The organism is Marinobacterium aestuariivivens (assembly GCF_042661465.1).
GTDB lineage: Bacteria > Pseudomonadota > Gammaproteobacteria > Pseudomonadales > Balneatricaceae > Marinobacterium_A > Marinobacterium_A aestuariivivens.
The window spans coordinates 4811567-4922592 of the sequence record NZ_JBHSWE010000001.1; the positions used below are offsets into that span (position 1 = coordinate 4811567).

Genomic DNA, 111026 nt, shown 5'->3' on the forward strand with positions numbered 1-111026 from the left:
GTCCCGCTCGGTGCCGTCGCCAATCGCGCACTGATGTCCGAACTGTCGAAGGATCCGAATATCTACGCCACCTTCCAGAACGCCGCCATGGGCGAGCCGATGCCCAACGTGCCGGAAATGGGCGCCTTCTGGTCCGCGATGGAGCCGGCGTTGAAGAACATCACCTCGGGTCGCCAGTCCGTCAAGGAAGCCCTGGATGGCGCTGCCAAGCGCATTCTCAACTAACGCCGCCGCCGGGGCCGTGCCGATATTCCGGCGCGGCTCCGGCGCCGTCACTTTCAGGGTCAGTTCATGTCCAGTTACGTACTCAAAAGCTTTGCCGTCGGCAACGGCTTTCCCACTCTCAAAATCGGTTTCAAGCTGGTGGCCGGGCTGTCGCTGGCGCTGTTCGGCCTCTACCTGGTGGTGGCGCTCTATGCCCAGCAGCAGATCGCCTTCGCGCTGCTCGTGCTGCTGGTGCTGAGCTCCGCCGGTTACGTCTATCTCAGCCGTCGTACCTATGCCCACCGCTACGCCTATCCGGCCGTCGCCGGCATGGGTGTCTTCGTGATCTTTCCGCTGCTGTACACCGTGAGCATCGGTTTCACCAATTACAGCGCCAGCAACCTGCTGGACCTGGAGCGGGTGCAGGCCTATCACCTGTCGCAAACCTACCAGAGCGACGCCGGGCGCTTCCCGTTCCGGTTGCATGCCGAAGGCGACCGCTATCGTCTCAGGCTCGATACGCCGGACGGCCAGCTGTCGACCGAGCCGTTCATCCCGGACGGCGACAAGCTGTTGACGCTTGCGCCCGAGTCGCAGGTCGAAGCGGCGGATGCGCTGACGATGCGCGATGTCATCAAGCTGCGCGGTGCGCTGTCGGATCTGAGGCTGCAACTGCCGGACGGTGACGAACTGCGTCTGAGCGGCCTGCGCGAGTTCGCCGCCCGCAAACCGGTCTATTCGCTGCAGGAAGACGGCAGCCTGGTCGACAACCGCAGCGGTGAGCGTCTGACGATCAACTACGACGAAGGTTTCTATCAGCGCGCGGACGGCGAACGGGTGCCGCCGGGGTTCGTCGTCGGCATCGGCTGGGACAACTACCTGAAGGTGGTGACGGATCCCAGCATCCGCGGGCCTTTCCTCGAAATTTTCGTCTGGACGCTGGTGTTCGCCGGTGGCACCGTCGCCTTCACGCTGGCGGTGGGGCTGGTACTGGCGAGCCTGCTGCAGTGGGACCTGATTCGCGGCAAGGCGCTGTACCGCACGCTGCTGATCCTGCCCTATGCGGTGCCGGCCTTCATCTCTATCCTGGTGTTCAAGGGACTGTTCAATCAGAACTTGGGCGAGATCAACCTGGTGCTGCAAAACCTGTTCGGCATCAGTCCCGACTGGTTCAGCGATCCCGCCATGGCGCGAACCATGATACTGGTGGTCAATACCTGGCTCGGCTATCCCTACATGATGCTGCTGTGCACCGGGTTGCTGCAGTCGATTCCGCAGGACCTCTACGAGGCCTCGGCGATGGACGGCGCGCGCCCCCTCGACAATCTGTTAAGGATCACGCTGCCGCTGATCATCAAGCCGCTCACGCCGCTGCTGATCGCCAGTTTCGCGTTCAACTTCAACAACTTCGTCCTGATCACGCTGCTCACTGGCGGCTCGCCGGACATCATCGGCGCGAGCACGCCCGCCGGCACCACCGACCTGCTGGTCAGCTACACCTACCGCATCGCCTTCCAGGACTCGGGACAGAACTTCGGCCTGGCCGCGGCGATCGCGACGATGATCTTCCTGCTGGTCGGCGGCCTGTCGCTGCTGAAGATGCGCCTGGGCAAAATGGAGATCTGATATGGCTATCGTGCGTTCCCATTCCACCCGTTACCGCGTCTGGGCCACCCATGCGGGCCTGGTCGCCTTTCTCGGCGTTGTCCTGTTCCCGCTGCTGATGGTGATATCGATCAGCTTCCGGGCCGGCAACTTCGCCACCGGCAGCCTGCTGCCGGATCAGCCGTCGCTCGAGCACTGGGCGCTGGCGCTCGGCTTCAACTATACGCTGCCGGACGGCAGCGTCGTCGAGCCGCCGTTCCCGGTGCTGCTGTGGCTGTGGAACTCGATCAAGGTCGCGGGCATTTCGTCGGTGCTGATCCTGCTGCTGTCGACGACCAGCGCCTACGCCTTTGCGCGCCTGCGCTTTACCGGCAAGGCGCCGCTGCTCAAGTCGATGCTGATCTTCCAGATGTTCCCGCCTGTACTGTCGCTGGTGGCCATCTACGCGCTGTTCGATCAGCTCGGGCAGTACGTCGACTGGCTCGGCATCAACAGTCACGGCGCGCTGATCGTTGCCTCGCTCGGCGGCATGGCGCTGCATATCTGGACCATCAAGGGCTATTTCGACACCCTCGACAAGTCGCTCGAGGAGGCGGCGATCATCGATGGCGCCACCACCTGGCAGGCATTCTTCCACATCCTGCTGCCGCTGTCGGTGCCGATCCTGGCGGTGGTCTTCATCCTGGCGTTCATCACCTCCATCACCGAGTATCCGATGGCGTCGGTGCTGCTGCTCGATGTCGACCGGCTCACCCTGGCGGTCGGTGCCCAGCAGTACCTTTACGAGCAGAACTATCTCTGGGGCGACTTCGCCGCGGCCGCCGTGCTGTCGGGTTTCCCGATCACCCTGGTGTTCCTCTACTGCCAGCGCTGGCTGGTCGGCGGCCTCACCGCCGGCGGCGTCAAGGGGTAGGATGGAATGAGCTTGCGAATTCCGCCGGTGAATTGCATTCCGGGTGACCCCCTGCCGGCCGTTGAAACTCCGGCGGAATTCGTTTCACTCATTCCGCCCTACGGCCTCGAGCCGACCTTTGCCTTATAGGGGGCCGTAGAGGCCTTGAGGTCGAAGCGCATCAACGGACCTCAGATATCGATCAGGCTGTCGAGCACCGGCAGGATGGTATCGGTCAGCGGATAACGGCCCTCGCGCAGCTGGGCGATCGGAACCCAGCGGGCGTCGGCGGCATCGTCGGCGGCCAGGGCTCGCCGGCACGCCAGTCGCAGCGCATCACCACCAGCAGGTAGTGGTATTGCAACTGGCCGGCCTCGCGGGCGATGACGTCGAGCACCCTGACCAGTCCGCGGACCTCGGCCTCGACGCCGGTCTCTTCTGCCAGCTCGCGCAGCACGGCCTCCTCCAGCCGCTCGCCGGCCTGTATCTTGCCGCCGGGAAAACTCCAGAGTCCGGCGTTCGGGGCACGCCCGCGCTTGACCATCAGCACCTCGTCATTACGGACCAGTAGCGCGCTCACGGCCGCGATCGGTCCCGCGGGCGAGTGGGTCTTCTGCACGTCTGTCTCCTCGAGTCGCTTGTCCGGTGGGCCAGTATAACTGACTACACTGGAAGTCATCTGCGCGATTCGGGAGCAAGGATGAAGAAAACGCTGCCGGCCGGCATCTGGGTGCTCGGCTTCGGCTCGCTGTTCATGGATATCTCGTCCGAGCTGATCCACAGCCTGCTGCCGGTGTTCATGGTCACGGTGCTGGGAAGCTCGATGCTCACCGTCGGGCTGATCGAGGGTGTTGCCGAGGCCACGGCGGCGATCACCAAGGTGTTTTCGGGTGCGCTGAGCGACTATTTCGGCAGGCGCAAATGGCTGATGGTCTCCGGTTATGGGCTGGCGGCCCTGACCAAGCCGATCTTTCCGCTGGCGACCAGTGCCGCCTGGGTATTCGCCGCCCGTTTTATCGACCGTCTCGGCAAGGGGATCCGCGGCGCACCGCGGGATGCGCTGATCGCCGATATCACCCCGCAAGCGCTGCGCGGTGCGGCCTACGGCCTGCGCCAGGCGCTGGATTCGGTCGGTGCTTTCGTCGGACCGGGACTGGCGGTCACCTTCATGCTGCTGTTCGACGACGATATCCAGGCGGCGATGTGGGTGGCGCTGGTGCCGGCGCTGATCACCGTGATACTGCTGGCGGGCTTCGTGCGCGAGCCGGAGCAGGCGGTGCCGCGCGAGCAGAGAGGCTCGCCGTTGCGCCTGTCTGCCCTGGCCGAATTGCCCTTGCGCTACTGGATGGTGGTCGGGCTTGGCGCGGTTTTCACCCTGGCCCGCTTCAGCGAGGCCTTCCTGGTGCTGCGGGCCCGCGACGTCGGGCTCGACATCGCCTGGGTGCCGATGGTGATGATCGTGATGAGTGCCTGCTATGCGCTCGGCGCCTATCCGGCCGGGGCCGCGGCCGATCGCATGCCGGCGCGTCACCTGCTGTTGCTGGGGCTGGGGTTGTTGATCGCAGCGGATCTCGTGCTGGCATTCGCGCCCACGCCCTGGTCGCGATGCTCGGCGCGGCGCTCTGGGGCGGCCATATGGCCTTCACCCAGGGACTGCTGTCGAAGCTGGTCGCCGACACCTCGCCGGCGGCCCTCAGGGGCACGGCCTTCGGAGTGTTCAATCTGGTCACCGGGGTCGCACTGCTGCTCGCGAGCCTGATAGCGGGCGCGCTCTGGGATGGCGTCGGTCCCCGCGCCTGTTTCCTGGCCGGCGCGGGATTCGCCGCGCTGACGGCGCTGGGCCTGGTCGCCTACAGCCGCCGCAACCGGCGAGCGCCCGCAGGAACGGCGCCGCGCCGCGAATAGAGTTAGGCAGCCTTCTGCGGCTTCAGCCGCGAAACAGGATGGCACCGAGGGCGCTATTCGCGGCTAAAGCCGCCCTCGGAAATTTCGGCGCCCGCCGTAGGAGCGCCGCACCCAAAGGGCACTTCCCCGGTGCGAACAACCTCGGTACCGGAACCTTTCGCCTCGGGGCGAGGCTCCTACGAAATATCGGCCATGGCACCTGCCACGATTAGGGGTGGCCATGAACCATAGAGTCTCCCACACAGGATGGCACTCAGTGCTGCAGCAACTGCAGCAGCGCCCGGGCGGCACCATCCGACGAGGCCGGGTTCTGGCCGGTGACCAGATTGCCGTCGGTGACCACGTGGGCCTCAAAGTCAGGGGCGCAACTGTAAAGACCGCCGTTCTCGCGCAGCATCTCCTCGACCAGGAAAGGCACCACTTCGGTAAGCTGGACCGCCGCCTCTTCGCTGTTGGAAAAGCCGGTGACCCGGCGGCCCCTGACCAGCGGATCGCCGCCGCTGAAGACGTGGCGCAGCACCGCCGGGCCGTGACAGACCGCGCCGACCGGCTTGCCGGCGGCATGGAAAGCTTCTATCAGGGCGATGGAGTCGCCGTCTTCGGCGAGATCCCAGAGTGGACCGTGGCCGCCCGGGTAGAAGAGGGCGTCGAAATTTCTCGACTCCAGCTCGGCCAGTGGAACCGTGCCCCTGAGGGCTTCCTGCGCCTGCGGATCCTGGCGAAACCGCTCGGTGGCCGCGGTCTGGGCATCCGGGTCGTCGCTTTTCGGGTCCAGCGGCGGCTGTCCACCCTTCGGCGAAGCCAGGGTCACCCGGCAACCGGCATCCCTGAAGACATAGTAGGGCGCCGCGAACTCCTCGAGCCAGAAACCGGTCCTGTGGCCGCTATGGCCGAGCTGATCATGGGAGGTCAGTATCATCAGGATATGCATGGGCGTCTCGCATTTGGCTGGTTTCGACGCCTTTAAACGTAGCAGAAACCGTGGCCGCCGCCGGCCCGGCTCTTTGGCGGCGGAGCCGGCGCCGTTGCGGGCTAGAAGCCCGCCTCGCGGAACAGCCGCGGGCAGGCGCGGCCGTCCCCGCGGAACAGGTGGCAGCGGTTGGGGTCCAGGCCCAGGGCACGGGGCGCGCTTTCATCGACCGGCACATCGCCTTCCAGGCGCAGGGTGGCCGGGCCGACCCCGTCCAGCTCGAGGTAGACCAGCGTCTGGTCGCCGAGGCGTTCGGCGACGCGGACGCTGCCCGGCAGGCTGGCTTCGGCCTCCGCGCCCTGGACACAGTGTTCGGGCCGGATGCCGAGGGTGGCCCGGCTGCCGGGCGCAAGGTCGCGGCTGTCGACCGGGATGCTCAGCAGGCGGCCGTTCGGCAGTCGGACCTCGGTCAGCGCCTCGTCCGGACGGTGCACGGTCACCTCGATGAAATTCATCTGCGGCGAGCCGATGAAACCGGCGACGAAGCGGTTACCGGGATAGTGGTAGAGTTCGAGCGGCGCGCCGACCTGGGCGATCTGGCCGCCGTCCAGCACCACGATCTTGTCCGCCAGCGTCATCGCCTCGACCTGGTCGTGGGTCACGTAGATCATGGTCGCGCTCAGGCGCTTGTGCAGGCTGGCGATCTCGATACGCATCTGCACCCGCAGTCCCGCGTCGAGGTTCGACAGCGGTTCGTCGAACAGCAGTACCTGCGGCTCGCGTACCATGGTGCGGCCGATCGCGACGCGCTGACGCTGGCCGCCGGACAGGTCCTTCGGCTTGCGCTCGAGCAGTTTTTCGAGCTGCAGGATGCGGGCGGCATTCTCGATGCGCCGGTCGATCTCGGCGCGGTCGGTCTTGGCGAGTTTCAGGCCGAAGGCCATGTTTTCCGCGACGGTCAGGTGCGGGTACAGGGCGTAGGACTGGAACACCATGCCCACCGAGCGTTCCGACGGCGGTTTGTCGTTGACGCGCACGTCGCCGATATGGAGGTCGCCGCTGCTGATCTCCTCGAGGCCGGCGATCATGCGCAGCAGCGTCGACTTGCCGCAGCCGGACGGGCCGACGAAGACCACGAACTCGCCGTTGTCGATCTCGAGGTCGATATCCTTCGATACCGCCACGCCGTCGTAGTGCTTGCAGAGTTTTTTCAGGCTTAGGGTCGCCATGGCATGCGCTCTCCTGTCGTTAACGGGCCCGGGCGGCGATCAGTACGCCGTAGGCGGGAAGATTGATGCGGCCATCGCGCAGCTCGCCGTCGGCGAAGGCGTCCGCTGTCGTCAGCGGCTGCCAGTCGCCACTGATGTCGAACTCGACCGGTGAGGCCGCCATGTTGATCGCGACCAGCAGCCGCTCGTCGCCTTCGTGGCGGCTGAACAGCAGGGTTTCGCCGGGGGCGTCCAGCGTTTTGATGTCCCCCCGGATCAGGGCCGGGTGCTGCCGGCGCCAGGCGAGGAAGCGGCGGTAGCTGTTGAGAATCGAGCCGGCGCTGTCCTGCTGGACGCTGACGGCCCGGTCGTGATGCTCGGGCGGTACCGGCAGCCAGGGTTTGCCGGTGCTGAAGCCGGCATTGGGCACGCCGGCCTGCCAGGGATGCGGCGTACGGCAGCCGTCGCGGCCCTTGAATTCGGGCCAGAAGGTGATGCCGTAGGGGTCGACCAGGTCGTCGTAGGCCAGTTCTGCCTCGGTCAGCCCCAGCTCCTCCCCTGGTAGACGCAGAGGCTGCCGCGCAGTGTCAGCAGCAGGGCCATCAGCTGTTTCGCCTGGGCTTCGGGCGCGCCGGGATCGCCCCAGCGGCTCATCACCCGCGCCACGTCATGGTTGCCGACCGACCAGCAGGGCCAGCCGTCGCCGAGGGCCTGTTCGATGGTATCGACCGTATGGCGGATGAAAGCGGCGCTGTGCTGTTCGGTCAGCAGGTCGAAGGAGTAGGCCATGTGCAGCTTGTCGCCGCCACTGGTGTAATCGGCCAGGGTCTGCAGTGAGCGGTCGCAGCCCACTTCACCGACACTGGTGGTGCCGGGATAGCGGTCGAGCAGCGCCCGCAGCTGGCGCAGGAAGCCAATGTTCTCCGGCCGGGTCTTGTCGTAGAGGTGGCTCTGGTAGGCGTAGGGGTTGTCCAGGCGCACGCCGATGCCGCCCTGGCGGGCCGCTTCGTTGGCCGGGTTGTCACGCAGCCGGGCATCGTGGAAATAGAAGTTGGCGGTATCGAGGCGGAAACCGTCGACACCGCGCCGGAGCCAGAACTCGACGTCGGACAGCAGCTGTTGGACCACCGCCGGATTGTGGAAGTTGAGGTCCGGCTGGCTGCTGAGGAAGTTGTGCAGATAGTACTGCCGGCGCCGGCTGTCCCAGGTCCAGGCCGAGCCGCCGAATACCGACAGCCAGTTGTTCGGCGCCGTGCCGTCGGGGCGGGCGTCGGCCCAGACATACCAGTCGGCGCGGGCATTGTCGCGGCTTTGGCGGCTTTCGCGGAACCATTCGTGCTGGTCCGAGGTGTGGCTCAGCACCTGGTCGATGATCACCTTGAGGCCGAGTTCGTGGGCGCGGGCCACCAGGTGGTCGAAGTCCTCGAGGGTGCCGAAGATCGGGTCGACGTCGCGGTAGTCGGAAACGTCGTAGCCGAAGTCCTTCATCGGTGAACGGAAGAAGGGCGACAGCCAGATGGCATCGACATTGAGCGAGGCGATGTAGTCGAGCTTGGCGGTGATGCCCGGCAGGTCGCCGATACCGTCGCCGTTGCTGTCGAAAAAGCTGCGTGGGTAGATCTGGTAGATCACCGCGCCGCGCCACCAGTCGGGGTCCTTGTGGATCATGTTGTTGCGCTCTCCTGTAGCTTTCGAGTCGCATCCATGATCGGCGTTGTGGGCCAGTGCCACATCCTCCCGCAGGCAGCTTTAGGGGGCGTATCGGTCGGGAGGGGTACGGGGGAGAGGGTGGAGCAGGGGCCAGGTCGCCGCTACTTCCCGGGCGCAGCTTTGGGGGGCGTATCGGCCGGGGGGCTTATGGGGAGTAGAGGGCGGAGTGGGGCCTGCGGGCCGCTACTCCCCTGGATCTTGGCCAGCAGGTCGCTGGCCAGGGCGATCGCCTCGGCGCGGTTGGCGACGCCGAGCTTCTGGTAAAGGCTGCGGATATGGGTCTTGATGGTGGTCGGCGCGACATCCAGCTGCGAGGCGATCTGCTCGTTCGGCAGGCCGCCGTGGATCAGGCTCAGCACCTGCCACTCGCGCCGGGTCAGGGGCGAAGTCCGGATCAGCTCCGGTACGTCGGGGCGGTTGATGATGTCCTGGATGATCGCCTCGTCGAGGGTGATGCGGATCGCCCGGCTGAACTGGCGCTGCTGCTGGCAGAGACCGATCAGCCGTTCGGCACGCTGGCGCTCGAGGTCGTCGAGCCGTCGCTCGGCGATCACCGCCTTGAGCATCACGATCAGCGGCTTGCCCAGGCGCAGGAAGCTGCTGAGGGCGCCAGTGGTCGTCGCCAGTATCAGCGCGCGCTGCAGGTGGTCGAGCGCCGCTTCACGCTGCTGGCGGTGCCAATCCAGCAGTGCCAGGTAGAGGTGGTTGCGGTTCTGGTCCATCGCCAGGGCGCAGCGTTCGGCGGAGTCAAGACAGGCGGTGAGAATCCCGGCCGCCTCGTCATGGCGTTCGAGTGCCAGCAGCGCCCGGGCGCGGTTGCGCGCGTTGCACTGGCCGAAGTGGTTGGTCAGCGAGGCCTGCGCCGGGGCGGTGTCGAGCCAGCGTGCCAGGCTGTCGCTGTCCCTCGTCTCCTCCCAGTAGGTGATCAGCATCGCCTGGGCGTTCGCGACCCAGTCCAGATGGTAGTCCCAGCGCGCCAGCAGCTTCTGCATGCGCTGGACATAGTCGGCGCAGAGGCTCTGGCGGCCCTGGCTGTGGGCGACCTTGGCCAGCAGCGTATAGCACTGCAGGAACCAGCGCTCGCCATGGGGCTCGAGGATCTCGATGCCCTTGAGGGCGCAGGCTTCGGTGGCTTCGAGGTGGTACCACTCCCAGAGGATCTGGCCGCGGATGCGGTGCAGGAACTCGAGCATCGGATTCGGTGGCAGCTGTTGCGTTTCGGCATAGCTGAAGGCCCTTTCCTGCAGATTGTAGGCCTGCTGCAGGTGGCCGCGGGCGATGGCCAGTTCCGACTGCTGGATCAGCGTCCAGAGCACCAGCTGGGAAGCATCGTGGGAGCGTGCGAGCTGTTCGGTTTCGACCATGCGCCGCTGGGCCTCGTCAAGGTTGCCGCGCACAAAATGGGCCTCACCAAGCACCGAAAGTGCCGTGGTGCGGGAGCTGCGCATGTGCTCGGGATTGAGCGCCAGGGCATTGTCCGCCAGCTCGATGGCGCTGTCGGTGGCGCCGACATTCATTGCCATCTGTGACCGGATGGCACAGAAATCGCCCTGCAGCGCGCGCCATTCGTCGTCGTTGTAGATCGGCTCCAAAGTCTCTTCGGCTTTCTGCAGCCAGTGTTCCGCCTCTTCGAAATGGTGCTGGCTCTGCGCCACCCAGGCGCTGAGCAGTGTCAGCAGCGGCTGGCGGTGGATGCTGTTGTCACTGAGACGCTGCAGGCACTGCTGCAGCAGCGGCAGCTGGCCGTCGCGATAGAACTGGCGGCCGTAACGCAACAGCAGTGCCAGCAGCCGGGACTCGTCGCCGGCGGCCAGGGCGTGTCGCACCGCGTTTTGCGGTGCATCCAGTTCCAGCCAGGCATCGCAGGCACGCAGGTGCAGTTCGGCGATCTCCCGCGGCCGATGCCGGGCCAGCAGCTGCTGCAGGCAACGGGCGAAGAGTCCCTGATAGCGGTACCAGTCGGGCACATCGTCGCAGCGCTGCAGGAAGAGCCCCTGCCGTTCGAGCTGTACCAGCAACGCGGCGGCCCTGTCCTCGCCGCTGACGCGGGCGGCGAGGCCGGCATCGAATCGGTCGAGGATGCAGGTGCGGTAGAGAAAGTCCCTGAGTTCATCAGGCAGCGGCGCGACCACCTCTTCGGCCAGGTAGTCGAGAGTGTGGCGCTGGCCGGCATGCAGGGCTTCGATGAAACGGTCCAGCAGCGCCGGTGTCTGGCTCGCCAGACAGGCCAGCTGCAGTGCCGAGGCCCAGCCCTCGGTACGCCGGTTGAGACGCTCCGCCTGCTCGCGGCTGGCCTCGAACGGCAGTTGCCGCGCCAGCAGGGCGGCCGCTTCGTCGGCGTCGAATGCCAGATCTTCGCTGCCGAGTTCGATCAGCCGGCGCTTGACGCGAAGCTCGGCAATACCGAGCCGGGGCTGACTGCGGCTCAGCACCGCGATACCGAGGTAGTCGGGCTGATGTCGCAGCAGCAGCCGCAGCGCCGCGTCGATGCGCGGGTCGGCGATATGGTGGTAGTCGTCGAGTACGAGCAGCAGCGGTTCGTGCTGCTCCGGCAGGTCGTTGAGCAGCGCGATCATCAGCGTGCCGGCATCGCCGTCGGTCGCCGCCGGTTGCAGCTGCAGCGTTTCCCGCAGGCCTTCGTCGAGACAACGCATGAAGGCTTCAGGCTGATCGTCGGTGGGATCGAGGTTGTACCAGAGGCAGGCATGGTCCTGGCGTTGGCTCCAGCCGTTGATCAGGGTGGTCTTGCCGTAGCCGGCCGGGGCCTGCAGCAAAATCAGGCACCCCCGAGTGGGGGCTGCAGCCGTTCCTCGATACGCGGGCGGCAGAGACTGTCATCGGGCAGCGGCGGGCAGCGCAACTTGCGGGCGATCTTGAGCTGGGGCAGGGAGGAAGTCGTCATTGGAGTTTGTTGTTATGGAAGACAGTAGGCAGATAACAGTAACCAGTTTACAGAATGGCGTCACGCGTCACGGGTCACGCGTCACGCCTCATCCAAAAATAAAAAAGCAGGCAGCCGGGGGAATCCGTCCGGCGCCTGCATAAAGGCCGTTATCCTGGAACCATAAAGTGCAACCAATATGAGCCTGTGAACCAGACCGGATAACGGGCCACTCCGAGGAGAGTGGGGTTTGGGAACGCAGGGCGCTCCCGAATTCAGGGGATCGGCTGGCCGACCGTCACCACCTTGAGGGTGTTGGTGCCGCCCTGGGCGTTGATGTAGTCGCCCTTGGTGATCACCACCTTGTCACCCTCGCTGACGACCTGGCGCTTGACCAGTTCGTCGATGGCGCGCTGGTTGATTTCGTTCGGCGGGATCTCCTCGCTGTAGAACGGGATCGTCTGGACGCCCCGGTAGAGCGCGACGCGGTGCTGGGTATCCGTACGGCGTGACAGCGCGAAGATCGGCAGTGGCGAGCGGATGCGCGACATCCACAGCGGGGTCTTGCCCGACTCGGTCATGCAGATGATCGCCTTGACGCCCTGCAGGTGGTTGGCCGCGTAAATGGCGCTCAGCGCGATGGTCTCGTCGATGTTCTCGAAGCTTTCGTGGATGCGGTGCTTCGAGCGATGGGTGATCGGGTGGCGTTCGGCGCCGACGCAGACCCTTGCCATCGCCTCGACGGTCTCGATCGGGTAGTCCCCGGCGGCGGTTTCGGCCGACAGCATCACCGCGTCGGTATAGTCCATGACCGCGTTGGCGACATCGGAGACCTCGGCACGGGTCGGCATTGGGCTGTTGATCATCGACTCCATCATCTGGGTCGCGGTGATCACTACCTTGTTAAGGGTCCGGGCGCGGCCGATGATGTGCTTCTGCACCGCCACCAGCTCGGCGTCGCCGATTTCGACCGCGAGATCGCCCCGTGCCACCATCACGCCTTCGGAGGCGCGAATGATGCCGTCGAGCACGCTGTCGTCGGCAACGGTTTCGGCACGCTCGATCTTGGCAATCAGGCCGGCGCTGGAGCCGGTGGCTTCGAGCAACTGGCGGGCCTCGTCCATGTCCGCGGCATCGCGCGGGAACGAAACCGCGACATAGTCGACACCGATTTCGGCCGCGACCTTGATGTCTTCGCGGTCCTTGTCGGTCAGGGCCTTGGCCGAAAGACCACCGCCGAGGCGGTTGATGCCCTTGTTGTTCGACAGCGGACCTGCGACCAGCACTTCGGTTTCGACACGCTGGTCGCGAACCGCCGTTACCTTAAGTTCCACGCGGCCATCGTCCAGCAGCAGGATGTCGCCGGGGCGGGCATCCTGAAACAGGGCCTCGTAGTCGAGGCCGACCTGGGTCTCGTCACCGTCATCCTTGTCGAGGACGGCATCGAGGGCGAAGGCCGGCCTTTTTTCAGCAGCACCTTGTTGTCGCGAAAACGCGAGATGCGGATCTTGGGCCCTGGAGGTCGCCGAGGATGGCGACGAAGCGGCCATGTTTGCGACTGAGCTCCCGCACCAGATCGGCGCGCGCCCGGTGATCGGCGGCTTCACCGTGTGAAAAGTTGAGGCGCACGACGTCGGCGCCGGCGAGTATCAGCTGCTCGAGTTTTTCCGGGCTGCTGGTGGCCGGCCCCAGGGTGGCGACGATCTTGGTTCGGCGTAACATCAGTATTGCTCCTTAGGCCGGTGCGTTGATCAGGGCCAGGGTGTTGTCGAGCATGCGGTTGGAGAAGCCCCATTCGTTGTCATACCAGGCCATGACCTTGACCAGGCGGCCAGAGACCTTGGTCTGGGTTGCGTCGAAAGTGGACGACAGCACGCAGTGGTTGAAGTCGACCGAGACCAGCGGCAGTTCGTTGTAGCCCAGCACCGGCGAGCTTTCGGCGGCGGCCTTCAGCATCGCGTTGACTTCATCGACCGTGGTTTCCCGCTCGGCGATAAAGGAGAGGTCGACCAGCGAGACATTGATGGTCGGCACGCGAACGGCCATGCCGTCGAACTTGCCGGCCAGTTCCGGCAGCACGAGGCCCACCGCCGCGGCGGCGCCGGTCTTGGTCGGAATCATCGACTGGGTCGCGGAACGGGCGCGGTAGAGGTCCGAATGATAGACATCGGACAGGTTCTGATCGTTGGTGTAGGCGTGAATGGTGGTCATCAGACCGCTTTCGATGCCGACTTCGCGCTGCAGGACCTGGGCGACCGGTGCCAGGCAGTTGGTGGTGCAGGAGGCGTTGGAAATGATCTGGTCACTCTGGCGCAGGCTGCTATCGTTAACGCCATAGACGACGGTGGCATCGACGTCCTTGCCCGGCGCCGAAATGATCACCTTGCGGGCGCCGGCCTGCAGGTGGGCGGCGGCCTTGTCGCGGCTGGTGAAGAGGCCGGTGCACTCGTAGACGACATCGATATTGAGACTGCCCCAGGGCAGCTCGGCCGGGTTGCGCAGCGAGCTGATATGGATGCGGTCGCCGTCGACGGTGATGGATTCGTTGTCGTGGCTCACTTCGCCCGGGAAGCGGCCGTGAACACTGTCATACTGGAACAGGTGGGCATTGATGGCGGCGTCGCCGAGGTCGTTGATGGCGACAACCTGAATGCGGTCGCGGTAGCCGTTTTCGTAAAGGGCCCGCAGCACATTGCGGCCGATGCGGCCAAAACCATTGATAGCGACTCGAATTGTCATGCTGCACCTCTGTCGTATTGTCGTGGATGTGAATTATTTTTTGTAAAACTTACGTGAAAAATGTAAAAAAGGCAAACATTCTTTTTGTAAATTGGTAAACTTACCGAAAATATCAGGACCCTTCAGAAAGTCCGTCGGCCAACAGCAAACAACAAGCAGGAGTTGCCATGCATTCCACCGTCCAGCAAGTCACCCAGCGAATCATCGAGCGCAGCCGCAACAGTCGTGACGCCTATCTTCAGCGCATGAAGGCGGCGGAAGAAAAGGGTGTGCACCGTGGCCGGCTGTCCTGCGGCAATCTGGCCCACGGCTTTGCCGCCTGTGGTCAGGACGACAAGCAGGCATTGAAACTGACCAATGCGGTGAACGTCGGCATGGTCACCGCCTATAACGACATGCTCTCGGCGCATCAGCCCTACGAGGACTACCCGCAGCAGGTCAGGGCGGCGGTACGCGAACTCGGCTCGGTGGCCCAGGTCGCAGGCGGTGTGCCGGCGATGTGCGACGGCGTGACCCAGGGGCAGCCGGGCATGGAGCTGAGCCTGTTCAGCCGCGATGTCATCGCGATGTCGACGGCGGTGGCGCTGTCCCACAACATGTTCGATGCGGCTCTTTACCTCGGTGTCTGCGACAAGATCGTGCCGGGCCTGCTGATGGGGGCGTTGAGTTTCGGTCATCTGCCGACGGTCTTCGTGCCGGCGGGCCCCATGCCCAGCGGTCTGCCGAACAAGGAGAAGGCGCGCATCCGTCAGCTGTACGCCGAAGGCAAGGTCGGTCGCGATGCATTGCTTGAATGCGAGTCCAGCTCCTATCACAGCGCCGGCACCTGCACCTTCTACGGAACCGCCAATACCAACCAGCTGGTGGTCGAGATCATGGGGCTCCATCTGCCCGGCAGCTCCTTCGTCAACCCGGGTACCGAGCTGCGCGAAGCGCTGACCCGCGAAGCCGCACAACGCGCGGTACGCCTGACCGCTCAGAACGGCCGCTTCACCCCGCTGTACGAAGTGATTGACGAAAAGACTGTCGTCAACGGTCTGGTGGCGCTGCTGGCCACCGGCGGTTCGACCAATCACACCATGCATCTGGTCGCCATGGCCCGTGCGGCGGGCATCATCATCAACTGGGACGACTTTTCCGACCTCTCGGCCGCGGTGCCGCTGCTGGCGCGCATCTACCCCAACGGCGAGGCCGACATCAACCATTTCCAGGCCGCCGGCGGAACCTCCTTCCTGGTGCGCGAGCTGCTGGCTGCAGGCCTGCTGCACCCGAATGTGGTCACGGTGATGGGCGAAGGGCTCGAGCATTACCTGCAGGAGCCCTTCCTCGAGGGCGGCGAGCTGGTCTGGCGCGAGGGGCCGACGACCTCCCTCGATGACGGGGTGTTGCGGACCGTTTCCGAGCCCTTCAGCCGGGACGGTGGCCTCAAGGTACTCGACGGCAACCTGGGCCGGGGCGTTATCAAGATCTCGGCGGTGGCGCCGGAGCACCAGGTCGTCGAAGCGGAGGCGATCGTGTTCGACGATCAGGACCAGCTGGCCGAGGCCTTCAAGCGCGGCGAGCTGGAGCGCGACTTCGTCGCCGTGGTGCGCTTCCAGGGGCCCGGTGCCATCGGCATGCCGGAACTGCACAAGCTGACGCCCTACCTCGGCACGCTGCAGGACCGCGGTTTCAAGGTGGCGCTGGTGACCGACGGGCGCATGTCGGGCGCGTCCGGCAAAGTGCCGGCGGCGATTCATGTCTGGCCCGAAGCAAGCAAGGGGCCGCTGGCACGGGTGCAGAGCGGCGACATGATCCGGGTGGATGCCCGGGCCGGGGTGCTCGAGCTCAAGGTCGAGGCTGCAGAATTCGCCGCCCGCAGCGACGCCGATGCCGGCGAGGTGCTGCGCCACCAGAGCGGCATGGGGCGCGAGCTGTTCGCGCCGCTGCGTGGCCAGGTCAACTGCGCCGAAGAGGGAGCCAGCATCTTCTTCGCGACGGAGGCCGGTGCATGAGCGAATACGCCCTGGTCGGCGATATCGGGGGAACCAATGCCCGTCTTGCGCTGGTAAGGCCCGGTAGCGTCGAGCTCGAGTCTATCCGCACCCTGGCCTGCGCCGACTACGCCAATCTCGATGAGGCCTGCCTGGCCTATCTGGCGGAGGTCGGGGTGGCGGCGGTCGATCGCGCCTGCCTGGCCTTTGCCTGTCCGGTGCAGGGCGAGCAGATCCGCATGACCAACAACCACTGGGCCTTCTCCCGCACGGAGATGCAGCAGCGCCTCGGCCTCGAGCAGTTCCGGCTGCTCAACGACTTCACGGCCATGGCCCTGGGAATGCTGCATGTCCGTGACGATGAACTGGTCGCGGTCGGCGGCGGCGAAAGCCTGGCAGGCAGTCCTCGACTGGTGATCGGCCCCGGCACCGGCCTCGGGGTCTCGGCACTGGTGCCGGCCGGCAGCGACTGGGTACCGCTGTCGACCGAAGGCGGGCATGTCAGCTTCGCGCCGACCGACGAGGTCGAGGTCGCGGTCTGGCGCCAGCTGCGGGAGCAGTTTGGCCGGGTATCGGTCGAGCGGATTCTCTGCGGCCAGGGGCTGGTCAACCTGTACCGGGCGCTGGCCGGCTACAGGGCATTGCCGGCCCAGTTCAGCGAGCCGGCCGAGATCACCACGGCAGGCCTCGCCGGCGATGCGCTGGCACGGGAGACACTGTCGCGCTTCTGCCGCATTCTCGGCGAGCAGGCGGGCGATGCGGTGCTGACGATCGGTGCCCGCGGCGGCGTTTACCTGTGCGGCGGCATCCTGCCGCGCATCCGCGACTTCTTCCTCGCCAGCGCTTTTCGTGAGGGTTTCGAGGCGAAAGGGCGTTTTGTCGACTATCTTCGCAGTGTACCGGTATGGCTCTGCACCGCGGACTATCCCGGTCTGCTGGGGGCGGCCGCCGGTCTGGACAACCCTCTGGCCGGGAGCCATAAGCGATCATGAGACAGGCGCTGGAAGCATTGCTCGAGACCCTGGCGGACGGCCTCCACGAGCAGGAGGTCGGCGGTTTTGCGCTGCTGCTGGTCAAGGCTCCCTGGGGGAGCTGGCGCTGTCTGCCCAGGGTGCCCAGGTACTGCATTACCGGCCGGCCGGCGAACGCCCGTTGCTCTGGCTCAGCGACGCCGTGAAGGCGCCGCCGTCGGCGATCCGAGGTGGCGTGCCGCTGTGCTGGCCCTGGTTCGGCCCGCATCCGGGAGATAAGGCGCAGCCGGCCCATGGCGTCGCCCGCACCGGGCTATGGCAGTGGCGGGTGCTGAACTTTGCGGCAGATGCGCTGGCGTTGCGCCTGGAGCCGTTGCAGCCGCTCTGGCCCGGCCTGGCACCGGTGCTGAGCGTTCAGGTACGCAACCGGCAACTGGCGCTGCGTCTCGAGACCCTCAATAGCGGCAGCGAGCACGTCTCGCTGGGCCAGGCGCTGCACTCTTATCTTGCGGTGGGCGATGTCGCCCGCTGCGAGCTGGTCGGGCTCGATGGCTGCGATTATCTGGACAAGCTGCAAAACGGCAGACGGATGCAGCAGAATGGTGCGCCCTGCCTGACGGCGGCACTGGATCGGGTCTATTGTCATCAGGGGGTCACGGAACTGGTCGATCCTGTCTGGCAGCGCCGGCTCAGGGTGACGAAGGAGGGCAGCGGCTCGACCGTGGTCTGGAATCCCGGCGACGGTGCCGGTGCCCTGGCCGATGTCGGTCAGGCGCAGCGGAGTCAGTTTGTCTGCGTAGAGGCGGCGAACACCGGGCTCGATCCGGTCACACTGGCGCCGGGCGAGCGACACTGCCTCGCGACAAATCTATCGATACTGGACTGAATTATGGTGGAGCAAAACAGGGTAGTGGACACGCCGCTGGTGCTGGGCATGATGCGGCTTGCTGAGCAGAAGTCGCTGCAGCAGCCCGGACCGCTTGCGGACTGGATCGAGCGGCGCCTCGATCAGGGGCTGAACTGGTTCGACCATGCCGATATCTACGGCGACGGCCGTTGCGAAACCCTGTTCGGCGCAGCCCTCGCGGCCCGCCCCGAACTCAAATCCCGGGTGCGGCTGATCGGCAAGGCCGATATCGTCAAGGCCGGAGGGCAGGCGCCGAAACAGGTCACGCACTACGATACGTCTGCCGAGCACCTGACGGCGGCCGTCGATGGCAGCCTCGAACGGCTCGGCGTCGAGCAGCTGGACCTGTTCCTGGTTCATCGCCCCGATCCGCTGATGGACCCGGAGGCGACCGCGCGTACGCTTGAGCGCCTGATCCAGAGCGGAAAGGTGGGGCAGGTCGGCGTTTCGAATTTCCTGCCCGAGCAGTGGCGCCTGCTGCAGCAGGCGCTGGGGACGCGGCTGTGCTGCAATCAGCTGGAGCTGTCGTTGCGTGCCAGCGGCCTGCTTTTCAACGGTACGGCCGAGGCGTTGCAGCGCGACGGCCTGCAGTTGCTGGCCTGGTCGCCTCTGGCCGGTGGCCGTGTCGAGGAGGAGTGGCTGGGCGAGCGGCTGGCGGAGATGGCCGCCCAGGCGGGTTGCGGTACCACCGGACTGGCCCTGGCCTGGCTACGGCGGCTTCCCGGCCAGCCTGTACCGGTGATGGGCAGCCTGAACGACGCGCGTATCGCCGATGCGCTGGCCGGCTGCGAACTGGAACTGTCCCGCCCCGACTGGTTCGCCCTGCTGGAGGCCGCCCGCGGTCAGCGCGTCCCCTGAGGCTGCCTCGCACAGGTTGGGTTTCGGCCCTGCGGGCCTCTACCCAGCCTGCCAAGATAAAATGTACACAATCCAGTTGTTTATTGGTTTAATGTTCTGTCGCAAGGCGCGTCGCCCTGTATACAAAGAACAATAACCGATTCGAGGATTGTCTGTGCTGAGTTCCATTCGCTTGCGGCTGATCGCCCTGATCAGTCTCCTGCTGCTGGTGGCGATGGGTACCACCACCTGGCTGAATGTCCATCTTGAAAATGCCTTGATCACCGAGCGCCTGACCGGGCAGGAGCTGCCGGCCCGGCTGCAGGCGATACGCAACGATGTGCTCGCCGATATCCGGCCGGTTATCGCCCGTTCGCGTCAGTTGGCGGCGAACCCCTTCATGATCGAATGGCTCGAGGCCGGCGAACCGGACGATGGTCGCAAGGCATTGGTGATGCGCCATCTGGCGAAACTGGCCGAGGACACCGGTGCCGATACCGTTTTCCTGCGTACCGCCGGCCGCCACAGCGCCTTCGATCAGGCCGGACAGCAGGCTTCCTTTGACCGCCGGGATGCCGGATATCAGTGGTTCTTTCGCATGCTCGACGGCAACGACGATGAGGAGCTGGTGTTCGATGTCGATCTGACCGGCCAGGCACGCTTTTTCGTCGATATCGCCGTGCGTAACGATCAGGGGAGTATCTCGGTGTGGCCGGGATCGGCATCAATGCGAGCGCGCTCGCCGAGCGCATCCGCAGCTACCGGCTGGAGCAGACGGGATTCGTCTATCTCGTCGACGCCGGGGGTGTTATCCAGGTGCATCCAAAGCTGGCGCCGGGCAAGCAACAGCTGGCCGGCTATTTAACCGGCCTGGCTGCCGAAAGCGACCGGGCCGGGCAGGTGGCGACCGGCCGTATCGAGCAGGACGGAGAGGCCTGGCTGGTGGCCGCGGTCAAGGTGCCGGAGGTGAACTGGCTGCTGGTCGCCGAAGTGCCGGAGCGCGAGGCCCTGGCCGCGGTGCGCGAGAGCACGCTAATCTCGCTGTCGATCGCCGTGGCGGCGCTGCTGGCGGCGATCGGGCTGACGGTGCTGGTGGCCCGCTCTATCGCCCGGCCGGTGGCGGCGGTGGCCGCCCAGCTGGAGGCGGTCGCTGCCGGAGGCGGCGATCTCTCGGTGCGGATTCCGGCGCAGGGGCGCGACGAACTGGCGCGTCTGGCGCAGGGATTCAATCGCTTCGTCTCCCAGCTTCAGGTGATGGTGGCGGAGATCGCGACGACCAGCAACGAACAGACGTGCACCGCCGACCGCCTGAGACATACATCCGAGCAGGGGTCTCAGGCTTCGGCCGGGGTGCGAGACGAAACCACCCAGGTGGCCGCGGCCGTCACCGAAATGGGCGCGACGGTGCAGGAGATCGCCGCCAATGCCGCCAATGCGGCATCGGCGGCTCAGGGCGCGTCGGAGCGGGCCGGGCTGGGGCGCCGCGAGGTTGAAAGCAATATCAGGGCCATTGGTCAGCTTTCCGGGCAGATGGAGACGGCGGCCCGGGTGATCGAGTCGGTTGCCGACCATTCACAGCGGATCGGTACCATCCTCGATGTCATCGGTGGTATTTCCGAACAGACCAATCTGCTGGCGCTGAATGCCGCCATCGAAGCCGCACGGGCCGGCGATGCCGGGCGCGGTTTTGCCGTGGTCGCCGACGAAGTTCGCAGCCTGGCGCAGCGTACTGCCCAGAGCACCGAGGAGATCCGGCAGATGATCCTACGGCTGCAGGAGGAGAGTCACAGCGCGGTCGCCGCCATGGGAAGGGGGCGCGAGCTGGGCAGCGAGTCCGTTGCCGCCGTCGAGCGTCTCGGCGAGGTGTTCGGCGAGATCGCCCTCAAGGTGGTGGAAATTTCCGACATGAATGTCCAGGTCGCAACCGCGACCGAGGAACAGGCTGCCGTGGTCGCCGACCTGAACCGCAATGTCGAAAGCATCGATATGGCCTCGCGCGATTCGTCCGATGCGGCCAGGGATTGCGCCGAGGCGGCCGCCCGGCTGCACCGGCTTACCGCCACCCTCGACACCCTGGTGGGACGCTTTCGCTATTGAGACCACAACCGAAAAAGCATTTGTAGGATGGGTGAAGCCGCAATGGCACCGTACTGGCAGCACAGGACATGGTTGTCGCGGCGCAACCCATCAATGAATCTTAGCCCGGCAGTGCTGAATCCGCACCCCAAGATGGGTTGCACGATGCCCCGACTGCTTCAGAATCGGATATGCCGAGGCCAGGCGTCGTTCCACCCATCCTACTAGGCTAAAGCCGCTCCACGACAAATCCGGGCACCCGTAGGCGCCTCGCACCCAAAGGGCACTTCCCCGAGGCGAACACCTTTGGCAACGCGGTTATTCGCACCGGGGCGGCGCTCCTACGGGCGGGGCGGTGCCCGCCGATTCAGGCTTGGGTGCGCTCGGCAATATAGCGGTCGTAATCCGGAACCCGGTACTCGTGCGGCGTGCTCATCAGCGGCGAGCTGATGAGGAAGTCCGCCGAGCTGCGGTTGCAGGCGACCGGCACATTCCAGACCGCCGCGATGCGCAGCAGCGCCTTGACGTCGGGATCGTGGGGCATCGGCTCGAACGGATCCCAGAAGAAGATCACCATGTCGATGCGCTGATCGACCAGCATGGCGCCGATCTGCTGATCACCGCCCAATGGGCCGCTGATCAGCTTGTCGATGCCGACCTGCAGCTCCTGCTCCAGCAGGTGGCCGGTGGTGCCGGTGGCGAACAGCTGATGCCGGCTCAGCAGCGCGAGATTATGCCGGGCCCAGTCGACCAGTTCCCCTTTCATGTTGTCGTGAGCGATCAGCGCGATGCGTTTGCGCTCCGGCATGGTCAGTTTCTTGTGCTGCATGGCTCCTCCCCGGGGCGGTCCGGCCTACTGGTCGGACGCTTCGGCCAGTTTGCGGCGCTGGGCCTTGAAATACTGGATTAGATTGCGGGTCGAGCCGTCGTGCTTGTCCGACAGCTGGTCTCCGGTCAGTTCCGGCAGGATCTGCTTGGCCAGGGTCTTGCCGAGTTCGACACCCCACTGGTCGAAGGAACAGATATCCCAGATCACGCCCTGGACGAAGATCTTGTGCTCGTAGAGCGCGATCAGCGCGCCAAGGGTGCGTGGATCCAGACGCTCGAGCAACAGGCTGTTGGTCGGGCGGTCCCCGGCGTGGATCTTGTGCGGCACCAGGGTATCGATCGCTTCCGGCGACAGACCGCGGGCTTCGAGATCGCGGCGCACCTCTTCTTCGCTGATGCCGTTCATCAGCGCTTCGGTCTGGGCGAAGAAGTTCGCCATCAGGTTTTCATGGTGGCCCTTGACCGGTGTGCTGCTTTCGATCGAGCCGATGAAGTCCGCCGGTACCACGGTGTTGCTCTGGTGCAGGTACTGGTAGAAGGCGTGCTGGCCATCGATGCCCAGCGCGCCCCAGATGATGGTGCCGGTGTTGTAGGGCACCGGATTGCCGTGGCGGTTGATCGACTTGCCGTTGCTCTCCATCTCCGCCTGCTGCAGATAGGCGGAAAAGCGCGCCAGGGGCCAGTCATAGGGCAGGATGGCATGGGACGGGCGGCCCAGGAAGTTGTTGTTCCAGATGCCCATCAGTGCCAGCAGTACCGGCGCGTTCTGGTCCAGCGGCTGGTCGCGGAAATGGATATCCATCTCGTGGGCGCCGGTCAACAGTTCCTCGAACTGGCGGAAACCGAGATAGAGTGCGATCGGCAGCCCGATGGCCGACCATAGCGAGAAGCGTCCGCCGACCCAGTCCCACATCTGGAAGCTGTTCTCGCGACGGATGCCGAAGGCCTTGATCGCCTCGTGGTTGCTCGATACCGCCACGAAATGCTTGGCCACGGCGCGTTCGTCGAACGCCGACGACATCAGCCAGTTGCGCGCGGTCTGGGCGTTGGTCATGGTTTCGCTGGTGGTGAAGGTCTTCGAGGCCACGACGAAGAGCACCCGCTCCGGGTTGAGCGGACGCAGTACGTTGGCGATCTCGACGCCATCGACGTTGGAAACGAAATGCACGTTGATGCGGTCGTCGGCATAGGGTTTCAGCGCCTGGGTGACCATGCGCGGGCCCAGATCCGACCCGCCGATACCGATATTCACCACGTCGGTGATGCGTTTGCCGGAATAGCCGCGCCACTGTCCCTTGCGTACGGCGTTGACGAAACTCTTCATGCGCGTCAGCTCGCGGTTGACTGCGTCCATGACGTTGTCGCCATCGAGGTAGACCGGTGTATTGGTGCGGTTGCGCAGTGCCGTGTGCAGCACTGCGCGCTTTTCGGTGGAGTTGATGCGATCGCCATGGAACATGCGCTCGCGCCAGCTTTCGACGCCTGCCGCCTTGGCCAGATCCAGCAGGCCCTCGAGGATCTCCCCGGTGATTGGATTCTTGGAGTAGTCCAGCAGGATGTTCTGGACCTGCAGCGAGTATTTGTCGAACCGCGACGGGTCCTGGGCAAACAGGTCGCGCAGGTGGACATCGCGCACCTGCTCGGCCTGTTGTTGCAGGGATTGCCAGGCGTCGGAGTCGGAGATGTAGGGCATTGCGCGCTCCTTTGTTGTTGTATCGGTCGGTAGATTTTATTTATGTTAATTTACGTAAATATTACAAAAAAACAAGTTATTTGTTGTCTGTGTTTGTATATTTTGCGTAGATGATGACCGCTGGCGCGCTTTGCCCCGGCCGTAGTTCAGGCTCCCTGCGGTAAAAGTATGGTGCCGATTCCCAAAGCTGCAAAGAGTGCACAGGCGCCGCGCCTTGCCCAGAGCAGCGGCAGCCGCTGCATCAGCCAGCTGCCGGCATAGACGATGGGCACATTGGCCAGCAGCATGCCGAGGGTGGTACCGAGTACGACCCAGGCAGTGGCATCGAAACGTGCCGCCAGGATAACCGTGGCGATCTGGGTCTTGTCGCCGATCTCGGCCAGGAAAAAGAGGATGCAGGTGGCGGCAAAGGCGCCATAGCGCAATACCTTGCTGTCTTCGTCATCCTCCTTGTCGGGTATCAGGATCCAGAGTGCGACGGCGATAAAGCTGAGCCCGACGATCCAGGGCAGCCAGCCGGCGGGGATCCATTGGCTGATCCAGGCGCCGAACCAGGCGGAGAGGGCGTGATTGAGCACGGTTGCGACGAAAATGCCGGCAATGATCGCGCCATGACGACTGAAGCGCGCGGCGAGAAAAAGCGACAGCAACTGGGTCTTGTCGCCGATCTCGGCAATGGCGACAGCTAAGGTGGAGGACAGCAGGGCTTCCATTTCAGGGGTTCCTCGGCGGGCTGATTTCCAAAGACACGACAAACCGGCCCGCCAGGAGCAGTTTGCAGTGTCTCAGGTCTCATCAATCCCGCAGGACGCGACTGCCATGGGCATGGGGCCCAAGTTTGTTGACAGCCGCTCTGTACGCAGTCGCGTACGGAAGATTACTCCCCCAAGAGCGATGCCGATTCTATAGCCATCCAGGTGCGAGTGCAAACCGGGCGGCCGGCCCGGGCGAAGTGGCTGGAAATGTCTACACTTAGCGCATCGGAGGGAAGAGACGACAGTATGGCCAGGATCACCTATATCGAACCGGACGATACCCGACACGAACTCGATGTTCCCGATGGCTGGAGCGTGATGGAGGGGCGATTCAGAACGATATCGAGGGCATCGTCGCGCAGTGCGGCGGCGAATGCAGTTGTGCCACCTGTCATGTCTATGTCGAAGCCGGCGATGTCGGGGAGCCGGCGGAGGATGAACTCGACATGCTGGAGCTGGTGGCCGCGGAACGCAGGCCGCAAAGCCGGCTCAGCTGTCAGCTCAGGGTCGGCCCGGAGCTGGATGGGCTGGTCGTGCGGATACCGGAAACACAGTACTGATCACCGTCCGGGCCAGGGGGGCGGAAGGCCGCCCCGCCATCTGTGGGCATGGCAGACGCAATTGTCTGCCTGGAGTGTCTGTGGGAGGTTCGTCTATGGGATTCCTGCTTTGCCGGGGCGCGGCGCCGTGACAGCCATGGCCGTTTTCGACCTCGTCGTCGTGGGCGGGGGCAGGCCGCGGTGCAGTTGCTGGTCAGTCTGCATCAGCTGGATTATGACGGTTCGGTACTGCTGCTCGGCGACGAACGGCTGCTGCCCTATCAGCGTCCGCCGCTGTCCAAGCAGTACCTGGAGGGCGAATATGACGAAGCGCGGCTGCTGCTGCGACCGCAGTCCTTTTATGACAGGGCGGGCGTCCGGGTGGCGCTGGGAGAGTCCGTTTGTGCCATCGACCGGCGGCGTCATCGCATCGAAACGGCGTCGGGAAAAAGCTTCGGCTATCGCAAGCTGGTGCTGGTGACCGGCGCGAGGGTCCGGCGTCTGACAGTGCCCGGCGCCGGGCTTGAGGGGGTCTGCTATCTGCGTTCGCTGGCCGATGCCCGCGACATTCGCGACCGCCTGGCGCAGGCTCGCGGAGTGGCGGTGGTCGGTGGCGGCTTTATCGGTCTGGAATTCGCATCGGTGGCGCGCCGGCAGGGTGTCGGGGTGGTGGTGCTGGAGGCGCAAGGCGGTTGTTGGCCCGGGCGCTGGTACCGCGGATGTCGGACTACTTCGCCGAACTGCACAGGCGTCAGGGTGTCGATGTCCGGCTGGGAACCCAGCTGCTGAATATCGAGGGGCAGGACGGCAGGGTTGCGGCGGTGGTCACCCGCGAAGGGACACGTTTGCCCGTGGGCCTGGTGGTCGCCGGTATTGGCGTGTTGCCGAATCAGGAACTGGCCGGTGACGCGGGTATCGAGTGCGAGAATGGAATCGCGGTGGATGCCTTCGGACGCAGCAGCGATGCCGATGTCTTCGCTGCCGGCGACTGTGCCAGCCATCCGGATGCGCGCCTCGGTACCCGGGTGCGGCTCGAGTCGGTTCAGAATGCGACCGACCAGGCGGCGGCACTGGCCCATACCCTGGTCGGGCGGCCACATCCCTACGATGCTGTGCCCTGGTTCTGGTCCCAGCAATACGATGTCCGGCTGCAGATGGCCGGACTCGCGGTCGAGCCGCAGGTCGGGGTGTTGCGGGGCTCCCCGAAAATGACTGCTTCTCGCTGTTCCATTTCAGCCAGGGGCGGCTGCTGTCGGTCGATTCGGTGAACAGTCCCGCCGATCACAGCCTGGCGCGCCAGCTTCTGAGTCGGGGCAACAGTCTCACGCCGGAGCAGGCGGCCGATACCGGTTTTTCGTTGCGCGAGGCGCTGGCACGCCCCGGCACAAAACATTGACCTGGATCCGGGCACACCGGAACCGGGCGAATGATAATGGCTTCATAGCCCAACAAGGAGAGAAGTATGCTGCCGGAAATCAAACACATCCTCTACGCCTCAGATCTCGGCGAGAACTCCCGCCCGGCCTTCCGCATGGCGGTCGAACTGGCGGCGGTGCACAAGGCACATGTCACCTTCCTGCATGTGATCGAGGCGATGAGTCCTTCCGCCGAAGCGGTCATCGAAACCTATTTCGAACCGGAGGCCCTGGCAGAAATGCGCAAGGCCGGCGCCGAGGAGTTGAAGAGCAAGATGGCCGAGCGTATCGAGCGCTTCTGGAAGGAGGAAGTGCCTGAGGGCTTCGAGTTTCCCCAGGGCAAGCCTTCGGTGCAGATCGAGAAGGGGAATGTCGAGGAGATGATCATGAAGGCGGCGCACAAGACCGGTGCCGACATGATCGTGATGGGTACCCGTACCCACTCGGCGTTGTCCAAGATGTTTCTCGGCTCGAGTGCCCAGCGGGTGATGCAGCACAGCGACATCCCGGTGCTGGTGGTACCGCTCCCGGCCGAATAAAGCTCCCAGTGCCCTGGAAATGATGGGGACGCTGGCCTATGCTGGCGCCCCCGTTCTTTCCGATGCATGGGAGCCCAGATGCTCAGTTATCGTCATGCCTATCACGCCGGCAACTACGCCGACGTCCTGAAACACCTGGTGCTTGCCAGCACCCTCGAGTACATGACCCGCAAGGACAAGCCGCTGCTCTACCTGGATACCCATGCCGGGGCGGGGCGCTATCGTCTGTCGGAGTCGATGGCGCAGAAAAAGGCCGAATACCGCGATGGCGTTGGCCGTCTCTGGGGGCGGGATCTGCCGGACGTGCTGACGCCGCTGATGGCGGTGCTCGAGCGTCTCAATCCGACCGGCAAGCTCGAGTACTATCCCGGTTCACCCCTGATCGCGGCCGAGCTGCTGCGCCCGCAGGACCGGCTGCGGCTGTTCGAACTGCATCCCAGCGACCTTAGGCTGCTGACCGGCAATTTCGCGGCCGACCGCCGTGTTCGCATCGAGGACAGCGACGGCTTCGCGAGCCTCAAGGCGCTGTTGCCGCCGCCGTCACGGCGGGCACTGGTGCTGATTGATCCACCCTATGAGCAAAAGGACGACTACCGGCGGGTGGTCCGGGCAGTGCTGGAGGGTTATCAGCGCTTCCCCACCGGCACCTGCCTCGTTTGGTACCCGGTTGTCGATCGCTCACGCATCGATGAGATGGCGCGGGGGCTCAAGGCGGGCGGTATTCGCAATCTCTGGCAGGTCGAGCTGGGGCTGGCACCCGACAGCGAGGGCTTTGGCATGACCTCGAGCGGACTTTTCATGATCAACCCGCCCTGGATCCTGGAGGCGGAGCTGAAGGAGGCGCTGCCGGAGCTGGCGAAGCGCCTGGCCCCTGAGCAGGGGCGCTGGATGCTGCAGCAGCTCGTCGGCGAGTAGGGTCTCGCGAAGCGAGCCCTGTCAGGACAGTGGCACGAACGGCTGCGGCAGCGCCCACTCCACCGGCTGGCGCCGCATCGGGCAGATAAAGTTCAGGCGGTGAGCGACCAGCAGGAGCCCCTCCCGGTTCTTGTTGCCCTTGCCGTAACGCGGGTCCCCCATGACGGGATGGCCGATCTGCTCCAGGTGGCGGCGAATCTGATGCAGGCGGCCATGCTCGATGCGAATCTCCAGCAGGCTGGTATTGCGCCCGGCGTCGTACTCCAGTCGCGTGAAATGGGTCACCGCCGCCTTGCCGTCCAGCGGCCGGTCGATATGGCCCTCCAGCGGGGCTTCACCCAGCACTACCGCCTGGTAACCCTTCTCGATGGCACCTTCCTGGAACAGGCGTGACAGTTCTGCCGCCATCTTGCGGTTGTGGGCCAGCAGCATCAGTCCCCGGGTTTCGCGGTCAAGGCGATGCACCGTGAAAACCTCCCGCTTGTGGTCGAACGCGAGCTCGGCAATGCGCGGCAGTGCCAGGTGGTCGCCGAAACGGCTGCCCTGGGACATCACCCCGGCGGTCTTGTACCAGAGGCTGTAACCCATGCGGTCCTCGAGGCAGCTCAGTTTCGGCGGCTTCTGGGCCAGCAGTCCGGGGTCGTAATAGAGTTCGAGGCGGTCGCCGGCGCGCAGCGCGGTGGTGGCGCGGCGCAGCCGGCGCTCCTGCTTGCCCCGGATCAGCCATACGGCCCCCGGGTCATCGCGTCCTTGAGGCGCTTTTTCGGCAGGCCGCTTTCGGTCGCCAGGTAATCGAGAGCGCAGGCAACGGGGCCCTCGGTTTTGAGCTTGAGTTCGATCACATCCTTATCGGTCATCGTTTTTCACCGCCAGCAGCAGAAATTCGGTATTGCCGTCACCGCCCTTGATCGGGCTTGCCAGGTAATTCTCGACCCTGAGTCCCAGGCCTTTGCAGCAACCACTGACCTCGACTTCGACCTGTTCGTAGAGGCGGCTGTCGCGCACGATTCCGCCCTTGCCGATACCGCCGGGCCCGACCTCGAACTGGGGTTTGACCAGGCTGATCAGGCGTCCGCCGGGGCGGATCAGCGGCGCCAGCGAGGGCAGTATCTTGGTCTGGGATATAAAGGACACGTCCATGACCGCCAGGTCGAAGCCGCCACCGTCTGGGCTGTGGGGGAGCAGGGTTTCGGCGGGCAGGTCGCGGGCATTCATCCCCTCGTAGCAGACCACGCGCGGGTCCTGCCGCAGTTGCGGGGCGAGCTGGTCGTGGCCGACCTCGACGCCAACGACGAGTGCCGCGCCTGCCTGCAGCAGGCAGTCGGTGAAGCCGCCGGTGGATTGACCGACATCGAGCGCCACCATGCCGGTCACATCCAGGCCGCTGTGCGCCAGGGCGCCCTGCAGTTTGAGGGCGCCACGGGAGACGAAGCGGTCCTGCGGGTCCGCTTCGACCTCGAGCGGCGTGTCACAGGGCAGTTTCAGGCCGGGCTTGGTGATCGCCTGCCAGTCGGCACCGGCCTGTGCGCGAACCCGTCCATCCTTGATGAGCCGCTGGGCATGGGTGCGGGAACTGGCCAGTGACCGTTCCACCAGGAGCATATCGATACGTTGCATCTGTCATTCCGCTTGTCGAACCGGGCGCCATTATACAGCGCTTTTCCCGGCGGGTGGCGCTCGGCCCGGCAGCCGTGGGCTAGAGGCGCAGGCTTCCTGTAGGCTACACTGACGAAAATACTCGGGAAGTGGACAGATGAAAGGATACGTACGATTAGTGGCCTCATTGATGGGGGCTCTGGGTGTACTGTCGATGCCCGCGCAGGGCGCCAGCGAACAGGCGATCCGCGAATGCCAGGCTCATATGAACCCGCTGGTGGTCAGTCAGTGCGTCGCCAAGCTCAAGTCCAAGGCCAACCGGCTCGAGGAGATCGAGTGCCGCAAGGATCTGGAATGCTGGAGCGAGCGCTACAGTGAAAGCGCCCAGAAGAACTGCGCCACCGGTTTTGCCCGCGCGGCGCACTGGGACGCGCGCTGGTGGTCGATCTGGGACGAGGAGACGCTGACCCATGTGCGCTGGCGCTCCCGCGGCGAAGGCATCCTCGAGTATTATCTCGACAATGGCAGCATGCGCCTGGTCTGCGCCTTCAATCCACAGATGCCGCAAAAGGTGCAGGTACAGTACGGGCCGGTCGCGGGAGAAGCGGGGCTGGAGCTTTAAGAGACAGTTAACCGTTGGAAGTTGACAGTGTGTAGGATGGGTGGAACGGCGCTCGGACACGGGATAGTCGATCCTGACAAAGCCAGGGCGTCGTGCAACCCATCACATCGATCGTATTCCAGGTCGATTCGTTTGGACCGGTATGGTGGTGTGTTACGGATTCATAGATCCTGGCACGCAGCCCGAGCCCTTTGGGCGCCAGCTTGGCACCGCAGAAACCGGGACATTGATGGGTTACGCTGCCCCAGGCGGCGGTGCCATGGGGGTAATACAGGAGCAATGGCAGCTTCACCCATCCTACAATCCCGGGATTACTGCCTCCCAAAAATGAAAAAGGCCGGCAAGTTGCCGGCCTTTGCGAGTATCCCGTCTGATCAGAGGTCTTTGTTGTTGGCAAAGAACTCGCGGGTGATCTGGAACACCACCGGGCTCAGCAGTGCCAGGGCGATCAGGTTGGGGATCGCCATGAAGGCGTTGAGCGTATCGGCGACCAGCCAGATGAAATCCAGGCTCAGCACGGCGCCGGCCGGGATCGCCAGGATCCAGAGCACGCGATACGGCGCGATGGCCTTGACGCCGAAGATGTATTCGACGCAGCGTTCGCCGTAGAAGGACCAGCCGATAATGGTGGTGAAGGCGAAAATCGCCAGGGCGATCGCCACCAGGTAGTTGCCGACGCCCGGCAGTGCAGCGGCGAAGGCCGCCGAAGTCAGGGCCGCGCCGGATTCGCCGCCGGTCCAGACGCCCGAGGTCACGATAACGAGACCGGTGATGGTGCAGATCATGATGGTATCGATGAAGGTTCCGAGCATCGCGACCAGACCCTGACGCACCGGACTCTTGTTCTGGGCTGCGGCGTGAGCAATCGGCGCGGAGCCAAGGCCCGCTTCATTGGAAAAGATGCCGCGAGCCACACCGAAACGGATCGCCGCCCAGACCGCGGCGCCGGCGAAGCCGCCTTCGGCTGCGATTGGCGAGAACGCATGGGTGAAGATCAGATTGAAGGCATGGGGGATCTGTTCGGCATTGATTGCCAGCACGACCAGGCCTGCGACGATATAGGATACCGCCATCACCGGCACCAGGGCGCCGGCAACATGACCGATGCGGCGGATGCCGCCGATCAGTACGGCGCCGACCAGTACCATGGCGACCACGCCGCTGACCCAGGTCGGCAGGCCGAAGTTGGCTTCCATGACGCTGGCGATGGAGTTGGACTGAACGGTGTTGCCGATACCGAAGCCGGCGCAGGCACCGAAAATCGCGAAGGCCATGCCGAGCCAGGCCCAGCCTTTGCCCAGGCCGTTCTTGATGTAGTACATGGGGCCGCCGACATGGTTGCCCTCTGCATCGACCTCGCGATATTTCACTGCCAGAACGGCTTCGGAATACTTGGTGGCCATGCCCACCAGCGCGGTGATCCACATCCAGAACAGGGCGCCCGGGCCGCCGAGGAAGACCGCGGTCGCGACGCCGGCGATATTGCCGGTACCGACGGTCGCGGACAGCGCGGTCATCAGTGCCTCGAATGGGGAGATCTCCCCGGTGCTTTCTTCATCTTTGGCGGCCTTGCGGCCTTGCCAGAGCAGTTTGAAACCGGTGCCGAGCTTGAGAATCGGCATCAGCCGCAGACCCAGCGACAGGAATAGCCCGACGCCGAGAATCAGGACCAGCATCATCGGGCCCCAGACAATACCGTTAATCTCACCGATTATGGACTTGATCAACTCCATGAGACGGAAACCTCCCGTTTGTTATTGTTTTCATGCAGCCCCGGATAGGGACCGATGATTGCGAACCCCGCTGCGGTCAGCTTGGGGGACAACCCGGATCGCGCCCGACGGTGGTAGTCATCGAATGCGGCCAGTTATTAAAGTTTCATGTTGGAAACTTTGGCTATTTTAATCACTTCAAGTTTCTTTTGAAGCGATTTTTCCTATTTCGAGAAAATTCCTGTATTCGCTTTCAGGCACCAGCTGTCCGCCGGTGCTCCAGATCAGATGCGTCGCTTTGTCCATCCGCCGGGCAAGGTCCGCGTGTTGGCGGAGTCCGTCAACACTCCCGATCAGCCGGGCCGGACCCTGAATGCCTGCGGCGGCCGAGGGTTCGATGTCGATGCCTTCGGCCTGGTGGAGCCGGTAGAGGTCCCGGAACAGGCTGTCGTCGGTGACGGTGTAAACGCCGCTGACCTGGCTGCCTACGCGCTCGCAGACCCATTCGGACGCCCGTCCGACCGCCAGGCCGTCGGCTTCGGTACGGCAGTCGAGGCCTATCTCGCTCACCGCTGGCACGGTCGGATCGAGCAGTCCAAGCAGGACCGACGGCGCTTCGACCGGTTCTGCGAAGAAACAGTGCACGGCGGCGCCGAACAGCTGTCTCAGGCCGAAGCAGATACCGCCGGGTGCGCCGCCGACACCACAGGGAATATAGACCAGCAATGGGTGCTCGGCGTCCACGGGGATGCCGGCGTCGTGCAGCTGCTGCCGCAGCCTCAGCGCCGCGACGGCATAACCGTGGAACAGCCTGGGCGAGTTTTCATCGTCAACGAAGTAGCCGGCAGGGTCGGCGAGGGTGGCGGCGCGACCCGCGGCCACCGCGGCACTGTAATCGCCATCGTATTCGACGACCCGAACACCGCGATCGCGCAGGCGCTGTTTTTTCCAGGCCTTGGCATCGCTCGACATGTGCACCTGGGTATCGAAACCGAGTGCGGCGCCGATCATGCCGATACTGAGCCCGAGATTTCCGGTGCTGGCGACGCCGAGGCTGTGACGTGCAAACAGCGCCCGGGCTTCGGCGCGGGCCAGCTTGCGGTAGTCGTCGCCGGTGTCGCGCAGCAGTCCATTGTGAAGCGCCAGTTGTTCTGCGTGACAAAGCACTTCGTGAAATCCGCCCCTGGCCTTGACCGACCCGGCGACGGGCAGGGCGTGATCGGCCTTGAGCAGCACCCGGCCCGGTATGCCGAGCCTGTCCTGCAGCTTCGGTAGCGGGAGGAGGGTTGATTCGATCAGGCCCGAAGAGGGCGCAAGCTCCGGGAACAGCTGGGCGAGCAGGGGGCACAGCGCTGCAGGCGTGCCGCGGCGTCGTCGATTGCCCCGCGGTCGGGCGTCGGTGGCGCCCCATCGCAGCGGGGGTTGTGCCAGAAGAGAGGCGTCCTGGCGGCGAGTCGCTGTCTGACCGTTGTCTCATGCTGTGCTGCCACTCGAATTCCCCTGCGAAATCGGATCGGACGGCTATTCTGGTTTCAGAGCCGGCAGGCTGCAATCGATGCTTTGTAAAGATGACTATAGCTCTGCTAAAGATAGGATGCGGGGTGGATTTGTAAAAAATGCCGCAACCACGGCGGCAGGGCTTCGCAAAGGGGCTGGCTTTGCTTTACTTGTTCCAAACCCCGCCCGGAGTCACCGATGATCAATGCCCAGATACTGGCTGCCCTGAGAACCTTCGAAGCCGCATCCGGCGCCCTCAGTTTTACCCGGGCCGCAGCGAAGCTCAACGTCACCACCGGCGCCGTGAGTCAGCAGATCAAGCATCTGGAATCGCAGCTGGGCTTCAAGCTGTTCGACCGGCTGCCCCGGGGCTTGCGCCTGACCGCCGAGGGGCAGCAGCTCTATGCCGTCGTGCACCGCTGTCTGCTGGACCTCGACAGCTGTGTGCAGCGTCTGCAGCATCAGATGCTGGAAGGGCATATCCGCTTTCGCTCCACGCCGTCGCTGCTGTTCAAGTGGCTGGTGCCCCGGCTGCACCGCTTTCACGCCCGCTACCCCGACATCCATGTCGAAACCTTCGCCGAGGAGGCGCTGCTCAAAACCGAGCCGCGGGATTTCGATCTGGCGATCGACTACAGTTTCGGCGAGTACCCTGAACTGGAGGCGGAAAAGCTGCTGCCGGAGATCCTGTTTCCGGTGGCGAGTCCCGACTATGCGGCGGGACGGGACTGGCGGGACCCCGCCGCCTGGCAGGGGCTGACTCTGCTGCACGACTCGGTACCCTGGCGGGGAGCGGCGCGCGACGCCGAGTGGCGCTACTATCTGGACCAGATCGGTCTGGGGGCTGTCGAAAGCGCGCGAGGTCACTATTTCAATCGCGCGGACCTCGCGATCGAGGCGGCCGCGGCCGGGCTCGGGGTGGCGCTGGCCCGGGGCAGCCTGATCGACAGCGACCTGGCAAGCGGCCGTCTGGTGGCGCCGCTGCCGTCCGTCGATGCCTGTTGCGCCTACTATCTGATCTATCGGCCCGGCGCCCTCGATGATGTCCGGATCCGGGTCTTCTTCGACTGGCTCCGGGGGCTGCCGGAAAGTGCTGCCTAGGCAGGGTATTGCTTCTGCATAATCTGCACAGAGGCGGGGCGGCTTTCCGCCATCCCTGGCCCAGCTTGGGTTCGGCGGCGAAGCCGTGACACCCAACACCCGTGCCGCCTGCTGCCAATCGATCTGTACAGCGATCGATCTGACGGGTTTCGCGATGCCCGGACCATACGGGAAGCGTTTGGGATGGCTGGGGTGCATCGTTGCACCCATCCTCTCATAACTTAGTCAACTCCTGTTTCTCACTGTTTTACGGTGTCTCTTGGCAACACGGATTTGTGACCTGCGGTTAGACTCCGCCTCACGCCTCACGCCTCACGCCTCACGCTACGGGAGCTTCAATAGCTCCTGGGCTTGCTGATATCGATCGGCAAAGCCAGCGACTCCTTCACCTCTTCCATCACGATATAGCTCTTGGAGTTCTTGACGCCGGGGAGTGTCAGCAGCATTTCGCCCAGCAGCTCCCGATATTCGGTCATGTCGCTGATCCTGGCCTTGAGCAGATAGTCCGAATCTCCCGACACCAGGTGGCACTCCAGTATGTAGGGCAGGGTGGCGACCGCCTTGTTGAAGCGGTCGAAGGCGTCGGGCGACTGGTATGAGAGGGCGATCTCGACGAACACCAGCATGCTGTATCCGAGCGCTTCCGGGTTGACCCTGGCGTAGTAGCCTTCGATGTAGCCGTCCTTTTCAAGCCGCTTGACGCGCTCCATGCAGGGCGTGGTCGACAGTCCCACGCGATCCGCGAGCTCGGTGTAGGAGATGCGTCCCTCGAACTGCAGCGTACGCAGAATGTTCATGTCGATGCGGTCGAGCTTGCGCTTTTTCTGGGGGGCGGGATGTGACCATAAATATTTCCGGTAGATGACATTGTAAGCAGATTATTATCCGAAAAAATAGCTAATACGCAAAAAAATTCTGCGCATTAATCGTTAAACTGCAACACATATTATCGCTAATGATCGAACAATAATCAGGGGTTGCCTCATGCATATCATCATACTCGGTAGCGGCGTTGTCGGTGTCACCAGTGCCTGGTATCTCGCCAGTGCCGGCCACGAGGTCACCGTGGTCGATCGTCAGTCCGCCGCGGCAATGGAGACCAGCTTCGGTAATGCCGGGCAGGTTTCGCCGGGCTACTCGGCGCCCTGGGCCGCGCCCGGCGTGCCGGTCAAGGCGGTCAAGTGGCTGATGCAGGATCTGTCGCCGCTGATGATCAAGCCGACCCTCGATTATAACTTCTATCAGTGGATGAGCAGGATGCTGGCCAACTGCACGGAAGGCAAGTATCAGGTCAACAAGGGACGCATGGTGCGCATTGCCGAATACAGCCGCGACTGCCTCAAGGCATTGCGCGAGGAAGTCGGCATCGATTACGAGCATCGCACCGGCGGTACGCTGCAGCTGTTCCGCACACAGAAACAGGTCGACGGTTCCGCGAAGGATATCAAGGTACTGCAGGAGCTTGGTGTACCCTATGAGGTGCTTGACCGTGATGGCTGTGCCGATCGTGAGCCGGCGCTCAACTACGTCAAGGACAAGATCGTCGGCGGTCTGCGCCTGCCGGGCGACGAAACCGGTGATTGCTTCAAGTTCACCCAGGCCCTGGCTGCCAAGTGCGAAGAGATCGGTGTGAAGTTCATGTACAACACCGATATCGACGGTCTGCTGACGGACAAGGGCGATATCGTCGGCGTCAAAACCCGTCAGGGCGTGCTGAAGGCGGACCGTTATCTGGTATGTCTGGGCAGCTACAGCCCGCTGCTGCTGAAGCAGATCGACATGCGTCTGCCGATCTACCCGGTCAAGGGGTATTCGCTGACGCTGCCGGTCGTCGACGAGTCCCGTGCGCCGGTCTCCACGGTGATGGATGAAACCTACAAGGTGGCCGTTACCCGGTTCCGTGACCGTATCCGTGTCGGCGGCAGTGCGGAGCTCGCCGGCTATGATCTTTCGATGCCGGAGAAACGCCGCGCCAACGTCGATTTCGTGGTCACCGACCTGTTCGGCGGCGGCGGCGACATGGATCGCTCCGAATTCTGGACCGGCCTGCGGCCGATGACGCCGGATGGCACCCCGATTCTCGGCGCCACCCGTTTCCCGAGCCTGTACCTGAATACCGGTCACGGCACCCTGGGCTGGACGATGTCGCTGGGCTCGGCGAAGTTCGTCAGCGACCTGCTCTGCGGGCGGCCGACCGATATCGATCCGGCAGGCCTGTCCATCGACCGCTATCCCTTCGCCTACGCCAGCTAATGGCAAGCGGCAAGCGGCACCTGCGTATCCCGCAGGCTGCCGCGCGCAGTCGCCGTTGCCGCAATTGCGCCAACGGCGTCGCTCCGGCGACTGACATTTGAGCTGTAATCGTGGACACTTAAGAGCAGGGTTCGGGACTCCTCCGCCCGGATCCTGCTCTTAAGTGTCTAATCGGGTATCCGAGAGGGATATCCATTTTTCAGCAACAAGGAAACGACATGGCAAATCGCAGCGTTATCAGCACCGACAAGGCCCCGGCGGCGATCGGTACCTACTCCCAGGCCGTCAAGGTCGGCAACACCGTGTACATCTCCGGCCAGATCCCGCTGGATCCGGCGACCATGGACGTGGTGAACGCCTCCTTCGAAGACCAGGCGGTTCGGGTATTCGAAAACCTCAAGGCGATTGCGGAGGAAGCCGGTGGTTCCCTGAACCATTGCGTCAAGCTGACCATCCTGCTGTCGGATCTGGCGAACTTTGCCCAGGTCAACGAAGTAATGGCGCGCTATTTCTCCGAGCCCTATCCTGCGCGTGCGGCCTATGCGGTCAAGCAGTTGCCCAAGGACGTGGATATCGAAGTTGAAGCGATCATGGTGACCGGGGACTGATCCCGGACACTTCGGGCCGGCCCCGCGTTGCGCGGGTGCCGGCCTGCGGCCTATCGGCATCGGAGGAGTCAGTATGAGCCGAGCAGCAAGAGCCAGTATCGACCTGGACGCCATTCGTCACAATTATCGCCTTGCCAAATCCCAGTCATCCCGGGCCCGAGCGGCCGCCATCATCAAGGCCAATGCCTATGGTCACGGCGCCATCGCCGTCGCCCGTGCGCTGCACACCGAGGCCGATGCCTTCGGTGTCGCCTGTATCGAGGAGGCCGTGGAGTTGCGCGACGCCGGCATCGGGCAGCCAATCGTATTGCTCGAGGGGTTCTTCGAAGCGGACGAGCTGGACTATATCGCCCGCCACAATCTCTGGACCGCCATCCACAGTGTGCATCAGATCGAAGCCCTGGCCCGGGCGCAGCTGCCGAATCCGGTCAATGTCTGGCTGAAGATGGATTCCGGCATGCACCGTCTCGGTATCGAGCCGGATCGCTTTCAGCAGGCCTACCGCCGACTGCGCAGTCTCGATCAGGTGGCGGATATCACCCTGATGAGCCACTTTGCCTGTGCCGACGAGCTGGATCTCGACGTCACCCGCGAGCAGATCAGGCGTTTCGACCAGGCAGCGGAGGGTATCGACGCGCCCCAGAGCCTGTCCAATTCCCCGGCCACCCTGGCCTGGCCCGAGGCGCATCGCGACTGGCTGCGCCCGGGGCTGATGCTGTACGGCGCCACGCCTTTCGAGGTAGAGCAGGCGCAGGCGGCAAAACTGCAGGCGGCGATGACGCTGACGACCGAGATCATCGCTATTCATGATCTGCAGACCGGCGATGCCGTCGGCTACGGCGCAGGCTTCGTCTGTCAGCGCCCGAGCCGCATTGCGACCCTTGCCATGGGGTACGGCGATGGATATCCGCGGCACGCCGTCAACGGTACGCCGGTCGTGGTCAATGGCCAGCGCACGGTAACGGCCGGGCGGGTGTCGATGGACATGATGACCATCGATATCACCGATATTCCGGGTACAGCGATCGGTAACAAGGTCGAGCTGTGGGGCTCGCAACTGCCGGTATCGGAAGTGGCGCGCTATTGCGGCACCATCCCCTATACGCTGCTGACCTGTCTGACCCGTCGCGTCGCGATCGAATATCGCAACGCCTGAACATCCGGTCGTAAAAAAGCCCGCTATCGCAGCGGGCTTTTTATTTCGTCGTGTCGATTCCCAGGGCTATTTGGCGGGGCGGCGCGCGGCGTTGTCGCGGCCCTTGCCCTTGCCTTTGCCCTTGCCCTTGTAGCCGCCGCCAGGGCGGCGTTCGCGCGGAGCGCTGTCCGGCTGCTCGCCGGCGGCATGGATATTGAGGCGCTGGCCGCAGACGAAGGCCTTCTTCAGTACCTGCATCACCTCTTTGGACATGCCGGCCGGCAGGTCCACGGTGCTGTAGTCGTCGAAGAGATCGATCTGGCCGATCAGGTTGGCGGCGATGCCAGCCTCGTTGGCGATGGCGCCGACGATGTTTTTCGGCATCACGCCGTGGCTGCGCCCGACCATGACCACGTAGCGCTGCATCTGGATATCCGGATGATCCTTCAGCGGACGGGCGTTCGGGTTGACGTTGATCGGGCCGCGACGGCTGCGTGTCTCGCGATCGTCGCGCCTCTCGTCACGAAAGTCACGCGGCGTCGGGATCTCGCGCTCGTCGAGCAGCAGCGGGGTTTCGCCCTGGACCAGTGCCGCCAGTGCGGCCGCGACACGCATCGGATCGGTGTCGTGCTCCTTCTGATACTCGCTCAGCAGGTCGAGATAGAGCGACAGATCGTCGTTGTCGAGGGTGTCGCTGATGCGTTGCATGAAGCGTTCGACGCGCTTTTCGTTTATGGCACCGACGGTCGGCAGGTCCATGCGCTGGATCGGCTGGCGGGTCGCCTTCTCGATCGCGCCCAGCATGCGGGTTTCGCGCGGCGCGACAAACAGGATCGCTTCGCCCTTGCGACCGGCGCGACCGGTGCGGCCGATGCGGTGCACGTAGGATTCGGTGTCGTACGGGATGTCGTAGTTCAGAACGTGGCTGATGCGCTCGACGTCAAGGCCACGGGCGACCACATCGGTGCCGACCAGGATATCGATCTTGCCGTTCTTGAGGCGCTCGACGATGCGCTCGCGCTGCTGCTGGGAGATGTCGCCGTTCAGGGCCTCGGCGGCATAGCCGCGGGCGGACAGCTTCTCGGCCAGCTCTTCGGTGCTCGACTTGGTGCGCACGAAGATCAGCATGGCGTCGAACGGTTCGATCTCGAGAATCCGGGTCAGGGCGTCCAGCTTGTGGTGGCCGCTGACGCGCAGGTATTTCTGCGTGATCGTCGTCGCCGTCGCGGTCTTGGATGCGATCCTGACCTCTTCGGCATCCTGCAGATATTTTTGCGCCACACGCTTGATCTGCGCAGGCATGGTGGCCGAGAAAAGTGCGATCTGACGAGTGGCCGGCGTATGCTCGAGGATCCATTCGACATCGTCGATAAAGCCCATGCGCAGCATCTCGTCGGCTTCGTCGAGCACCAGCGAGGTCAGGTTGTCGAGCTTGAGCGAGCCGCGACGCAGGTGGTCCATGACGCGGCCCGGCGTGCCGACGATGACCTGGGCTCCGCGGCGCAGCTGGCGCAATTGGGTGTCGTAGGCCTGGCCGCCGTAGATCGGCAGAACGTGGAAGTCCGGAATGTGCTTGGCATAGGTCTGGCACGCTTCAGCGACCTGGATCGCCAGCTCGCGGGTCGGTGCCAGCACCAGAAGTTGCGGTTCCTGGCGGCTGGTATCGAGACGGGACAGCAGCGGCAGCGCAAAGGCCGCGGTCTTGCCGGTACCGGTCTGGGCCATGCCCAGCAGGTTCTTGCCATTGATCAGGTGCGGGATGCTGGCGGCCTGAATGGGGAGGGGCTTTCATAACCGACATCGGTCAGCGCCTTTAGGACCGGTTCAGACAGGCCGAGGGAGGCAAAGGAGAGCTGTTCACCAGCATCTGACATAGATAGAAGTACCTGTGAAAACTATAAGAGGCCGTGCCAACAGGCACCGGGCCGGGATGGGAAAGGCGGCAAAGTATATACCAATCGCTTTGTGAAGTCCATTGCCATGGCGCGGCCAGCGACCGGAGGTGCCGTAGCGGCTATACTCGCGGTTTTGGAACGCCGGCCCTGAAGCCGGCAGCATGAAGGAGAGTTCGATGACGCAGAACCTGGATAAGCCCTGTGGTCAGTTGCTGCTGCGTACCCTGGCGATGCCGGGCGATACCAACACCAATGGCGACATCTTCGGTGGCTGGATCATGTCCCAGATGGATATCGCCGGCGGTATCCGGGCCCAGGAGATCGCCCAGGGGCCCATCGTGACGGTGGCGGTCGATTCGATGAAGTTCATCAAGCCCGTGCAGGTGGGGGACGTCGTCTGCTGTTACGGCTCCGTGATCAGGCTCGGCACCACTTCGGTGGCGCTCAAACTCGAGGTCTGGATACGTCCGCGCCAGTGTCACGACGGCGACAGCGGCCCCCGCTACAAGGTAACCGAGGCGGCCTTTACCTACGTCGCGATCGACGAGAACGGCGCCAAGCGCATGATCCCGCGCCCTTGATCCCGGGGTCGCGGCCTGTCGTTTTTGGCCATCCTGGCCTATCGTTTCCCTGTGGCGGACAGGCCCTGTCCGTCCCGGCCCGGTTCTGCGGAGGCGCCCATGCTTGCCACTCCTGTATCGAGTCCGCGGTTTGCCGGCAGCGCTGTGCTTGTGCTGACACTGCTGTTTGCATCTGCTGTCGCAACCGCGGCCGACGAGCTTTCGCCCCGGCTCCTGCTGGATGCCGGCAGCGGCCGGGTGCTGCAGCAGCAGGCGACCGGCCGGCTCTGGTACCCCGCCTCGCTGACCAAGCTGATGACGCTCTACCTTGCCTTCGAAGCGCTGGCGGACGGGCGTCTGAGCCTTGATCAGTCGCTGCCGGTATCGCAACGGGCCGCGGCACAGCCCGCAGTGAAGCTGGGTCTCAGGGCCGGTGCTTCCCTCAGTGTCGAACAGGCGATTCAGGCGCTGGCGACCATTTCGTCGAACGATGTGGCGGTGGTGCTGGCCGAGGCGCTGGCGGGCAGCGAAGCGGCCTTCGCCGATCAAATGACGCAGCGTGCGGCGTCGTTCGGCATGCTCGATACCCGTTTTCGCAATGCCTCCGGGCTGCCGGACCCGGGCCAGGTGACGACGGCGCGAGACATGGCCATTCTGGCGCAGCGCCTGTACCGCGACTTCCCGCAGCGCATGGCGCTGTTTTCCGCCCGCAGTTTCGCTTTCAACGGCCACCGTCACGGCAGCCACAACCCGCTGCTCGGCGGCTATCCCGGCGCGGACGGTCTCAAGACCGGGTTTACCTGCGATTCCGGCTACAACATGGTGGCTACGGCGACGCGGGACGATCGCCGGCTGGTGGCCGTCGTGCTCGGTGCCGCGAGTCGGGCCAGTCGCGACCGGCAGGTCAGGGCGCTGCTCGACAGCGGCTTCGCGGTTGCGGACGCCTTGGAGGCCTTGCCGGCGCTCTCGGATCTGCCGGCCCGGATTTCCCGGGCTTGCCGCCCCCGCGACTGTTGCCGGGGGTCTGTTCCACCGGTGTGGCATCGGAAAGCCGCTCGGTCTGGCCGATCGAAAGCTGGGGCGTGCTGCTGGGTATCTATCCCGGCAAGGCCGATGCGCGCCGGGCGGCGCGCCGGGCGCAGTCCCAGTTGGGCGGCCTGCCGTCGGGGCGGGTACTGCTGCTCGAGCGGGAGATGGAAAGGGGGACATCCTGGAAGGTACTGCTGATCGGTTATGGCCGTGACAATGTCGGCAAAATCTGCCTGCGGCTCTGGTCACGAGATCTGGAGTGCGTGGCCCAGCCGCCGTTTATGCTCAACCTGCCGGGATACAGCAGGCGATAGGGGCTGTTGACGTTTGTGGATATGTCCTGCCGGAGGCTGTTTTCGCACAATACAGCCCCTAAGGAGCTGGAATGAAAGGTATTTGCCTGGGCATGCTGTTGTGGTTGCCGACGACCCTGCTGGCGGACGGCGCGGTCTGGCGCGTAGGACCCGAGTCGGGGCCGGCGCTGTACCTGGCCGGTACGGTACATCTGCTGCGGGCCCAGGACCTGCCGCTTCCGGATGTGTTTGACCGCGCCTATCGCGAGGCCGATCGTCTGGTGTTCGAAACCGACCTGGCACAGTTGGCCAGCCCCGCGACCCAGTTGCTGCTGGCCCGGTATCTGCGCCTGCCGACCGGGCAGCGCCTTTCGCGGCAGGTGACGGGCAGGACCTGGCGGCGACTGAGCGAGTATGCGCACAGTCGCGGACTGGCGCCCGAGCTTCTCGACGCGCTACGCCCGGGTGGGGTGGTGCTGTGGCTGCTGGGCGTCGAGATGGCACGCCTGGGGGCGACCGAGGAGGAGTCGATCTGCTTCTCTACCGTCGCGCGGCGCGGGACGGAAAACCGACCTCGGGGCTGGAGCCGATCGAGCGGCATCTGGGTTATCTGCTTGAGATGGGGCAGGAGGATACCGATCTTTTTCTGCGGCAGATGCTAGACGAACTCGAACAGAGTGGCGAGATGCTGGATCCGCTGATCGAGGCCTGGCGCTCCGGCGACGAGCAGCGGCTCGAGAGCCTGCTGGTCGAGGAGCTGCGCATCGGTTATGCGTCGGTGTACAAGCGCCTGCTGGTGGATCGAAACGAACTCTGGTGGCCGGTACTGCAGCGTCTTATGCAAACGCCGGAAACCGAGCTGGTGCTGGTCGGAGCGGCTCATCTGATCGGTCCCGACGGTCTGCTGACGAGGTTTCGTGCACAGGGCATGACGGTCGAACCTCTGGATTGACCTGTGGGCCACCGGTATTTTCGGGCCGCTGGCAGGAAGCCCCGCAGGTATCCGGTGCCGTCGGTGGAATTCGTGCCTTCGGCGCTCATTCCACCCTACGGGTTGGTTCGGGTTATCCTTGGTGTCGCATGTCAATTCATGGCGTCAAGCCAGTCGGTGGTGCGTTGCGGATCGATGTCTGGCAGTTCCAGCCACTGGGCCTGGCCGAAGAGGGCGTCGAGGTCCTGGCTGCGGGGTCTTTCGATCGCCGCCCAGTCGCGGGCGCCGTCAGGCCTGCAGTATTCGACATAGATAAACCACCGGAGCCTGGGGTGCCGGCGTCGTCCTTGCGTTTGCCGGGCACGGCCCAGGCATGCAGCGGACACTGATGGCGATGGCTGCGCAGTCGCCGTACCAGTCCCGATTCGGGGGTGTCGAAAAGTGCCGGGCATTCCGGCTGTACAAGATAGTGTGCTTCGAACATGTCGTGCTCCCAACTCTTCGTCGCGATGCGAAGACTGAATCCCTGGAGCTGACGTATGGAGTGCGGATACCTGATTGGTTGTCGGTATCGACCGCATCGCCGCTTGGCGGCAACCACCTTGCCCAGGTTGGCAGGTTGGCGAGGACGTCAGCCCTTCTCGTGATGCAAAAAACGAGGGTTAAACTTACCTGCTCGGCGGCAATAACGCAATACTGCCGTCCCGGCGATTAACCCTTCATGAACCGGTGGGGCTTCAGCCGCGAATGGTCGCCAGCGCCAATGCAGTTCGCGGCTAAAGCCGCGGAAATTTCAGCGCCCGCCGTAGGAGTGCCGCCCCCGGTGCGAACAGCCTCGGTACCGGAGCCTTTCGCCTCGGGGCGAGGCTCCTACGCAATATCGGCCATGGCACCGGCCACGATCAGGGGTGGCCATGAACCGTAGAATCTCCCACCGGCTTACGGTTTATCGCTCACCCGCGATAGTAGCGCTGCTCCACGAAGGGCATTTTGCTGACGGTCATTGGCAACTTCTTGCCCCGTACCTCGGCGTAGACAGCCGTATCAAGGGTCGCGAACGCGGTGACGACGTATCCCATTGCGATCGAGGCGCCGGCGCTCGGGCCGAAGGTGCCCGAGGTGACGCGACCGATGGCGTTGCCGTCGGCATCGAATAGCTCCGTGCCCTCGCGAACCGGGGCGCGGCCTTCGCCGATCAGGCCGACACGCTTGCGGCTGTAATCCTTGCTGGCGATCTGGCCCAGGATGATGTCGGCGCCGGGGAAGCCGCCGGCGCGCTCACCGTCGGCGCGGCGAACCTTCGAAATTGCCCAGATCAGGCTGCCTTCGATCGGCGTTGTGGTGGTGTCGATATCGTGGCCATAAAGACAGAGACCCGATTCCAGGCGAAGCGAGTCGCGGGCACCGAGTCCGACCGCCTCGACTTCTTCGTAGGACAGCAGCAGCCGGGTGAGGCGTTCGGCTTCTTCGGCCGGAATCGAAATCTCGAAACCGTCTTCGCCAGTGTAACCGGAGCGGCTGACAAAACAGTCGACGCCGTCGAGACTGATGCGGCGCGAGTCCATGAAGACCATATCGGCGACTTCCGGTGCGATACGGGCCAGCACTGTGGCCGCTTTCGGGCCCTGCAGTGCGATCAGGGCGCGATCATCCAGCGTCTCCAGCGTGACGGCGTCTGTCAGATGCGCGCGCAGATGGTTTATGTCTTCCGTTTTGCAGGCCGCGTTGACCACCAGATAGAGGCAGTCGCCGTAGTTGGTGACCATCAGGTCGTCGAGGATGCCGCCCTGTTCGTTGGTGAAGACCGCATAGCGCTGCTTGCCGACCGCCAGGTCGATGATATCGACCGGTACCAGCGATTCCAGCATCGCAGCGGCGCTGTCGCCGCGCAGAAACAGCTGGCCCATGTGGGAGACGTCGAACAGGCCGGCCTGTTCACGGGTGTGAAGGTGCTCTTTCTTGACGCCCGCCGGGTACTGTACCGGCATTTCGTAGCCGGCGAAGGGGACCATTTTGGCGCCCAGCTCCAGGTGAAGATCATACAAAGGGGTCTTGTTCAGGGCGCTGCTCTGCTGTTCTGCCATGGTTGCCTCCGCATCTAAAGGGGTCGTGGTTACCGCTGCCGGACCGCTTGACCGGCCGGAAATGCCGCAACTGCACACATTGGGTGGATCGAGTTTCCAATAGGAAACAAAAGTAGCGGATCGTTTTTACGAATGCAATATAAAAATGGACTTCCGGTGTCGTCGTGGGGCACAAGGGTGTCGCAGAATCTTGGTGACGGGTGACGGGTGACGGGTGACGGGTGACGGGTGACGGGTGACGGGTGACGGGTGACGGGTGACGGGTGACGGGTGACGGGTGACGGGTGACGGTGCGCTTCGCTTCCCTGGCAATTGCTCCTGCATTGACAGGCGGGCCGCGCTCGGACTCGCGCGGGGCGGCCTCCGCCATCCATGGCGATAACCGGCACCCCTACAAGGCCTGATGGTCTGTAGGGGGGCTGGTGAGTGCAACGAACCGCACCGTCGACAAAAAAGACCGTCGATCCGGGGGAGGATCCGACGGTCTGATTCAGGAAGAGTGGTCAGTATAGCAGAACAGGCCGGGCGCTTGTCGATCAGGCGGTGACCCAGAGCACCACGGCGTCCTCTTCACTGGTGGAGATCAGGGCATGACCCATCTCGCAGTCGTAGTAGGCGCTGTCGCCCTCGCCGAGATCGATCGGCTCGTAAAACTCGGTGAAGAAGCGGATGCTGCCGGACAGCACGTAGAGCAGTTCTTCGCCGTCGTGGCGCACCCAGTCTCCATAGTCCTCGAAGCTGCGCGCCCGTACCCGTGTCTTGTACGGGATCATCTTCTTGTTGGTCAACTGGGTGGCCAGCATCTCGTGTTCATAGGTCGGAGTGGGGTGGGGCTTGCCCTCGTCGCGACGCGTGATATCCCGTCGGCCCCCGCTGCTGCGGCTCTTGTGCGGCTGGGCGAACAGCTGAGGAATATCGATGCCAAGGCCCTTCACGAGCTTCTGCACGGCACTGAAGGTCGGAGAAATCTGTTCGTTCTCGATCTTCGAAAGGGTCGAGCGGGCGAGGCCCGTGCGCTTGCTGGCTTCTTCCAGGGTCAGGTTCTGGCTGAGGCGGATCTCACGTACGCGCTTGCCCAGCTGGAGTGGTTCCACCAGGGCTTCATGGCTGGCGCGATTGACCTGCAGCTCCTGCTTTTCCTTCTGCTCCTGCAGGAAATGGGGTTGGTCGGTCATGGTCAAACTCCTGATTGCCGTTCGGCGCTGAGCGCTGAAGGCGCATCCGTCGGTGGCCACCCGTGTCGATACCAAAGGCTGAGGGCGGAACTCAGATGACTGAAAATTGAATGGATATGTACCCGATACTACACAAGGCCCCCGAAGTTGAAAAGAAAGGCAAAAATGGCCGTATGGGGAAATGTCAGGCGATATAAGTTTCCTATAGGAAATTTTTTGTTGAATCATGGAAATGCTATTGCTAGTCTTGGTTCATCGACGATCAGACTCCTATCCTTAATACAGTAGCGGGCGTCGATAGTCTGGACGCTGAGCGAAGTCCGGCGCTCAGGCGGGTCGATAGTGTTTGGGCGCTATTAGCGATGAAACGACGGGAGGCATGCAATGGCATTGAGTATCTTTGATCTGTTCAAGATCGGCGTGGGGCCCTCGTCTTCCCATACTGTCGGTCCGATGGTGGCGGCCAATCGCTTCCTGGCGGAGCTGCGAGAGCGCGGCGACCTGGAGCGGGTTGCCGGCCTGCGGGTGAGTCTTTTCGGTTCCCTGGCGATGACCGGCAAGGGACACGCGACCGATGTTGCCGTCATGATCGGATTGCTTGGCGAAAGGCCGGATCAGGTCGAAGCCGGGCGCATACCGGATTATATCGATGCCATCCGATCCGGTGGCAAGTTGATGTTGGGTGGTGAGCGCGAGATTCCGTTCGCCGAAGATACCCATCTGAAATTCCATTTCGGCGAATCCTTGCCCAAGCATCCCAACGGCATGCGATTCGAAGCCCTGGACCGCGCCGGGCTGATTTTCTACGGCAACGTCTACTATTCGGTGGGTGGCGGCTTCGTTCTCAGCGACGCCGAAGCCAACGACCAGGGGCGTGGTGCCGAGGATGCGACCATCACGCAGCCTTACCCGTTCCGCAATGCCGCCGAGCTGGTCGAAAAGGCCGAGCAGGCAAGTCTGACCATCGCCGAGCTGGTGCTCGAAAACGAGCGCATGCGACATTCGGACCAGGAGATCCACGAGGGCCTGCTGAAGATCTGGCAGGTCATGGACGAGTGCATTCGCAAGGGCTGTGAGCACAGCGGCGAGCTGCCCGGCGGTCTGCATATCAAGCGCCGCGCCCACGATCTGTGGCAGGAGCTGGTCAATCACCCCGAGCGCAGCCTGCAGGATCACCTGACGGTGATGGACTGGGTCAACCTCTATGCCATGGCGGTCAACGAGGAAAATGCGGCCGGTGGGCGCGTCGTTACGGCGCCGACCAACGGTGCGGCCGGGGTGATCCCGGCGGTGCTGGCCTACTATGACCGCTTTATTCCGGGCAGCAATATCGACGGCGTCAAGACGTTCCTGATCACCGCGGCGGCGATCGGCATGCTGTACAAGCAGAACGCCTCGATTTCGGCGGCCGAGGTCGGCTGTCAGGGCGAGATCGGCGTGGCCTGTTCGATGGCGGCCGGCGCGCTCTGTGCGGTGCTGGGCGGCACCATCAGGCAGGTCGAAAACGCCGCCGAGATAGGCATGGAGCACAATCTGGGCCTGACCTGCGACCCCATCGGCGGCCTGGTGCAGGTGCCCTGTATCGAACGCAACACCATGGGCGCGATCAAGGCGATCAACGCCGCGCGTCTGGCCCTGCGCGGTACCGGCGAACATCATGTGTCGCTGGACAGTGTTATCGAGACCATGCGCCAGACCGGCCTCGACATGCAGGACAAGTACAAGGAAACCTCGACCGGCGGTCTCGCCGTCAATGTGGTGGCCTGCTGACCGGGCCGCCTGTTATCGCCATTCACGCAACAAGAGAATAACGAGCCATGAGCAAGCGAGATCTATACCAGGACGCTGTCAGCGCGGCGTTTTTCACCCAGGATCTGAGCGCTGCCGATCCGGCCCTGCAGGCCGCGGTCGACGAGGAGTTCAGCCGTCAGGACAGCCAGATCGAGCTGATCGCCTCGGAGAACATCGTCTCCAAGGCGGTGATGCAGGCCCAGGGCACCGTGCTGACCAACAAGTATGCGGAAGGCTATCCGGGGCGTCGCTATTACGGTGGCTGCGAATTCGTCGACAAGGCCGAGGCGCTGGCGATCGATCGCGCGAAGGAGCTGTTTGGCTGCGCGTTCATCAACGTCCAGCCCCATTCCGGCGCCCAGGCCAACGGCGCCGTGATGCTGGCGCTGCTGCAGCCGGGCGACACCGTCCTGGGCATGTCACTCGATGCCGGCGGTCACCTGACCCATGGCGCCCGTCCGGCGTTGTCCGGCAAGTGGTTCAATGCGGTGCAGTACGGCGTATCGCCCGAAACCCAGCGCATCGACTATGACGCCGTCGAGCAGCTGGCCGTCGAGTCGCAGCCGAAACTGATCATCGCCGGCGGTTCCGCGATCCCGCGTCAGCTCGATTTCAAGCGTTTCCGCGCTATCGCCGACAGGGTGGGGGCCTACCTGATGGTCGATATGGCCCATATCGCCGGTCTGGTCGCCACCGGTGCCCATCCGAGCCCGCTGCCCCATGCCCATGTCGTGACCACCACCACCCACAAGACCCTGCGCGGTCCCCGTGGCGGCATGATCCTCAGCAACGATCTGGAGATCGGCAAGAAGATCAACTCGGCGGTGTTCCCGGGCTTGCAGGGCGGCCCCCTGATGCACGTCATCGCCGCCAAGGCGGTGGCCTTCGGTGAGGCGCTCAGGCCGGAGTTCAAATCCTATATCGAACGGGTGGTCGAGAATGCCCGGGTACTGGCCGAAGTGATGGTCGAGCGCGGCTGCGACATCGTGACCGGCGGCACCGATACCCATCTGATGCTGGTCGACCTTCGGCCCAAGGGGCTCAAGGGCAACCAGGTCGAGGATGCCCTCGAGCGTGCCGGTATCACCTGCAACAAGAACGGCATCCCGTTCGACCCGGAAAAGCCGATGGTCACCTCCGGCATCCGTCTCGGCACGCCGGCCGGTACCACCCGCGGCTTCGGCACCGGGGAGTTCCGCCTGATCGGCAATCTGATCAACGACGTGCTTGACGGCCTGGTGCAGCAGCCCGAGGGCAATGCCGAAGTCGAGTCCCGCGTGCGCGCCGAGGTCAATGCGCTCTGCGCCCGCTTCCCGCTTTATCGCTAAGCGTTGAACGGCCGATGCGGGGCTGCTGCTGCGGCTCCCGCAGGCCCGATATTACCTGCCAGAAGGAATTCGAAATGAACAAAGCTCCGTCCAGCCTGAAATTTACTGCATCTCACGAATGGGTACTGGATAATGGCGACGGCACCGTGACCGTCGGCATCACCGACCACGCCCAGGAGCTGCTCGGCGATGTGGTTTTCGTCGAGCTGCCGGAAGTCGGCCGCGAGGTCGCCAGGGGCGAGGAATTCTCGCTGGTCGAGTCGGTCAAGGCGGCGTCCGACATCTATGCCCCGGTTTCCGGCGAGGTGATCGCCGTCAACGAGGCGCTGGAAGAGGCGCCCGAGACCCTGAACGAATCGGCCTATGAAGACGGCTGGATCGCGAAGCTGAAACTCAGCGATGCGTCGGAACTCGACGAGATGCTGGATGCGGACGCCTACCAGGCCACGGTTGCGGAAGAGGGCTGATCCCACTGTCCCCGGATCAGCGTTCTCGCAAAACGCGGGGTTGCCGGCGTGCACCCCGCACTTATTGAACAAGTTGCAGGCGCCGCCCGGCGGAGCCTGCACAGAGCACACAGGTTAGCGTTATGGCTGTTGAATCCCGTACCTTGACAGAACTCGAACAGCGCACGGACTTTACCCGGCGCCATATCGGCCCCGATGCGGCCGAGCAGCAGGCGATGCTGGAGACCCTGGGCGTCGGCTCGGTGGACGAACTGATCCGCCAGACCGTGCCGGACAGCATCCGCCTGGACGATGCCCTGAGCATGGCCGACGGCGAAACCGAGGTGCAGGCGCTGTCCTATCTGCAGGCGCTGGCGCGCAGGAACAGGGTCAACAAGTCATATATCGGGACCGGCTACCACAACACCCTGGTGCCGAACGTCATCCTGCGCAACGTGCTCGAAAACCCGGCCTGGTATACCGCCTATACGCCGTACCAGCCCGAGATCGCCCAGGGCCGCCTGGAGGCGCTGCTGAACTTCCAGCAGCTGGTGATGGATCTGACCGGTATGGATCTGGCGAACGCCTCGTTGCTCGACGAAGCCACCGCCGCGGCCGAGGCGATGACGCTGTGCAAGCGTTCGAACCGCAAGAAGAGCAACACCTATTTCGTCGCCGATGACGTCCATCCGCAGACCATCGACGTCATCCGCACCCGTGCCGAATACTTCGGCTATGAGGTCGTCGTGGCATCGCCCGAAGAACTCGACCAGCACGACGTTTTCGGTGTGCAGCTGCAGTACCCCGGCACCTGTGGCGACATCACCGATATCAAATCGATCATCGGTAACGCCAAGGCCCAGCAGGCGATGGTCGCCGTTGCGGCCGACCCGATGGCGCTGGTGCTGCTGAAATCGCCGGGCGAACTGGGCGCCGACGTGGTGCTGGGATCGGCCCAGCGCTTCGGCGTGCCGATGGGCTTCGGCGGCCCGCACGCGGCCTTCTTCGCCGCCAGTGACAAGCTCAAGCGTTCGGTACCGGGGCGCATCATCGGCGTCTCCGTCGATGCCCGCGGCAACCAGGCGCTGCGCATGGCGATGCAGACCCGTGAACAGCATATCCGTCGCGAGAAGGCGACTTCCAACATCTGTACCGCCCAGGCGCTGCTGGCGAACATGGCAAGCTTCTATGCCGTCTACCACGGTCCGGACGGGCTCAAAACCATCGCCGAGCGCATCCACCGTCTCACCGCCATTCTGGCCAAGGGCCTTGCGGACAAGGGGTTCGCGCCGAACGGGACCTATTTCGATACCCTGACCCTGGCGGTCGGCGAGCAGCAGGGCGCGATCTATCAGCGCGCGCTGGAGGCCGGCTGCAACCTGCGCCTGGTTGGCGATGACCGCATCGGTATCAGCCTGGACGAGACCACCACCGCGGCCGACGTGGCCGAGCTGTTCGACATCATTCTGGGCGAAGGCCATGGCCTCGACGTTGCCGCGATCGACACCCGCATCGTCGGCGGCGGCGCCACCGGCATCCCTGTCGACATGCGCCGCGAGGATGCGATCCTGACGCATCCGACCTTCAACAGCTATCACAGCGAGACCGAGATGCTGCGTTACATGAAGCAGCTCGAGAACAAGGACTACTCGCTGGTACACGGCATGATCCCGCTGGGCTCCTGCACCATGAAGCTCAACGCCACCGCCGAGATGATTCCGATCACCTGGCCGGAATTCGCCAACATCCACCCGTTTGCGCCGGCCGATCAGACCGAGGGCTATCGCCAGATGCTGGTCGAGCTCGAGCAGATGCTGGTCGAGATCACCGGCTACGACAACGTCTCGATGCAGCCGAACTCCGGTGCCCAGGGTGAATACGCGGGGCTGCTGGCGATCCGCAAGTACCAGGAGTCGATCGGTGAAGGTCATCGCAACATTTGCCTGATTCCGTCTTCCGCCCACGGTACCAACCCGGCATCGGCCGCAATGATGGGCATGAAGGTCGTGATCGTCGAGTGCGATGCGAACGGCAACGTCGATGTGGCCGACCTGCGCGCCAAGGCGGAGCAGCACAGCGCCGACCTCAGCACCCTGATGATCACCTACCCGTCGACCCACGGCGTCTTTGAGCAGGAGATTGTCGAGATCTGCGAGATCGTGCACAGGCACGGCGGTCAGGTTTACATGGACGGCGCCAACATGAATGCCCAGGTGGGTCTGTCGAAGCCCGGCCTGATCGGCTCCGACGTGTCCCATCTGAACCTGCACAAGACCTTCGCCATTCCGCACGGCGGTGGCGGTCCGGGCATGGGGCCGATCGGCGTCAAGAGCCACCTGGCACCCTTCCTGCCGGGTCATGCGGTCAGCCCGGTGCCGGGTCTGGACAACCAGAACGGCGCCGTCTCGGCCGCGCCTTTCGGTTCCGGCGCGATCCTGCCGATCAGCTATATGTATGTCCGCATGCTCGGCAAGTCCGGGCTGAAGAAATCGACCGAAATCGCGATTCTCGGCGCCAACTACCTGGCAGAGAAACTGGCTGCGCATTACCCGATCCTGTACCGCGGTCGGAACGACCGGGTGGCGCACGAGTGCATCGTCGATATCCGCCCGATCAAGGAGGCATCCGGCGTTTCCGAGGAGGATATCGCCAAGCGCCTGATGGATTACGGCTTCCATGCCCCGACGATGTCGTTCCCGGTGGCCGGTACCCTGATGATCGAGCCGACCGAGTCGGAATCCAAGGCCGAGCTGGACCGCTTCGTCGAGGCGATGGTGCAGATTCGAGCCGAGATCAGCCGTGTCCAGGCGGGGAGTGGAGCGCGGACAACAATCCGCTGCATCACGCGCCGCACACCCAGGCGGACCTGGTCGGCGACTGGGATCGCCCCTACGGCCGCGACGAGGCGGTGTTCCCGACCGAGGCGACCCGTCGCAGCAAGTTCTGGCCGGCGTCGAACCGGATCGATAACGTCTATGGCGATCGAAACTTTATCTGCTCCTGCCCGTCGGTCGATGCTTACCGCGAAGACTGACCAGCCACCGGGCCGGTGCACATCGGCCCCTGCCGCAGCTGCCGCGGGTCAAGGCGGCTGTGGCGTTACCCCCGACCGTCGCTCCCGACGGTTGCTTGAGGCTAGATTGCACTTTGCGGGCGCCTTTGGGCGCCCCTTTTCCCCTTGTGCGATACCCGGTACCTGGCCGTTTCTGCTGTCGACGCTTATGCTTTTCCTGATCTTTGTCGGATGGTAGGCATCGTTGGCGGTTGAAATGCAGACAAAACGGGACATAACACGCATCCTGATCATGGGCGCGGCCGGCCGCGACTTTCACAATTTCAATCAGGTATATCGCGACGACCCCGGCAGTCGGGTGGTTGCCTTTACCGCCAGCCAGATCCCAAGGATCGAGGGCCGGCGCTACCCTCCGTCGCTGGCAGGGCCTCTTTACCCGAACGGAATTCCGATCGTCGACGAGGCGGGACTGCTTGATCTGTGTCGTGACGAGAAGATCGACCAGGTGGTCTTTGCCTATAGCGATGTCAGCTACGACCAACTGATGCACGCAGCCTCGATACCGCTGTCGCAGGGCGCCGACTTCCTGTTGCTGGGACCGGATCGCACCATGCTGCAGGCAGAGGTCCCGGTGATTGCCGTCTGTGCGGTCAGAACCGGCTGCGGCAAGTCGCCGGCCACGCGCTGGCTGGCCGCGCGCCTGAAGGCCAGGGGCTGCGGGTCGCGGTCATCCGTCATCCGATGCCCTATGGCGATCTCGAACGTCAGGCGGTACAGCGCTTCGCGACCCGGGCCGATCTGCTCGCCGCCGACTGCACGGTCGAGGAGCGCGAGGAGTACGAGCCTCATCTGGCCCTGGGTACCGTCGTCTATGCCGGTGTCGATTATGAGCGCATCCTGGCCGAGGCGCAGCGGCAGGCGGACATCATCCTCTGGGATGGCGGCAACAACGATTTTTCCTTTATCCGTCCCGATCTGCATCTGGTGCTGGTCGATCCACTGCGCCCCGGCAACGAGACCAGTCACTATCCGGGCGAAGCGGTGCTGCGCATGGCCGATGTGGTGGTGGTGTCGAAGGTCGATTCGGCGTCCGATGCCGATATCCAGGCCGTCAGCGAAAACGCCCGCAGGCTCAATCCGGCGGCGCCCGTCGTGCGCGGGGCCTTGCCGGTGACCCTCGATGATCCCGAAGCGGTACGGGGAAAAAGGGTGCTGGTGGTCGAGGATGGTCCCACCATCACCCACGGGGGCATGGCCTATGGTGCCGGGTTCGTCGCGGCTTCGGCAGTCCAGGCGGCCGAGATCGTCGATCCACGGACGAGCGCTCCGGATGCGATCGCCGCCATTTATGCTCAGTACCCGCATATAGGCCCGGTTCTGCCGGCGATGGGCTATTATCCGGACCAGCTCGCGGCGCTGCAGCAGGCGATCAACGCGGCCGATGTCGATGTCGTGGTGGCAGCGACGCCGTGCGACCTGGGGGGCCTTATCGAAATCCACAGGCCGCTGGTACGGGCCCGCTACGAATTCGTCGAGGCCGGCGAGCCGGCACTCGGTGCGCTGGTCGATCAGTTTCTGGAAAGCTTCAGTCCCGGCTGATCTGGGTGCCGGCCGTTCCGTCGAGCAGGGACCGGGCATCCTTCAACTGACCGATGGCGGCGATGCCGCCGGTCTGTTCGACGAAGTCGCAGGCCGCCGCCACTTTCGGTGCCATCGAACCCGGCGCAAAACCGAGCTGGCGCAATTGCCGGGGCGAGCTGCGTCGAATAGCCCGCGCCCGGGGTTCGGCCCAGTGATCGTAGACGGCATCGACGTCGGTCAGCAGCAGCAGGGCGTCCGCACCGAGCTGGCGGGCCAGCAGCGAGCTTGCCAAGTCCTTGTCGATCACCGCCTCGACACCCACCAGGCTGCCGTCCGGACGGCTGACAACCGGAATGCCGCCTCCGCCGGCGCAGATGACGGTCACCCCTGGCGCATCAGCAGGTCGATCACCGCCAGTTCGAGAATTCTCTGCGGACGGGGCGAGGCCACGACGCGGCGATAACGGGACCCGTCTGGAGCGAAGCGCCAGCCCCGGTCGCGGGCGATCTGATCGGCATCGGTACGGTTGTAGACGGGACCTATGGGTTTGGTCGGGTGGTGGAAGGCGGGATCTTTCGGGTCGACCTCGATCTGGGTCAGTAGGGTCGCCACCGGTTGCCCGGAGGGCAGCCGGTTCTGCAGCTCCTGCTCGATGAGGTAGCCGATCATGCCCTCGGTTTCGGCATCGAGCATATCCAGCGGATACCGATGCTCGGCACTCGCATTCTGAAGTGCCAGCAGTCCGACCTGGGGGCCGTTGCCATGGGTGATGACCAGTTGATGCTTCAGCGCCAGCGGTGCCAGGGCCTCGGCGGCGATGGCGACATTCTGCCGCTGGTTGTCGGCGCTCAGGGACTGGCCCCGCTGCAGCAGGGCGTTTCCGCCAAGGGCTATGAGAATGCGCATGGAGCCTCCACGTCTGTCGGCTCACTCAAGCATAGTCGCCCGATGACGCCTTCAGCGCATCCGGTGCCGCGGCAGCGCCAGCAGGTTACCGCCGAGAAAGAAGCCAACCCCCTTGAGGGTATTTTCGACCGGGTGAGCCGGGCGACTTCAATTTAGCCCAGCAACGCGACCAGTTCGTCGACGTCGGCCACCTTGCCTTCGACCAGGACGTCGTCGTCGATTGAAAGTGCCGGGGTCCGCATGACGCCGGCATCGATGATGCGGGTGACGTCGGTGATTTTCTCCAGTTCGTAGTCGAGTCCCAGCGTCGTTGCAGCCGCTTCGACATTGGCGGCCAGTTGCTGGCATTTGGCGCAACCGCTGCCGTAGATTTTGAGCTTCATAGCCTTCTCCGTTCCGTTCGTTTACCAGAGGTTACCGTAGATAAAGCCGGTCAGGGTCGCCATCAGGACCACCAGGACGCAGTAGACGACCGTCTTGCCGGTGCCGAGTATGGTGCGTATCACCAGCATGTTCGGCAGCGAAAGCGCAGGTCCGGCAAGCAGCAAAGCCAGTGCAGGACCTTTGCCCATGCCGGAACCGAGCAGGCCCTCGACAATCGGGACTTCGGTCAGGGTCGAAAAATACATGAAGGCGCCGAGCAGTGACGCCAGCAACGTCGAGATCAGCGAGTTGTCGCCCACCGCCAAGCTGACCCACTGGGAGGGGATCAGGCCTTCGTATCCCGGGCGGCCCAGCAGGAGGCCGGCGATAAAGACGCCGCCAAGCAGCAGCGGCAGTATCTGCCGGGCGAAGTCCCAGGTCTGGGTGGCCCATTCCCGGTCTTCGTCGCGCGTGATGGCGATCGCCATGATGCCGAGGATGCCGATGGCGAACGGCAGCTCCGGCAGTCCCGGGGTCAGCAGGGCCGCGAGGACGATGGCAATGCCCAGGCCCAGCAGCGGGCGCACGGGCCAGTTCCAGCGCCGGACCAGCAGGAGTGCAAAGAGCAGAGCCAGTACGACCGTAATCGGCCATTTCCAGCGGAAAACAGTCATCCAGGCATTGCTGTCGGCAGCGGCCCAGTTGGCGAATACCAGGATACCGATCATCAAACCGAAAAAGGCCATCACCGAGGTTATCGGCTTGCCGTCTTCCACAGTGCCGAATCCGCGGCTCGATCCCCGGGCGCGTTCGGCCTCTTCGCGGCGATAGATCAGGTGCATGATCGTGCCGATCACCAGTGCGAAGAGGATGGCGCCCACGGCGCGGGCAATTCCCAGTTCAGCGCCCAGTACCTTGGCGGTGACGACAATGGCCATCACATTGATCGCCGGACCGGAATAGAGAAAGGCGATCGCGGCACCGAGGCCGGCGCCCCTTTTGTAGATACCTCCGAACAGCGGCAGCACGGTACAGGAACAGACGGCGAGCAGGGTGCCCGAAACGGAGGCGACGCTGAACGCCACCGGCTTCGATGCCTCCGGACCCAGAAAGCGCATCACCGAACCCTGGCTGATGTAGACCGCCATGGCGCCAGCGATCAGAAAGGCCGGCAGCAGGCAGAGGATCACGTGTTCCTGGGCATACCAGTGGGTCAGGCGCACCGCCTCGAGCAGCGCGTTGTCGAAGCGCGCATTGCCTGCCGGCAACAGGTAGATCGCCAGGAAGGCCGCAACCATGATCAGCAGTAGCTGAGCCTGTCTCGGGCTCTGGTGGTAGAGCGACAAAAGTCGGGCGTACATGTGGCTCTCCTCGCAGGATCCTATGATCATAGGCGAAACGGGCGATCCTCTCTTGACCTCTATCAATAGCCTGGATTGTGGCCGTATCCGCATCTCGCCTGGTCAGCGACTGATTCGCGACGGCTGTTGGCCTATAATCGCGGCCTTACTCCGAAACGACTGCGCGCAGGGACAAAGATGAAACGCAAGCCGCTACTGGCCCTGGTCACCGGTATCGCATTGGTGTTTGCGGCGCTGCTGCTGTATCCGTCACGCCAGACCGACGAGCGATTCAGCCACGCCGTCTCAGCCGAGGGAAACGAAGTTTTCGAATTCGGCAGTCCGATGGCGCCGGCCCTGCCTGAAGACATCCGGCAGGCCGATGACCTGGCCGGTCTGCTGGAACGGCTCGGGCTGCAGGGCTTCGCCGGCGAAATCGCCGTCAACCCGCCCGAGGGCGGCGGCTTCCGTTGGCGGGACGGGCGCGGCTGGGAAATCAGAGTCTTCGCCAAGCAATGCGACGACGGCCTTGCCTGTGTCGATCGGGTCGAGATCCGGCCCGACGGCGAAACCCGGCTGCGCAATATCGATGCCGCCGATGCGCGAGCCCGGCTGGTCAGCGCGGCGGACTACGAGGCCTGGCCCTTCACAGTGGCGATGGCCGTGATTCGCTGCCAGCCGCCCAGCGCCGTAACCCTGCGCACTCCGGACGGCCTCTATGCACTCAATGGTCAGGGGCGCACGGAGAATACCCTCGAAGTCGACGCTATCCTGCGCGAGCATCCGCAGCGCCCCGGGGCCAGGATGCCCTATGGACCGGTGTTTTTCGATGCGATGGCGCTGTGCGACTGAGCTCAAGCTGCAAAGCCGCGACCGTCGCTCAGTCGTCGAAGCCGCCGGTGGTTTCGTGCCATAAGGCGTTGATGATGCCGAAGCTGCAGGCCAGCAGCACCCCCAGTAGCCAGGCGAAATACCACATATTCGTCTTCTCAATAAAGGTTATGTGAATCCTCGGCGATCTGCCGGGTGTCGAGTCGGCGCCACATCTTGACGTAGCACCAGAGGGTGTAGCCGAGCACGACGGGTACCAGCACCGCCGCCACCGCGGTCATGATCCCCAGCGTCAGCGGGCTCGAGGCCGCATCCCAGAGCGTCAGACTGGCCGCCGGCTGCAGGCTCGACGGCATGACGAAGGGAAACATCGCAAAACCCGAGGTCAGGATGGTGCCGGTGATCGCCAGGCTGCTGCCGAGGAAGGTCAGGACGCCCGCACTTTGCAGCGCCGCCAGCAGCGCCAGCAGACCTCCGGCCAGTCCCAGCAGCGGCGCGGCCATCATCCAGGGGTACAGGCCGTAGTTGGCCAGCCAGCCGCTGTTGTCCTGCAGCACTGTCTTGTCGAGCGGATTGAGCCGCGCACCCAAATCGAGCCCCGGCGCCAGCCGGTAACCGTCGAGGCCGAAGCTGACCCAGCCCCCGCCAGCGCGAAGGCGACCAGGAAAGCCAGCGCGCACCAGGCGGCGGCGCGCCGGGCGTTCTCCCGGACCCGGTCGGAGCACCGCAACATCAGCCAGCCGGCACCCTGCAGCGTGATCATCGACAGGCTGACGACCCCGACCAGCAGCCCCAGCGGGTTGAGCAGCCCCCAGAAGGAACCCTGGTAGCTCGGGCGCAGGAAATCGTCCAGCAGCAGCGGCACGCCCTGCAGCAGGTTGCCGAAGGCGACGCCGAACACCAGTGCCGGCACCAGTCCGCTGGCAAAGAGCGCCCAGTCCCAGCTGCTGCGCCAGCGGGGATCCTCGAGCTTGCTGCGGTAATCGAAGCCGACCGGGCGGAAGAAGAGGGCGAAGAGTACCAGCAGCATGGCCCAGTAGAATCCGGAGAAGGCGGCCGCATAGACCATCGGCCAGGCGGCGAACAGGGCCCCGGCGGCCGTGATCAGCCAGACCTGGTTGCCTTCCCAGTGCGGTGCCACGCTGTTGATGACGACGCGTCTTTCTTCATCGCTACGGGCCACCAGTGGCAGCAGGATGGCGGCGCCGAGATCGAAGCCGTCGGTCAGGGCGAAACCGATCAGCAGCACGCCGATCAGAACCCACCAGATCAGTTTGAGGCTTTCGTAATCAAGCATGGGTGCGCCCTCCTAGTCATGGGCCGGCTGTTCGAAGTGATAACGGCCGGTATGCAGCACACTAGGGCCGAGACGGGCGAAGCGGATCATCAGATAAAGCTCCACCGCCAGCAGGGCGGTGTAGAACACCATCAGGGCCGTTAGGGAGGCGATGACATCGCCGGGCGCGAGGGCCGAGGCGGCCAGTCGAGTAGGTAAAACTTCGCCGATGGCCCATGGCTGATGTCCGTATTCGGCGACGAACCAGCCGGTTTCGGAGGCGATCCAGGGCAGCGGCAGGCTGAACAGCGCCCATTTCAGCAGCCGGGGGCGGTGCTCCATGTCTAGTCTGGTACTGGCCCAGAAGGCGGCGGAAAACAGCGCCAGCATCAGAAAGCCGCTGGCGATCATGACGCGGAAGCTCCAGAACAGCGGCGCGACCCGTGGAATGGTATCGACGGCGGCCTGGCGGATCTGGTCGTCGCTGGCATCGACGACCGCCTCGGTATGGCGCTTGAGCAGCAGGCCGTAACCGAGATCCTCGATCACCTCGGCGAAGGCCGCCCTGTTTTCCGGCGTATCCTGGCCGCTGCGCAGCTGCTGCAGCAAATCGTAGGCGACGATGCCGCTGCGGATGCGGATTTCGTGCAGCTTGATCAGATCCTTGAGGCCCAGTACCTCCTCATCGACCGAACGGGTCGCGATCAGGCCCAGTAGCCAGGGGATCTTGACCGCATACTCGGTGGTCATGGTTTCCTGGTCCGGAAATCCGAACAGCGTGAAACCGGCCGGCGCATCCTGGGTCTCCCACTGGGCCTCGATCGCCGCCAGCTTGACCTTCTGCACATCGCCGAGTTCGTAGCCGGACTCGTCGCCGAGCACGATCACCGACAGGATCGAGGCCAGTCCGAAGGCCGAGGCGATGGCGTAGGAACGGCGGGCGAAGGGCAGGTCGCGCTTCTTCGACAGGTAGTAGCTTGAGATCGCCAGCACGAAAATAGCTCCGGTGACGTAGCCGGCGGCGACGGTATGGACAAACTTGACCTGGGCCACCGGGTTGAAGAACAGCTCGCCGAAACTGGTCATCTCCATGCGCATGGTGGTGACGTTGAACGCGGCGCCGACCGGGTTCTGCATCCAGCCATTGGCGATCAGGATCCAGAGTGCCGATAGACTGGCTCCGATCGCGACCAGCCAGGTGACCAGCAGATGCTGGTTCTTGCTTAGCCGTTGCCAGCCGAAAAAGAACAGGCCGACAAAGGTCGATTCGAGGAAGAAAGCGACCAGGCCCTCGATCGCCAGCGGGACGCCGAAGACGTCGCCGACGTAATGGGAAAAATAGGACCAGTTGGTACCGAACTGGAATTCGAGCGTCAGGCCGGTGGTGATGCCCAAGACGAAGTTGATGCCGAATAGCTTGCCCCAGAACTGGACCATGTCCCTGTAGACCTGCTTGCCGGTCATTACATAAACCGATTCCATGATCGCCAGCAGAAAAGAAAGTCCGAGGGTCAGGGGCACGAACAAAAAGTGGTACATCGCCGTGAGAGCGAATTGCAGGCGGGAAAGGTCGACCGCGGCTTCCGAGATCATCGGCCAATCTCCTTGGGTTGGGGTGGCGGAGCGACATTGCCAGGTACGCTCAGCAGCCGCTCTTCCGTCAGGCGGGTGCCGTCTACCGGGATGGTCGGCGCATCGAACCAGACGGCCTTGATGCCAAACAGAATCGCCATCTTGACGATCAGGATCAGGCTGATCTCGATCGCGAAGCCCGAGCGCTTCCAGCGCCGTCGAATAACAGTGGACTCATCTTTGATCATCGAGCTTTCCGTCACGGGCGCGAAGACCTCTGTTGCGCCTATATTAGACTGGTCTAAATCCTCAAGTGGTCTGGATATGCCATTGGAGGATGACAGAACCCTGAACAGAGGGCTCGGTCATCCGGATTCCCGCTTGCTGCGTTCTTTCACTCGCGGCGGCGTTTCAGGATTCTCGTATCCGGTGATCATCAGTTTGATCAGGCTGAAAACCGTATCGACCATGGTCGCCATCTAGACAAGAGCGATGACGAAGATCAGCACCAGGAAGGCCGTGGCGGTATGCACTAGCGCCCCCGGTTCAGTGTCAGTCTGGCCATTCCCAGCGTTTGCCACTGCGTGCGCCATTGATTGTAGAACAGGTAGAGCAGGCCCGAGACCCAGACTCTGTGTCGAGGAATGACGATCGAAAGACAGGTCCTGCGACGTTTACGAAAAATTTACAGTGGGCTCCCGTTTTGCCAATCGAATCTTTACGCCTGCTGATGAACAATGGAAGCATCGATGGAAGGGATGTCGATCATGTTCAGATTGTTCAAGCCGGTTCTCTATGTCTGCGGGCTGCTGGCACTGTTGATGACCGGTCTTATGCTGCTTCCAGCCCTGATCGGCTGGTGGCGCGGGGATACGGAAACCCTGGCCTTTCTGGAGTCGGCCCTGGTAACGGGGCTCACCGGTGTCCTGCTGGTGGTCGGCTGTCGCTCGAGAGACTTTTCTCTGGCGCCGCGCCAGCTCTATCTGCTCACCAGCTTCAGCTGGGTTCTGCTGTCCGTCGCCGGCGCGTTGCCCTGGTATTCGGCCATGCCAATATCGGCTTTACCGATGCCATCTTCGAGGCCATGTCGGGTATCACTACCACCGGCTCGACGATCCTCAGCGGGCTCGAGAGACTGCCGCACAGCCTGCTGCTGTGGCGCGCCCTGCTGCAGTGGATCGGCGGCCTCGGCGTGATCGGCATGGCGGTCTCGATCCTGCCGTTCCTGCGAGTCGGCGGCATGCGGCTGTTCCAGACCGAATCCTCGGACTGGTCCGACAAATCCCTGCCGCGTCTGGCGCATCTGGCACGGTCGTTGTTCTTTGTCTATGCGCTGATTACCCTGGCCTGCATTCTGAGTTACTGGCTCAATGGCATGACGCTCTTCGATGCGGTCAGTCATGCACTGACCACCGTTTCGACCGGCGGTTACGCCACCGATGACCGGTCGATGGGCCGCTTCGACAACAGCATGCTTTGGATCTCGACGCTGTTCATGCTGCTCGGCGGCATGCCCTTCGTTCTCTTTATCCGCTTCATCTCCAAACCCTCGCTCGGGGCCCTGGCCGATGATCAGGTGTTTGCCTTCCTGGTCATCGTGGCGGGGCTCAGCCTCTGTCTCGGCATCTATTTGATTGCCAGCGGTCAGTACGAACCGTACGATGCCCTGACTCAGGCCGCCTTCAATATCACCTCGGTGATCACCACCACCGGTTTTGCCTCGGCCGACTACAGCCTCTGGGGAGGCTTCAGTCTGGCGCTGTTCTTTTTCGTTACCTTTATCGGAGGCTGTTCCGGGTCGACTAGCGGTGGTATGAAGATATTTCGTTTTCAGCTGTCGTACCTGTTCCTGCACCGTCAGATCAAGATGCAGGTGCACCCGCGCGGGCTCTTTTCGATCCGGTTCAATGGCAAGGAGGTGGAGGACGACATCATCTTTTCGGCGGTGGCCTTTTCCTTCCTGTTTTTCATGGCCCTTGTCGTGACGACGCTGCTGCTGGCGATCCTCGGGCTCGACTATGTCACCAGTCTGACCGGCGCCGCGACGGCCCTGACCAACGTCGGTCCGGGGCTTGGGGATATCATCGGTCCGGCCGGCAACTTTTCCTCGCTGCCGGATGCCGCCAAGTGGGTACTCTGTTTTGCGATGCTGCTGGGCCGGCTGGAGCTGCTGAGCCTGATGGTATTGTTCACACCGGTGTTCTGGCGAGGATAGAGGATGCACGATCATTTGAGGGGTTTGTGGCGAGAGTGGGTGTTCGGCCGTGACCGGCTGTCACTGATCCTGCCGTGGCTGTCACCGCTGCTGGTCACGCTGTTGTCCTGGCCGCTGTCGCCATTGCTGCCCAATGCCAATCTGTCGCTGCTCTACCTGGCCGGCGTGCTGCTTACGGCGGTTACCACCCGGGTGCGGCCGGCGCTGATCTGTGCGGTGCTGAGCTTTCTGACCTACAACTTCTTCCATACCGAACCTCGCTTCACGCTTTTCATGATCCACCGCGAGGACATCCTGACGGTGTCGCTGCTGATGCTGGTGGCACTGGTCACCGGTCACCTGGCGGCGAGTCGCAACGAAAAGATCCAGGCGCTGGAGGCGAGCCACCGGTGGAACCTGCACCAGATGGCGCTGGCGCAACAGCTGGCGCTCTGCGTCGACGGGCCCCAGATTCTGCGGACATTGGCGGACCGGCTGCAACAGGATCTGCAGCGGCCTGCCCATCCTTTCTGGATGGACGAGCGCGAAGGGGTGTTGCGGCCGATGCAGCCATTGCCCCGGACGTTCGAGTCGCCGCTGCCCGATGTCGCAAACGCCGCCATGACGGGAGAGGATATCGCGCTGCGACGCGGTGGCAGGCGCTATCAGCTGTATTTCCGTCATGACGGGGCCTGCCAGGGCGTCATTCTGCTCGAGGGCGAAGCCGACCTGCCGCCGCGACTGCTGGAGCGGCTTGACGCCTTCGTGCAACTGACACGACTGGCCTGGAGCAGGGTTCAGCTGGCTCAGACCCTGCAGCGGGAAATTCTGGTCAAGGAGCGTGAGCAACTGCGCTCGGCATTGCTATCATCCATTTCCCACGATCTGCGCACGCCGCTGGCGACCATGATCGGTTCGGTCTCCAGCCTGATCGAGCTGGCCGATGCGCTCGACCCCGCCCAGAAGGTCGAACTGCTGCACAATACCCTGAGCGAGGCGCGGCGCCTGGACGGTTATATTCAGAAGCTGCTGGACATGACCAAGCTGGGGCATGGCGAACTGAAACTGGAGCGGGACTGGGTCGGTCTCGACGATATCCTCAGCGTCGTGATCAAGCGTACCCGGCCGCTGCTGCACTCCGTGCGGCTGCGCCTCGAGGTGCCGCCGGAGCTGCCATTGCTGCATGTACATCCGACTCTGATCGAACAGGCACTGTTCAACGTGGTCGAGAATGCGCTGCGCTATGCACCGCCGGATTCGGAGGTGCTGATCAGGGCCCGGACCGAGAGTCGGCAGATGCATATCGATGTCGGCGATCAGGGGCCGGGCATCCCGGCATCGGCCTGGCTGGATATTTTCGATATGTTCTGCAGCCTGAGCCATGGCGATCAGTATCCGGCCGGTACCGGGCTGGGACTTGCCATCTGCCAGGCAATACTCGGTGCTCACGGCGGCGAGGCGAGGGTGCTGAGCAGCCGCCCCGGCGAGACCCTGATCCGGCTGTCGCTGCCGTTACCCGAATCGACCCTTGCTGACAGGAGTTGCGATGAAACGCATACTGATCATTGACGACGAACCCCAGATCCGTCGCTTCCTCAACATCAGCCTCGGGTCCCAGGGCTACGTCATCATCGAGGCGGAAAACGGGTGCCGGGGGCTCGAGCTGACGGCACTGGAGGCGCCGGACCTGGTGATACTGGACCTCGGGCTGCCCGACCGCGACGGTCAGGAGGTGCTCGAAGCGCTGCGCGACTTTTATCAGGGGCCGGTCATCGTGCTGTCGGTACGCAACAGCGAGCACGAAAAAGTCCGCGCCCTCGATGCCGGCTGCAACGACTATGTCGAAAAGCCCTTTGCCGTCAACGAGCTGCTCGCGCGCATACGTGCCGTTCTGCGCACCTACGACAGTATCGAGGTGCCGCCGGTGGGCTACGATGACGGTTATCTGCAAGTCGATCTGCAGGAGCGCAGTGTCCGGGTGGCCGGCGAGGAGGTCAGGTTTTCGAAGAAGGAGTTCGAGCTGCTCAAGCTCCTGCTGGCCCATCCCGGGCGCGTGCTGACCCAGCAGCAGCTGCTGCGAGAACTCTGGGGGCCGCACCACAGCGAGGACAATCACTATCTGCGCGTCTTCATCGGCCGCCTGCGCAGCAAACTCAACGATGACCCCACCAGTCCCCGGTATATCGAGACCAGAGCAGGGGTTGGCTATCGTTTTCTCGGCAACGGCGACAGTTGACCATGACGAATCCTTTCCCGCTGTCACCGGGCGAATGGCATGGCCTGCGGGCCCTGGCGGCCGGCAAGGATCTGGACGCCGAATGCGATCCCGGTGTGATAGAAAGCCTGAGGTCCAAAGGGCTGCTGGATATTGTCGTGCAGCCGTTGCCGATGTTTCCCTGCCGTCGGCGCTATGCGCTGACGCCGCTGGGGCGCTACCTGCTGCGCGGTCCGGCAGGCGCGGGACGCTGATCAGCGGGTGTCTCTGCTGTGCGATGGTGCCTGGGCAAGGTCCGACTCAGCGTTCGGAGTCGGCCAGACCGTCGAGAGCTTCCGGTGCGGCGGCGGCGCGAAACTCCAGCAGGGTGCGGGTGCCGTCACCGCTGTCGATGCGCAGGCCCCGGTGGGCATCGTCGATGCGTAGTGCGTAGAGCCCGATGGCATCCTCGATCAGAAAGGAGGTTTCGTTGCGTCCTTCGCCCACCGTGACGATGATCTCCGCCCGGTTGCCGTTCGTGCCTTCCCGCACTTCCTGCAGCGGCTGCTCGCCGGTAAAGAGCGCCTTTGGATCAGCCGCACCGGTACCGGCCTGGTGCAGCCTGACCCGCCAGCCGTGGTGCTGGCGGGTGAACTGTTCGCAGAACGACTGCCATTCCGCCTCGGCTATCGCGATGTCCGCCATGGGCTATCTCCAGCACTGTTGCCGTTGTCCCTCTAAGGATAGCGACAGATTGGCCGTCGTCGAGTTCGTCTCAGACCCGGACCGGTCAATGGTGTTTGTGATTGGCGAGCCACTCTTCGGTGCCGCCTTCGTAATCGAAAATTTGCCTGAAACCGGCCTTGTCCAGCTTTTCAGCGGCCTTGGTGGACGCCGGACATTCAAAATTGGCGCAATAAACGACGATTATTCGATCCTTGCCGCCGGCGACCTTTTCGACCGTTTCGGTGAAGTCGTCCGCCTCGTGGGGAATATTGATCGAAGTGCGGATATGCTTTTCGTTGAAGGTTTCCCGGGGCAGTACGTTGATGAGCACGAAGTCCTCGTGATCCGTTTCGTTCATCTGCTCGAGATATTGGCGGGTAATGGATTGCATGTCGTTCTCCCTAGTTGACCTGTGCTACAGCCTTTGGAGAAAGCGATGCAGTTGCGTGACTTTCCGCAAAGGCGGCAAGTCGTCGGGCGATAGGTAAGTCGGGTGCCACCGTCGTTGGCGGATACCTGATCTTGGCCCGTACGGCGTGGGTTCGTATTTAAACTAACGCAGTTGCCAGACCGCTTCCAATGAAGATCTGTACGATTTTTCATCATGGAGCCGTGCCATTGTCGGGAGTCCGGACAGGCTTTTCTATACTTTTACCGGTAATGGGCTGTTGATGGCCGAGTGTTTTCACGGGCAAACCGGTTCGCCAACTCGCTCTGGTCCATTATTGCAAAATCCCATCGCCGAACAGGGGGACGGTATGCTTAGGTCCATTGCCAGTGGATTTCGCTCGGTCCATCTTATTGCAGGCGGGCTGCTGATTCTGCTGATCTTGTCGTTTCTCGTGGACTGGTCCGGCGAGCCGCAGCGAAGTGGCGAAAGCCCACTGGTGGTGCTCAGTGAAGCCGAGGATGCGCAGTGGATTCGCCTGCCGGCTCCTGCCGTGACCGACAGGCTTGACCGCATCTATATGGCAGAATCCGAACCGTTGCGGGCCCAGGTACTGCAAAACCTCGGTGAGTTTCGGGCCGCCTACCAGCAGTTGGCGCCTTCGCTCGAGGTGAGGGTCGCGCCGGGTCTCAAGAGTCGGCAGCGACTGGCCGAACGGCTCGGCGCCGCACTGTCGCACTTTGGCCTGGGCAGGGCGCGGGCCGGTTTCGACCTGGCGCTGCCCGGGCAGGCCCGGCCTGCGATGCTGGCACGATGTTCAGGCAGGGATGCCGAAATCCTCAGGCGCCTGCTGGCAGCGCTGTCGCCCTATCTGGCCGGTGACGTGCTGGTCCAGTTCGACGACAGCCTCAGGATCGACGAGATCGGTCTTTATCTGTTGGGCGAGCCTCGATTCAACGAGGAAGGGGTGGCCATCTTCGGTAATTGGGAATAGCACCTGTCGCCCCGGAACATGCGGCTACCAGCCCATCATTCCACCGTGGCGGAAACTCTGCACCTTTTCCCGCTGCTCCGGCGTCAGGACCTGCTCCATCCGGTTCTGTGTCTCGATGCGGTTCTCGGTCATCTGACGGTGCAGGTCGAACAGTTTCTGCTGCTGTTCGCCGATCGCCTTGGGATCGAGTTCGTCGGCGGAATAAAGTTCGCGCAGGCGGTTATGTTCCTCATGCATCCGGGTCATCAGCGCCCACTGTTTCTCGTGCATCTCGTTCTGAAGGTCCCGCATTTTCTGACGCTGCTCCTTGTCGAGATCGAGCGCCATGCCCGGGCTGCCGAAGCCTTCCATCATGCCGGGGCCCATGCCCATGCCATAGCCTCCCATCATGCCGGGACCCATCCCCATGCCATAGCCGCCCATCATGCCATGGCCGCCGTAGCCGCCGCCCATCATCGGCCCGCCCATGCCGTACTGGCCGTGGGCGAGGGCCGCGGGTGCCGTGACCACGGCGCCAAGCACCAGTGCCAGTCCTGCCGTCTTTGTTTTCAAAGCCTGTATCTTCATTTGCTTCTCCTCGATTACCGTCGCGTTACGCGTTACGTGTCACCTTGCAGAGAATTCGCGGCGGAGTTGGACGTACCCAGATCGATCCCGATAACGGCCATGAGAACCTCCTGCGACCTGTGCCGGTTCTGGATTGTTTCGGTCACCCGCAAGTATAGGCACGAGCCGGGGACTACGTGGCCACGCCAGCCCATCCAACCCTGCCTACACTAAAGATGACAGCGCCGGAATCCGCGTTCATTGATGCAGGTCAGGCCCAGAGGCCCGTACGGCCAATACGCGGGTGGGGCACGGAGGGGATACTTCCGCTCGGAGGATCGAAAATTGTGGTCGCTTTTTCATCATGGCGCCGATATCGGCGTGCGGGGGACCGGCAATACGCCGGCTCGGGCGTTCGAACAGGCCGCCCTGGCGATGACGGCGGTGATCACCGACCCGGCGCAAGTCAGGTGCATTGAAAGCGTCCGGATCGAGTGCGAGGCGCCGGAGCTGGAACTGTTGCTGGCCGACTGGCTCAACGCCCTGGTGTACGAGATGGCGACGCGGCATCTGCTGTTCGGTCGCTTCGAGGTGGAACTGCAGGGGGACCGGCTGCAGGCCTGCGCCTGGGGCGAGCCGGTTGACGTCGAGCGCCATCAGCCGGCGGTCGAGGTCAAGGGTGCGACCTATACCGAACTCGAGGTGCGCGAGGATGCACCGGATCACTGGCATGCCCAATGCGTCGTCGACGTTTAAGTGAATCATTATGAATATCAAAGACTTCAAGCGCATATCTCAATACGAATGGCAGATCGAGCCGGCGGGCAGGATGCGTGTGCCGGGCATCATTTATGCCACCGAGGCGCTGATCGAGGCGATGGACGACAAGGTCCGGGAGCAGGTGGTCAACGTGGCCTGCCTGCCCGGTATCGTCAAGGCGTCCTACGCGATGCCGGATGCCCACTGGGGCTACGGCTTTGCGATTGGCGGGGTGGCGGCCTTCGATGCCGACCGGGACGGCGTGGTCTCGGCCGGCGGTGTCGGCTTCGATATTTCCTGTGGCGTGCGCTGCCTGCGCACCGGTCTCAGGCGCGAGGCGGTGGAGCCGCTGAAAGAGCAACTGGCAGACCTGCTGTATCGCCGCGTGCCAGTCGGCGTCGGCAGCCATGGCCGTATCCATCTCGATGCCGCCGGCATGGATGCGATGCTGACCGGCGGCGCCCGCTGGGCCGTCGAGCAGGGGTTCGGCCAGGTGGAGGATCTGGCCCATATCGAGGAGCAGGGCTGCATGGCCGGTGCCCGCGCGGAGGCGGTCTCGGAGCATGCCAAGAAGCGGCAGCGCGACGAGATGGGCACGCTCGGGTCGGGCAACCACTATCTCGAGGTACAGGAGGTCAGCGAAATCTTCGATCCGGCGACCGCGGTCGCCTTCGGCCTGCGGCAGGGGAGGTGGTACTGTTCATCCACTGCGGCTCCCGCGGACTCGGCCACCAGATCGGCGCCGAATTCCTCAAGAGCATGTACGTCGCGGCCGGCCGTCACGGCATCGAGCTGCCGGACCGGGAGCTGGCCTGCGCGCCGATCCGTTCCGATCTCGGCGAGCGCTATCTCGGCGCCATGCGCGCGGCGATCAACTGCGCCCTTGCCAACCGCCAGATCATTACCCACCTGGCGCGCGGTGTCTTCGCCGAACTCTTCCCCGGTATCGAGCTGGCGCTGCTCTACGACGTCTCCCACAACACCTGCAAGGTCGAGGAGCATCGGGTCGACGGCGAAAGGCGTCGCCTGTTCGTCCACCGCAAGGGTGCGACACGGGCCTTCGGCCCCGGCCATGACGAGATACCGGCCCTGTTCCGCGGGCAGGGCCAGCCGGTGCTGATCGGCGGCTCGATGGGCACCGCCTCCCATGTACTGGTGGGCGACGAACGCGCCGAGGCGCTGTCGTTCTCGTCGGCCTGCCACGGCGCGGGCCGCGCGATGAGCCGCCGCCAGGCCTGCAAGACCTGGATGGGGCGCCAGCTGCTGGACCAGTTGCGCGGGCGCGGCATCATCGTGCGCAGCCCCTCGTCCCGCGGCATCGCCGAGGAGGCGCCTGGCGCCTACAAGGACGTCGATGCGGTGGTCGATGCCGCCGCCGACGCCGGCCTGGCACGCAAGGTCGCCAAACTCAGGCCGCTGGTCTGTATCAAGGGTTAGTGGTCAAGCCGGACCGCGCCGGAGCGTTCGAGCGTATCGCCGATTGGATCGAGGCGGAGAGCGCGGCTGCGATTGCCGCGTAGAAGAGGGCAGGGCTCCGTTTTCGGGGCCCCGCCGGAAAGCGGGATTATTCGATGGCGATGCGCTTCGATTCTTCCGGCAGCGGCTGCTTCTTCGGCAGCTCCAGAGTGAGCACTCCGTTGTCGAATTGTGCCTTGATGGCGGCGGCGTCGACTTCGGAGCCGACCGACAACTGACGAAGGAACTGGCCGTAATGGCGCTCCTGGCGAATAAGTTTGCCCTCCTTCTCCTCTTTCTCCTCCGATTTGGTTTCGGCCTTGATGCTGAGGATCCCGTTGTCCAGGCTGACCTGGATATCCTCTTTACTGACCCCCGGCAGATCGACCTTGACGCTGTAGGTGCCGTCGTTCTCGCGCACGTCGATGGCCGGGACCTTGTCACCGGTACGTGCAGCGAGCGGGCGGAAGAAATCACTGAAAAACGAATCGTCCAGTAGACTGTTGAAGCGGGTAAGATTGCTCATTGCAGTTCCCCCTGTTCAATACCTTGACTGTGCGGTGCAGATGTCGGGCCGGACATCGGTCCGGTCGCTTTCTGAGTATAAGTCAGTATTGGCGGCGCATGACTTGATCCAGGTCAGGCTCCATGACCGCCCTTGAAGGGGTCGGGGCAAGCGCAATGCGACAGCCGGCCGTCAACGGGAAATCGGCAATGCTGCTATTGTTGATCGAGCGATCCTGAATGGGCCTGGCTTCACTTCGCTTGACGCCGGTCATGGGCATCAGGGAGTGAAAGGCGCATAAAGGGCATATGAAAGTTTCATGGCGATATCCGGTACAGGTGCTCGGCCTGGCGGCTGCGTGCCTGCTGACCGGCTGGATGGGGCTGGCATTTACCTACGACAGCATCCAGGGCTCCCTGGTGTGGCTTCCCGCGGGTATTTCACTCGCGGCACTACTGCTTTACGGCTACCGTCTCTGGCCCGGTGTACTTGTCGCCCAACTGATACTGAGTGCCGGGCTGCCCCCGGCCGAGTTTGTCGCGGCGACCCTTGGCAGTACCCTGGCTGCGCTGTTGGGTACCTGGCTGCTGCGGCATTGGCCGGATTTCGACCTCAGGCTGTCGCGGGTCAAGGATCTGCTCGTGCTGCTGCTGCTTGGCGGGGTGCTGCCGTCGGGACTAAAGGCCAGTCTGTTGCTGTTCGGCGAGGAGGGCCTCGCCGGCGAACTGTCCAACAGCTGGCTGGTCGGGTGGATGGGCGACACGGCCGGTGTGCTGTTGTTCACACCGCTGATATTGACGCTGAAGCCCCGACAGCATTCGACGGCATCGGCGCCCTGGCGCGCCGAGGGCTGGGTTGCGCTGCTGTCGCTGGGCATCGTCTGCAGTCTGGTATTCGGCGACCTCCTGCCGTTCGACGACCAGGGCGATCTGCCCCTCGCGTTCCTGCCGGCACCGCTGCTGATCTGGATCGCGATGAGGCTGTCGTTGCACTGGACCGCACGGGCAATCCTGCTGGTATCCGCGATCTCGATGCTGGGCACTCATCTCGGGCATGGCCCCTTCGTGCGTGAGTCGATCACCGAAAGCCTGGTGCTACTCTGGTCATTTATGGTCGTCGATGGTCTGCTGGCGATGCTGCTCTGCGCCGGTATCGCTTCGCTGCGTGAAATGGCGGACCGCCTGCGCCTGATCGTCGAGGCGAATCCGAATGCGATCCTGCTGACCGATCGCGACGGGCGCATCGTGCAGGTCAATGCGCAGTGTCAGCGACTGTTCGGTTACCGGCCGGCGGAGCTGATGGGGCAGCCGGTCGAAATGATGCTGCCCGAGCGATATCGCCGCCGGCATGCCGGCTACCACCGCGGGTTCATCGACCGCGTCGAGGCGCGCCCGATGGGGCCGGCCGGCACCTGTTTGCCCGGCGCAGGGATGGCAACGAGATTCCGGTCGAGATCGGGCTGGCCGCCTTCGGCAGCGAAGAGGAGGCGGCGTGCTCGCCGTGGTGACCGATATCACCGAACGGCTAGACGCCGAGCAGGCGCTTCGGCAGGAGCGGAATTTCCTGTCGACGCTGCTCGATACGACCGATGCATTGATGCTGGTGCTGGACTGTGACTGGCGTATCGTGCGGTTCAACCGGGCGTGCCAGAAAGCCTCTGGTTACGACGAGGCGGAAGTGCTGGGACGCCCCTTCTGGGAACTGGGACTGATACCGGAGACGGAGTTGCCAGCCGTCGAGGTGACGGCCCAGGGCACGAGAGCGGGGCGCATTCACGACTACTGGGAAAATCACTGGCGTCACCGCAACGGGGAGCTGCGTTTGATTTCCTGGTCGAGCAGCTTCATTCGTGATGAGGGCGGTGATATCGAGTATCTGATCGGTACCGGTACCGATATAACGGACCGGCGCAGAGCCGAGGAGCAACTGAAGCAGTGGCAGACCCGGCTGGTGCATATGGACCGGCTCGCGACGGCGGCCGAGATGGCCTCGGGGCTGGCCCACGAGCTGAACCAGCCGCTGACGGCCATCGGCAATTACAGCGATGTGGCGCTGATGCTGATCAAGGCGTCCGACGACCCGGACGGGAAACTGTCGCATTTGATCGAACAGATGGACAGGCAGGCCCAGCGGGCCGGGTCCATTATCCGCCACCTGCGCGATTTCGTCGGCAAGGCCGGCAGCGACAGCGCCTGGGTCGACATCAACACGCTGGTCCGGGAAATGGTGGAGTTCGTAGAAGCCGATATTCGCAGGACCGGTGCCGAAATACGATTGGAGCTGGCCGACGCTTTGCCCCGGCTTTGGCTGGAGCCTGTGCAGATCGAACAGGTGCTGGTCAATCTGGTGCGCAATGCGTGCGAGGCGATGGAAGCGGCCGCCAGCGAGCCGCGACAGCTGACCCTGAGGACCGCACTGGCCGAAGGGGAGCGGATCCAGGTCAGCGTTCGTGATACCGGTCCCGGTGTCGATCCGGTCATTCGCGAGCAGTTGTTCCGGCCGTTCGAAACAACCAAACCGCAGGGGCTTGGGATGGGCCTGGCCATCAGTCGTTCCATTGTCGAGGCGCGTGGCGGGCGCCTTTGGCTGGAGGGCGGCGCCGGAACCGCTTTCCATTTCACACTGCCGTACAGCCCGCCGGAGAGACCCGATGCACAGCGAACAGCACAAGGTGATTCTGATCGATGACGACCCGGCTGTACGCGAGGCCCTGGGGCTGACCCTGAGGCATGCGGGTCTGGACGTCGAAGACTATGATTCGGCCGAGGCCTATCTGGAGTGCTGCAATCCGCAGCGTCACGGCTGCCTGGTGCTGGATCTGAACATGCCGGGAATGAGCGGCCTGGAACTGCAACAGACGCTGGTCCAGCGCGATATCCGGATACCGATCATCTTCCTTTCGGCCCATGGCGATATCCCGACCTCGGTAAAGGCGGTCAAGGCGGGAGCCGTCGATTTCCTGCCCAAGCCTTTTCGTGGCCGGGACCTGCTGGCTCGAGTCGAAGAAGCGCTGGAGAAGGGCCGGGTACTGCGGCGCAAGGCCGAGGAAATAGCCCGGGTTCTGCAACGCTTCGAGCGCCTGACACCCCGGGAGCGGGAGGTGATGGCGTCGGTGGTGACCGGTCTGTCGAGCAAGGAGGTCGCACGGGAGCTGCGCCTGAGTCATCGCACGGTCGAAATCCACCGTGCACGGATCATGGAAAAGATGGAGGCCGCCTCCGTGGCGGAGCTCGTCGGCCTGGCACTGGTCTGCGGTATCCTCGAGCTGCCGGTAGGAATGCCATAGGTAGTGATGCGAATAGGCGCGCGTGCCCTTCTCGGTTAGATTCAGCCTGGCCTTTGGTGGCAGGCGTGATGAACACAGCCGGGACGCTGCAGTCGCCAGTTCGTTGTACAGGAGGGACCATGGGGGCGGTAGACACGACGATCTTTCTGGTCGACGACGACAGCTCCGTGCGGGATTCCCTCTGCCTGGCGTTGCACCATGCCGGGTTCGAGGTCCGGTCCTTTGATTCCGGTGAAGCTTTTGTCGAGGCTTATCGCGCCGACGGCCTGGGTTGTCTGGTGCTCGACTTGCGCATGCCGGGCATGAGTGGTCTCGAAGTGCAGCAGTGGCTCAATGCCTGTCAGGCGCGGTTGCCGGTGATCTTCATTTCCGGTCACAGCGACCATACGGCGCGGAACCAGGCGATGCAGGGGGAGCGATTGAATTCCTTATCAAGCCATTCCGGTTTCCGGCGCTGCTCGACTGCATACGCAGAGCGCTGAGCCTGGTTCAGCCGCACGCTTGATCGGTTCAGGCTGATTACGCAACCCGCAGAAACAGGGGAAAAGACCGATGCAACTATCCTGACTCGACCGTCCAGGAGACTCGCCGGGTAGGTGTTCGCACGTATTTAAACTTTCGCCCAGCTTCGCTTTAATCGCAGGACTCAAAGGAGCCAGGGACGCACAATAACAAGCCCGCCGCACCGGCGGGCCGGTATCCACCCAAGAGCCCGGGGACCATGCATCCAAACGCCACCTTGCCGCCGCAGCAATCACTTGCCTTCGCCATTGCCCTGGAGGACGAGCAGATCTGCAACCTGCGTCGCTGGGGGTTGCGCATACGCCCCTTCGATTCCGAACTGGCCCGACTGTTCGGGCACCTGCTCAAGGAAACCGAAGCCCACAAGGGCGAGCTGCTCTATCACGCCAGCCGTTATCTGGAATGGAACCAGCGCCTGCGCAGTCCCATCGAAGTGGAAGACGCCGATGAGGGCGATCATTTCTTCATTGTCCGTGCCGAAACGGCGCAGTCGATACTCGATAGCGCCCTGGCGATGAAAGAGCAGGCCCTGTGTTTCTACCGCTACTGTTCGATTCTCGAGCCCCGGGGCTCGTTGCTCGGCGGTCTTTACAAGAATCTCGGCTCCTTTCAGGACGTTCACACCCAGTTGTTGCAGGATGCCCGGGGACGTCTGGAGTTGCCGTGGCGATGTGCGCCGGCGCCGAGTTCGGCCGCCATTCCGGATGCCGGGCCTTTCGCAAAAGGGCAGGCAGGCCGCCCATCACCCGAAAAGAACCCAGGGTTATCGATATGACATTTTCAAACCGACAGTCTGATACGCTCGAGGAGACCCTCGGCATCAGCTTTGGTACAGGCATCGACTGCGAGGCGCATTACCGGCTGTTTTGCCTCTACAACGCCCATGGTGGCCAGGAAGGGATATCGGGGCTGCAGGAAGCGCCGCTGATCTTTACATCCTTCAGGCGTTCACGCCTGCGCTTGCGCCAGCGCCTGCTCGGCGGTGGACACAGACCTTCGTCCGTGGCTACCGGCGGGCGCCGGCCCGGCCGTCGTGGAAGCCGCTTCCGGCTGCCATGATTCAGAAAGCGTTCGGAACACCGGCATAAAGGACGTGCCGCCGGCGGTATAGAAGCCCCTATGGGAGGTCGTCGCCAATGCAGGGCCGCTGCCCGTCGGTGGACACCGGAGGGTCGGGAAGGCCGAAGGCGGAATCCGCGATGCCGGGGGAAATAGTACGCATGGGGGACTACGCTTGAGGAATGCGGCGCCGCGCTATCCGCGGCGCAGGTTCCTTGAGGCTTTTCCCGGTGCTGCGGAAAAAGCGGTGCCGCTTCGACTGCAGGTGCCGAGATCATGGCGGATCCCAGAGCCCATGCACTGATGCGAACCGTGCGCCCGGTCGTGGTCATCCGCTATCTGGCGCTGCTGCTGATACTGCTGTCACTGGTCGCATGGGTTCCGGCACTGGTCGCCTGGCTGCTCGGCGATGGCGCAACCGCACTGCGCTACGCTGTCGTCAACCTGTTGCTGCTGCTGGTCTGCGTACCGCTGGCACGCTTGCCGGAACCTGAGCGGATCGAGCGCAACGAGGCCCTGAGTGTCACGGCGCTGCTGTTTCTGCTCACGCCCCTGCTGATGAGCTACCCGCTGATGGCCAGCGGCCTGTCCTGGGTCGATGCCTGGTTCGAGGCGGTGTCCGGTATCACCACCACGGGACTGACGACGCTGCCATCGGTCGAGGTCCAGTCCCAGAGCTTCCTCTTCGGCCGCGCCTGGATGCAGTGGTACGGGGGCCTGGGTATCGGTGTGCTGGCGGTCGCGCTCTTCATGGGGCACCAGGTGACGAGCAAGAAGCTGCTGGCATCCGCCGGCGAGGAGGGGCGCAGCACCACGGCCCGCAGCTATGCGCGCCAGGTATTGCAGGTCTATTTGCTGCTGACACTGCTCGGCTTTCTGCTGATTCGGGCGTTTCATCCGGATACTCTGCAGGCGCTGGTGCTGAGCCTGTCCGCGATTTCCACCGGCGGTTTCTCCAGTCTCGACGCCAGCCTTGCAGACCTTCCGTTCGCCGTCCAGCTGACGATCTCGCTGGTGGCCTGCGCCGGTGCCATCAGCCTTCCGCTATACCATTTCGGCAACCGGCGTCAGCTGTCCCGGTTGCTGCGCGATCTCGAAGCCCGCGCTTTGCTCGTGGCGATCGGGCTGCTGTCGCTGACACTGTCGGTCGGCCTGTTTTACTGGCATTCGCTGAGTCCCCTCGAATCCGCGCGCCATGGCGTCCTGCTGGCGCTGTCCGCCCAGTCGACCACCGGTTTCAGCAGCCTGGATGTGGCGACGCTGGATCCGGTACCCAAGCTGCTGCTGATCCTTTCGATGCTGGTCGGGGGCAGCACAGGCTCGACTGCCGGCGGATTGAAACTCATCCGCCTGTTGATATTGTTGCGTCTGATTCAACTGACGCTGCAGCGGATTTCGGCTTCGCCCCGGGCGGTGCTGCTGCCGCGTCTGGGCGGGGGCAGCTCGACCCCGACGATGTTTCCACGGCACTGGTGCTCTGCGGTCTCTGGGGCATGGTCGTCCTAGGATCCTGGCTGATGTTTCTCGCCTACGATCAGCCGCCGCTCGATGCGCTGTTCGAGGTTGTTTCGGCCACCGGTACCGTCGGACTTTCGACCGGCATCACCCGCATCGGTCTGGATCCGGTACTGAAACTGGTTCTGGGGCTCGACATGCTGCTCGGGCGCCTCGAGATCGTCGCCTTGCTCGTACTGCTCTATCCCCGTACCTGGATCGGTCGAAGACCTTAGGAGGTTCCCATGAGAGTCGTACTGATTGGCACCAACCCGCTGACGCTGGCGACTGCGCGCATGCTGCAGGACGAGGGGGTCGACGTGATACTGATCGAGCGCGACAAGGAGCGCATCGAACAGCTGTCCGAACAGCTCGACTGCGGCTTTCTCCATGGCGATGCGGGTTCGCCGGACGTGCTGAAGGAGGCCGAGCCGGAAAACACCGATGCACTCTTCTCGTTGCTCGACAACGAACAGACCAACATCATCGTCGCACTGGTGGCGCGATCGCTCAAATTCAGCCGCGTCGTCCCTCTGGTGGCCGAATCCCAGTTCGAGCGCATCTGCACGGAACTCGGACTGGCCGATACGGTGGCGCCGAATCGCGCCGTCGCGCGTCACCTGGTCAACCAGATCCGGGGCGAAAAGAGCCTGGAGCTGGCGGCTATCATCCACCGCGATGCCGAGGTGTTTTCCTTTATCGTCACGCAGGACGAGGCCGGCCCGCTGGCCGACTTCAGCCTGCCCAAGGCCACCCGTATCATCTGCCTCTACCGCCATGAAAAGCTGGTATTGCCGGAGGAGACCGACCGGCTCGCTGCAGACGACGAGGTGATCGTTATCACTCGCCCATCCCGCCTCGACGAATTGAAGCGGCTTTGGGAGCGGCCGGCAAAACCCGACGAGAGAAGCGAATAAGGCCGGGATGTCGAAATGAAACGGCTAAACTTAACGAAGCTGCCAATCGCCTTCATGGGGGAAACACATGACCATTGCCGCTACTGTCAGGAGTTATATCGAGGGACTTGGGATCGCGTACGAGACGGTCGCCCATCCCGCCGCCGGTTCCAGCCACGAAAATGCCCGGGCCGCCCATGTCGACGAAGGTCATATCGCCAAGGCCGTTATTTTGCATGACAACAACGGTGCGATAGTGGCGGTTATTCCCGGGGGCAACTGGCTGCGGCTGAATGCCCTTTGCACCGAGCTTGCCAGGGACCTGCAACTGGCCGATGAAGTCGAGGCCAGCGGATATTTCCCCGATTGCGAGAGGGGGCCATTCCGCCGCTCGGACCTGCGTATGGCATGCAGACACTGCTCGATGAAGCTCTGACCAGTCTGGCGTTCGTCTATTTCGAGAGCGGCGATCACCGGACGCTGATTCGCGTGGCGGGATCGGACTTTCTCGAATTGCTCGGTGGCGTGCGGCACGGTCATTACTGCGAAGCGGACTGAACCCGTGCCGACAAAAGCGGAGCGCAATGCGGGCGCCAGGTGCCTTTAGTGAGTCTCTGCTCCGCTGTCGATCAATTGCCTTGCAGCGCCTAGGGGTCGCTCGAATGTGACCCAATACTGTCGCGCGCAGTTGTCGAAAGACGTCCGGGGCTCGTAAAAACGCCTCCAGTGCTGTATAAAACGGCCGGTATTCCCGACAGGATGAACACTGTGGCCTTGAAACCGACAATATACAAGCTGCGTATAGCGTTATCGGACCTTAACAGGGACTACTACGACAATCTGAACCTGACGGTGGCACAGCATCCTTCGGAAAATCTCGAGCGACTGATGGCCCGTGTGCTGGCCTTCTGTCTCAACTGCACCGAGAACCTCGCCTTTACCAGGGGTTGAGCTCGGTGGAGGAGCCCGACATCTGGGTGCGAACACTGGATGAAAAGATCGCGCTCTGGATTGAAGTCGGCGAACCTGCCGTTGACCGTGTCAAAAAGGCCAGTCGGCTCGCGGATGCCGTCAAGATCTACAGTTTCAATTCGAAGTCGGATGTCTGGTGGAGCCAGGGACAGCAGAAATTCGGGGCGTTGCCGGTTGCGATATACCGACTGGACTGGCGGGGCATCCAGGCGCTCGCCGGACTGGTTCAGAGGAGTATGGACCTGTCGGTAACCCTCAGCGGCGATTCTGCCTATATAGCCTCGGACGAGGGGCAGTGTGAAGTGACCTGGACGGCCCTGCAGACGAACAATTGAGCAATATAGGACGTCTCCCTATAGGGACAAACCCTTTCCAAAAGCACAGCTGCCAATATTATTTATTGAAACAAGGTAATCGGGCTTCAGGTAAGAAGCCCACCGGCCAGGCGGCGCGAGTCGTTCATGCGCGTCACAACTGGAAGGTCCCGGGAAGGGGCCATGTTCAATCAGGTTAATAATATTGCTTTGGCGTCACTGGATTTTCCGCTATTCTATTGAAGACAGCAAATCACTCTGCTATTCAGTTTAAAAAATAGAATCCACAACACTCCAGAGCTTAAGAGAGCATACGATGAGCGATCTTGATTTCACCACTATACTGTTGCGTAAAAACTCACTCCGCAAGGCCTGTGAAGCAGCCAGCATTGTCGAGCTCGAAAAGGCGATAGCGGATCTGTCCGAAATCAAGGCCGAGAAGGTGGCTGAAGAGAAAGCCAATGCCGAGGCTGAAGCCGAACGCCTGGCCGCCATCAAGAAAATCCAGGATCAGATGGCAGAACTGGGTCTTTCAACCGACGATATTGCCGCCCAGGCTGCAGGCAAGTCCGGCAAAAAAGGCAAGGTGGCACCTAAATACCGGTTGATCGATGCCGACGGCGCCCCCATGAATGGTCCGGGCGTGGCCGCATGCCGAAGGTTTTCGAGGAACGTATTGCCAAAGGCGCGAAAAAGGAAGACTTTCTGATCGTGAAGTAACCTCGATAAAGGTACAGTGCTATTCGCGTACTGTACCTTTAACCTGCCGCAACTTCCATTCGCCTGCAACGGCACCGGTCCGAGGCGGTTGCTTATCATCGAAAGAGGACTGCGGCGCGGAAGTTTCGGGTCAAGGTCCTGTCTCCATCCAGTCATATCGCTCGTCAATCCTTTCCGAATATGTCCGTATAGAAGATGGGCACCACAATGAAAAAGAGCCCAGTGCACGCTGCCGGCAAGGCCAATCCGGGGAACCGTATAGTTTCCGGCCTGTTAATGAGGCTGCTTCTGGCCACCCGGCCAATGTTTCTCACCGCCTCGGTCCTGCCGGTGCTGGTCGGTACCGCCTGGGGCTATCGCATGGCCGGCGAACTCGATCTGACAGCCCTGCTGCTGGCGATAGCCACCCTCGTGTTGGTGCATGCTTCCGCCAATGTGCTGAATGACGTTTTTGACGATATCGGTGGCACCGACGCCGTCAACGAATCCCGCATCTTTCCCTATACCGGCGGCTCGCGCTTTATTCAGGACGCTCTGCTGAGCCGGCGGCAGATGGCGATCTGGGGCGTAATACTGCTGCTGCTGGGAGTCGGTTTCGGTGCCGCTCTCGTAGCCCAGAAAGGGGTGGTTTTTCTGCTCTTCGGGCTGGTCGGGATCACGTTGGCGCTGCTGTACTCGATGCCGCCCGTGCAGCTCAATGCCCGCGGCCTCGGAGAGCTGGCCGTTGCCGCGGCTTTTGGTGTGCTGCCGGTGACCGGGGCTGCCTGGTTGCAGAGCGGCCTTTCGATCTTCGGCGCGCTGGTGCTTTCGCTGCCGGTCGCCTGCTGGGTGATGGCGATATTGCTGGCCAACGAGGTGCCGGACCGGGAGGCTGATCGCTCCACCGGCAAGCATACGCTGGTGGTGCGTCTGGGCGTGGTACGCAGCCGCGGGCTCTATTTCATTATCCAGGCGCTGTCTTTGCTCTTCATGGCACTGGCGGTTTCGCTGGGCATGCTTAAGAGCTGGGCCCTGTTGCTACCGGCACTGCTGCTGCCGGTTGCTGCCTATGCCGCACTGGGCCTGAGTGCGGGGCCTGAACGCCTGAAGCGCAGCATCGAACTGACCCTGACCATACACATGATCGGCGGGCTCTGGCTCGCCGTCTGGGCGCTGGTGCCGGCCTGAGCGCTTTGTTTTTCACTCGATCCGGGGCCGGCCGGGATCTATGCTGAAACATCCCTGTTTCACCTATTAACCCTCCGGATTAATATTACGACGGCAGAGCTGAACCATGTGGCTACAGAAAGAAATCGATCTGAGACCGCGGCCCCGCGGTTTTCATCTGGTGACCGACGAGGTGCTGGCGGCCATGCCGGAGGTGCGGACGGTGCGGGCGGGGCTCCTGCACGTCTTTATCCGGCACACCTCGGCGTCGCTGACGATCAATGAAAATGCCGACCCGACGGTGCGCCAGGATTTCGAGGAGCATTTCAATCGCGCGGTGCCGGAAAACGAGCCCTGGTACCGCCACCGTGACGAAGGTCCGGACGATCTCCCGGCCCATATCAAGTCGAGCCTCCTCGGCGCCAGCCTCGGCATTCCGGTGACCGATGGCCGGCTCAATATCGGTCTCTGGCAGGGGATCTACCTCTGCGAGCATCGCAATCACGGCGGCGCTCGCCGCCTGGTGCTTACGTTGCAGGGGGAGAAGAGAAAGCTGTAAGTCAGATGCTGCAGGCTACAAGTGGCACGGAAGTGAATCGTAGGATGGGTGGAGCGGCGTCTGGGCACGGAGTCACCGAACCTGACGACGCCAGGGCGCCGCGTAACCCATCATGGGATGTTGGTTCAGTTCCGCGAAAGCCAGACTCCTTGATGGGTTTCGCCGCACCAAACCTTACCGCCTTCCGAAAGCGCCGTGCCATTGCGGCTCCAACCATCCTACGGTTTCTCGCCACTTAATAGGCGCTGTCGTCCGGCGTATCCGGTGTGATGCTGAGCAGCATCTTGGTCAGGTCGAGAAGAATGATCAGCAGGTCGTTGTTGTAGCAGACACCCTGGACGAAACGCCGGCTGGCCTCGTCGCCCGACACGTTGGGCGCGCGCTCGACTTCGTTCTGCGGCAGGTTGACGACCTCGTCGACACTGTCGACCACCAGGCCGATCACTTCCTGGTCGTTGAACTCCACCACGATAATGCGGGTGTCATCGCCGGTTTCCGCGTCGGGCAGGCCGAACAGGCGACGGGTATCGATCACCGTCACGACATTGCCGCGCAGATTTATGATACCGAGGATATAGTGTTCGGAGCCCGGTACCGGGGTCATTTCGGTGAACCGTAGCACCTCCTTCACCTGCATGACATCGATGCCGAAGAGTTCGTCATCGACCTTGAACGTCGCCCACTGGTGGAATGCCACCTCTTCCTTGGTCGCGGAGCGACCCTCCTGGCGTCCTTTTTGCCGGTTTTGCTCTTCTGCAGATCCAGTGCCTGCAGTTGTGCCGCTGCTGCTTCCAGACTCATAACGAAATGTTCACCTTGTTTGCACGAAGGCTACCGGGCCGATCCAGGCCTGCGGTGGCTCCCTGTCGCGAATTGGATTGCGGGCTGACCAGGCCCGAGTATCCCATAGCATCGATCGCCTTGAAAAGGCTGGGAAAAGTCATTTGGGGCCGGGTTCAGTCCGGCTTCCTGACGTCGTCTGGCTTGAGTGTCGGTCGGTCGTTGAGGCGTGCCGGCGCATTGAGCGCCTCCAGCTGCAACAGCAGCCCGCTGTGGTCGACCTCCTCCAGGCCGCTGTCGATGAGTTGCCGGTACTGTTCGAATACCTGCTGCGTCAGCGGCAGCTGCAACTGTTCTTCGCCGGCCGTATCGAGAATGGTCCGCAGGTCCTTGAGCTGGACCCGGGCGGTGGCGCCGGGCATGAAGGCCCGTTCGATCATGCGTTCGCCATGTAGCTCGAGAATACGGCTGCCGGCAAAGCCGCCGAGCAGGGCCTCGCGTACCGCGGCGGGATCGGCACCGCCCCGGGCGGCCAGCAGCAGGGCTTCCGCCACGGCTCCGATGGTGATGCCGACGATTGCCTGATTCGCGCACTTGGCGAGCTGGCCGGAACCGGTCGGGCCTATATGGGTAGCGGACTTGCCCAGCACTTCGAAAAGCGGTTTCGCACGGTCGAAATCTTCGCCCCTGCCGCCGGCCATGATCGACAGGCTGGCCTGTTCGGCGCCGACGGTGCCGCCTGAAACCGGTGCATCAAGATAACCAATACCCCGTCCCGCGAGCAGGGCGCCGTGGCGCTTGGCCATTTCCGGCGGGATCGAACTCATGTCGATGATCAGCGCACCGGGCCTGACTGCCGCGAGGGTCGATGCGTCGAGCAGCACGGCTTCGACCACCGGGCCGTTCTCCAGCATGCTGATGATGATATCGGCATCGGCGACCGCTTCGGCGACCGTCTCGCAGGGCCGGGCGCCGGCCGAAACGAGGGCCTGGGCCTTGGCGAAGGTGCGGTTCCAGGCGTTGAGGGGGTATCCGGCGCGCAGCAGGTTGAGCGCCATCGGGCGGCCCATCAGGCCGATACCGAGAAAAGCGATACGGGGATACGTCATTGTTGTTATCACAGGCAGTTGGTGGGTTTCGGCAGACCGGCCAGACGCGCAGCGACCTTGGCCGGGCTTTCGGGAAAGAGTTTCATCAGGTAAATGCTGCGGCCCTTGTCCGGACCGAGGGACTGGGCCACAGCCTTGACCAGCGGGCGCATCGCGGGCGCATGTTCGAAGCGGCGGTAGAAATCCCGCAAGACCTCGATAATTTCCCAGTGCGCCTCGGTCAGCTCCAGCGGTATCTGCTGGGCCAGCGCCCGGGCCACGTCCGGCGACCACTGGTCGAGGTCGCGCAGATAGCCTTCGCCGTCCAGTTCGATGCGTTGTCCGTCCATTTCGAGATATCCCATGGTCAGAACCAGCTCAGTACCCGTTCGTGTTCGCAGCAGAGCCGGACGAAATCGGCATCGTCGATCACTTCGATGGCGCTCGCGAGGCGCCCATCGAGGCCGCGGGCGCTGACGTCGGCCGCCAGCGCATAGCAACGCACGCCGGTCGGCAACGGCAGTGGCCGGGCCTCGAGGGCGCAATAGACGCCATCCTCGAGCAGCAGCAGGGCGTCGCCGTCGACCAGCGCCGCCAGGCAGTCATCGATCAGCGCCTGGTTGGAGGCGGCGCGGTTCAGTGTATGCAGGGTCATGTTCAGAAACTCATAACAACATCGTGTTGGCGGATCAGCTGGCCGATCGCGTCGGGTTCCAGCACCTGCACCGGCAATACAAGGTCCCCGGTCTCGAGGCCGCGCTCGCGCAGCGCCCGGGCGCAGACGTAGAGCGTCTCGATATCGTACATCGGCAGGGCGCTGAGGGTGGCGGAAAGGTTTTTCTGCTGAAGCCCGGCCGGGTCCTGTCCCTTGAGCAGCTGAAACACGCCGTCCCCCAGGAACAGCATTGCGACCGGCTGTTCGAACACCGCGGTGGTCAGTGCGGTGTCCAGTGCGTCACGGCCATGGCTGCTGCCGTAGGGGGGCGACGGCTGATGATCAGAAAGCGTTTGGCGGCGTTCATCTCAGGCTCCGAAAGTGACGAGGCGGTCCGATTGTATGGCAGCATCCGCCAGTTGCCCGAGTCCCGAGAGCTCGAAGCCCCCGCGCAGGTTGTGGCCGGGTTTTTCGTAGCGGCCGGCCTCGTTCGCATCGAGCACGCCGCGACGCACCGCTGCGGCGATGCAGACCACCAGATCCAGCTGATGCGCCTCGCCCAGCTGCTGCCAGCGCGCCGGCAGGTCCGTTTCGTCCTGCGGCGGCGCGGCGAGGGCCGAGGCGTTGTGCACGCCGTCGCCGTAAAAGAACACCCGGTGGATCCTGTGACCCTGTTCGAGCGCTGCAACCGCGAAACGGTAGGCCGATTCGGCGGCCTGGTGGCTGTGGGGCGCGGCATAGACCAGCAGTGAAAAGATCATGGCAACTCGTTATCCCGCTTGAGTTTCTTTGCAGATCAGCGGCACTTGGGGCGCACTGAACAACCGGACGGCGCCGGTAAGGGTGACGCGTTACGCGTAACCCCAAAACGAAAGCCCCGCCATCTTAGCAAAGATGGCGGGGCTTGAAGGGGCTTTCGACCCCGCGATCAGTCGCTGCTGGTCAGACCGAGCAGCTGCAGCAGGCTTATGAAGATGTTGTAGATCGAGACGTACAGGGTCACGGTCGCGGAGATGTAGTTGGTTTCGCCGCCGCGCACGATCTGCTGCGTGGTCAGCAGGATGGCACCGGACGAGAACAGGATGAACATCGCGCTGATCGCCAGCGACAGGGCCGGCATCTGCAGGAAGATGTTCGCAATGACCGCTACCAGCAGCACCACGAAGCCGGCCATCAGCATGCCGCCGATGAAGGACAGGTCACGCTTGGTGGTCAGGGCGTAGGCCGAGGTGGTGAAGAAGGTCAGGGCGGTGCCGCCGAGCGCCATCATGACGATGTCCGAGCCGCCCCGGGCCAGGAACATGTTGATGATCGGGCCCAGGGTGTAGCCCATGAAGCCTGTCAGCAGGAATACGAACAGCAGCCCCAGCGAGCTGTTGCGATTTTTCTCGGTCAGGAACAGCAGACCGTAGAAACCGACCAGGGTGATGATCAGACCCGGGTGGGGAAGGGCCAGGGCCGCGGCGACGCCTGCGATCGCCGCAGACCAGGCCAGCGTCATGCCCAGCAGGAAATAGGTATTGCGCAGGACCTTGTTGGTCGAAAGCGCACCTGAGTGGTAGGCATCGTTGTTGATGGTTCGAACGTTACGCATGGTTTCCCTCGGTTGGTTTCTGTCCGATGAGTACGATAATGACGTTTATAAATTAAAATTCAAGCGTTTGGACCCTTTGACATCCAGATGATTCCACGTAAAATTGGCGCCGCATTGCAGCGGTGGGATGGCTGAGTGGCCGAAAGCACCGGTTTCGAAAACCGGCGAGTCGAAAGGCTCCCAGGGTTCAAATCCCTGTCCCACCGCCACTTCTTTCCCTGCGCCGTGCCTCGCGAGTCCATAGCCGCCAATGTCCGACCCCAGAGTTCTCTTCGAGGACGAACACTTCATCGCCATTGACAAGCCTTCCGGCCTGTTGGTTCACCCGAGCTGGATAGCGCCGCGCAAAACGCCCAACGCGGTTGCCTGGCTGAAAGGTTATCTCGGTTCTACCGTCTACACCATCCATCGGCTGGACCGGGCCACGTCCGGCGTCATCCTGTTCGGCAAACACAAGGAAGCGGCCCAGGCGATGAATCTGGCCTTCTCCGAGCGCCGGGTGCGAAAAACCTATCTTTGCGTTACCCGGGGCCATACGCCGGAAGAGGGCATTATCGATTACCCGCTGAAGCCAATTCACGACAAGAAGGCCGACCCCTTCGCCGATCCGGACAAGCCGGCCAAAGAGGCTGTCAGCGAGTTCCGGCGCCTCGGGACCGTCGAGCTGCCGATACCGGTCGGCCGTTACGAGACCGCGCGCTACTCGCTGGTCGAAGTGCGACCGCATACCGGGCGCAAGCACCAGATCAGACGCCACATGAAGCATATCTTCCACCCGCTGGTTGGTGATACCAAGCATGGGGACGGCAAGCACAATCTGCTGTTTCGTGAGCGTTTCGGGCTGCAGCGTCTTCTGCTGATGGCCACGGAGCTCGAATTCCGGCACCCCTTTACCGGACAGACGAAGCGCATCTGCAGCGGCGTCGACGATTACAGCGACAGCCTGTTTCGGGAACTGGGATGGACGGGGCTTTATCCGCGTTGAGCGCCATCGCTGTTCAGAAACTGTCCGGTCAGATCCAATTAAGTGCCCAATGGCGGGAATCGGCTTGTCTGCACTATTCTTTCTGCAGGGCAAATTCCGTATCCTAGGCGGCCTTCATTATCCGGGCTCCCGGGCCGGATAATGGATATCAGGGAAGAATGCAGCCGCTTCGGCTGCACAAGCTGTTCCGGAGGTCCGGCAGTGGGACGGTCCGGAACGAACTCTGTCCGGATGCAGCACCGGCAGCAGGGTTCAGGTCAACCCGGGTCGCCCGCCGGATTTATAACAAACATACAGATACGAAGAACGGTAGTTACAATCAGATGAGCAAGTGCCTGGCAGAGATTCTCAAGCGCAAGGACAGGGTATGCATCGGCATCATCGGTGCAATGGATCAGGAAGTCGAATTACTAAAATCGGCCATCAGTGGTTGCGAAGAGCATCGCTATGCCGGGTACGCCTTTTATACCGGACAACTGCGTGACCAGCATGTGGTATTGCTGCAGTCGGGCATCGGCAAGGTCAATGCGGCAATCAGTACGGCACTGCTGCTGCAGATATTCGAACCGGACTGCGTGATCAATACCGGCTCCGCCGGCGGCTTCGATCCGGAGCTGGAGGTCGGCGATCTGGTCATCTCCACCGAAGTGCGGCATCACGACGTCGACGTTACCGTCTTCGGCTACGAGCCGGGCCAGGTACCGGGCCTGCCGGCGGCCTTCGAACCGGACCCGCTGCTGGCACAGATTGCCGAAAAGTGCATTGACCGGATGCCGGGCGTGAAAACCGTGCGGGGGCTTATCGCTACCGGCGACAGCTTCATGAACTGTCCGCAGCGGGTGGCGAAAACGCGGGTTCTGTTCCCGGCATTGAAAGCGGTGGAAATGGAAGCGGCAGCGATCGCCCAGACCTGCCACCGGTTCGATACGCCTTTCATTGTTATACGCGCGCTGTCGGATATCGCCGGCAAGGAATCGAACATTTCGTTCGAGCAGTTCCTCGAAAAGGCCGCGACCCATTCGGCCGAAATGGTCATGGCCATCGTCGAATCCATCGGCCGTCGCCCGGGGCACTGATCGCCGTCGTGCCGCCTGAAGGCAGGCGGCACGCTAAACCCGTCACCCGTCACCCGTCACCCGTCACCCGTCACCCGTCACCCGTCCACCTACAACTACTCCTACGTTGTAGGCACAGCCGCCATCCCTGGCGGTAATCCGTCACTTTGTCGCGCTTTCGCGACGTCCCGAATGGACGGCAGCCGCTCCGCTGTCTATAAACTACAGTTGAATGGAGGAATGTAGCGGGGGGACGGATTTTGGATCATCTGTTGTCGGTGAAGGATTTACGCGTCTCCTTCCGTCTGCCCGAAGGCGTTATCGAAGCGGTCAAGGGGGTGTCGTTCAATATAGACCCGGGTGCGTCGGTGGCCCTGGTGGGCGAATCCGGATCCGGGAAATCGGTGATCAGCCAGGCCATCATGGGGCTGTTGCCCAAGGCGGGCGTGATCGATTCGGGGCAGATCCTGTTCCGCGATCCCCGTTCGCACCAGGTGGTCGATATCGCCGCGCTGCACCGTGACAGCGCCCGCATGCGTGATATTCGCGGTGGTCGCATCTCCATCATATTCCCCGAGCCCAACACCTCGCTGTCCTCGCTGCACACCATCGGCGATCAGATATCGGAAGCGCTGAAGCTCCATCGCTCGGTGACTCAGGCCGAGGCCCTCGAGCTGACACGGGAAATACTGCACCTGGCGGGTTTTCCCGATGCCCGGCGGGCGCTGAGGACCTATCCGTTCGAACTGTCGGGCGGGTTGCGGCAGCGTGCGATGATCGCCATGGCGCTGGTCTGCCATCCGGTGCTCCTGATTGCCGACGAGCCGACAACGGCCCTCGACGTCACCATTCAGGCGCAGATACTCAAGCAGATCCGCGACCTGCAGCAGGAGCTGCACATGGCGCTGTTGCTGATCACCCATGATCTCGGGGTGGTGGCGAACATGGTGCAGGATGTGGTCGTGGTCTACCACGGCGAGGTGATGGAGGCCGGTTCCATCGACCATATCTTTCGGCATCCCTCCCACCCCTACCTCAAGGCCCTGCTGCGGGCGGTGCCCCGTTTCGACATGGCGCCGGACGAGCGGCTGGTGCCGATCCGGGAGATCCGCCCCAATACCGACAATCTGCATACGCCCAAGCACCCGCTGCCGCCGGACTACGACCGCCACAGACCCATCCTCAGCGTGCGCAATATTCGCAAGCAGTTCCGCATTCGCAGTGCCGGCAGTGGTCACCAGAGCCGGATTCAGGCGGTCGACGACGTCAGTTTCGATATCCATCGCGGTGAATGTCTGGGGCTTGTCGGCGAGAGCGGCTGCGGCAAGACGACCCTGAGCAAGATCCTGATGCGGGCGCTGAATCCGGATCAGGGCCAGGTCAGTTTCTACGACGGCCACCGCGATATCGATCTGCTGGCACTGGACGGCAAACCGCTGACCGAGTTCCGTCAGCGCATGCAGTTCGTGTTCCAGGACCCCTTTTCGTCGCTCAACCCCCGCATGACCATTTACGACATCCTCACCGAACCGCTGGTGATACACCGTATCGCCAGCCGCAAACAGCGCGAGACGATCGCCCGTGAACTGATGGACCTGGTGGGGCTCGATGTGCGTTACCTGCAGCGCTATCCGCACAGCTTCTCGGCCGGCCAGCGGCAGCGCATCGGCATCGCGCGGGCACTGGCGCTGAGTCCGGAGCTGGTGATCTGCGATGAGCCGGTGTCGGCGCTCGATGTTTCGGTTCAGGCGCAGATACTGAATCTGCTCAAGGATCTGCAGAAACAGCTGGGTCTGACCTATCTTTTCATCAGTCACAACCTGGCGGTGGTCGACTATATCGCCGACCGGATCGCCGTGATGTGCCGCGGTCAGCTGGTTGAACTGGCACCCAAGCAGGCATTGTTCCGCAGGCCCTTGCATCCGTACACCCAGGCGCTGCTGAGCGCGGTGCCCTATCCGGACCCGGAACATCCGCTCGATTTCGAGCGCCTTATGCTGGACCGGGCGTCGGAGCCCGAGGCCTGGGCGGCGCCCTTTACCCATCACCCCGATGCCCCGGCATCGCTGATCGAATTCGAAGCCGGGCATTATGTCCGCGTTGCGGCGGGAACACGCCGCGAGGAGCTGGTAGCATGAGTCATTTCAACTGGCGTCGCCTGGCACTGTTGCTGCCGCTGGCGGGATTCAGCCTGGGGGTCCAGGCCTATTCGCAGGCACCGTCCGTCGAGGAACGCGTCGCCGCCGGTGAGCTGCCGCCACTGGAGCAGCGCCTGCCCGCCGAGCCGCTGCAGCTGGATTTCGCGAAATGGAACAAGGACGTCGGGCAATATGGCGGTACTCTGAACATCCTGATGGGCAAGGAAAAGGACACCCGCCGCATGACGGTCTACGGGTATGCCCGGCTGGTGCGCTACGATGAAAGCCTGGAGCTGGTGCCCGATATTCTGCAGGCCGTCGAAGTCGAGCAGGAACGGATATTCACGCTGCATCTGCGCCCCGGCCATCGCTGGTCCGATGGCGAACCTTTCACCTCCGAGGATTTTCGCTACTGGTGGGAGGATGTCGCCAATAACGATCAGCTCTATCCGGTGGGCCCGCCTGCAGTCCTAAAGGTCAACGACAAGTTCCCGACGGTAAGCTTCCCGGATGCAACAACGGTTCGTTATGCCTGGGAGGATCCCAATCCCGACTTTCTCGCCGGCCTGGCCGGGGCCGCGCCGCTCTTCATTTACGCACCGGCACACTACATGAAGCAGTTTCATCAGAAGTATGCCAACGAAGCGGAGCTGGCGGAGAAGGTGCTGAGCGAGGGCAAGCGCGACTGGGCTGCACTCCATACCTCGATGGGACGGCTTTATCGTGCCGATAATCCCGGACTGCCCGCGCTGCAGCCCTGGCACCAGACCACGGCCGGACCCAGCAGCCGGTACATTTTCGAGCGCAACCCCTATTTCCACCGGGTCGATCCGGACGGGCGTCAGTTGCCCTATATCGATCGGGTGGTGATGGGCATCACCGAATCGAAGCTGATTCCGGCCAAGGCCGCCACCGGTGAAACGGATCTGCAGGCCCAGTACCTGAGGTTCAGCGACTACACGCTGCTCAAGCGCAATGGCCCCGACTACGGTTACCGGGTGGCTCTGTGGCGTGAGGCCAAGGGGGCCCGCCAGGCGCTGTTCCCGAATCTCAACCACAACGATCCGGTGTGGCGCGACCTGTTTCGCGACGTGCGATTTCGGCGCGCGCTGTCGCTCGCCATCAACCGCCACGAGATCAACCGGGTGATCTATTACGGCATGGCCGTGGAAGGGCAGAATACGCTGCTGCCCAAATCGCCGCTCTACAAGCCCGAATACCGGGAAAACTGGACCGGATTCGACCTCGATCAGGCCAACCGGCTGCTCGACGAAATCGGCCTGACCGAACGTGATTCCAGTGGTTTCCGCAAGTTGCCGGACGGCCGTTCGCTGGAGATCATCGTCGAGACCTTCGACGGCACCAGCGAACAGGCCGACGTGCTGCAACTGGTGGCCGACAGTTGGTCCGAGGTGGGCATCAAACTGCATATCAAACCGTCGAATCTCGACAACGTCCGCCGTCGTGTCTACGCCGGCGAGGCTCAGATGACCATTTCCACCGGGCTTGAAAACGGCATCGCGACGCGGGCCAATTCGCCCTCGGAGCTGGCGCCGGTGAAGCAGGAGTACTATCAGTGGCCCAAGTTCGGCCAGTATGTCGAGACCCATGGCGCGGCCGGCGAGCCGGTGGACATGGCCGAGGCGGAACAGCTGATGACGCTGCTCGAGAGCTGGTATCGCGCCGAATCGGCCGACGCGCGTGCCGAGGCCTGGCACCGGATGCTGCAGCTGCATGCCGACAATGTCTTCAGTATCGGTATTCTGGCCGGTGTGATGCAGCCGGTTGCGGTCGACGCCGCGCTGCGTAACGTGCCGGACGAAGGCATCTGGAACTGGGATCCGGGCGCCCACTTCGGACTTTATTTACCGGACACCTTCTGGTTCGAGAGGTAAAGCATCATGTGGCGTTACATCACCCGCCGCGTATTGATGATGATACCGACACTGCTGGTTATCAGCGTACTGGTGTTCACCATCATCCAGCTGCCGCCGGGCGATTACCTGACCACCATGGTCAACGAGCTCCAGGCCCAGGGCGAGAACGTCAGTCAGGAGCGTGTCGCCTACCTGCGCGAACAGTATGGCCTCGACCGCTCGCCTGTCGAGCAGTATTTCTTCTGGGTCGCCGGGCTGCTGCAGGGGGATCTGGGGCACTCGTTCGAGCACGACAAGCCGGTACGTGAGGTGGTGGGCGACCGGATGTTCCTGACCATGATGGTGGCGTTCGTGACGACGTTGTTCGTCTATGTGATGTCGTTCCCGATCGGCGTCTACTCGGCGGTCCGCCAGTACAGCATCGGTGACTTTGCACTCTCGTTCGTCGGCTTCATTGGCCTCGCGACGCCGAACTTTCTGCTGGCGCTGGTACTGATGTACCTGGCCAAGGCGTATTTTGGCACCGATATCGGCGGGCTGATGGATGCCCGCTATATCGATCAGCCCTGGACCTGGGACAAGGTGGTGTCGGTGCTCGAACACCTCTGGGTGCCGGTGGTGGTCATCGGCACCTCCGGCACGGCGGGCATGATACGCCGCCTGCGCGCCAATCTGCTCGACGAGCTGCACAAGCAATACGTGGTCACGGCCAAGGCCAAGGGCCTGTCGCCCGGCAAGACCCTGGTCAAGTATCCGCTGCGCATGGCCCTGAATCCCTTTATCGCCGATATCGGCAACCTGCTGCCGGAGATGATCTCCGGCGCCGTGATCGTCTCGGTGGTGCTCGGGCTCGAGACCACCGGCCCCATGCTGCTCAAGGCGCTGCAGTCGCAGGACATGTATCTGGCCGGCAGTTTCCTGATGTTCATCTCGCTGCTGACGGTGTTCGGGACGCTGATTTCCGACCTGGCGCTGGCGGTGCTTGATCCGCGTATCCGGCTCGAGGAGGGCAGCAGCGATGAACCGCCCGCCGGTCGAGCATTACGTCAACCCGGAACCGTTCAACCCGCAGTCGGTGATGGAGCTGACGCCGGAGCAGGAGCGCTATTACATGGCGTCGCAGTGGCGCCTGGCCTGGTGGAAACTCAGGCGACACCGGCTGGCCGTGATCAGCGCCAGCTTCCTGACCCTGATGTACCTGGTGGTGATCTTCGCCGAGGCGGTGGCACCCTACCAGCTCGAGGAGCGCCATGTCGATTACCTGTTCGCGCCGCCTCAGGAGCTTTACTGGTTTCATGAGGGCGAGTTTGTCGGGCCCTTCGTTTATGGAATCGACGTGACCCTGGACATGGATAAGCTGCAGTGGGTCTACGCCGAGGACCGGAATCAGCGCCATCCGCTGCGCTTTTTCTGTCATGACAATGACTACCCCGGTGCCGGCTACGAATTCTGGGGCATGGTGCCCGCCAGCTTCCACCTCGTCTGCCCGGCCAAGGGAGGGCCGCTGTTCCTGCTCGGGACCGACCGGCTCGGCCGGGACATGCTCTCGCGGATCGTCTACGGTGCCCGGATCTCCCTGACCCTGGGGCTGATCGGGATCGCCATCAGCTTCATGCTCGGTATCAGCATCGGAGGTGTCGCCGGCTACTACGGCGGAATGGTCGACAACGTGGTGCAACGGGTGATCGAAGTTATCCGCTCTTTTCCGATGCTGCCGCTGCTGATGACGCTCTCGGCTATTCTACCGGTGACCTGGCCCCCACGCTGATCTTCATCGGAATCACGGTGTTGCTCGCGCTGCTCGACTGGCCGGGGCTGGCGCGGGCGGTGCGCTCGAAGCTGCTGGCGCTGCGGGAGGAGGATTTCTGTGTGGCGGCCCAGTTGATGGGGGCGAAGCCGGGCAGGGTGATCATGAAGCACCTGATGCCGAGTTTCGTCAGTCACCTGATCGCCTCGGCGACGCTGTCGATTCCGACCATGATCCTGGGCGAGACCGCGCTGAGCTTTCTGGGCCTGGGCCTGCGCCCGCCGGTCACCAGCTGGGGCGTGCTGCTCAACGAGGCGCAGAACATCAATTATGTGGTGCTCTATCCATGGCTTTTGTATCCGGTGATACCGGTCATCCTGGTGGTGCTGGCGTATCAGTTCCTCGGCGACGGCCTGCTGGATGCCGCCGATCCGTACAAGCATTGAATGAATGCTACAAGCGGCAAGCCAGGTGCTGCGGTGGCCCGAATCCTCGACTGTGGGAGCCCGGTCTCGAACGGCCTGGATGCCGTCATGGAGCGGGAGCCCGGCCTTTATTTCAGCAATGCTCCGATCTGTTCGATGCGCTCGGGCGAGTCCCATTCGTGCCCGCCGGCTACGGTATCGATCAGCGTGCCGTCGCGACCGTACAGATAGGTCATCGGCAGGCCGGGAATGCCGAGTTCGGTGAAGGCCGAGCCGGATTCGTCGAGCAGGATGCGAAAACCCAGTGGGCGCTCGAGGCGGGCGCGAAAGGTCTCGATCGCTTCGGCGCTTTCACCGACATTAACGGCCACCACCGCCAGCCCGTCGTCGGGAAAGTGGCGCTGCAGCCGGTCCATGGCTGGCATCTCGCGGATGCAGGGCGGGCACCAGGTGGCCCAGAAATTGAGCAGCAGCACCTGGCCTCGAAACTGGTCGAGCGCGATCGGCCGGTGTTCGAGGTCGGTGAAACTCAGGTCGTAGACCGCCATCCCGGCCCGGACCGGTTGCAGCAGCGAAAGGCCCAGCAGTAACAGTGTCGCCAGCGTGCGCATGAAAGCTCCTTGTTCCCGTTACCGCAACAGCTTAGCAGTCCGGTACCGGGGCGTCATCGGCTAACTCCATTGGTCAGCCTGGCGTCGACTGTGGCATAAAGTACAGTCTGATCGACCGGGACGCAGTCCCCGGAACTTACGAATCCACAGCCAGAAGGAATCAGGATGAAAGTCGCATTCTTGGGATTGGGAACCATGGGGTACCCCATGGCGGGTCACCTGCAGCGCAATGGACAGCAGGTCTGCGTCTACAATCGCACCGTGGCGAAGTCCCGGCAGTGGACAGACGAATATGGCGGCCGGTTCGCCGAGACACCGGCCGCTGCGGCGGCCGGTGCCGAGATCATCTTTACCTGCGTAGGCAACGACGACGACCTGCGCCAGGTCGTCCAGGCCGATGACGGTGCTTTCGCCGGAATGAGCGCCGGCGCTGTGCTCGTGGACCACACGACCGCTTCCGCCGAGGTGGCGCGTGAACTCGATGCATCTACCCGCGCGCGGGGATTGCACTTTATCGACGCGCCGGTGTCAGGCGGCCAGGCCGGGGCCCAGAACGGGGTGCTCAGCATCATGTGCGGCGGGGCGCCCGAAGTCTTTGCGCGGATCGAGCCGGTGATCGCCGCCTATGGCAAGTCCTGCCGCCTGCTCGGTGATGCCGGCAGCGGTCAGCTGGCCAAGATGGTCAATCAGATCTGTGTCGCCGGTGCGGTGCAGGGGCTGGCGGAGGCGGTGCATTTCGCCAAGCGCTCGGGGCTCGACGGCAGAGCGGTGTTCGACGTTATCCGTCACGGCGCCGCCGGTTCCTGGCAGATGGACAATCGCCACGAGGCGATGCTCGATGGCCGTTTCGATTTCGGCTTTGCCGTCGACTGGATGCGAAAGGACCTGCGTATCGCGCTGGATGAAGCCCGCAACAACGGCGCCAGTCTGCCGATTACCGCATTGCTCGATCAGTTCTACGCCGATATTCAGGCGATGGGGGGCGGGCGCTGGGATACCTGCAGCCTGGTTCGTCGTCTGGAAAGGGACGACTGAACGGAAAAGTCGACAAGTCTGTTTTGACTTGGATCAAGGTTCCCTTATAATCGCCAAAATTTTTTCTGTTCAAAAAAGCGACTACAAGAGGTTCCTATGACCGGTATCGACAAATACAGCCTGGTATCCTTCGCACCCAGTGTCCTGATCGTGGCCGCCTGTGTAGCCCTGGTCTTCGTGGGTGTGGGCTTCCTGCGCAAGAATATCGCCAAGGACGCGGCGGCTGCCCAAGCCCGCGAAGCCGGCAAGGGCTGATACGACTGCCGGCCGCCAGGCCGGTGACGGAATCCGCCAAAAAAGGCCCGCTACGTAGCGGGCCTTTTTTGGCATAGCTGCAGGGCCTTAGCGGCGCGGCAGCACTTCCTTGAGCTGCTGGTGGATCTTCAGCAGGCTGCGCTCGGTGGTATCCCAGTCGATGCAGGCGTCGGTGACCGAAACGCCGTATTTCAGTTCATCGAGTTTGGCCGGGATCGACTGGTTGCCCCAGCCGATATTCGATTCGATCATCAGGCCGATCAGTGACTTGTTGCCTTCGACGATCTGGTTGGCGACGTTTTCCGCCACCAGAGGCTGCAGCGCCGGATCCTTGTTGGAGTTGGCGTGGCTGCAGTCGACCATGATGTTCAGCGGCAGCTTGTTCTTCGCCAGTTCCTGCTCGCAGAGGGTAACGCTGACCGAATCGTAATTCGGTTTGCCATTGCCGCCACGCAGCACCACGTGGCCATAAGGGTTGCCCCGGGTGCGGATGATCGCCGCTTCGCCTTTTTCGCTGATGCCGAGGAAACTGTGCGGGTGGCTGACGGACTGCAGCGCGTTGATCGCCACGCCCAGGCTGCCGTCGGTGCCGTTCTTGAAGCCGACGGCACAGGAGAGACCCGACGACATCTCGCGATGGGTCTGGGACTCGGTGGTCCGGGCGCCGATTGCAGACCAGGAGATCAGGTCCTGCAGGTACTGCGGGTTGTTCGGATCCAGTGCCTCGGTGGCGAGCGGCAGGCCCAGTTCGGACAGATCGAGCAGCAGTTTGCGTCCGATGTGCAGGCCCTCCTCGATATCGAAGGAGTCGTTCATGTGCGGGTCATTGATCAGGCCTTTCCAGCCAACGGTGGTGCGCGGCTTCTCGAAATAGACGCGCATCACCAGAAACAGGCTGTCCTTGACCTGCTCCGCCAGCGCCTTGAGGCGACGGCCATAGTCCAGAGCGGCTTCCGGATCGTGAATGGAGCAGGGGCCGACGACAACGATCAGGCGCTTGTCCTTGCCGTCGAGGATATTGCGGATCGTTTCGCGGCCGTTCATGACGGTTGCGGCCGCCGCCTCGCTGATCGGCAGCTTCGCCTTGAGCGCTTCCGGCGTGATCAGGATGGATACGGATTCGATATTGAGGTCGTCTAAACGTGTGTCGGTCATGGGTATTCCCTACAGCGAACAGGGCCGGGCCCGCAATCGTCCGGGCCCGTCGCAATGTTGAAAACTGAACGGTAACAGGTTAAGGGTTTTCAAGGCGCTCGGGTTCCGGTGCGGCATGCGATTAGCGCAGCGGGCCGGCATTCGGCGCTTTGTGCAACTGCACACCTTTTTAACACATAACCAGGCACGTTATAAGCCCGGCAGGTTCCGGTGGAGGCCAGGTCCGCGGGCCAGTGTTACAATGCCGCCTGAAGCTGGTCTGAGCCCGGTGCGAACTTGACCCGGATGCCGTGGTCTACAGGCTGCCAATTCGTTCAACCCGTGGAACCGGAATCCCGTGCGCTCACAGTTCTTTCGCTGCGTTTCTCTTTTCCTGCTGCTGCTGGCGGGTCTTAACCTGCCGGCCCAGGCCGGGCTCTTCGACAAGAATCCCTTCGGCGGCAGCGACGGCCCGCTGCAGGTCGATGATGCCTTCCGTTTTGATTTCGAGCAGGTCGCCCCCGGACGGGTGAAACTGCTCTGGACCATACAGCCGGACTATTACCTCTATCGGGACCGGATGGAGTTCAAGAGCCTCGACGGAACCAGCCGGGTTGTCGAGCGGATCAACGCGCCTTCCGAGGAGAAGGAGGATCCGCTGTTCGGCAAGGTCCAGGTCTACCATGAATTTGCCGAGGTGGAACTGAGCCTGGCGAGCCTCGGTTCCGAAGCGGTCGACGATCGCCTTGCCGTGACCTACCAGGGGTGCTGGGAAGGCGGAATCTGCTATCCGCCTGTGACCCGTGAGATCCGTTTGGCAGGCGTTCCTGCGGCAGGCGCCGCTGTTACGAACAGGCCGCCGGGCGGCGGCGATGGTGCTGGCGCCACCCAGGCCGGCGCCGTCAGTTACGGTGTCGGTACAGTCCCGGCCGGGGAGCCGGTCAGCGAGCAGGACCGCTTCGCCGGTCTGCTGCGCAATGCGGGCCTGGGTGTGACCCTGGGTGCCTTTTTCATTGCGGGACTTGCGCTGGCATTCACGCCCTGTGTCTTCCCGATGATCCCGATCATCTCCAGCATCATTGCGGGCCATGGCCATCGCATCAGTACCGGGCGCGCACTGGTGCTGTCGCTGGTGTATGTGCTGGCGGTGTCGCTGACGTACACCCTGGCCGGTATCTTCGCCGGGCTCTTCGGTGCCAATCTCCAGGCCGGCTTCCAGAATCCCTGGATCATCGCCACCTTCAGCGGCCTTTTCGTTCTGCTGGCGCTGTCGATGTTCGGATTCTACGAACTGCAGCTGCCGTCCAGCTGGCAGAGCCGGCTGAGTCGCGCCAGCAGCCGGCGCCAGGGCGGTACCCTCACCGGCGTGGCGGTGATGGGGCTGCTGTCGGCGCTGATTGTCGGACCCTGCATGGCGGCGCCGCTGGCCGGCGCGCTGATCTATATCGGCCAGACCGGTGATCCGGTGCTTGGCGGCTCGGCACTTTTTGCGCTCAGTCTCGGCATGGGCGTGCCGCTGCTGCTGGTCGGCGCCTCGGCCGGGAAACTGCTGCCCAAGGCCGGGCTCTGGATGGATGCGGTGAAGGCGGCATTCGGTGTCGCGCTGCTGCTGATGGCGATCTGGATGCTCGATCGCATCATTCCGGATCGGGCGACGATGGCGCTGACGGCGATGGTACTTGTCGTTTCGGCGGTCTACATGAACGCCCTCGATCGTTTGCCGGATCAGAGCGGCGGCTGGCACCGGCTCTGGAAGGGAGTGGGCCTGATGCTGCTGGTCTATGGTCTGGCGCTGATGGTGGGGCTGTTCTCGGGCAGCCGAAGCCTGGTCTATCCACTGCAGGGGCTGGCCGCGGGCGAAGCGCGATCAGAGGCGTCACTGCCGTTCAGCAGGGTGACCTCGATGGAGCAGTTGCAGCCGTTGCTGGAACAGGCCCGCCGCAATGGCCAGCCGGTCATGCTCGACTTCTTCGCCGAATGGTGTGTGTCCTGTTACGAGCTGGAGTACGTGACGTTCAGCGACGAGAGCGTACGCCGGGCGCTGTCGGGCTATCAGCTGATCAAGGTGGACGTGACCGCCAACGACGCTGCGGCCCGGGAACTGAACCGCGAATACGGCGTCATCGGGCCGCCGGCGCTGCTGTTCTACGACAGCGCCGGCACCCTGAAACCGCAGCTGATGCTGGTCGGCGTGATCGATCCGGCCGATTTCCTGCGTCATCTCGACCGGGTGGAAGGGTAATGGGTGACGCGTAACGGGTGACGCGTCACGCAATTTCAGGTTTTCAATTCCGGCAGGTCCCGGTACAGTTCGAGCGCATCCGGGTTGGCCAGTGCCTCCCGGTTCTGCACGTCCTCGCCGATGACCATGCTGCGCACCGCCAGTTCGACGATCTTGCCGCTCAGGGTGCGGGGGATATCGGCCACCTGGACGATTTTCGCCGGCACGTGTCGAGGCGTCGTGTGCTCGCGTATGCGGCGGCGGATACGGTCGCGCAGCGCATCATCGAGTGACAGACCGTCACGCAGACGCACGAACAACACCACCCGCACATCGTCCTGCCAGGGCTGGCCTATGCAGATGCTCTCGAGCACCTCCTCGATTGACTCGACCTGGCGATAGATCTCGGCGGTGCCGATACGGACGCCGCCCGGGTTGAGCACGGCGTCCGAGCGGCCGTGGATGATCAGGCCGTCATGCCCGGTCAGCTCGGCGAAATCGCCATGGGCCCAGACATTGTCGAAGCGGGAAAAGTAGGCGTCGCGGTAGCGCTGCTGGTCCGGGTCCTGCCAGAACCCGATCGGCATCGACGGGAAGGGGCGGGTGCAGACCAGCTCGCCCTTGCCGCGCTGCAGCGGCTGTCCCTGGGGATCATAGATTTCGACCGCCATGGCCAGGCCCCGGCATTGCAGCTCGCCCTTGTAAACCGGCCTTATCGGACAGCCCAGGGCGAAACAGGAGATAATGTCGGTACCGCCCGAGATGGACGACAGCTGCAGGTCCTGCTTGATCTCGCGGTAGACGTAGTCGAAGCTTTCGTGGGACAGCGGCGAGCCGGTGGACAGCAGTGCCCGGAGGCGTTCGAGGCGATGTGTCCGGCCGGGCCTGATACCGGCTTTTTCCAGTGCGGCGATGTATTTGGCGCTGGTGCCGAATACGCTGATCCCCTCCTGTTCGGCGATATTCCACAGGTGTTCCGGTGTCGGTGCCGTGGGGGAACCGTCGAACAGCAGCAGCGCGCTGTCGGATGCCAGGGCGCTGACCAGCCAGTTCCACATCATCCAGCCGCAGGTGGTGTAGTAGAACAGCAGGTCCCCGGCTCCCAGGTCCGTATGCAGCCGATGTTCCTTGAGGTGCTGGAGCAGCGTGCCGCCGGCCCCGTGGACGATGCACTTCGGCACCCCGGTGGTCCCCGACGAGTACAGAATGTAGAGCGGGTGATCGAACGGCAGTTGTTCGAACTCGATATGGGTCTCGCCCCGGTCGACAAAGTCGTCGAGCAGCACGGCCTTGTCGAGCCGCCCCAGGGCCGGCTGCTCCGCCAGGTAGGGCACGACGACCAGCCGTTCCACCGATGGCAGCCGGTCGAGGATGCCGGCGATCTTTACCAGGGAATCGTGGTTTTTGCCATTGTAGAGGTAGCCGTCGGCGGTAAACAGCAGGCGCGGTTCGATCTGACCGAAGCGGTCCAGTACGCCCTGGATACCGAAGTCAGGCGAGCAGGAACTCCAGACGGCTCCGACGGCGCTGCTGGCCAGCATCGCGATCAGGGTTTCGGGCAGGTTCGGCATAAAACCGGCTATACGGTCGCCCGGCCCGATGCCGAATTTACGCAGGGCGCTGGCCAGTTCCGCTACGCGGTGATAGAGCGCGTTATGGCTCAGGGTGCTGCGATGGTCCGCTTCGTTGCGAAACACGACCGCAGGACTGTCGTCACCCACTCGCAACAGGTTTTCGGCGAAATTGAGACGGGCCTCCGGAAACCAGCGTGCGCCCGGCATCCGTTCGGCGTGCTCCAGAATGGGGTCGCCGCGGGCATCGGCGATTACGCCAGCCCAGTCCCAGAGTTCCTCCCAGAAGGTCTCGGCCTCCCGGATACTCCAGTCATAGAGCGCCCCGTAGTCGGAGAGTTCGAGGCTCAGTCGATTGTTGAGGTGATGCATGAACGCCGTCATGCGGCTGCCGGCGATGCGATCGGGACCGGGTGTCCAGAGTGGTTGCGCCATGGAATCCTCCCCTCATCCGAGAGGCGGCTGACGTGGCCGGTACGGCAGCTGCCCGTTCGAAGTCTAGTCAAAGGAGGCGGACAATCCCAGTTACGCCCCGTCGCCCGGGGCTTCCCGCCGTCAGCGCAGGTAGTTGCGGCTGATATGACGGAAGCTGTCGGTACCGGCCTTGCGCATCCATTCGAAGGCGACCATTTCTCGGCTGACGATTCGGATGCCGGCCTCGCGCATGCGCTCGATCGCCAGCGCCTTGTCCGAGGGGTTGCGCGACGAGATACAGTCTGCGACGACATAGACCTCCCGGGCCTGCTCGCGCAGCTCAATGGCGGTCTGCAGTACGCAGACATGGGCCTCTATGCCGATGACGACGATCTGCTCCCGTTGCCCGTCATCGATGGCGTCCCGGCAGGCCGCTTCCGACATGCAGGAGAAAAAGGTTTTCTCCAGCACGGCGTCGTCCGGCAGCAGCTCGCGCAGGGCGTTCGAGGTGTGGCCGATGCCGCGGGGATACTGCTCGCTGGCCAGGACCGGCACCTGCAGGTACCGGGCAATCTCCATCAGCCAGCGACAGTTGTCGAGCAGTGCCTGGGGCGCTTCGACCGCCGGCACGAGCTTGTCCTGGACATCGACCAGCAGCAACAGCGATTTTTGCGAATCGATCAGCATCGACCTGCCTCCGGTTCAGGGTTTGTTGTCGACCATGACGATGGCTTCGCCCTGGGTGACCTTTCGGCCGTCGACATAGCAGTCGGTGGACAGGGTGACGCGCCGCCGGCGGACATTGATGTCGGTTACGGTGATGCGGGTTTCGACTTCGTCGCCGGGGCGGATCGGCTGGCGAAACTTCAGTTGCTGGTCGAGATAGATGGCACCGGGTCCCGGCAGGTGAGTGCCGATTGCGGCGGAGATCAGGCCGGCGCTGAGCATGCCATGGGCGATGCGGCCGCCGAAGGCTGTCTGCTGTGCGAAATCCTCGTCCAGGTGTACCGGGTTGGTATCGCCGGTGACTTCGGCGAACAGCTGGATATCGCGATCGGAGACGGTCTTGAGCACGGACACCGTCTGGCCGAGTTCAAGCTCCTCGATAAAAAGGCCGTGGGCCTGGGTCATGGTTTTCTCCACGTTGATACGGGTATCGGCCGCCGGGGCGGCGCAGGTTCAAAAATAACATCAAAACGGATGCTGCCTGACCGGGATGGCCCGGCAGTGACGGGTCCCGTCAATCCTCGTACATCGCCTGCATCGCTTCCTGGGTCCACTTGAGGCTGGCGCGATAGGCCTTGTCATAGAGGCTGCCGTCGAAGTCGGCCGGCAGCAGGTCCCAGTCGCCGCTCTCGTAATGAACGACGTTGCCCAGTACAGTGCCGACCGTCCCGGCACCGTCGCATATCGCCATCTTGATATCGTCCCCCAGCGGCACCTGCTCGAGCATCGCATCGCGGTCGATGTCGAGCATCGCGTGGAGCCCCGACATCATGCCGGCCATGAAGAAGGAGGAGGCGTTGGGGTAGCGCATGCCCTCGGCGACCAGCTCGCACATGCGGCCCCTTATCAGCAGCAGTCGCGCCAGCTCTTCGGGCTTGTCGCGGTTGGCGGACATCGCGATCAGGGTGGCCCATTTGCGCACCTGCTCGAGTCCGAGCAGCACGACGGCCTGGGCGATGGAGTCGACCTTGCGAACCAGGGCATAGGCGGCCGAATTGACGATTCGCAGCAGCTTGAAGGTCAGCACCGGGTCCCGCAGTATCAGCGACTCCAGTTTCTCCGGCGTCGTCGAAGGTTTCTGCAGTTCCTGGATCAGCTGCATCAGCGCAACCTGATTGGCGCTGACGCGCCGGCCCTGGACCATCTTCGGGCGGCTCAGGAAACCGCCCTGGTAGAGCTTGAACCCCATCTCGACACAGCGTTCGAGCTGGTCGAACTGTTCGATCCCCGCGGCCAGAAACGCGACCTTGAACGGCGCCATCGTGGCGAGCTGCTGTTTCAGTTCGGCGTCATCGAGCTCACGCACATCGAGCTTGACGATCTGTGCCATCTTCAGAAGATTGTCGTGACGGGGGTTGTAACGCCTGCTCCTGAGGCAGATGCGGTAACCGTCGCGCATCAGTTTCAGGACCGCCTGCTCGTACTCGCGGTCAGGAGATTCGTCGGGCTCGAGTTCGATGACGACCTGCTTGCGCGGCAGGTCCGGGATGCTTCCGGACAGCAGCAGCTGCGGGCTGACCGGAAGGAAGGCCGGTACCCGGCGCACGGCGCCTGCATCGCTGATGCTGGTATAGACGTTGAGAATCATTTCGCCGCTGTGTTCGGTGTCGGCGAGTTGCGGCGCGGCCTCGTTCTCATTACGGTACAGCAACTCGTACGCCACCACTTTCTGGTGACCGTCGAAGATGGGCTGGCGTGTCATCTGAAACTGCTGGCTGTTGGACGTCGAATCCATTTGTCCCTTCACTCTTCCTGTTGCCCGGTCCCGCAAAGTTTATACGTAAACCCCCGTCAAGCGATAGGGCGAAAGGGGGGCGGAGCGCTATCGCTTTGTGCCCACGGCGCTATAATAGGCGCCCTTCGAACAGGGGCGGTACATCAATGAGCATCAACTGGTTTCCCGGGCACATGCACAAGGCGCGCAAAGAGATCGCCAAGACCATGGACGAGGTCGATGTGGTGATCGAAGTGCTGGACGCGCGTCTGCCCCAGTCCAGCGAGAACCCGCTGGTCGACAAACTGCGCAAGGGCAAGCCGGTGATCAAGTTGCTCAACAAGGCCGACCTTGCCGACCCGCTGCTGACCCAGGAATGGCTGGAGTTCTTCAACGGCATGGAGGCTGTCCAGGCGCTGGCGCTCGACTACGAAAACAAGAAGCTGATCAAGCGCCTGCCGGATCTGTGCAAGCAGCTGGTGCCGTCGCGTGCCAATGCGGGCCGTCCGGTGCGGGCGATGATCATGGGCATTCCCAATGTCGGCAAGTCGACGCTGATCAATGCGCTGCTCGGCAAGCGCATCGCCAAGGTGGGCAACCAGCCGGCCGTAACCCGGTCGCAACAGCGTTTCAGCGTTCAGGGAGGCATGGCGCTGTCCGATACGCCGGGCATTCTCTGGCCCAAGATCGAGGACCGGGACTCCGGTTACCGACTGGCCGCCAGCGGCGCCATCCGCGATACTGCTATCGAGTTCGAGGACGTGGCGCTCTTTGCCGCCGGTTTTCTGCTCAGACAGTACCCGCAACGCTTGCAGGAACGCTACAAACTGACACAATTGCCAGAGATCGCCGAGGAGCTGATCGATGCAATCGGCCGCAAGCGTGGCTGCCTCAGACCCGGTGGTATCGTCGACAGGCACAAGGCCTCGGAAATACTGCTAAACGAACTGCGGGGCGGGAAACTCGGACGCATCAGTTTTGAAACGGTCGCCGAGTGGGACGAAAAGAGACGCCAGGCCGCGCTTGAAGAAGCCGAGCGCCTGGCGGCGGAAGATGAGCAACAGCAGGACCCGAAATGACACGCGTAAAGAAAAAGCGTTCCGATGCCAACCGTATCGAGTGGGGCGAGAGTCCGCCCCGGCGCAGCGAGAAACTGGCCGATCCGGACAGTTACGAAAGTCGCAAGAAAAAGGCGCTGGAGAAGCGCAAGCGTCAAAAGTCCGTTTACGAGAAGCACGTCGAACAACAGGAGCGTGACGATGAACGGCGCGAAGACAGCGGGCCGCGGGGCGGTCGGCTGGCGGAAAAAATCCGCCGCCTGAACCGTGACCGGGTCGAACTCGACGATGAGCCCGAGGACGACTGAGCCCCTGCGCCGGGCCTGAACAGGATCGGCGCAGGTCCCGGGCGGCCGCCTTCAGACAATTGCTCTGTAAGTAGAGTTTGTACAGCGGCGGGGCGGCCTTCCGTGGGGCGGCCTTCCGTCACCCCTGGCCCAGGCAGAGGATTGCTCCTGCCGTCTTGTTGCAAGTAGAGTCTGCACAGAGGCCATCCCTGGCCTAGACAGACAATTGCTCCTGCATTGTCTGCACAGAGGCCATCCCTGGCCTAGGCTTTGGGGTGACTCGACAGCCGAGATAGCCGCCATGTCCCACTCGCCGATTCATCGTGCCGGCAATGCACCGGTACGTATCGAACTCAAGGAAGGGGAGACCTACACCTGGTGTGCCTGCGGGCGCTCGGAAAACCAGCCCTGGTGCGACGGATCCCATCAGGGCACCGGCATAGACCCGGTCGTATTCGTCGCCGAGCGAAACGATATCGTTTTTCTGTGCATGTGCAAATCGACCGAGAGTCCGCCGCTCTGTGACGGCTCCCACAAAAGACGCAAAGAGGACACGCCGACCTGAATCGGTACCGCGCTGCGCCACCGCAACCGGGCGGCTGTGTTAGCAGCCTGTCTGGCTTGACCGATCGTAGCGAGGGGAAGTTCGTTTTGAGGCAGTTTTTGAGCTCTTTTGAGGCGAATAGTGGTTCTATTCAACGAGAAAGAGAACAAAAAATGACCAAAATCGGCTGTTCCGCAGTAGATCAGCGGTAAGTCCGACAGGCTGCTAGCATTAGCGCCCATTTAAACCCCCAGGTAAGAAACATTGCAGCCCCATACTACCCAACCGGAAGTCATTGTCATTGGTGCCGGCGCGGCCGGCCTCATGTGTGCGGCCAGTGCCGGCTATCGCGGACGTTCCGTCCTGTTGCTCGAACACAGCAACAAGATCGGCCGCAAGATCCTGATGTCCGGCGGCGGGCGTTGCAATTTCACCAATCTGCAAAATTCACCGGCGAACTACCTCTCGCGCAATCCCCATTTCTGCAAGTCCGCGCTGAGCCGCTACCCGGCGTCCGCCTTTATCGAGCTGGTCGAGCGTCACGGCATCGACTATCACGAGAAAACCCTGGGACAGCTGTTCTGCAACGGGTCGAGCAGGGAGATCCTGCAACTGCTGCTGACCGAGTGCGACTGGGCCGGGGTCGATATACGTACCGATTGCCAGATTCACCGTGTCGAAAAGCTGGAGCGGGGTTTCAGGGTCAAGACCTCGCTGGGTATCTGGCAATGCGATTCGGTGGTGATTGCTACCGGCGGGCTGTCGATTCCCAATGGTGGCGCCACCCCCTTTGCCTACGAGACCGCCCGCCAGTTTGGCCTCGAGGTGCTGCCGCTGCAGGCTGCACTGGTGCCCTTCACGCTGCAGCCGGCGGACCTCGAACTGTTCAGGCCCCTGTCCGGTGACTCCCACCGGGTGAGAGCCCGCATCGGCGCTATATCCTTCGTCGAGAACCTGCTGTTCACCCACCGCGGCCTCAGCGGTCCGGCGATCCTGCAGATCTCGTCGTACTGGGAGCCAGGCACCGAAGTCGAGATCGACCTGTTCCCGGAGCTGGACCTGCTGGCCTGGCTGAAGGAACAGCGCGAGGCACGGCCCAGGGCCGATATCCGGACCCTGCTCGGTCAGTTGATGCACAAGGGCATTACACAGACGTTCTGCGACCTGTGGCACTTCGAGGGGCCGATCAACCGCTTCGATAACCGCAGGCTCCAGGCTGTCGCCGACCAGTTCCACCGCTGGATCGTCAAACCGTCGGGTACCGAGGGTTACCGCACCGCAGAAGTGACCCGCGGGGGTATCGACACCGACGAGATCTCGTCGAAGACCTTCGAGGCGAAAAAGGTTCCGGGGCTCTATTTTATCGGCGAGTGCCTCGATGTGACCGGTCACCTGGGCGGGCACAACTTCCAGTTCGCCTGGGCCTGCGGTCACTGCGCCGGCCAGTACGTCTGAGCCCCGTACCCATCTGCAAAGCCTCTGCGCGTCGCCTATAGTGTGGAAGCAAGGGAGAGTCCGTTCCGCCTGTTTTCCGAACCGCTGATGTCCCCGGAATTGTCTGCCAGGACAGCGCCGGCCCCGGCCCGCGCCTGTCACGGGATACCAAACAGGAGTGGATCATGAAATTTGAAAGTCAGGGACGCCCACTCAGCGACGATGGCATGGACCGGATCTGCAGAACGCTCGGCGTGGCCGAGCCCGAGGTCTGGGCAATATTGACGGTCGAGACCCGAGGGTTCGGCTTCCTGCGCAATCGCCGGCCGCAGATCCTGTTCGAACGCCACATTTTCCATCGCCTCACCGATGGTCAGCACGATGCCGGTAACCGCGACATCAGCAATGCCAGGCCCGGCGGCTATGTCGGTGGTGCCGCCGAGTACGACCGTCTCAAGAAGGCGATGACGCTCGACCGCGGCGCGGCGCTGCAAAGTGCCTCCTGGGGCATCGGCCAGGTGATGGGCATGAACTTCCAGGTCGCAGGTTACGACGATGTCGAGGCGATGGTGGACGATATGGTGCGCAACGAGGATGCCCAGTTGCTGGCGATGGCCAACTTCATCCGCGGCAACCGCCTCGACAGTGCCCTGCAGCGCCACAACTGGGTGTCATTTGCCCGCGGTTACAACGGTCCGGCGTTCAAGGTCAACGAATACGATACCCGGCTCGCCGCGGCCCATGCGAAGTTCAGTACCCTGCTGCCCGATCTTGCGTTGCGCACCGCCCAGGCCGCGCTCAATTATCTGGGCATCAACCCGGGGCCGATCGACGGCCTGCGTGGCCGCCGGACCCGTTCGGCCCTGATCGAGTTTCAGAACCGCCGGGACCTGCCGGAAACGGGTGAACTTGACAGCGATACCGGAAGCCGCCTGATCGCAGAAGCCTTTCCCGACTGATGGATGACGGCCAACGGTGTCGCTGGAGTGCTCTGCGGTCGGAGTCCTGACTGGCTGCCCGAACACAGTCGAAGCCTGGCTGCGCTGATGGGGGCGGGGTTGTCGCCGCTACAGGCCGTCGAGGTGCTGCGCCGGCAATATCCCGCGCTGTCGCAGCCGTTGGAGCACGCGATGAGCCGGCTGTCCCGGGGCCGCTCCCTGAGCCAAAGCCTTGGCGAAGGCGGCTTTTTCGGCCGCCATGCTCGTATTCTGCTTGAGGCGGGGGAGTTTGGCGGGCGCCTTCCCGAGGCGCTGCGGCTGATCGCCGATCGCTCCGAGCAGCACCGTCGCAGGCTGGCCCGGTTCCGAGCCCGGCTCTGGCTGCCACTGCTACTGTTGCTGATCGCGACCCTGGCCGGGCTGCTCCTGAATACCCGGTTTTATCAGCTGTCCCTGGGCGTCGCGCTGGCGGACGCGGGGATGTCGCTGGGTTTTGTCTTTCTGCTGACCACCCTGCTGCTGAAACTGCTGAAGCTGGACCGTTCAGGCTGGCTGTACTGGGGGTGGCGACTGGGACTCGGGCGAACCGGACTTTACCGGGGCTTTTTCGAAGTCGGGTTTTACGGCCTGCTGAGCGGAATGCTCGACGCAGGCTGTGATTATGTCGAGGCGCTGGAGCATTGCCGCGATCTGCTCGATGACCGCGTCTACAGGGGCCGGGTACGGATCGCACAGCAGGCGCTGGCGTCTGGCCAGGACCCCTCCACGGCATTGGAGTGTGCCGGGTTGCCGCTGTCGCCGGCGTTGCGCCAGCTGATACGCAGTGCCGGGGCGGCGGGGCGTCTGCCTCAGGCACTCGGGCATCATCTGCGTCTCGAACAGCAACGGCTCGATCTGTACCTCGAAGCCTTTTACGAATGGCTGCCGCGGATCTATTATCTGCTTGTTATCGGTATCGGACTCAGGTATCTGCTGGGCTGAGCCGTCTGCAACCGGGTAGTGCCATGAATCTAGTACCCTACGAGCCGGCGCTTGCCCGTGCCGTCACCGATCTCTACCACCGCGCTGTCCATGCGATCGATCCGAAGCTCTACACGCCTGAGCAGCAGGAGGCCTGGGCGCCGACACCGCCGGACTATGAATTCTGGAGCACGCGCCTCAAGGCCCGGCAGCCGTTGCTGGCGCTGGACGACGACCGGCTGGCGGGCTTTATCGAGCTGGAAGCGGACGGTCATATCGACTGTTTCTACGTCGATCCCGACTATCAGCATCAGGGCGTGGGCGCCCGGCTCTACGAACGCATCGAGAAAAAGGCCCGCCGCGACGGCATCGGGCGCCTCTTTGTAGAGGCGTCGCTGCTGGCCAGGCCCTTCTTCGAAAAGCGAGGCTTTGCGGTGGTCTGTCGCAACGAGGTATGCCGTCAGGGCCAGGTGCTGATCAATTTCACGATGGAGAAGCGATTGAAAAATGAGTCAACAGAGCAGCGTAGGGTGGAATGAAGGCCGAAGGCATGAATTCCACCGATGCTGCCCGGTTACTCCGTGGTTTTCTCGATTGGCATCATTGCTCCATAGCGCCACCCGGAATGCGATTCACCGGTGGAACGCCACCCGGTGGAATTCGCAGGCTCATTCCACCCTAGGGGCAGTCCCCGTCGTCGCTCTCGAATCGGATATCCCCGTACCAGGCGCTGGCCTCGAGGCCGGTATTGTCGGTGTCGGTCATCAGCGCGACCGCGTCAACCGGGCCGGGCTCCGCTGCGAACAGGCGGCGGTAATCGGCCCTTACGTCGCGGCATTCATGGACCCACTGGCCGACGTCGGCACTGCCGCCGCGCACCGCAATCATGCGCGCATTGGCGGCGAAGGCGTTGGGCCATTCGCTGCCGGCGGGCTGGCGACTCGACCAGACATAGTTGATCGCCCGGGTGCGCCAGAATGCCAGACCGCCGGAAAACACCACATAAATGCGCGCGGGGTAGTCGTCGCCGGCTTTGCTGCGCTCGTCCGGCGTGTCGATCAGGTTTGCGACCTTCCAGGACCAGGCCAGCAACGGTGTTCTGTCCAGGTCGATCTCGATCTCGCGATACAGCCCAGAGGCGGCGCTGCGGCTGCTGGCATGCAGTACCAGCTGGCCGGCGTCGCGTCGCAGCTCGTAACGGCTGTGGCCGACGAAAGACTTGCTGTGCCAGCCCTCGAGGTCGGCGGCGGAAAAACGCCCCACCTCGACCGTCTCGGCACCGGTGTGGAGCGCCAGAAGAAGCAGTGGCAGTGGCAGTAGCCGTGTTTTCAATGGCCGGTTTCCTCAAACAGCGTCTCGATCAGACAGGGATCATTGAAGTGGCGTCTTCCGACAAAGGCGACCGCATGGCGCCGAACTGTTCAGGCGCCATCGGCTCCTGGCTGAAGGAAGCCAGCAGCCGGCTGGTCCTGAGGAAGGGAAAGCCCGGGACACGCGGAAACCCCTGGTCTTCGACACCGGCCTGCCGGATCTGCCGGTCGGCCGCCTCGAACCGCACCAGGCATCCGGTGAGCGGGCCGGGCGGAAAGACCGGGGGCTGTGTCGCGCAACCGGCCAGCAATGCCGCCAGAAGGGCCAGGCCTGCGCCGATGCGCGCAAGGCAGCCGCTGCTTGCGGTTGGCGTCAAAGTATCCGGAAGCATCATAAGCGTCTGAAACCGAATGACTATTCAACTTAAGTGTAGACCTGCGGCCGGGCTGACCGGCATCGGCACAGAAGCAGGAAACGGGCTGGCGCGATTCGGGCCGGAGGACTATGGTTTTCTGCAGGCCGGCCCGAAGGGCCTTACATTGGAGGAGTTGCCATGAAGCTGTATTCCGCCCCCGGTACCAGTTCCGCCGCGGTTCATATCTGTCTGGTCGAGGAGGATATTCCATTCGACCTGGTCAAGGTCGACCTGCGGGGTGACCGGCGTCTGTCCGACGGCCGCCATCTCGTTGATCTCAACCCCAAGGGCTATGTACCGGTGCTGGAGCTTGACAACGGCCAGGTGCTGACCGAAACGGCCGCCATTCTGCAGTTCGTCGCCGACTTCAAGCCGTCGTCGGGACTCGCGCCTGCCAACGGTACCTTCGACCGGGTTCGGCTGCAGGAGGCGCTGAGTTTCATCGGCTGCGAAGTGCACAAGACCCTGGGTGCCTTCTTCGATCCGAGGCTTGGGGAGGACGCGCGCGGGCTGCTGCTGGAGAAGTTCGCCCACTGCGCGTCCATCCTCGACCGGCAGCTGTCGGAATCCGATTATCTGGTTGCCAATCGTTTCAGCGTCGCGGACGCCTATCTGTTCGTGGTGCTGGGCTGGTGTCCGATGCTCGAGATCAACATCAATCGCTATCTCAATCTCGTGGCGTTCATGGAGCGTGTCGGCGACCGGCCTTCGATCAACAAGGTGCGTCACGCCTGATCGCATTGTAAGGGGTATCGAGGCGGTCAGGGAGGCCGCCTTTTTGCAGACGGGGAGTATCAACACTGTGGCCAGACAGGTTTACATCAATCTGCCGGTAAAACAGCTCGAACGTTCGATCGATTTTTTCACCCGTATCGGGTTCTCGTT

At 63.2% G+C, this 111026-nt stretch carries 109 protein-coding genes, 1 tRNA gene, 12 pseudogenes and 1 riboswitch (2 of these 123 running past the window's edge); of the genes and pseudogenes, 74 read left to right on the plus strand and 48 right to left on the minus strand.

What is annotated here, in order from left to right:
- From malE to malG, 3 genes are all read left to right on the plus strand, one after another.
- Positions 1-225, plus strand: the 3' portion of a protein-coding gene (malE, locus tag ACFQDL_RS25195; protein WP_379911414.1) for a maltose/maltodextrin ABC transporter substrate-binding protein MalE. The gene continues 963 nt to the left of window position 1, outside the view; 225 of the gene's 1188 nt are visible here — the last part of the coding sequence; its start codon lies beyond the left edge, outside the window; the stop codon is at positions 223-225.
- 66 nt (positions 226-291) lie between these two features.
- Entirely contained in the window at positions 292-1830 is a 1539-nt protein-coding gene (gene malF, locus ACFQDL_RS25200; protein WP_379911415.1) for a maltose ABC transporter permease MalF, read from the plus strand.
- A gap of 1 nt (position 1831) precedes the next feature.
- Positions 1832-2722, plus strand: a complete 891-nt coding sequence (gene malG / locus ACFQDL_RS25205) for a maltose ABC transporter permease MalG (protein ID WP_379911416.1) — start codon at positions 1832-1834, stop codon at positions 2720-2722.
- Between the two features lie 214 nt (positions 2723-2936).
- Here the strand turns inward: malG and ACFQDL_RS25210 are convergent, their stop codons facing one another.
- A complete protein-coding gene (locus ACFQDL_RS25210; RefSeq protein WP_379911417.1) occupies positions 2937-3320 on the minus strand; it encodes an NUDIX hydrolase in 384 nt (127 codons plus the stop codon).
- 81 nt (positions 3321-3401) lie between these two features.
- Between ACFQDL_RS25210 and ACFQDL_RS25215 the strand changes: the two genes are divergently transcribed.
- Positions 3402-4460 (plus strand): MFS transporter, encoded by a 1059-nt coding sequence (locus ACFQDL_RS25215; RefSeq protein WP_379911418.1) that lies wholly within the window; start codon positions 3402-3404, stop codon positions 4458-4460.
- 399 nt (positions 4461-4859) lie between these two features.
- On the opposite strand, the gene ACFQDL_RS25220 is transcribed toward ACFQDL_RS25215, so the two are convergent.
- From ACFQDL_RS25220 to gap, 7 genes and pseudogenes are all read right to left on the minus strand, one after another.
- The gene (locus ACFQDL_RS25220) at positions 4860-5537 is read right to left on the minus strand and encodes a type 1 glutamine amidotransferase domain-containing protein (RefSeq protein WP_379911419.1); all 678 of its coding nucleotides are present in this window, start codon (positions 5535-5537) and stop codon (positions 4860-4862) included.
- 101 nt (positions 5538-5638) lie between these two features.
- Complete coding sequence (gene malK, locus ACFQDL_RS25225; protein WP_379911420.1) at positions 5639-6745, minus strand: maltose/maltodextrin ABC transporter ATP-binding protein MalK; 1107 nt, start codon at positions 6743-6745, stop codon at positions 5639-5641.
- A 19-nt stretch (positions 6746-6764) separates the two neighbouring features.
- Positions 6765-8392 (minus strand): annotated as a pseudogene (locus ACFQDL_RS25230) (alpha-glucosidase).
- 143 nt (positions 8393-8535) lie between these two features.
- A complete protein-coding gene (malT, locus tag ACFQDL_RS25235) occupies positions 8536-11208 on the minus strand; it encodes an HTH-type transcriptional regulator MalT (RefSeq protein WP_379911421.1) in 2673 nt (890 codons plus the stop codon).
- A gap of 2 nt (positions 11209-11210) precedes the next feature.
- Positions 11211-11336, minus strand: coding sequence for a hypothetical protein (locus ACFQDL_RS25240; RefSeq protein ID WP_379911422.1), 126 nt, complete (start codon positions 11334-11336; stop codon positions 11211-11213).
- Positions 11337-11590: 254 nt separating this feature from the next.
- Positions 11591-13037: pseudogene (gene pyk, locus ACFQDL_RS25245) on the minus strand (pyruvate kinase).
- A gap of 12 nt (positions 13038-13049) precedes the next feature.
- Positions 13050-14054 (minus strand): type I glyceraldehyde-3-phosphate dehydrogenase, encoded by a 1005-nt coding sequence (gap, locus tag ACFQDL_RS25250; protein WP_379911423.1) that lies wholly within the window; start codon positions 14052-14054, stop codon positions 13050-13052.
- 167 nt (positions 14055-14221) lie between these two features.
- Here gap and edd point away from each other — a divergent pair, with 167 nt between their 5' ends.
- The 7 genes from edd (at position 14222) to ACFQDL_RS25285 (ending at position 20839) form a co-directional block, all read left to right on the plus strand.
- Positions 14222-16048 carry a phosphogluconate dehydratase gene (gene edd / locus ACFQDL_RS25255; protein ID WP_379911424.1) on the plus strand — a complete coding sequence of 609 codons (1827 nt, stop codon included), beginning with the start codon at positions 14222-14224 and terminating at the stop codon, positions 16046-16048.
- Complete coding sequence (locus ACFQDL_RS25260) at positions 16045-17019, plus strand: glucokinase (protein ID WP_379911425.1); 975 nt, start codon at positions 16045-16047, stop codon at positions 17017-17019. Before edd ends, ACFQDL_RS25260 begins: the two co-directional genes overlap by 4 nt.
- Complete coding sequence (locus ACFQDL_RS25265; RefSeq protein WP_379913510.1) at positions 17016-17204, plus strand: hypothetical protein; 189 nt, start codon at positions 17016-17018, stop codon at positions 17202-17204. Before ACFQDL_RS25260 ends, ACFQDL_RS25265 begins: the two co-directional genes overlap by 4 nt.
- Positions 17150-17884 carry a D-hexose-6-phosphate mutarotase gene (locus ACFQDL_RS25270; RefSeq protein WP_379913330.1) on the plus strand — a complete coding sequence of 245 codons (735 nt, stop codon included), beginning with the start codon at positions 17150-17152 and terminating at the stop codon, positions 17882-17884. The genes ACFQDL_RS25265 and ACFQDL_RS25270 overlap by 55 nt, the downstream gene beginning before the upstream one ends.
- A 3-nt stretch (positions 17885-17887) precedes the next feature.
- The gene (locus tag ACFQDL_RS25275; protein WP_379911426.1) at positions 17888-18763 is read left to right on the plus strand and encodes an aldo/keto reductase; all 876 of its coding nucleotides are present in this window, start codon (positions 17888-17890) and stop codon (positions 18761-18763) included.
- 154 nt (positions 18764-18917) lie between these two features.
- Complete coding sequence (locus ACFQDL_RS25280; RefSeq protein ID WP_379911427.1) at positions 18918-19607, plus strand: hypothetical protein; 690 nt, start codon at positions 18918-18920, stop codon at positions 19605-19607.
- 227 nt (positions 19608-19834) lie between these two features.
- Positions 19835-20839 (plus strand): methyl-accepting chemotaxis protein, encoded by a 1005-nt coding sequence (locus ACFQDL_RS25285; protein ID WP_379913332.1) that lies wholly within the window; start codon positions 19835-19837, stop codon positions 20837-20839.
- A 346-nt stretch (positions 20840-21185) separates the two neighbouring features.
- On the opposite strand, the gene ACFQDL_RS25290 is transcribed toward ACFQDL_RS25285, so the two are convergent.
- The 3 genes from ACFQDL_RS25290 to ACFQDL_RS25300 all read right to left on the minus strand — a co-directional run bounded on the left by ACFQDL_RS25290 (position 21186) and on the right by ACFQDL_RS25300 (position 24052).
- On the minus strand, positions 21186-21647 hold the full coding sequence (locus ACFQDL_RS25290) for a methylglyoxal synthase (protein ID WP_379911428.1): 462 nt from the start codon (positions 21645-21647) through the stop codon (positions 21186-21188).
- A gap of 24 nt (positions 21648-21671) precedes the next feature.
- Positions 21672-23339 (minus strand): glucose-6-phosphate isomerase, encoded by a 1668-nt coding sequence (pgi, locus tag ACFQDL_RS25295; protein ID WP_379911429.1) that lies wholly within the window; start codon positions 23337-23339, stop codon positions 21672-21674.
- Positions 23340-23485: 146 nt separating this feature from the next.
- Complete coding sequence (locus ACFQDL_RS25300) at positions 23486-24052, minus strand: TMEM165/GDT1 family protein (protein ID WP_379911430.1); 567 nt, start codon at positions 24050-24052, stop codon at positions 23486-23488.
- A gap of 392 nt (positions 24053-24444) precedes the next feature.
- Here ACFQDL_RS25300 and ACFQDL_RS25305 point away from each other — a divergent pair, with 392 nt between their 5' ends.
- The 4 genes and pseudogenes from ACFQDL_RS25305 to ACFQDL_RS25320 all read left to right on the plus strand — a co-directional run bounded on the left by ACFQDL_RS25305 (position 24445) and on the right by ACFQDL_RS25320 (position 27502).
- Complete coding sequence (locus tag ACFQDL_RS25305) at positions 24445-24654, plus strand: 2Fe-2S iron-sulfur cluster-binding protein (protein WP_379913334.1); 210 nt, start codon at positions 24445-24447, stop codon at positions 24652-24654.
- Between the two features lie 48 nt (positions 24655-24702).
- Positions 24703-26029, plus strand: a pseudogene (locus ACFQDL_RS25310) (NAD(P)/FAD-dependent oxidoreductase).
- A 66-nt stretch (positions 26030-26095) separates the two neighbouring features.
- Complete coding sequence (locus ACFQDL_RS25315; RefSeq protein WP_379911431.1) at positions 26096-26587, plus strand: universal stress protein; 492 nt, start codon at positions 26096-26098, stop codon at positions 26585-26587.
- A 78-nt stretch (positions 26588-26665) separates the two neighbouring features.
- Positions 26666-27502: a 23S rRNA (adenine(2030)-N(6))-methyltransferase RlmJ gene (locus ACFQDL_RS25320; RefSeq protein ID WP_379911432.1), complete on the plus strand. Its 837-nt coding sequence runs from the start codon at positions 26666-26668 to the stop codon at positions 27500-27502.
- 21 nt (positions 27503-27523) lie between these two features.
- Here ACFQDL_RS25320 and ACFQDL_RS25325 read toward each other — a convergent pair whose 3' ends face one another.
- The 3 genes from ACFQDL_RS25325 to ACFQDL_RS25335 all read right to left on the minus strand — a co-directional run bounded on the left by ACFQDL_RS25325 (position 27524) and on the right by ACFQDL_RS25335 (position 29119).
- The gene (locus tag ACFQDL_RS25325) at positions 27524-28090 is read right to left on the minus strand and encodes an RluA family pseudouridine synthase (RefSeq protein ID WP_379911433.1); all 567 of its coding nucleotides are present in this window, start codon (positions 28088-28090) and stop codon (positions 27524-27526) included.
- 131 nt (positions 28091-28221) lie between these two features.
- Positions 28222-28359, minus strand: coding sequence for a hypothetical protein (locus ACFQDL_RS25330; RefSeq protein ID WP_379911434.1), 138 nt, complete (start codon positions 28357-28359; stop codon positions 28222-28224).
- On the minus strand, positions 28349-29119 hold the full coding sequence (locus ACFQDL_RS25335) for a TlyA family RNA methyltransferase (protein WP_379911435.1): 771 nt from the start codon (positions 29117-29119) through the stop codon (positions 28349-28351). Before ACFQDL_RS25335 ends, ACFQDL_RS25330 begins: the two co-directional genes overlap by 11 nt.
- Before the next feature lie 136 nt (positions 29120-29255).
- Here ACFQDL_RS25335 and ACFQDL_RS25340 point away from each other — a divergent pair, with 136 nt between their 5' ends.
- Positions 29256-29720 (plus strand): hypothetical protein, encoded by a 465-nt coding sequence (locus ACFQDL_RS25340; protein WP_379911436.1) that lies wholly within the window; start codon positions 29256-29258, stop codon positions 29718-29720.
- Positions 29721-30094: 374 nt separating this feature from the next.
- Here the strand turns inward: ACFQDL_RS25340 and ACFQDL_RS25345 are convergent, their stop codons facing one another.
- Complete coding sequence (locus ACFQDL_RS25345; protein ID WP_379911437.1) at positions 30095-31453, minus strand: alanine/glycine:cation symporter family protein; 1359 nt, start codon at positions 31451-31453, stop codon at positions 30095-30097.
- Positions 31454-31630: 177 nt separating this feature from the next.
- Positions 31631-32863, minus strand: a complete 1233-nt coding sequence (locus ACFQDL_RS25350) for a D-serine ammonia-lyase (protein WP_379913336.1) — start codon at positions 32861-32863, stop codon at positions 31631-31633.
- Positions 32864-33127: 264 nt separating this feature from the next.
- Here ACFQDL_RS25350 and ACFQDL_RS25355 point away from each other — a divergent pair, with 264 nt between their 5' ends.
- Positions 33128-34030 (plus strand): LysR substrate-binding domain-containing protein, encoded by a 903-nt coding sequence (locus ACFQDL_RS25355; protein WP_379911438.1) that lies wholly within the window; start codon positions 33128-33130, stop codon positions 34028-34030.
- 335 nt (positions 34031-34365) lie between these two features.
- Here ACFQDL_RS25355 and ACFQDL_RS25360 read toward each other — a convergent pair whose 3' ends face one another.
- Positions 34366-34893: an Lrp/AsnC ligand binding domain-containing protein gene (locus ACFQDL_RS25360; protein WP_379913338.1), complete on the minus strand. Its 528-nt coding sequence runs from the start codon at positions 34891-34893 to the stop codon at positions 34366-34368.
- 121 nt (positions 34894-35014) lie between these two features.
- On the opposite strand from ACFQDL_RS25360, the gene ACFQDL_RS25365 reads away from it, so the two are divergent.
- The 3 genes from ACFQDL_RS25365 (at position 35015) to alr (ending at position 38047) form a co-directional block, all read left to right on the plus strand.
- Positions 35015-36283, plus strand: coding sequence for a D-amino acid dehydrogenase (locus ACFQDL_RS25365; protein ID WP_379911439.1), 1269 nt, complete (start codon positions 35015-35017; stop codon positions 36281-36283).
- 218 nt (positions 36284-36501) lie between these two features.
- Positions 36502-36891: a RidA family protein gene (locus ACFQDL_RS25370; RefSeq protein ID WP_379911440.1), complete on the plus strand. Its 390-nt coding sequence runs from the start codon at positions 36502-36504 to the stop codon at positions 36889-36891.
- Positions 36892-36964: 73 nt separating this feature from the next.
- A complete protein-coding gene (gene alr, locus ACFQDL_RS25375) occupies positions 36965-38047 on the plus strand; it encodes an alanine racemase (RefSeq protein WP_379911441.1) in 1083 nt (360 codons plus the stop codon).
- 66 nt (positions 38048-38113) lie between these two features.
- Here the strand turns inward: alr and ACFQDL_RS25380 are convergent.
- A pseudogene (locus tag ACFQDL_RS25380) lies at positions 38114-39900 on the minus strand (DEAD/DEAH box helicase).
- Between the two features lie 197 nt (positions 39901-40097).
- On the opposite strand from ACFQDL_RS25380, the gene yciA reads away from it, so the two are divergent.
- The 4 genes and pseudogenes from yciA (at position 40098) to ACFQDL_RS25400 (ending at position 42755) form a co-directional block, all read left to right on the plus strand.
- On the plus strand, positions 40098-40502 hold the full coding sequence (yciA, locus tag ACFQDL_RS25385; protein WP_379911442.1) for an acyl-CoA thioester hydrolase YciA: 405 nt from the start codon (positions 40098-40100) through the stop codon (positions 40500-40502).
- A gap of 99 nt (positions 40503-40601) precedes the next feature.
- On the plus strand, positions 40602-41708 hold the full coding sequence (locus ACFQDL_RS25390) for a D-alanyl-D-alanine carboxypeptidase family protein (protein WP_379911444.1): 1107 nt from the start codon (positions 40602-40604) through the stop codon (positions 41706-41708).
- A 208-nt stretch (positions 41709-41916) separates the two neighbouring features.
- A pseudogene (locus ACFQDL_RS25395) lies at positions 41917-42174 on the plus strand (TraB/GumN family protein); the annotation flags it as partial.
- 23 nt (positions 42175-42197) lie between these two features.
- Positions 42198-42755, plus strand: coding sequence for a TraB/GumN family protein (locus tag ACFQDL_RS25400; protein ID WP_379913340.1), 558 nt, complete (start codon positions 42198-42200; stop codon positions 42753-42755).
- A gap of 131 nt (positions 42756-42886) precedes the next feature.
- On the opposite strand, the gene ACFQDL_RS25405 is transcribed toward ACFQDL_RS25400, so the two are convergent.
- The 3 genes from ACFQDL_RS25405 to ACFQDL_RS25415 all read right to left on the minus strand — a co-directional run bounded on the left by ACFQDL_RS25405 (position 42887) and on the right by ACFQDL_RS25415 (position 45993).
- On the minus strand, positions 42887-43120 hold the full coding sequence (locus ACFQDL_RS25405; RefSeq protein WP_379911445.1) for a hypothetical protein: 234 nt from the start codon (positions 43118-43120) through the stop codon (positions 42887-42889).
- 162 nt (positions 43121-43282) lie between these two features.
- Positions 43283-43389, minus strand: a riboswitch (SAM-I-IV-variant riboswitch).
- Positions 43390-43687: 298 nt separating this feature from the next.
- Positions 43688-44818: a glycine cleavage system aminomethyltransferase GcvT gene (gene gcvT / locus ACFQDL_RS25410; RefSeq protein ID WP_379911446.1), complete on the minus strand. Its 1131-nt coding sequence runs from the start codon at positions 44816-44818 to the stop codon at positions 43688-43690.
- Between the two features lie 536 nt (positions 44819-45354).
- A complete protein-coding gene (locus tag ACFQDL_RS25415; RefSeq protein WP_379911447.1) occupies positions 45355-45993 on the minus strand; it encodes a helix-turn-helix domain-containing protein in 639 nt (212 codons plus the stop codon).
- 384 nt (positions 45994-46377) lie between these two features.
- Here ACFQDL_RS25415 and ACFQDL_RS25420 point away from each other — a divergent pair, with 384 nt between their 5' ends.
- From ACFQDL_RS25420 to ACFQDL_RS25440, 5 genes and pseudogenes are all read left to right on the plus strand, one after another.
- Positions 46378-47763, plus strand: a complete 1386-nt coding sequence (locus ACFQDL_RS25420) for an L-serine ammonia-lyase (protein ID WP_379911448.1) — start codon at positions 46378-46380, stop codon at positions 47761-47763.
- Between the two features lie 47 nt (positions 47764-47810).
- Complete coding sequence (locus tag ACFQDL_RS25425; protein WP_379911449.1) at positions 47811-49112, plus strand: serine hydroxymethyltransferase; 1302 nt, start codon at positions 47811-47813, stop codon at positions 49110-49112.
- Between the two features lie 74 nt (positions 49113-49186).
- Positions 49187-49579 carry a glycine cleavage system protein GcvH gene (gcvH, locus tag ACFQDL_RS25430; protein WP_379911450.1) on the plus strand — a complete coding sequence of 131 codons (393 nt, stop codon included), beginning with the start codon at positions 49187-49189 and terminating at the stop codon, positions 49577-49579.
- A gap of 122 nt (positions 49580-49701) precedes the next feature.
- Positions 49702-52592 (plus strand): annotated as a pseudogene (gene gcvP / locus ACFQDL_RS25435) (aminomethyl-transferring glycine dehydrogenase).
- Between the two features lie 720 nt (positions 52593-53312).
- Positions 53313-54170, plus strand: coding sequence for a GTP-binding protein (locus tag ACFQDL_RS25440; protein WP_379911451.1), 858 nt, complete (start codon positions 53313-53315; stop codon positions 54168-54170).
- Here the strand turns inward: ACFQDL_RS25440 and ACFQDL_RS33060 are convergent.
- From ACFQDL_RS33060 to ACFQDL_RS25455, 4 genes are all read right to left on the minus strand, one after another.
- Positions 54157-54537, minus strand: a complete 381-nt coding sequence (locus tag ACFQDL_RS33060; protein WP_465263992.1) for an amino acid kinase family protein — start codon at positions 54535-54537, stop codon at positions 54157-54159. The two genes, ACFQDL_RS25440 and ACFQDL_RS33060, sit on opposite strands and share 14 nt — an antisense overlap.
- Entirely contained in the window at positions 54534-55058 is a 525-nt protein-coding gene (locus tag ACFQDL_RS33065) for an amino acid kinase family protein (protein ID WP_465263993.1), read from the minus strand. Before ACFQDL_RS33065 ends, ACFQDL_RS33060 begins: the two co-directional genes overlap by 4 nt.
- A gap of 152 nt (positions 55059-55210) precedes the next feature.
- Positions 55211-55441 carry a thioredoxin family protein gene (locus ACFQDL_RS25450; protein WP_379911452.1) on the minus strand — a complete coding sequence of 77 codons (231 nt, stop codon included), beginning with the start codon at positions 55439-55441 and terminating at the stop codon, positions 55211-55213.
- A gap of 21 nt (positions 55442-55462) precedes the next feature.
- Complete coding sequence (locus ACFQDL_RS25455; RefSeq protein WP_379911453.1) at positions 55463-56782, minus strand: permease; 1320 nt, start codon at positions 56780-56782, stop codon at positions 55463-55465.
- A 177-nt stretch (positions 56783-56959) separates the two neighbouring features.
- Here ACFQDL_RS25455 and ACFQDL_RS25460 point away from each other — a divergent pair, with 177 nt between their 5' ends.
- A complete protein-coding gene (locus ACFQDL_RS25460; protein WP_379911454.1) occupies positions 56960-57613 on the plus strand; it encodes a DUF2511 domain-containing protein in 654 nt (217 codons plus the stop codon).
- A 28-nt stretch (positions 57614-57641) separates the two neighbouring features.
- Here the strand turns inward: ACFQDL_RS25460 and cydX are convergent, their stop codons facing one another.
- The 4 genes and pseudogenes from cydX to cydP form a co-directional block, all read right to left on the minus strand.
- Positions 57642-57740 carry a cytochrome bd-I oxidase subunit CydX gene (cydX, locus tag ACFQDL_RS25465; protein WP_379911455.1) on the minus strand — a complete coding sequence of 33 codons (99 nt, stop codon included), beginning with the start codon at positions 57738-57740 and terminating at the stop codon, positions 57642-57644.
- Positions 57741-57750: 10 nt separating this feature from the next.
- Positions 57751-58889, minus strand: a pseudogene (gene cydB, locus ACFQDL_RS25470) (cytochrome d ubiquinol oxidase subunit II).
- Between the two features lie 12 nt (positions 58890-58901).
- On the minus strand, positions 58902-60461 hold the full coding sequence (locus tag ACFQDL_RS25475) for a cytochrome ubiquinol oxidase subunit I (RefSeq protein ID WP_379911456.1): 1560 nt from the start codon (positions 60459-60461) through the stop codon (positions 58902-58904).
- Positions 60458-60688, minus strand: a complete 231-nt coding sequence (gene cydP, locus ACFQDL_RS25480; RefSeq protein ID WP_379911457.1) for a cytochrome oxidase putative small subunit CydP — start codon at positions 60686-60688, stop codon at positions 60458-60460. The genes ACFQDL_RS25475 and cydP overlap by 4 nt, the downstream gene beginning before the upstream one ends.
- Here cydP and ACFQDL_RS25485 point away from each other — a divergent pair.
- The 6 genes from ACFQDL_RS25485 to ACFQDL_RS25510 all read left to right on the plus strand — a co-directional run bounded on the left by ACFQDL_RS25485 (position 60681) and on the right by ACFQDL_RS25510 (position 65103).
- Positions 60681-60923 carry a hypothetical protein gene (locus ACFQDL_RS25485; RefSeq protein ID WP_379911458.1) on the plus strand — a complete coding sequence of 81 codons (243 nt, stop codon included), beginning with the start codon at positions 60681-60683 and terminating at the stop codon, positions 60921-60923. The genes cydP and ACFQDL_RS25485 overlap by 8 nt on opposite strands.
- Positions 60924-61207: 284 nt before the next feature.
- Positions 61208-61636 (plus strand): hypothetical protein, encoded by a 429-nt coding sequence (locus tag ACFQDL_RS25490; RefSeq protein ID WP_379911459.1) that lies wholly within the window; start codon positions 61208-61210, stop codon positions 61634-61636.
- Positions 61525-62655, plus strand: a complete 1131-nt coding sequence (locus tag ACFQDL_RS25495; protein ID WP_379911460.1) for a TrkH family potassium uptake protein — start codon at positions 61525-61527, stop codon at positions 62653-62655. The genes ACFQDL_RS25490 and ACFQDL_RS25495 overlap by 112 nt, the downstream gene beginning before the upstream one ends.
- A 3-nt stretch (positions 62656-62658) precedes the next feature.
- Positions 62659-64203, plus strand: a complete 1545-nt coding sequence (locus ACFQDL_RS25500; RefSeq protein ID WP_379911461.1) for a sensor histidine kinase — start codon at positions 62659-62661, stop codon at positions 64201-64203.
- Positions 64181-64870, plus strand: a complete 690-nt coding sequence (locus tag ACFQDL_RS25505; protein WP_379911462.1) for a response regulator — start codon at positions 64181-64183, stop codon at positions 64868-64870. Before ACFQDL_RS25500 ends, ACFQDL_RS25505 begins: the two co-directional genes overlap by 23 nt.
- A 2-nt stretch (positions 64871-64872) precedes the next feature.
- Positions 64873-65103 carry a hypothetical protein gene (locus ACFQDL_RS25510; RefSeq protein ID WP_379911463.1) on the plus strand — a complete coding sequence of 77 codons (231 nt, stop codon included), beginning with the start codon at positions 64873-64875 and terminating at the stop codon, positions 65101-65103.
- A gap of 46 nt (positions 65104-65149) precedes the next feature.
- On the opposite strand, the gene ACFQDL_RS25515 is transcribed toward ACFQDL_RS25510, so the two are convergent.
- The gene (locus ACFQDL_RS25515; protein ID WP_379911464.1) at positions 65150-65533 is read right to left on the minus strand and encodes a hypothetical protein; all 384 of its coding nucleotides are present in this window, start codon (positions 65531-65533) and stop codon (positions 65150-65152) included.
- An 85-nt stretch (positions 65534-65618) separates the two neighbouring features.
- Complete coding sequence (locus ACFQDL_RS25520; protein WP_379911465.1) at positions 65619-65945, minus strand: rhodanese-like domain-containing protein; 327 nt, start codon at positions 65943-65945, stop codon at positions 65619-65621.
- Between the two features lie 367 nt (positions 65946-66312).
- On the opposite strand from ACFQDL_RS25520, the gene ACFQDL_RS25525 reads away from it, so the two are divergent.
- The gene (locus ACFQDL_RS25525) at positions 66313-66936 is read left to right on the plus strand and encodes a hypothetical protein (protein ID WP_379911466.1); all 624 of its coding nucleotides are present in this window, start codon (positions 66313-66315) and stop codon (positions 66934-66936) included.
- A 24-nt stretch (positions 66937-66960) separates the two neighbouring features.
- Here the strand turns inward: ACFQDL_RS25525 and ACFQDL_RS25530 are convergent, their stop codons facing one another.
- Entirely contained in the window at positions 66961-67503 is a 543-nt protein-coding gene (locus tag ACFQDL_RS25530; RefSeq protein WP_379911467.1) for a Spy/CpxP family protein refolding chaperone, read from the minus strand.
- Between the two features lie 324 nt (positions 67504-67827).
- Between ACFQDL_RS25530 and ACFQDL_RS25535 the strand changes: the two genes are divergently transcribed.
- On the plus strand, positions 67828-68238 hold the full coding sequence (locus ACFQDL_RS25535; RefSeq protein WP_379911468.1) for an archease: 411 nt from the start codon (positions 67828-67830) through the stop codon (positions 68236-68238).
- 193 nt (positions 68239-68431) lie between these two features.
- Positions 68432-69678 (plus strand): annotated as a pseudogene (locus ACFQDL_RS25540) (RtcB family protein).
- 127 nt (positions 69679-69805) lie between these two features.
- Here the strand turns inward: ACFQDL_RS25540 and ACFQDL_RS25545 are convergent.
- A complete protein-coding gene (locus tag ACFQDL_RS25545) occupies positions 69806-70222 on the minus strand; it encodes an Hsp20/alpha crystallin family protein (RefSeq protein ID WP_379911469.1) in 417 nt (138 codons plus the stop codon).
- Between the two features lie 287 nt (positions 70223-70509).
- On the opposite strand from ACFQDL_RS25545, the gene ACFQDL_RS25550 reads away from it, so the two are divergent.
- The 15 genes and pseudogenes from ACFQDL_RS25550 (at position 70510) to ACFQDL_RS25620 (ending at position 81169) form a co-directional block, all read left to right on the plus strand.
- Positions 70510-71817, plus strand: a complete 1308-nt coding sequence (locus ACFQDL_RS25550) for an MASE1 domain-containing protein (RefSeq protein ID WP_379911470.1) — start codon at positions 70510-70512, stop codon at positions 71815-71817.
- Positions 71702-72889: a sensor histidine kinase gene (locus ACFQDL_RS25555; protein WP_379913342.1), complete on the plus strand. Its 1188-nt coding sequence runs from the start codon at positions 71702-71704 to the stop codon at positions 72887-72889. The genes ACFQDL_RS25550 and ACFQDL_RS25555 overlap by 116 nt, the downstream gene beginning before the upstream one ends.
- Positions 72852-73487 carry a response regulator transcription factor gene (locus ACFQDL_RS25560; protein ID WP_379911471.1) on the plus strand — a complete coding sequence of 212 codons (636 nt, stop codon included), beginning with the start codon at positions 72852-72854 and terminating at the stop codon, positions 73485-73487. The genes ACFQDL_RS25555 and ACFQDL_RS25560 overlap by 38 nt, the downstream gene beginning before the upstream one ends.
- Positions 73488-73606: 119 nt before the next feature.
- A complete protein-coding gene (locus ACFQDL_RS25565; protein ID WP_379911472.1) occupies positions 73607-73969 on the plus strand; it encodes a response regulator transcription factor in 363 nt (120 codons plus the stop codon).
- 239 nt (positions 73970-74208) lie between these two features.
- Positions 74209-74784, plus strand: coding sequence for a hypothetical protein (locus ACFQDL_RS25570; protein WP_379911473.1), 576 nt, complete (start codon positions 74209-74211; stop codon positions 74782-74784).
- Positions 74781-75068, plus strand: a complete 288-nt coding sequence (locus ACFQDL_RS25575; RefSeq protein ID WP_379911474.1) for a hypothetical protein — start codon at positions 74781-74783, stop codon at positions 75066-75068. Before ACFQDL_RS25570 ends, ACFQDL_RS25575 begins: the two co-directional genes overlap by 4 nt.
- A gap of 276 nt (positions 75069-75344) precedes the next feature.
- Positions 75345-76574 carry a potassium transporter TrkG gene (locus tag ACFQDL_RS25580; RefSeq protein ID WP_379911475.1) on the plus strand — a complete coding sequence of 410 codons (1230 nt, stop codon included), beginning with the start codon at positions 75345-75347 and terminating at the stop codon, positions 76572-76574.
- Between the two features lie 11 nt (positions 76575-76585).
- On the plus strand, positions 76586-76798 hold the full coding sequence (locus tag ACFQDL_RS25585) for a potassium transporter TrkG (RefSeq protein ID WP_379911476.1): 213 nt from the start codon (positions 76586-76588) through the stop codon (positions 76796-76798).
- A 9-nt stretch (positions 76799-76807) separates the two neighbouring features.
- The gene (locus ACFQDL_RS25590) at positions 76808-77479 is read left to right on the plus strand and encodes a potassium channel family protein (protein WP_379911477.1); all 672 of its coding nucleotides are present in this window, start codon (positions 76808-76810) and stop codon (positions 77477-77479) included.
- 67 nt (positions 77480-77546) lie between these two features.
- Positions 77547-78016 (plus strand): annotated as a pseudogene (locus tag ACFQDL_RS25595) (aminoacyl-tRNA deacylase).
- A gap of 201 nt (positions 78017-78217) precedes the next feature.
- Positions 78218-78765: pseudogene (locus ACFQDL_RS25600) on the plus strand (YaeQ family protein).
- Between the two features lie 295 nt (positions 78766-79060).
- Positions 79061-79240 (plus strand): annotated as a pseudogene (locus ACFQDL_RS25605) (H-NS family histone-like protein); the annotation flags it as partial.
- A gap of 155 nt (positions 79241-79395) precedes the next feature.
- A complete protein-coding gene (locus ACFQDL_RS25610; RefSeq protein ID WP_379913344.1) occupies positions 79396-79464 on the plus strand; it encodes a hypothetical protein in 69 nt (22 codons plus the stop codon).
- A gap of 276 nt (positions 79465-79740) precedes the next feature.
- The gene (locus tag ACFQDL_RS25615; protein WP_379911478.1) at positions 79741-80631 is read left to right on the plus strand and encodes a prenyltransferase; all 891 of its coding nucleotides are present in this window, start codon (positions 79741-79743) and stop codon (positions 80629-80631) included.
- Positions 80632-80737: 106 nt separating this feature from the next.
- A complete protein-coding gene (locus tag ACFQDL_RS25620; RefSeq protein WP_379911479.1) occupies positions 80738-81169 on the plus strand; it encodes a secondary thiamine-phosphate synthase enzyme YjbQ in 432 nt (143 codons plus the stop codon).
- A 235-nt stretch (positions 81170-81404) separates the two neighbouring features.
- On the opposite strand, the gene ACFQDL_RS25625 is transcribed toward ACFQDL_RS25620, so the two are convergent.
- The 7 genes from ACFQDL_RS25625 to ACFQDL_RS25655 all read right to left on the minus strand — a co-directional run bounded on the left by ACFQDL_RS25625 (position 81405) and on the right by ACFQDL_RS25655 (position 85286).
- The gene (locus tag ACFQDL_RS25625) at positions 81405-81866 is read right to left on the minus strand and encodes a chemotaxis protein CheW (protein WP_465263994.1); all 462 of its coding nucleotides are present in this window, start codon (positions 81864-81866) and stop codon (positions 81405-81407) included.
- A 259-nt stretch (positions 81867-82125) separates the two neighbouring features.
- Entirely contained in the window at positions 82126-83058 is a 933-nt protein-coding gene (locus ACFQDL_RS25630) for an NAD(P)-dependent oxidoreductase (protein ID WP_379911480.1), read from the minus strand.
- Positions 83059-83066: 8 nt separating this feature from the next.
- On the minus strand, positions 83067-83402 hold the full coding sequence (locus ACFQDL_RS25635) for a TusE/DsrC/DsvC family sulfur relay protein (RefSeq protein ID WP_379911481.1): 336 nt from the start codon (positions 83400-83402) through the stop codon (positions 83067-83069).
- A 2-nt stretch (positions 83403-83404) separates the two neighbouring features.
- On the minus strand, positions 83405-83692 hold the full coding sequence (gene tusB, locus ACFQDL_RS25640; protein ID WP_379911482.1) for a sulfurtransferase complex subunit TusB: 288 nt from the start codon (positions 83690-83692) through the stop codon (positions 83405-83407).
- A gap of 2 nt (positions 83693-83694) precedes the next feature.
- Complete coding sequence (gene tusC, locus ACFQDL_RS25645) at positions 83695-83964, minus strand: sulfurtransferase complex subunit TusC (RefSeq protein ID WP_379911483.1); 270 nt, start codon at positions 83962-83964, stop codon at positions 83695-83697.
- A 96-nt stretch (positions 83965-84060) separates the two neighbouring features.
- On the minus strand, positions 84061-84453 hold the full coding sequence (tusD, locus tag ACFQDL_RS25650; RefSeq protein ID WP_379911484.1) for a sulfurtransferase complex subunit TusD: 393 nt from the start codon (positions 84451-84453) through the stop codon (positions 84061-84063).
- A gap of 167 nt (positions 84454-84620) precedes the next feature.
- A complete protein-coding gene (locus ACFQDL_RS25655) occupies positions 84621-85286 on the minus strand; it encodes a Bax inhibitor-1/YccA family protein (protein ID WP_379911485.1) in 666 nt (221 codons plus the stop codon).
- A gap of 121 nt (positions 85287-85407) precedes the next feature.
- Here ACFQDL_RS25655 and ACFQDL_RS25660 point away from each other — a divergent pair.
- The 8 genes and pseudogenes from ACFQDL_RS25660 to ACFQDL_RS25695 all read left to right on the plus strand — a co-directional run bounded on the left by ACFQDL_RS25660 (position 85408) and on the right by ACFQDL_RS25695 (position 93534).
- Positions 85408-85495: transfer RNA gene (locus ACFQDL_RS25660), tRNA-Ser, on the plus strand.
- A gap of 41 nt (positions 85496-85536) precedes the next feature.
- Entirely contained in the window at positions 85537-86271 is a 735-nt protein-coding gene (locus ACFQDL_RS25665) for a pseudouridine synthase (protein WP_379911486.1), read from the plus strand.
- 323 nt (positions 86272-86594) lie between these two features.
- Positions 86595-87347, plus strand: coding sequence for a 5'-methylthioadenosine/S-adenosylhomocysteine nucleosidase (gene mtnN / locus ACFQDL_RS25670; protein WP_379911487.1), 753 nt, complete (start codon positions 86595-86597; stop codon positions 87345-87347).
- Between the two features lie 257 nt (positions 87348-87604).
- Positions 87605-89464 (plus strand): dipeptide ABC transporter ATP-binding protein, encoded by a 1860-nt coding sequence (locus ACFQDL_RS25675; protein WP_379911488.1) that lies wholly within the window; start codon positions 87605-87607, stop codon positions 89462-89464.
- Positions 89461-91359, plus strand: a complete 1899-nt coding sequence (locus tag ACFQDL_RS25680) for an ABC transporter substrate-binding protein (RefSeq protein WP_379911489.1) — start codon at positions 89461-89463, stop codon at positions 91357-91359. The genes ACFQDL_RS25675 and ACFQDL_RS25680 overlap by 4 nt, the downstream gene beginning before the upstream one ends.
- A 6-nt stretch (positions 91360-91365) precedes the next feature.
- Positions 91366-92328 (plus strand): annotated as a pseudogene (locus ACFQDL_RS25685) (ABC transporter permease); the annotation flags it as partial.
- Between the two features lie 178 nt (positions 92329-92506).
- Positions 92507-93109, plus strand: coding sequence for a hypothetical protein (locus tag ACFQDL_RS25690; protein ID WP_379911490.1), 603 nt, complete (start codon positions 92507-92509; stop codon positions 93107-93109).
- 17 nt (positions 93110-93126) lie between these two features.
- Positions 93127-93534: an ABC transporter permease gene (locus tag ACFQDL_RS25695; RefSeq protein ID WP_379911491.1), complete on the plus strand. Its 408-nt coding sequence runs from the start codon at positions 93127-93129 to the stop codon at positions 93532-93534.
- Between the two features lie 107 nt (positions 93535-93641).
- Here ACFQDL_RS25695 and ACFQDL_RS25700 read toward each other — a convergent pair whose 3' ends face one another.
- The gene (locus ACFQDL_RS25700; protein ID WP_379911492.1) at positions 93642-94124 is read right to left on the minus strand and encodes a TlpA disulfide reductase family protein; all 483 of its coding nucleotides are present in this window, start codon (positions 94122-94124) and stop codon (positions 93642-93644) included.
- A gap of 165 nt (positions 94125-94289) precedes the next feature.
- On the opposite strand from ACFQDL_RS25700, the gene ACFQDL_RS25705 reads away from it, so the two are divergent.
- Together ACFQDL_RS25705 and ACFQDL_RS25710 are read left to right on the plus strand one after the other, a co-directional pair.
- Positions 94290-95159 (plus strand): NAD(P)-dependent oxidoreductase, encoded by an 870-nt coding sequence (locus ACFQDL_RS25705; protein WP_379911493.1) that lies wholly within the window; start codon positions 94290-94292, stop codon positions 95157-95159.
- A gap of 96 nt (positions 95160-95255) precedes the next feature.
- On the plus strand, positions 95256-95414 hold the full coding sequence (locus tag ACFQDL_RS25710; RefSeq protein WP_379911494.1) for a hypothetical protein: 159 nt from the start codon (positions 95256-95258) through the stop codon (positions 95412-95414).
- Positions 95415-95501: 87 nt separating this feature from the next.
- Here the strand turns inward: ACFQDL_RS25710 and ACFQDL_RS25715 are convergent, their stop codons facing one another.
- A complete protein-coding gene (locus ACFQDL_RS25715; protein ID WP_379911495.1) occupies positions 95502-96569 on the minus strand; it encodes a 3-deoxy-7-phosphoheptulonate synthase in 1068 nt (355 codons plus the stop codon).
- Positions 96570-96906: 337 nt separating this feature from the next.
- Between ACFQDL_RS25715 and dsbD the strand changes: the two genes are divergently transcribed.
- Positions 96907-98790, plus strand: coding sequence for a protein-disulfide reductase DsbD (dsbD, locus tag ACFQDL_RS25720; RefSeq protein ID WP_379911496.1), 1884 nt, complete (start codon positions 96907-96909; stop codon positions 98788-98790).
- 35 nt (positions 98791-98825) lie between these two features.
- On the opposite strand, the gene ACFQDL_RS25725 is transcribed toward dsbD, so the two are convergent.
- From ACFQDL_RS25725 to ACFQDL_RS25740, 4 genes are all read right to left on the minus strand, one after another.
- Positions 98826-100775 (minus strand): acetoacetate--CoA ligase, encoded by a 1950-nt coding sequence (locus tag ACFQDL_RS25725; protein WP_379911497.1) that lies wholly within the window; start codon positions 100773-100775, stop codon positions 98826-98828.
- A 120-nt stretch (positions 100776-100895) separates the two neighbouring features.
- Positions 100896-101441, minus strand: coding sequence for a hydrolase (locus tag ACFQDL_RS25730; protein ID WP_379911498.1), 546 nt, complete (start codon positions 101439-101441; stop codon positions 100896-100898).
- A gap of 15 nt (positions 101442-101456) precedes the next feature.
- Positions 101457-101885 (minus strand): MaoC family dehydratase, encoded by a 429-nt coding sequence (locus ACFQDL_RS25735; protein ID WP_379911499.1) that lies wholly within the window; start codon positions 101883-101885, stop codon positions 101457-101459.
- A gap of 109 nt (positions 101886-101994) precedes the next feature.
- A complete protein-coding gene (locus tag ACFQDL_RS25740; RefSeq protein WP_379911500.1) occupies positions 101995-103182 on the minus strand; it encodes an EAL and HDOD domain-containing protein in 1188 nt (395 codons plus the stop codon).
- A gap of 179 nt (positions 103183-103361) precedes the next feature.
- Between ACFQDL_RS25740 and ylqF the strand changes: the two genes are divergently transcribed.
- The 7 genes from ylqF to ACFQDL_RS25775 all read left to right on the plus strand — a co-directional run bounded on the left by ylqF (position 103362) and on the right by ACFQDL_RS25775 (position 108954).
- Positions 103362-104273 carry a ribosome biogenesis GTPase YlqF gene (gene ylqF / locus ACFQDL_RS25745; protein WP_379911501.1) on the plus strand — a complete coding sequence of 304 codons (912 nt, stop codon included), beginning with the start codon at positions 103362-103364 and terminating at the stop codon, positions 104271-104273.
- On the plus strand, positions 104270-104560 hold the full coding sequence (locus ACFQDL_RS25750; protein WP_379911502.1) for a hypothetical protein: 291 nt from the start codon (positions 104270-104272) through the stop codon (positions 104558-104560). The genes ylqF and ACFQDL_RS25750 overlap by 4 nt, the downstream gene beginning before the upstream one ends.
- 280 nt (positions 104561-104840) lie before the next feature.
- A complete protein-coding gene (locus ACFQDL_RS25755; protein WP_379911503.1) occupies positions 104841-105104 on the plus strand; it encodes a CDGSH iron-sulfur domain-containing protein in 264 nt (87 codons plus the stop codon).
- Between the two features lie 303 nt (positions 105105-105407).
- On the plus strand, positions 105408-106538 hold the full coding sequence (locus ACFQDL_RS25760; protein WP_379913347.1) for a BaiN/RdsA family NAD(P)/FAD-dependent oxidoreductase: 1131 nt from the start codon (positions 105408-105410) through the stop codon (positions 106536-106538).
- Between the two features lie 164 nt (positions 106539-106702).
- Positions 106703-107476, plus strand: coding sequence for an N-acetylmuramidase domain-containing protein (locus tag ACFQDL_RS25765; RefSeq protein ID WP_379911504.1), 774 nt, complete (start codon positions 106703-106705; stop codon positions 107474-107476).
- Positions 107477-107479: 3 nt separating this feature from the next.
- Positions 107480-108436 carry a type II secretion system F family protein gene (locus tag ACFQDL_RS25770; RefSeq protein WP_379911505.1) on the plus strand — a complete coding sequence of 319 codons (957 nt, stop codon included), beginning with the start codon at positions 107480-107482 and terminating at the stop codon, positions 108434-108436.
- A 23-nt stretch (positions 108437-108459) separates the two neighbouring features.
- Positions 108460-108954, plus strand: a complete 495-nt coding sequence (locus tag ACFQDL_RS25775) for a GNAT family N-acetyltransferase (protein WP_379911506.1) — start codon at positions 108460-108462, stop codon at positions 108952-108954.
- Between the two features lie 139 nt (positions 108955-109093).
- Here the strand turns inward: ACFQDL_RS25775 and ACFQDL_RS25780 are convergent, their stop codons facing one another.
- On the minus strand, positions 109094-109747 hold the full coding sequence (locus ACFQDL_RS25780) for a DUF3047 domain-containing protein (RefSeq protein WP_379911507.1): 654 nt from the start codon (positions 109745-109747) through the stop codon (positions 109094-109096).
- Positions 109748-109775: 28 nt separating this feature from the next.
- The gene (locus tag ACFQDL_RS25785; protein ID WP_379911508.1) at positions 109776-110102 is read right to left on the minus strand and encodes a hypothetical protein; all 327 of its coding nucleotides are present in this window, start codon (positions 110100-110102) and stop codon (positions 109776-109778) included.
- 177 nt (positions 110103-110279) lie between these two features.
- Between ACFQDL_RS25785 and ACFQDL_RS25790 the strand changes: the two genes are divergently transcribed.
- Together ACFQDL_RS25790 and ACFQDL_RS25795 are read left to right on the plus strand one after the other, a co-directional pair.
- Positions 110280-110876 carry a glutathione binding-like protein gene (locus ACFQDL_RS25790; RefSeq protein WP_379911509.1) on the plus strand — a complete coding sequence of 199 codons (597 nt, stop codon included), beginning with the start codon at positions 110280-110282 and terminating at the stop codon, positions 110874-110876.
- 67 nt (positions 110877-110943) lie between these two features.
- A protein-coding gene (locus ACFQDL_RS25795) for a VOC family protein (RefSeq protein ID WP_379911510.1) crosses the window boundary here: on the plus strand, positions 110944-111026 show its beginning. 310 nt of this gene lie beyond the right edge of the window; only the first 83 of its 393 coding nucleotides appear in the window; the start codon lies at positions 110944-110946; its stop codon lies beyond the right edge, outside the window.

Excerpts from the sequence above, each read along its gene's own strand:
- ACFQDL_RS25770 (WP_379911505.1), top strand. The coding sequence starts at position 107,480 with ATGACGGCCAACGGTGTCGCTGGAGTGCTCTGCGGTCGGAGTCCTGAC.
- gcvH (WP_379911450.1), top strand. The coding sequence starts at position 49,187 with ATGAACAAAGCTCCGTCCAGCCTGAAATTTACTGCATCTCACGAATGG.
- ACFQDL_RS25520 (WP_379911465.1), bottom strand. The coding sequence starts at position 65,945 with ATGCAATCCATTACCCGCCAATATCTCGAGCAGATGAACGAAACGGAT.
- ACFQDL_RS25765 (WP_379911504.1), top strand. The coding sequence starts at position 106,703 with ATGAAATTTGAAAGTCAGGGACGCCCACTCAGCGACGATGGCATGGAC.
- ACFQDL_RS25340 (WP_379911436.1), top strand. The coding sequence starts at position 29,256 with ATGAAAGGATACGTACGATTAGTGGCCTCATTGATGGGGGCTCTGGGT.
- ACFQDL_RS25615 (WP_379911478.1), top strand. The coding sequence starts at position 79,741 with ATGAGGCTGCTTCTGGCCACCCGGCCAATGTTTCTCACCGCCTCGGTC.
- alr (WP_379911441.1), top strand. The coding sequence starts at position 36,965 with ATGAGCCGAGCAGCAAGAGCCAGTATCGACCTGGACGCCATTCGTCAC.
- ACFQDL_RS25585 (WP_379911476.1), top strand. The coding sequence starts at position 76,586 with ATGTTTCTCGCCTACGATCAGCCGCCGCTCGATGCGCTGTTCGAGGTT.
- ACFQDL_RS25330 (WP_379911434.1), bottom strand. The coding sequence starts at position 28,359 with ATGACCGATAAGGATGTGATCGAACTCAAGCTCAAAACCGAGGGCCCC.
- ACFQDL_RS25710 (WP_379911494.1), top strand. The coding sequence starts at position 95,256 with ATGACCGGTATCGACAAATACAGCCTGGTATCCTTCGCACCCAGTGTC.
- ACFQDL_RS25575 (WP_379911474.1), top strand. The coding sequence starts at position 74,781 with ATGACATTTTCAAACCGACAGTCTGATACGCTCGAGGAGACCCTCGGC.
- gap (WP_379911423.1), bottom strand. The coding sequence starts at position 14,054 with ATGACAATTCGAGTCGCTATCAATGGTTTTGGCCGCATCGGCCGCAAT.
- ACFQDL_RS25775 (WP_379911506.1), top strand. The coding sequence starts at position 108,460 with ATGAATCTAGTACCCTACGAGCCGGCGCTTGCCCGTGCCGTCACCGAT.
- ACFQDL_RS25390 (WP_379911444.1), top strand. The coding sequence starts at position 40,602 with ATGCTTGCCACTCCTGTATCGAGTCCGCGGTTTGCCGGCAGCGCTGTG.
- malK (WP_379911420.1), bottom strand. The coding sequence starts at position 6,745 with ATGGCGACCCTAAGCCTGAAAAAACTCTGCAAGCACTACGACGGCGTG.
- ACFQDL_RS25415 (WP_379911447.1), bottom strand. The coding sequence starts at position 45,993 with ATGACCGACCAACCCCATTTCCTGCAGGAGCAGAAGGAAAAGCAGGAG.
- ACFQDL_RS25275 (WP_379911426.1), top strand. The coding sequence starts at position 17,888 with ATGGTGGAGCAAAACAGGGTAGTGGACACGCCGCTGGTGCTGGGCATG.
- malF (WP_379911415.1), top strand. The coding sequence starts at position 292 with ATGTCCAGTTACGTACTCAAAAGCTTTGCCGTCGGCAACGGCTTTCCC.
- ACFQDL_RS25300 (WP_379911430.1), bottom strand. The coding sequence starts at position 24,052 with ATGGAAGCCCTGCTGTCCTCCACCTTAGCTGTCGCCATTGCCGAGATC.
- edd (WP_379911424.1), top strand. The coding sequence starts at position 14,222 with ATGCATTCCACCGTCCAGCAAGTCACCCAGCGAATCATCGAGCGCAGC.
- ACFQDL_RS25475 (WP_379911456.1), bottom strand. The coding sequence starts at position 60,461 with ATGATCTCGGAAGCCGCGGTCGACCTTTCCCGCCTGCAATTCGCTCTC.
- ACFQDL_RS25505 (WP_379911462.1), top strand. The coding sequence starts at position 64,181 with ATGAAACGCATACTGATCATTGACGACGAACCCCAGATCCGTCGCTTC.
- tusB (WP_379911482.1), bottom strand. The coding sequence starts at position 83,692 with ATGACCCTGCATACACTGAACCGCGCCGCCTCCAACCAGGCGCTGATC.
- ACFQDL_RS25440 (WP_379911451.1), top strand. The coding sequence starts at position 53,313 with ATGCCCTATGGCGATCTCGAACGTCAGGCGGTACAGCGCTTCGCGACC.
- ACFQDL_RS25790 (WP_379911509.1), top strand. The coding sequence starts at position 110,280 with ATGAAGCTGTATTCCGCCCCCGGTACCAGTTCCGCCGCGGTTCATATC.
- ACFQDL_RS25705 (WP_379911493.1), top strand. The coding sequence starts at position 94,290 with ATGAAAGTCGCATTCTTGGGATTGGGAACCATGGGGTACCCCATGGCG.
- ACFQDL_RS25735 (WP_379911499.1), bottom strand. The coding sequence starts at position 101,885 with ATGACCCAGGCCCACGGCCTTTTTATCGAGGAGCTTGAACTCGGCCAG.
- ACFQDL_RS25355 (WP_379911438.1), top strand. The coding sequence starts at position 33,128 with ATGATCAATGCCCAGATACTGGCTGCCCTGAGAACCTTCGAAGCCGCA.
- ACFQDL_RS25715 (WP_379911495.1), bottom strand. The coding sequence starts at position 96,569 with ATGACCGACACACGTTTAGACGACCTCAATATCGAATCCGTATCCATC.
- ACFQDL_RS25750 (WP_379911502.1), top strand. The coding sequence starts at position 104,270 with ATGACACGCGTAAAGAAAAAGCGTTCCGATGCCAACCGTATCGAGTGG.
- yciA (WP_379911442.1), top strand. The coding sequence starts at position 40,098 with ATGACGCAGAACCTGGATAAGCCCTGTGGTCAGTTGCTGCTGCGTACC.
- ACFQDL_RS25460 (WP_379911454.1), top strand. The coding sequence starts at position 56,960 with ATGAAACGCAAGCCGCTACTGGCCCTGGTCACCGGTATCGCATTGGTG.
- ACFQDL_RS25455 (WP_379911453.1), bottom strand. The coding sequence starts at position 56,782 with ATGTACGCCCGACTTTTGTCGCTCTACCACCAGAGCCCGAGACAGGCT.
- ACFQDL_RS25260 (WP_379911425.1), top strand. The coding sequence starts at position 16,045 with ATGAGCGAATACGCCCTGGTCGGCGATATCGGGGGAACCAATGCCCGT.
- ACFQDL_RS25545 (WP_379911469.1), bottom strand. The coding sequence starts at position 70,222 with ATGAGCAATCTTACCCGCTTCAACAGTCTACTGGACGATTCGTTTTTC.
- malG (WP_379911416.1), top strand. The coding sequence starts at position 1,832 with ATGGCTATCGTGCGTTCCCATTCCACCCGTTACCGCGTCTGGGCCACC.
- ACFQDL_RS25590 (WP_379911477.1), top strand. The coding sequence starts at position 76,808 with ATGAGAGTCGTACTGATTGGCACCAACCCGCTGACGCTGGCGACTGCG.
- tusD (WP_379911484.1), bottom strand. The coding sequence starts at position 84,453 with ATGATCTTTTCACTGCTGGTCTATGCCGCGCCCCACAGCCACCAGGCC.
- ACFQDL_RS25525 (WP_379911466.1), top strand. The coding sequence starts at position 66,313 with ATGCTTAGGTCCATTGCCAGTGGATTTCGCTCGGTCCATCTTATTGCA.
- ACFQDL_RS25730 (WP_379911498.1), bottom strand. The coding sequence starts at position 101,441 with ATGCTGATCGATTCGCAAAAATCGCTGTTGCTGCTGGTCGATGTCCAG.
- ACFQDL_RS25325 (WP_379911433.1), bottom strand. The coding sequence starts at position 28,090 with ATGGGTTACAGCCTCTGGTACAAGACCGCCGGGGTGATGTCCCAGGGC.
- mtnN (WP_379911487.1), top strand. The coding sequence starts at position 86,595 with ATGAGCAAGTGCCTGGCAGAGATTCTCAAGCGCAAGGACAGGGTATGC.
- cydX (WP_379911455.1), bottom strand. The coding sequence starts at position 57,740 with ATGTGGTATTTCGCCTGGCTACTGGGGGTGCTGCTGGCCTGCAGCTTC.
- ACFQDL_RS25240 (WP_379911422.1), bottom strand. The coding sequence starts at position 11,336 with ATGACGACTTCCTCCCTGCCCCAGCTCAAGATCGCCCGCAAGTTGCGC.
- ACFQDL_RS25725 (WP_379911497.1), bottom strand. The coding sequence starts at position 100,775 with ATGGCGCAACCACTCTGGACACCCGGTCCCGATCGCATCGCCGGCAGC.
- ACFQDL_RS25490 (WP_379911459.1), top strand. The coding sequence starts at position 61,208 with ATGTTCAGATTGTTCAAGCCGGTTCTCTATGTCTGCGGGCTGCTGGCA.
- ACFQDL_RS25345 (WP_379911437.1), bottom strand. The coding sequence starts at position 31,453 with ATGGAGTTGATCAAGTCCATAATCGGTGAGATTAACGGTATTGTCTGG.
- ACFQDL_RS25215 (WP_379911418.1), top strand. The coding sequence starts at position 3,402 with ATGAAGAAAACGCTGCCGGCCGGCATCTGGGTGCTCGGCTTCGGCTCG.
- ACFQDL_RS25680 (WP_379911489.1), top strand. The coding sequence starts at position 89,461 with ATGAGTCATTTCAACTGGCGTCGCCTGGCACTGTTGCTGCCGCTGGCG.
- ACFQDL_RS25755 (WP_379911503.1), top strand. The coding sequence starts at position 104,841 with ATGTCCCACTCGCCGATTCATCGTGCCGGCAATGCACCGGTACGTATC.
- ACFQDL_RS25515 (WP_379911464.1), bottom strand. The coding sequence starts at position 65,533 with ATGGCGGACATCGCGATAGCCGAGGCGGAATGGCAGTCGTTCTGCGAA.
- ACFQDL_RS33065 (WP_465263993.1), bottom strand. The coding sequence starts at position 55,058 with ATGCGCATTCTCATAGCCCTTGGCGGAAACGCCCTGCTGCAGCGGGGC.
- ACFQDL_RS25220 (WP_379911419.1), bottom strand. The coding sequence starts at position 5,537 with ATGCATATCCTGATGATACTGACCTCCCATGATCAGCTCGGCCATAGC.
- ACFQDL_RS25635 (WP_379911481.1), bottom strand. The coding sequence starts at position 83,402 with ATGGGATATCTCGAAATGGACGGACAACGCATCGAACTGGACGGCGAA.
- cydP (WP_379911457.1), bottom strand. The coding sequence starts at position 60,688 with ATGATCAAAGATGAGTCCACTGTTATTCGACGGCGCTGGAAGCGCTCG.
- pgi (WP_379911429.1), bottom strand. The coding sequence starts at position 23,339 with ATGCCCTACATCTCCGACTCCGACGCCTGGCAATCCCTGCAACAACAG.
- ACFQDL_RS25740 (WP_379911500.1), bottom strand. The coding sequence starts at position 103,182 with ATGACACGCCAGCCCATCTTCGACGGTCACCAGAAAGTGGTGGCGTAC.
- ACFQDL_RS25700 (WP_379911492.1), bottom strand. The coding sequence starts at position 94,124 with ATGCGCACGCTGGCGACACTGTTACTGCTGGGCCTTTCGCTGCTGCAA.
- ylqF (WP_379911501.1), top strand. The coding sequence starts at position 103,362 with ATGAGCATCAACTGGTTTCCCGGGCACATGCACAAGGCGCGCAAAGAG.
- ACFQDL_RS25335 (WP_379911435.1), bottom strand. The coding sequence starts at position 29,119 with ATGCAACGTATCGATATGCTCCTGGTGGAACGGTCACTGGCCAGTTCC.
- ACFQDL_RS25265 (WP_379913510.1), top strand. The coding sequence starts at position 17,016 with ATGAGACAGGCGCTGGAAGCATTGCTCGAGACCCTGGCGGACGGCCTC.
- ACFQDL_RS25510 (WP_379911463.1), top strand. The coding sequence starts at position 64,873 with ATGACGAATCCTTTCCCGCTGTCACCGGGCGAATGGCATGGCCTGCGG.
- ACFQDL_RS25320 (WP_379911432.1), top strand. The coding sequence starts at position 26,666 with ATGCTCAGTTATCGTCATGCCTATCACGCCGGCAACTACGCCGACGTC.
- ACFQDL_RS25565 (WP_379911472.1), top strand. The coding sequence starts at position 73,607 with ATGGGGGCGGTAGACACGACGATCTTTCTGGTCGACGACGACAGCTCC.
- ACFQDL_RS25495 (WP_379911460.1), top strand. The coding sequence starts at position 61,525 with ATGTCGGGTATCACTACCACCGGCTCGACGATCCTCAGCGGGCTCGAG.
- ACFQDL_RS25620 (WP_379911479.1), top strand. The coding sequence starts at position 80,738 with ATGTGGCTACAGAAAGAAATCGATCTGAGACCGCGGCCCCGCGGTTTT.
- ACFQDL_RS25570 (WP_379911473.1), top strand. The coding sequence starts at position 74,209 with ATGCATCCAAACGCCACCTTGCCGCCGCAGCAATCACTTGCCTTCGCC.
- ACFQDL_RS25425 (WP_379911449.1), top strand. The coding sequence starts at position 47,811 with ATGAGCAAGCGAGATCTATACCAGGACGCTGTCAGCGCGGCGTTTTTC.
- ACFQDL_RS25630 (WP_379911480.1), bottom strand. The coding sequence starts at position 83,058 with ATGACGTATCCCCGTATCGCTTTTCTCGGTATCGGCCTGATGGGCCGC.
- ACFQDL_RS25315 (WP_379911431.1), top strand. The coding sequence starts at position 26,096 with ATGCTGCCGGAAATCAAACACATCCTCTACGCCTCAGATCTCGGCGAG.
- ACFQDL_RS25290 (WP_379911428.1), bottom strand. The coding sequence starts at position 21,647 with ATGCAGCACAAGAAACTGACCATGCCGGAGCGCAAACGCATCGCGCTG.
- ACFQDL_RS25760 (WP_379913347.1), top strand. The coding sequence starts at position 105,408 with ATGTGTGCGGCCAGTGCCGGCTATCGCGGACGTTCCGTCCTGTTGCTC.
- ACFQDL_RS25500 (WP_379911461.1), top strand. The coding sequence starts at position 62,659 with ATGCACGATCATTTGAGGGGTTTGTGGCGAGAGTGGGTGTTCGGCCGT.
- ACFQDL_RS25665 (WP_379911486.1), top strand. The coding sequence starts at position 85,537 with ATGTCCGACCCCAGAGTTCTCTTCGAGGACGAACACTTCATCGCCATT.
- ACFQDL_RS25370 (WP_379911440.1), top strand. The coding sequence starts at position 36,502 with ATGGCAAATCGCAGCGTTATCAGCACCGACAAGGCCCCGGCGGCGATC.
- ACFQDL_RS25655 (WP_379911485.1), bottom strand. The coding sequence starts at position 85,286 with ATGCGTAACGTTCGAACCATCAACAACGATGCCTACCACTCAGGTGCG.
- gcvT (WP_379911446.1), bottom strand. The coding sequence starts at position 44,818 with ATGGCAGAACAGCAGAGCAGCGCCCTGAACAAGACCCCTTTGTATGAT.
- ACFQDL_RS25530 (WP_379911467.1), bottom strand. The coding sequence starts at position 67,503 with ATGAAGATACAGGCTTTGAAAACAAAGACGGCAGGACTGGCACTGGTG.
- ACFQDL_RS25365 (WP_379911439.1), top strand. The coding sequence starts at position 35,015 with ATGCATATCATCATACTCGGTAGCGGCGTTGTCGGTGTCACCAGTGCC.
- ACFQDL_RS25450 (WP_379911452.1), bottom strand. The coding sequence starts at position 55,441 with ATGAAGCTCAAAATCTACGGCAGCGGTTGCGCCAAATGCCAGCAACTG.
- ACFQDL_RS25560 (WP_379911471.1), top strand. The coding sequence starts at position 72,852 with ATGCACAGCGAACAGCACAAGGTGATTCTGATCGATGACGACCCGGCT.
- ACFQDL_RS25420 (WP_379911448.1), top strand. The coding sequence starts at position 46,378 with ATGGCATTGAGTATCTTTGATCTGTTCAAGATCGGCGTGGGGCCCTCG.
- ACFQDL_RS25550 (WP_379911470.1), top strand. The coding sequence starts at position 70,510 with ATGAAAGTTTCATGGCGATATCCGGTACAGGTGCTCGGCCTGGCGGCT.
- ACFQDL_RS25580 (WP_379911475.1), top strand. The coding sequence starts at position 75,345 with ATGGCGGATCCCAGAGCCCATGCACTGATGCGAACCGTGCGCCCGGTC.